This window comes from Pseudomonas sp. PA27(2017), assembly GCF_001945445.1.
Taxonomy (GTDB): Bacteria; Pseudomonadota; Gammaproteobacteria; order Pseudomonadales; family Pseudomonadaceae; genus Aquipseudomonas.
In genome coordinates this window covers 54,444-169,094 of the sequence record NZ_MSXW01000022.1, presented here as the reverse complement: position 1 = coordinate 169,094, position 114,651 = coordinate 54,444, and the positions used below count along the sequence as shown (strand labels likewise).

Annotated in this window: 99 protein-coding genes and 8 tRNA genes (2 of these 107 running past the window's edge); 86 read left to right on the top strand and 21 right to left on the bottom strand. The window is 62.1% G+C overall.

Annotated elements, in window-relative coordinates:
- The 30 genes from BVH06_RS11850 to BVH06_RS11710 all read left to right on the top strand — a co-directional run.
- Positions 1-1,086 carry the 3' portion of a flagellar basal body P-ring protein FlgI gene (locus BVH06_RS11850; protein ID WP_075931374.1) on the top strand. 12 nt of this gene lie to the left of the window's left edge, so the window shows 1,086 of its 1,098 coding nt (coding positions 13-1,098); its start codon lies off the left edge, out of view; the stop codon is at positions 1,084-1,086.
- Between the two features lie 12 nt (positions 1,087-1,098).
- Positions 1,099-2,322, top strand: coding sequence for a flagellar assembly peptidoglycan hydrolase FlgJ (flgJ, locus tag BVH06_RS11845; protein ID WP_075934202.1), 1,224 nt, complete (start codon positions 1,099-1,101; stop codon positions 2,320-2,322).
- Between the two features lie 6 nt (positions 2,323-2,328).
- Positions 2,329-4,368: a flagellar hook-associated protein FlgK gene (gene flgK / locus BVH06_RS11840; protein ID WP_075934201.1), complete on the top strand. Its 2,040-nt coding sequence runs from the start codon at positions 2,329-2,331 to the stop codon at positions 4,366-4,368.
- Between the two features lie 152 nt (positions 4,369-4,520).
- Positions 4,521-5,765, top strand: coding sequence for a flagellar hook-associated protein FlgL (gene flgL / locus BVH06_RS11835; RefSeq protein WP_075934200.1), 1,245 nt, complete (start codon positions 4,521-4,523; stop codon positions 5,763-5,765).
- A 144-nt stretch (positions 5,766-5,909) separates the two neighbouring features.
- The gene (locus tag BVH06_RS11830; protein WP_075934199.1) at positions 5,910-6,806 is read left to right on the top strand and encodes a methyltransferase domain-containing protein; all 897 of its coding nucleotides are present in this window, start codon (positions 5,910-5,912) and stop codon (positions 6,804-6,806) included.
- A 20-nt stretch (positions 6,807-6,826) separates the two neighbouring features.
- The gene (pseB, locus tag BVH06_RS11825) at positions 6,827-7,822 is read left to right on the top strand and encodes a UDP-N-acetylglucosamine 4,6-dehydratase (inverting) (RefSeq protein ID WP_075934198.1); all 996 of its coding nucleotides are present in this window, start codon (positions 6,827-6,829) and stop codon (positions 7,820-7,822) included.
- A complete protein-coding gene (pseC, locus tag BVH06_RS11820) occupies positions 7,819-8,958 on the top strand; it encodes a UDP-4-amino-4,6-dideoxy-N-acetyl-beta-L-altrosamine transaminase (protein WP_075934197.1) in 1,140 nt (379 codons plus the stop codon). The genes pseB and pseC overlap by 4 nt, the downstream gene beginning before the upstream one ends.
- A complete protein-coding gene (locus BVH06_RS11815; protein WP_075934196.1) occupies positions 8,955-9,692 on the top strand; it encodes a cytidylyltransferase domain-containing protein in 738 nt (245 codons plus the stop codon). Before pseC ends, BVH06_RS11815 begins: the two co-directional genes overlap by 4 nt.
- Positions 9,682-10,878, top strand: a complete 1,197-nt coding sequence (locus BVH06_RS11810; protein WP_075934195.1) for an acetyl-CoA carboxylase biotin carboxylase subunit family protein — start codon at positions 9,682-9,684, stop codon at positions 10,876-10,878. The genes BVH06_RS11815 and BVH06_RS11810 overlap by 11 nt, the downstream gene beginning before the upstream one ends.
- The gene (locus BVH06_RS11805; protein ID WP_075931068.1) at positions 10,868-11,557 is read left to right on the top strand and encodes a bifunctional 2-polyprenyl-6-hydroxyphenol methylase/3-demethylubiquinol 3-O-methyltransferase UbiG; all 690 of its coding nucleotides are present in this window, start codon (positions 10,868-10,870) and stop codon (positions 11,555-11,557) included. The genes BVH06_RS11810 and BVH06_RS11805 overlap by 11 nt, the downstream gene beginning before the upstream one ends.
- A gap of 3 nt (positions 11,558-11,560) precedes the next feature.
- Positions 11,561-12,607, top strand: a complete 1,047-nt coding sequence (locus tag BVH06_RS11800) for an N-acetylneuraminate synthase family protein (protein WP_075934194.1) — start codon at positions 11,561-11,563, stop codon at positions 12,605-12,607.
- Positions 12,604-13,596 (top strand): hypothetical protein, encoded by a 993-nt coding sequence (locus BVH06_RS25390; protein WP_139315625.1) that lies wholly within the window; start codon positions 12,604-12,606, stop codon positions 13,594-13,596. Before BVH06_RS11800 ends, BVH06_RS25390 begins: the two co-directional genes overlap by 4 nt.
- Entirely contained in the window at positions 13,593-14,990 is a 1,398-nt protein-coding gene (locus BVH06_RS11795; protein WP_075931064.1) for an MBL fold metallo-hydrolase, read from the top strand. Before BVH06_RS25390 ends, BVH06_RS11795 begins: the two co-directional genes overlap by 4 nt.
- Positions 14,987-15,874, top strand: a complete 888-nt coding sequence (locus BVH06_RS11790) for a bifunctional 2-polyprenyl-6-hydroxyphenol methylase/3-demethylubiquinol 3-O-methyltransferase UbiG (RefSeq protein WP_168172906.1) — start codon at positions 14,987-14,989, stop codon at positions 15,872-15,874. The genes BVH06_RS11795 and BVH06_RS11790 overlap by 4 nt, the downstream gene beginning before the upstream one ends.
- 96 nt (positions 15,875-15,970) lie before the next feature.
- The gene (locus BVH06_RS11785) at positions 15,971-16,432 is read left to right on the top strand and encodes an adenylyltransferase/cytidyltransferase family protein (RefSeq protein ID WP_075931061.1); all 462 of its coding nucleotides are present in this window, start codon (positions 15,971-15,973) and stop codon (positions 16,430-16,432) included.
- Positions 16,429-18,060: a hypothetical protein gene (locus BVH06_RS11780; protein ID WP_075934193.1), complete on the top strand. Its 1,632-nt coding sequence runs from the start codon at positions 16,429-16,431 to the stop codon at positions 18,058-18,060. The genes BVH06_RS11785 and BVH06_RS11780 overlap by 4 nt, the downstream gene beginning before the upstream one ends.
- 73 nt (positions 18,061-18,133) lie before the next feature.
- Positions 18,134-19,414 carry an ATP-grasp domain-containing protein gene (locus BVH06_RS11775; protein ID WP_075934257.1) on the top strand — a complete coding sequence of 427 codons (1,281 nt, stop codon included), beginning with the start codon at positions 18,134-18,136 and terminating at the stop codon, positions 19,412-19,414.
- 16 nt (positions 19,415-19,430) lie between these two features.
- Positions 19,431-20,906: a glycosyltransferase gene (locus BVH06_RS11770; protein ID WP_075934192.1), complete on the top strand. Its 1,476-nt coding sequence runs from the start codon at positions 19,431-19,433 to the stop codon at positions 20,904-20,906.
- A 126-nt stretch (positions 20,907-21,032) separates the two neighbouring features.
- Entirely contained in the window at positions 21,033-22,145 is a 1,113-nt protein-coding gene (locus BVH06_RS11765) for a DegT/DnrJ/EryC1/StrS aminotransferase family protein (RefSeq protein ID WP_075934191.1), read from the top strand.
- A 22-nt stretch (positions 22,146-22,167) separates the two neighbouring features.
- Positions 22,168-23,460: a CDP-glycerol glycerophosphotransferase family protein gene (locus tag BVH06_RS11760; RefSeq protein ID WP_256575172.1), complete on the top strand. Its 1,293-nt coding sequence runs from the start codon at positions 22,168-22,170 to the stop codon at positions 23,458-23,460.
- An 18-nt stretch (positions 23,461-23,478) separates the two neighbouring features.
- Positions 23,479-26,997, top strand: a complete 3,519-nt coding sequence (locus BVH06_RS11755; RefSeq protein WP_075934190.1) for a glycosyltransferase — start codon at positions 23,479-23,481, stop codon at positions 26,995-26,997.
- Positions 26,998-27,227: 230 nt separating this feature from the next.
- Entirely contained in the window at positions 27,228-28,415 is a 1,188-nt protein-coding gene (locus tag BVH06_RS11750) for a flagellin (protein ID WP_075931056.1), read from the top strand.
- Between the two features lie 81 nt (positions 28,416-28,496).
- The gene (locus BVH06_RS11745; RefSeq protein WP_083651992.1) at positions 28,497-28,859 is read left to right on the top strand and encodes a flagellar protein FlaG; all 363 of its coding nucleotides are present in this window, start codon (positions 28,497-28,499) and stop codon (positions 28,857-28,859) included.
- 70 nt (positions 28,860-28,929) lie between these two features.
- Complete coding sequence (fliD, locus tag BVH06_RS11740; protein WP_075931055.1) at positions 28,930-30,348, top strand: flagellar filament capping protein FliD; 1,419 nt, start codon at positions 28,930-28,932, stop codon at positions 30,346-30,348.
- Positions 30,349-30,735, top strand: coding sequence for a flagellar export chaperone FliS (gene fliS, locus BVH06_RS11735; protein ID WP_075931054.1), 387 nt, complete (start codon positions 30,349-30,351; stop codon positions 30,733-30,735).
- A 170-nt stretch (positions 30,736-30,905) separates the two neighbouring features.
- On the top strand, positions 30,906-31,286 hold the full coding sequence (gene fliS / locus BVH06_RS11730) for a flagellar export chaperone FliS (RefSeq protein WP_027906174.1): 381 nt from the start codon (positions 30,906-30,908) through the stop codon (positions 31,284-31,286).
- Positions 31,287-31,311: 25 nt separating this feature from the next.
- Complete coding sequence (locus tag BVH06_RS11725; RefSeq protein WP_075931053.1) at positions 31,312-31,608, top strand: flagellar protein FliT; 297 nt, start codon at positions 31,312-31,314, stop codon at positions 31,606-31,608.
- Between the two features lie 205 nt (positions 31,609-31,813).
- On the top strand, positions 31,814-33,286 hold the full coding sequence (locus tag BVH06_RS11720) for a sigma-54 dependent transcriptional regulator (RefSeq protein ID WP_075934189.1): 1,473 nt from the start codon (positions 31,814-31,816) through the stop codon (positions 33,284-33,286).
- Between the two features lie 206 nt (positions 33,287-33,492).
- Positions 33,493-34,698 carry a PAS domain-containing sensor histidine kinase gene (locus tag BVH06_RS11715; RefSeq protein ID WP_075934188.1) on the top strand — a complete coding sequence of 402 codons (1,206 nt, stop codon included), beginning with the start codon at positions 33,493-33,495 and terminating at the stop codon, positions 34,696-34,698.
- Between the two features lie 3 nt (positions 34,699-34,701).
- Positions 34,702-36,105 (top strand): sigma-54 dependent transcriptional regulator, encoded by a 1,404-nt coding sequence (locus tag BVH06_RS11710; RefSeq protein ID WP_075934187.1) that lies wholly within the window; start codon positions 34,702-34,704, stop codon positions 36,103-36,105.
- 304 nt (positions 36,106-36,409) lie between these two features.
- Here BVH06_RS11710 and BVH06_RS11705 read toward each other — a convergent pair whose 3' ends face one another.
- The gene (locus BVH06_RS11705) at positions 36,410-37,336 is read right to left on the bottom strand and encodes a LysR family transcriptional regulator (protein ID WP_075934186.1); all 927 of its coding nucleotides are present in this window, start codon (positions 37,334-37,336) and stop codon (positions 36,410-36,412) included.
- Between the two features lie 125 nt (positions 37,337-37,461).
- Here BVH06_RS11705 and BVH06_RS11700 point away from each other — a divergent pair, with 125 nt between their 5' ends.
- The 3 genes from BVH06_RS11700 to BVH06_RS11690 all read left to right on the top strand — a co-directional run bounded on the left by BVH06_RS11700 (position 37,462) and on the right by BVH06_RS11690 (position 40,318).
- Complete coding sequence (locus tag BVH06_RS11700) at positions 37,462-38,220, top strand: 5-oxoprolinase subunit PxpA (RefSeq protein WP_075934185.1); 759 nt, start codon at positions 37,462-37,464, stop codon at positions 38,218-38,220.
- A 254-nt stretch (positions 38,221-38,474) separates the two neighbouring features.
- Positions 38,475-39,347 carry an allophanate hydrolase subunit 1 gene (locus tag BVH06_RS11695; protein WP_075934184.1) on the top strand — a complete coding sequence of 291 codons (873 nt, stop codon included), beginning with the start codon at positions 38,475-38,477 and terminating at the stop codon, positions 39,345-39,347.
- Positions 39,344-40,318: a biotin-dependent carboxyltransferase family protein gene (locus BVH06_RS11690; RefSeq protein ID WP_075934183.1), complete on the top strand. Its 975-nt coding sequence runs from the start codon at positions 39,344-39,346 to the stop codon at positions 40,316-40,318. The genes BVH06_RS11695 and BVH06_RS11690 overlap by 4 nt, the downstream gene beginning before the upstream one ends.
- A 181-nt stretch (positions 40,319-40,499) precedes the next feature.
- Here BVH06_RS11690 and BVH06_RS11685 read toward each other — a convergent pair.
- Together BVH06_RS11685 and BVH06_RS11680 are read right to left on the bottom strand one after the other, a co-directional pair.
- Positions 40,500-40,575, bottom strand: a tRNA-Asn gene (locus tag BVH06_RS11685).
- A gap of 65 nt (positions 40,576-40,640) precedes the next feature.
- Positions 40,641-41,837 carry an amino acid aminotransferase gene (locus tag BVH06_RS11680; protein ID WP_075934182.1) on the bottom strand — a complete coding sequence of 399 codons (1,197 nt, stop codon included), beginning with the start codon at positions 41,835-41,837 and terminating at the stop codon, positions 40,641-40,643.
- 166 nt (positions 41,838-42,003) lie between these two features.
- Between BVH06_RS11680 and uvrB the strand changes: the two genes are divergently transcribed.
- From uvrB to BVH06_RS11640, 8 genes are all read left to right on the top strand, one after another.
- Positions 42,004-44,019, top strand: a complete 2,016-nt coding sequence (gene uvrB, locus BVH06_RS11675) for an excinuclease ABC subunit UvrB (protein ID WP_075929544.1) — start codon at positions 42,004-42,006, stop codon at positions 44,017-44,019.
- Positions 44,016-44,531 (top strand): nucleoside 2-deoxyribosyltransferase, encoded by a 516-nt coding sequence (locus tag BVH06_RS11670; RefSeq protein ID WP_075934181.1) that lies wholly within the window; start codon positions 44,016-44,018, stop codon positions 44,529-44,531. Before uvrB ends, BVH06_RS11670 begins: the two co-directional genes overlap by 4 nt.
- A 173-nt stretch (positions 44,532-44,704) precedes the next feature.
- Positions 44,705-46,186, top strand: coding sequence for a glutamate--tRNA ligase (gltX, locus tag BVH06_RS11665; RefSeq protein WP_075934180.1), 1,482 nt, complete (start codon positions 44,705-44,707; stop codon positions 46,184-46,186).
- A gap of 146 nt (positions 46,187-46,332) precedes the next feature.
- A tRNA-Ala gene (locus BVH06_RS11660) sits at positions 46,333-46,408 on the top strand.
- Positions 46,409-46,467: 59 nt separating this feature from the next.
- A tRNA-Glu gene (locus tag BVH06_RS11655) sits at positions 46,468-46,543 on the top strand.
- A gap of 49 nt (positions 46,544-46,592) precedes the next feature.
- A tRNA-Ala gene (locus BVH06_RS11650) sits at positions 46,593-46,668 on the top strand.
- Positions 46,669-46,716: 48 nt separating this feature from the next.
- Positions 46,717-46,792: transfer RNA gene (locus tag BVH06_RS11645), tRNA-Glu, on the top strand.
- Positions 46,793-47,020: 228 nt separating this feature from the next.
- Entirely contained in the window at positions 47,021-47,455 is a 435-nt protein-coding gene (locus BVH06_RS11640) for a thioesterase family protein (protein WP_075934179.1), read from the top strand.
- Between the two features lie 4 nt (positions 47,456-47,459).
- Here BVH06_RS11640 and BVH06_RS11635 read toward each other — a convergent pair whose 3' ends face one another.
- On the bottom strand, positions 47,460-47,849 hold the full coding sequence (locus tag BVH06_RS11635) for a hypothetical protein (RefSeq protein ID WP_075934178.1): 390 nt from the start codon (positions 47,847-47,849) through the stop codon (positions 47,460-47,462).
- A gap of 149 nt (positions 47,850-47,998) precedes the next feature.
- Here BVH06_RS11635 and BVH06_RS11630 point away from each other — a divergent pair, with 149 nt between their 5' ends.
- Entirely contained in the window at positions 47,999-49,012 is a 1,014-nt protein-coding gene (locus tag BVH06_RS11630) for a tRNA-dihydrouridine synthase (RefSeq protein ID WP_075934177.1), read from the top strand.
- Here BVH06_RS11630 and BVH06_RS11625 read toward each other — a convergent pair.
- Entirely contained in the window at positions 48,996-49,742 is a 747-nt protein-coding gene (locus BVH06_RS11625; protein ID WP_075934176.1) for an SDR family oxidoreductase, read from the bottom strand. The genes BVH06_RS11630 and BVH06_RS11625 overlap by 17 nt on opposite strands.
- A 120-nt stretch (positions 49,743-49,862) precedes the next feature.
- Here BVH06_RS11625 and BVH06_RS11620 point away from each other — a divergent pair, with 120 nt between their 5' ends.
- On the top strand, positions 49,863-50,315 hold the full coding sequence (locus BVH06_RS11620; protein ID WP_075929537.1) for an Hsp20 family protein: 453 nt from the start codon (positions 49,863-49,865) through the stop codon (positions 50,313-50,315).
- 194 nt (positions 50,316-50,509) lie between these two features.
- On the opposite strand, the gene BVH06_RS11615 is transcribed toward BVH06_RS11620, so the two are convergent.
- Together BVH06_RS11615 and BVH06_RS11610 are read right to left on the bottom strand one after the other, a co-directional pair.
- The gene (locus BVH06_RS11615; RefSeq protein ID WP_075934175.1) at positions 50,510-53,434 is read right to left on the bottom strand and encodes a bifunctional diguanylate cyclase/phosphodiesterase; all 2,925 of its coding nucleotides are present in this window, start codon (positions 53,432-53,434) and stop codon (positions 50,510-50,512) included.
- 91 nt (positions 53,435-53,525) lie between these two features.
- Positions 53,526-54,431: a LysR family transcriptional regulator gene (locus BVH06_RS11610; RefSeq protein ID WP_075929535.1), complete on the bottom strand. Its 906-nt coding sequence runs from the start codon at positions 54,429-54,431 to the stop codon at positions 53,526-53,528.
- Between the two features lie 230 nt (positions 54,432-54,661).
- Between BVH06_RS11610 and leuC the strand changes: the two genes are divergently transcribed.
- From leuC to glpT, 22 genes are all read left to right on the top strand, one after another.
- Positions 54,662-56,089 carry a 3-isopropylmalate dehydratase large subunit gene (gene leuC, locus BVH06_RS11605; protein WP_075929534.1) on the top strand — a complete coding sequence of 476 codons (1,428 nt, stop codon included), beginning with the start codon at positions 54,662-54,664 and terminating at the stop codon, positions 56,087-56,089.
- Positions 56,090-56,100: 11 nt separating this feature from the next.
- Positions 56,101-56,748: a 3-isopropylmalate dehydratase small subunit gene (gene leuD, locus BVH06_RS11600; RefSeq protein ID WP_075934174.1), complete on the top strand. Its 648-nt coding sequence runs from the start codon at positions 56,101-56,103 to the stop codon at positions 56,746-56,748.
- A 196-nt stretch (positions 56,749-56,944) separates the two neighbouring features.
- Positions 56,945-58,027: a 3-isopropylmalate dehydrogenase gene (leuB, locus tag BVH06_RS11595; RefSeq protein WP_075934173.1), complete on the top strand. Its 1,083-nt coding sequence runs from the start codon at positions 56,945-56,947 to the stop codon at positions 58,025-58,027.
- A gap of 53 nt (positions 58,028-58,080) precedes the next feature.
- Positions 58,081-59,193: an aspartate-semialdehyde dehydrogenase gene (gene asd / locus BVH06_RS11590; RefSeq protein ID WP_075929531.1), complete on the top strand. Its 1,113-nt coding sequence runs from the start codon at positions 58,081-58,083 to the stop codon at positions 59,191-59,193.
- A gap of 153 nt (positions 59,194-59,346) precedes the next feature.
- A complete protein-coding gene (locus tag BVH06_RS11585) occupies positions 59,347-60,351 on the top strand; it encodes an aspartate-semialdehyde dehydrogenase (protein WP_075934172.1) in 1,005 nt (334 codons plus the stop codon).
- A gap of 146 nt (positions 60,352-60,497) precedes the next feature.
- Positions 60,498-63,317 carry a FimV/HubP family polar landmark protein gene (locus tag BVH06_RS11580; RefSeq protein ID WP_075934171.1) on the top strand — a complete coding sequence of 940 codons (2,820 nt, stop codon included), beginning with the start codon at positions 60,498-60,500 and terminating at the stop codon, positions 63,315-63,317.
- Positions 63,318-63,476: 159 nt separating this feature from the next.
- Positions 63,477-64,322 carry a tRNA pseudouridine(38-40) synthase TruA gene (gene truA, locus BVH06_RS11575; RefSeq protein ID WP_371915285.1) on the top strand — a complete coding sequence of 282 codons (846 nt, stop codon included), beginning with the start codon at positions 63,477-63,479 and terminating at the stop codon, positions 64,320-64,322.
- A gap of 81 nt (positions 64,323-64,403) precedes the next feature.
- On the top strand, positions 64,404-65,036 hold the full coding sequence (locus BVH06_RS11570; RefSeq protein ID WP_075934170.1) for a phosphoribosylanthranilate isomerase: 633 nt from the start codon (positions 64,404-64,406) through the stop codon (positions 65,034-65,036).
- A 172-nt stretch (positions 65,037-65,208) separates the two neighbouring features.
- On the top strand, positions 65,209-66,093 hold the full coding sequence (gene accD / locus BVH06_RS11565) for an acetyl-CoA carboxylase, carboxyltransferase subunit beta (RefSeq protein WP_075929527.1): 885 nt from the start codon (positions 65,209-65,211) through the stop codon (positions 66,091-66,093).
- Positions 66,090-67,397 (top strand): bifunctional tetrahydrofolate synthase/dihydrofolate synthase, encoded by a 1,308-nt coding sequence (folC, locus tag BVH06_RS11560; RefSeq protein ID WP_075934169.1) that lies wholly within the window; start codon positions 66,090-66,092, stop codon positions 67,395-67,397. Before accD ends, folC begins: the two co-directional genes overlap by 4 nt.
- Positions 67,381-68,022 (top strand): SPOR domain-containing protein, encoded by a 642-nt coding sequence (locus BVH06_RS11555; protein WP_075929525.1) that lies wholly within the window; start codon positions 67,381-67,383, stop codon positions 68,020-68,022. Before folC ends, BVH06_RS11555 begins: the two co-directional genes overlap by 17 nt.
- A gap of 80 nt (positions 68,023-68,102) precedes the next feature.
- On the top strand, positions 68,103-68,669 hold the full coding sequence (locus tag BVH06_RS11550) for a CvpA family protein (protein ID WP_075929524.1): 567 nt from the start codon (positions 68,103-68,105) through the stop codon (positions 68,667-68,669).
- 28 nt (positions 68,670-68,697) lie between these two features.
- Positions 68,698-70,203, top strand: a complete 1,506-nt coding sequence (purF, locus tag BVH06_RS11545) for an amidophosphoribosyltransferase (protein WP_075929523.1) — start codon at positions 68,698-68,700, stop codon at positions 70,201-70,203.
- Positions 70,204-70,270: 67 nt separating this feature from the next.
- Positions 70,271-71,482, top strand: a complete 1,212-nt coding sequence (locus BVH06_RS11540) for an O-succinylhomoserine sulfhydrylase (protein ID WP_075934168.1) — start codon at positions 70,271-70,273, stop codon at positions 71,480-71,482.
- Positions 71,479-72,243, top strand: coding sequence for an SDR family oxidoreductase (locus BVH06_RS11535; RefSeq protein WP_075934167.1), 765 nt, complete (start codon positions 71,479-71,481; stop codon positions 72,241-72,243). The genes BVH06_RS11540 and BVH06_RS11535 overlap by 4 nt, the downstream gene beginning before the upstream one ends.
- 99 nt (positions 72,244-72,342) lie before the next feature.
- Positions 72,343-72,418 (top strand) — tRNA-Val (locus BVH06_RS11530).
- A 37-nt stretch (positions 72,419-72,455) separates the two neighbouring features.
- Positions 72,456-72,532 (top strand) — tRNA-Asp (locus tag BVH06_RS11525).
- 97 nt (positions 72,533-72,629) lie between these two features.
- Positions 72,630-72,706: transfer RNA gene (locus BVH06_RS11520), tRNA-Asp, on the top strand.
- Positions 72,707-73,002: 296 nt separating this feature from the next.
- Positions 73,003-73,821 (top strand): energy transducer TonB, encoded by an 819-nt coding sequence (locus BVH06_RS11515; RefSeq protein ID WP_075934166.1) that lies wholly within the window; start codon positions 73,003-73,005, stop codon positions 73,819-73,821.
- A gap of 86 nt (positions 73,822-73,907) precedes the next feature.
- Positions 73,908-74,633 (top strand): MotA/TolQ/ExbB proton channel family protein, encoded by a 726-nt coding sequence (locus BVH06_RS11510; protein ID WP_075929519.1) that lies wholly within the window; start codon positions 73,908-73,910, stop codon positions 74,631-74,633.
- 1 nt (position 74,634) lies between these two features.
- Positions 74,635-75,036, top strand: coding sequence for a biopolymer transporter ExbD (locus BVH06_RS11505; RefSeq protein ID WP_075934165.1), 402 nt, complete (start codon positions 74,635-74,637; stop codon positions 75,034-75,036).
- Between the two features lie 243 nt (positions 75,037-75,279).
- Complete coding sequence (gene glpT / locus BVH06_RS11500) at positions 75,280-76,626, top strand: glycerol-3-phosphate transporter (protein ID WP_075934164.1); 1,347 nt, start codon at positions 75,280-75,282, stop codon at positions 76,624-76,626.
- 157 nt (positions 76,627-76,783) lie between these two features.
- Here the strand turns inward: glpT and BVH06_RS11495 are convergent, their stop codons facing one another.
- Entirely contained in the window at positions 76,784-77,785 is a 1,002-nt protein-coding gene (locus BVH06_RS11495) for an AraC family transcriptional regulator (RefSeq protein WP_075929516.1), read from the bottom strand.
- Positions 77,786-78,165: 380 nt separating this feature from the next.
- Between BVH06_RS11495 and BVH06_RS11490 the strand changes: the two genes are divergently transcribed.
- Both BVH06_RS11490 and BVH06_RS11485 read left to right on the top strand, forming a co-directional pair.
- Positions 78,166-78,954: an EAL domain-containing protein gene (locus BVH06_RS11490; RefSeq protein WP_075934255.1), complete on the top strand. Its 789-nt coding sequence runs from the start codon at positions 78,166-78,168 to the stop codon at positions 78,952-78,954.
- 51 nt (positions 78,955-79,005) lie between these two features.
- Complete coding sequence (locus tag BVH06_RS11485; RefSeq protein WP_075934163.1) at positions 79,006-79,614, top strand: FMN-dependent NADH-azoreductase; 609 nt, start codon at positions 79,006-79,008, stop codon at positions 79,612-79,614.
- A gap of 62 nt (positions 79,615-79,676) precedes the next feature.
- Here BVH06_RS11485 and BVH06_RS11480 read toward each other — a convergent pair whose 3' ends face one another.
- Complete coding sequence (locus BVH06_RS11480; RefSeq protein WP_075934162.1) at positions 79,677-81,074, bottom strand: PLP-dependent aminotransferase family protein; 1,398 nt, start codon at positions 81,072-81,074, stop codon at positions 79,677-79,679.
- A gap of 116 nt (positions 81,075-81,190) precedes the next feature.
- Between BVH06_RS11480 and BVH06_RS11475 the strand changes: the two genes are divergently transcribed.
- The 7 genes from BVH06_RS11475 to BVH06_RS11445 all read left to right on the top strand — a co-directional run bounded on the left by BVH06_RS11475 (position 81,191) and on the right by BVH06_RS11445 (position 87,677).
- Complete coding sequence (locus BVH06_RS11475) at positions 81,191-82,477, top strand: hydroxymethylglutaryl-CoA reductase, degradative (protein WP_075934161.1); 1,287 nt, start codon at positions 81,191-81,193, stop codon at positions 82,475-82,477.
- Entirely contained in the window at positions 82,474-83,376 is a 903-nt protein-coding gene (locus BVH06_RS11470; RefSeq protein ID WP_075929512.1) for a hydroxymethylglutaryl-CoA lyase, read from the top strand. The genes BVH06_RS11475 and BVH06_RS11470 overlap by 4 nt, the downstream gene beginning before the upstream one ends.
- Before the next feature lie 158 nt (positions 83,377-83,534).
- Entirely contained in the window at positions 83,535-84,773 is a 1,239-nt protein-coding gene (locus BVH06_RS11465; RefSeq protein WP_075934160.1) for a CaiB/BaiF CoA-transferase family protein, read from the top strand.
- Entirely contained in the window at positions 84,773-85,231 is a 459-nt protein-coding gene (locus tag BVH06_RS11460) for a MaoC family dehydratase N-terminal domain-containing protein (RefSeq protein ID WP_075934159.1), read from the top strand. Before BVH06_RS11465 ends, BVH06_RS11460 begins: the two co-directional genes overlap by 1 nt.
- Before the next feature lie 14 nt (positions 85,232-85,245).
- Positions 85,246-85,644, top strand: coding sequence for a hypothetical protein (locus tag BVH06_RS11455; RefSeq protein ID WP_218189090.1), 399 nt, complete (start codon positions 85,246-85,248; stop codon positions 85,642-85,644).
- Between the two features lie 117 nt (positions 85,645-85,761).
- Entirely contained in the window at positions 85,762-86,295 is a 534-nt protein-coding gene (locus tag BVH06_RS11450; RefSeq protein ID WP_139315624.1) for a hypothetical protein, read from the top strand.
- A complete protein-coding gene (locus BVH06_RS11445; RefSeq protein WP_177345393.1) occupies positions 86,295-87,677 on the top strand; it encodes a tripartite tricarboxylate transporter permease in 1,383 nt (460 codons plus the stop codon). Before BVH06_RS11450 ends, BVH06_RS11445 begins: the two co-directional genes overlap by 1 nt.
- 42 nt (positions 87,678-87,719) lie before the next feature.
- Here the strand turns inward: BVH06_RS11445 and BVH06_RS11440 are convergent, their stop codons facing one another.
- Genes BVH06_RS11440 through BVH06_RS11430 form a run of 3 tightly spaced genes read right to left on the bottom strand, consistent with a single transcriptional unit; the run spans position 87,720 to position 93,483 of the window.
- Positions 87,720-89,162: an efflux transporter outer membrane subunit gene (locus tag BVH06_RS11440; protein ID WP_075934157.1), complete on the bottom strand. Its 1,443-nt coding sequence runs from the start codon at positions 89,160-89,162 to the stop codon at positions 87,720-87,722.
- A gap of 4 nt (positions 89,163-89,166) precedes the next feature.
- Positions 89,167-92,301 (bottom strand): efflux RND transporter permease subunit, encoded by a 3,135-nt coding sequence (locus BVH06_RS11435; protein WP_075934156.1) that lies wholly within the window; start codon positions 92,299-92,301, stop codon positions 89,167-89,169.
- A gap of 15 nt (positions 92,302-92,316) precedes the next feature.
- Entirely contained in the window at positions 92,317-93,483 is a 1,167-nt protein-coding gene (locus BVH06_RS11430) for a MexC family multidrug efflux RND transporter periplasmic adaptor subunit (RefSeq protein WP_075934155.1), read from the bottom strand.
- Positions 93,484-93,670: 187 nt separating this feature from the next.
- Between BVH06_RS11430 and BVH06_RS11425 the strand changes: the two genes are divergently transcribed.
- The 3 genes from BVH06_RS11425 to BVH06_RS11415 all read left to right on the top strand — a co-directional run bounded on the left by BVH06_RS11425 (position 93,671) and on the right by BVH06_RS11415 (position 95,029).
- Positions 93,671-94,222 carry a TetR/AcrR family transcriptional regulator gene (locus BVH06_RS11425; RefSeq protein ID WP_075929504.1) on the top strand — a complete coding sequence of 184 codons (552 nt, stop codon included), beginning with the start codon at positions 93,671-93,673 and terminating at the stop codon, positions 94,220-94,222.
- A 127-nt stretch (positions 94,223-94,349) separates the two neighbouring features.
- The gene (locus BVH06_RS11420; RefSeq protein WP_075929503.1) at positions 94,350-94,667 is read left to right on the top strand and encodes a helix-turn-helix domain-containing protein; all 318 of its coding nucleotides are present in this window, start codon (positions 94,350-94,352) and stop codon (positions 94,665-94,667) included.
- Positions 94,664-95,029, top strand: coding sequence for a hypothetical protein (locus BVH06_RS11415; RefSeq protein WP_075929502.1), 366 nt, complete (start codon positions 94,664-94,666; stop codon positions 95,027-95,029). The genes BVH06_RS11420 and BVH06_RS11415 overlap by 4 nt, the downstream gene beginning before the upstream one ends.
- Here the strand turns inward: BVH06_RS11415 and BVH06_RS11410 are convergent.
- Entirely contained in the window at positions 95,011-96,795 is a 1,785-nt protein-coding gene (locus BVH06_RS11410; protein ID WP_075929501.1) for a bifunctional diguanylate cyclase/phosphodiesterase, read from the bottom strand. The genes BVH06_RS11415 and BVH06_RS11410 overlap by 19 nt on opposite strands.
- Before the next feature lie 233 nt (positions 96,796-97,028).
- The gene (locus BVH06_RS11405; protein WP_075934154.1) at positions 97,029-99,152 is read right to left on the bottom strand and encodes a carboxy terminal-processing peptidase; all 2,124 of its coding nucleotides are present in this window, start codon (positions 99,150-99,152) and stop codon (positions 97,029-97,031) included.
- 95 nt (positions 99,153-99,247) lie between these two features.
- Between BVH06_RS11405 and BVH06_RS11400 the strand changes: the two genes are divergently transcribed.
- Positions 99,248-100,216, top strand: coding sequence for an NAD(P)H-quinone oxidoreductase (locus tag BVH06_RS11400; RefSeq protein ID WP_075934153.1), 969 nt, complete (start codon positions 99,248-99,250; stop codon positions 100,214-100,216).
- Between the two features lie 40 nt (positions 100,217-100,256).
- Here BVH06_RS11400 and BVH06_RS11395 read toward each other — a convergent pair whose 3' ends face one another.
- The gene (locus BVH06_RS11395; protein WP_256575170.1) at positions 100,257-100,604 is read right to left on the bottom strand and encodes a helix-turn-helix domain-containing protein; all 348 of its coding nucleotides are present in this window, start codon (positions 100,602-100,604) and stop codon (positions 100,257-100,259) included.
- A 297-nt stretch (positions 100,605-100,901) separates the two neighbouring features.
- Here BVH06_RS11395 and BVH06_RS11390 point away from each other — a divergent pair, with 297 nt between their 5' ends.
- The 4 genes from BVH06_RS11390 (at position 100,902) to BVH06_RS11375 (ending at position 105,816) form a co-directional block, all read left to right on the top strand.
- The gene (locus BVH06_RS11390) at positions 100,902-101,654 is read left to right on the top strand and encodes an SDR family oxidoreductase (protein ID WP_256562715.1); all 753 of its coding nucleotides are present in this window, start codon (positions 100,902-100,904) and stop codon (positions 101,652-101,654) included.
- 214 nt (positions 101,655-101,868) lie between these two features.
- On the top strand, positions 101,869-102,993 hold the full coding sequence (locus BVH06_RS11385) for a beta-ketoacyl-ACP synthase III (protein ID WP_075929497.1): 1,125 nt from the start codon (positions 101,869-101,871) through the stop codon (positions 102,991-102,993).
- A 261-nt stretch (positions 102,994-103,254) separates the two neighbouring features.
- The gene (locus tag BVH06_RS11380; RefSeq protein WP_075934151.1) at positions 103,255-104,583 is read left to right on the top strand and encodes an OprO/OprP family phosphate-selective porin; all 1,329 of its coding nucleotides are present in this window, start codon (positions 103,255-103,257) and stop codon (positions 104,581-104,583) included.
- A 108-nt stretch (positions 104,584-104,691) separates the two neighbouring features.
- Positions 104,692-105,816 (top strand): GNAT family N-acetyltransferase, encoded by a 1,125-nt coding sequence (locus BVH06_RS11375; protein ID WP_075934150.1) that lies wholly within the window; start codon positions 104,692-104,694, stop codon positions 105,814-105,816.
- A 48-nt stretch (positions 105,817-105,864) separates the two neighbouring features.
- Here the strand turns inward: BVH06_RS11375 and BVH06_RS11370 are convergent, their stop codons facing one another.
- The 5 genes from BVH06_RS11370 to BVH06_RS11350 all read right to left on the bottom strand — a co-directional run bounded on the left by BVH06_RS11370 (position 105,865) and on the right by BVH06_RS11350 (position 110,588).
- Entirely contained in the window at positions 105,865-106,128 is a 264-nt protein-coding gene (locus BVH06_RS11370) for a DUF2790 domain-containing protein (RefSeq protein WP_075929494.1), read from the bottom strand.
- A 194-nt stretch (positions 106,129-106,322) separates the two neighbouring features.
- The gene (locus tag BVH06_RS11365) at positions 106,323-108,158 is read right to left on the bottom strand and encodes an ABC transporter ATP-binding protein (RefSeq protein ID WP_075934149.1); all 1,836 of its coding nucleotides are present in this window, start codon (positions 108,156-108,158) and stop codon (positions 106,323-106,325) included.
- 125 nt (positions 108,159-108,283) lie between these two features.
- Positions 108,284-108,838 (bottom strand): peptidylprolyl isomerase, encoded by a 555-nt coding sequence (locus BVH06_RS11360; RefSeq protein WP_075929492.1) that lies wholly within the window; start codon positions 108,836-108,838, stop codon positions 108,284-108,286.
- 5 nt (positions 108,839-108,843) lie between these two features.
- Positions 108,844-109,656: an alpha/beta fold hydrolase gene (locus BVH06_RS11355; RefSeq protein WP_075934148.1), complete on the bottom strand. Its 813-nt coding sequence runs from the start codon at positions 109,654-109,656 to the stop codon at positions 108,844-108,846.
- A gap of 5 nt (positions 109,657-109,661) precedes the next feature.
- Positions 109,662-110,588: a LysR family transcriptional regulator gene (locus BVH06_RS11350; protein ID WP_075929490.1), complete on the bottom strand. Its 927-nt coding sequence runs from the start codon at positions 110,586-110,588 to the stop codon at positions 109,662-109,664.
- Between the two features lie 74 nt (positions 110,589-110,662).
- Here BVH06_RS11350 and BVH06_RS11345 point away from each other — a divergent pair, with 74 nt between their 5' ends.
- From BVH06_RS11345 to rarD, 3 genes are all read left to right on the top strand, one after another.
- Positions 110,663-110,977: a 3-phosphoglycerate kinase gene (locus tag BVH06_RS11345; protein ID WP_075929489.1), complete on the top strand. Its 315-nt coding sequence runs from the start codon at positions 110,663-110,665 to the stop codon at positions 110,975-110,977.
- A 135-nt stretch (positions 110,978-111,112) separates the two neighbouring features.
- Positions 111,113-111,712, top strand: coding sequence for an FMN-dependent NADH-azoreductase (locus BVH06_RS11340; protein ID WP_075934147.1), 600 nt, complete (start codon positions 111,113-111,115; stop codon positions 111,710-111,712).
- A 194-nt stretch (positions 111,713-111,906) separates the two neighbouring features.
- Entirely contained in the window at positions 111,907-112,809 is a 903-nt protein-coding gene (rarD, locus tag BVH06_RS11335) for an EamA family transporter RarD (protein ID WP_075929487.1), read from the top strand.
- Between the two features lie 12 nt (positions 112,810-112,821).
- Here rarD and BVH06_RS11330 read toward each other — a convergent pair whose 3' ends face one another.
- Positions 112,822-113,457 (bottom strand): LysE family translocator, encoded by a 636-nt coding sequence (locus BVH06_RS11330; RefSeq protein ID WP_075934146.1) that lies wholly within the window; start codon positions 113,455-113,457, stop codon positions 112,822-112,824.
- A gap of 316 nt (positions 113,458-113,773) precedes the next feature.
- On the opposite strand from BVH06_RS11330, the gene BVH06_RS11325 reads away from it, so the two are divergent.
- Positions 113,774-114,651 carry the 5' portion of a DEAD/DEAH box helicase gene (locus tag BVH06_RS11325; protein ID WP_075934145.1) on the top strand. Its footprint extends 472 nt past the window's final position, so 878 of the gene's 1,350 nt are visible here — the first part of the coding sequence; its start codon is at positions 113,774-113,776; its stop codon lies off the right edge, out of view.

Genomic DNA, 114,651 nt, shown 5'->3' with positions numbered 1-114,651 from the left:
CTCATCACCGTTGCTGCGCTGCTGCTGGCCTCGACCGCTCAGGCCGATCGGCTCAAGGACCTGGCCAGCATTCAGGGCGTGCGCAGTAACCAGTTGATCGGCTACGGCCTGGTCGTGGGGCTCAATGGCAGCGGCGACCAGACTACCCAGACGCCGTTCACCGTGCAGACCTTCAACAACATGATGGCGCAGTTCGGCATCAAGGTGCCGGAAGGCGGCAACGTACAGCTCAAGAACGTCGCGGCGGTGTCCATCCATGCCGACCTGCCGCCGTTCGCCAAGCCGGGGCAGACCATCGACATCACCATTTCCTCGATCGGTAACGCCAAGAGCCTGCGCGGTGGCAGCCTGCTGATGACCCCGCTAAAGGGGATCGACGGCAACACCTATGCCATCGCCCAGGGCAACCTGGTGGTTGGCGGCTTCGACGCCAGCGGTGCCGATGGGTCGCGCATCACCGTCAATGTTCCGTCGGCCGGTCGTATTCCCGGCGGCGCCACCGTCGAGCGCCCGGTGCCGAGCGGCTTCGATCAGGGCAACACGCTGACGCTGAACCTCAATCGCCCGGATTTCACCACCGCCAAGAACATCGTCGATCACATCAACGAACTGCTCGGCCCAGGCGTCGCCCAGGCGCTGGATGGTGGCTCGATTCGCGTCAGCGCGCCGCTCGACCCGAGCCAGCGCGTCGACTACCTGTCGATCCTGGAAAACCTGGAAGTGGATGTCGGCCAGGCGGTGGCCAAGGTCATCATCAACTCGCGTACCGGCACCATCGTCATCGGCCAGAACGTGCGCGTGCAGCCTGCGGCCGTGACCCACGGCAGCCTGACGGTGACCATCACCGAAGACCCGATCGTCAGCCAGCCGGGTGCGCTGTCCGGTGGCGAAACCGCCGTGGTGCCGCGTTCGCGCGTCGGCGCCGACGAAGAAAAGAAACCAATGTTCAAGTTCGGTCCGGGCACCACTCTCGACGAGATCGTGCGGGCGGTGAACCAGGTGGGCGCTGCGCCTTCCGACCTGATGGCTATCCTGGAGGCGCTCAAGCAAGCCGGCGCTCTGCAGGCTGACCTGATCGTGATTTAAAGGACACGCGACATGGATACTCGACTCTCGGCCGCCGGCACCAGCACCGTCGACAGCGGCGCCTACACCGATCTCAATCGCCTCAACCAGTTCAAGGTCGGCGGCGATAACGAAGAGAACATTCGCAAGGTCGCGAAGGAGTTCGAGTCGCTGTTTCTCAATGAAATGCTCAAGACCATGCGTTCGGCCAACGAAGTGTTCGGTGAAGGCAACTTCATGAACAGCAACGAGGCCAAAACCTACCAGGACATGTACGACCAGCAACTGTCGGTGACCATGGCTGGCAACAAGAACGGTATCGGCCTGGCCGACGTGATGGCTCGGCAAATGTCGAAGATGAAGAACGTCAGCGAACGCCCCAATCCGTTCGCCCAGGTCGACGCCCCCGTGCCGGCTGCACCGAGCAAGCCGCTGGCGCGTAACGAAGCGGCTGCCGATGGGGCGCCTGCGCGTGTCGAGAAGATCACCGCCGCGGTCGATCCCGAGCGCAACGACATGACGCTGATCAACCAGCGTCGCCTGTCGTTGCCGGGCAAGCTGGCCCAGCGCATCGAGGCCGGCATCGTGCCGGGCGCCGAGTCGGCCACAGCGACTACCGTAGCCAATACGCCAGCCGGCGATGCCGTCGGCAAACCCCTGGCAAAGGGCGACTGGTTGCCCGCCAAGGCCTACGCCGCGCCGGCCGAACGCCGCCTGAACATCAACGGTAGCGAAGAAATCGCTGGCCGCACGACGTTCAAATCGGCCAAGGAATTCATGGAAACCATGCTGCCGATGGCCGAAAAGGCCGCGGCCAAGTTGGGCGTCGATCCGACCTACCTGGTCGCTCAGGCGGCGCTGGAAACCGGCTGGGGCAAGTCGATCATCAAGCAGGGTGATGGCAGCAGCAGCTACAACCTGTTCGGCATCAAGACCCACAACACCTGGGGCGGTGATTCTGCCCGGGTAATGACAACCGAATACCAGAACGGCAAGCCGGTGAAAGAAGCCGCCTCGTTTCGCTCGTATGAATCCTTCGCCCACAGCTTCGAGGATTACGTGAGCTTCCTGCAAAGCAACGGGCGCTACGAAAAGGCGTTGAGCTCCACCGCCAACCCCGAGCAGTTCGCCCGTGAGCTGCAGAAGGCCGGCTATGCTACCGATCCGCAGTATGCCCGCAAGGTCTCGCAGATCGCCCGCAAGCTGTCGACCTACCAGATGATCGCCGCCAACGGCGCGCCCTCGAACAAGGGATGATGAAGCATGGCTGACCTACTGAGCATTGGCCTGTCGGGCCTGTCGGCGAACAAGACTTCGCTGTCGGTTACCGGCCATAACATCACCAATATCAACACACCGGGGTACTCGCGCCAGGACACCATCCAGGCCACGCAGACGCCGCAGTTCAGCGGTGCCGGCTATATCGGCAGCGGCACCTCGCTGGTGGACATTCGCCGCAGCTACAGTGAGTTTCTCACCACCCAACTGCGTAGCAGCACTGCACTGAGTAGCGACGTGAAGGCCTACAAGAGCCAGATCGACCAGCTCGATTCGCTGCTGGCCGGCACGACCACGGGCGTTACCCCGTCGCTGCAGAAATTCTTCTCCGCGCTGCAGACGGCCGCCGAGGATCCGTCCAACCTGCCTGCCCGGCAGTTGGTGCTTTCCGAGGCCGAAGGCCTGAGCCGCCGCTTCAATACGGTCTACGACCGGCTGAACGAGCAGAACAGCTTCGCCAATAAGCAGATGGGCGCTGTTACCGAGCAGATCAACCGGCTTTCCAGTTCCATCGCCAGCCTCAACGAGTCCATCGCGATTGCCCAGGCCAATGGCAGCCAGCCCAACGACCTGCTGGATGCGCGTGAGGAAGCTCTGCGCCAGCTGTCGACGTTCGTGGGCGTCAACGTCGTGGCGCAGAACGACGGCACGCAGAACGTCTTCATCGGTTCCGGTCAGCCGCTGGTGGTTGGCAGCAGTGCCGCTCGCCTGGAGGTAGTGCCCGGCGTCAATGACCCTAATCGCTCCGAGATCCAGTTCATCGTCGGCGCCTCCCGGCAAACCGTCACCACCCAGGTGACGGGCGGCGAGTTGGGCGGCATCCTGCGTTACCGCGAAGAGGTGCTGGACAAGACCTTCAACTCGCTGGGGCGCCTGGCGCTATCGATCAATGACCAGGTCAACAGTCAGCTGGGGCAGGGTCTGGACCTGAAGGGGCAGGTAGGCGCTGCGCTTTTCGGGGACTACAACGAGGCCGCGGTGGCGCGCTTACGGGTGCTGCCGTCGTCGACCAACAGCAGTAACGCATCGCCAGTACTGAACATCACCAACAGCTCCGTACTGACCACCAGCGATTACCGACTGGAGTTCGACGGCACCAACTACTCGGCACGTCGCCTGAGCGACAACCAGCCGATGACCGTGACCCAGAACCCGGCTGGCACCCTGAGCTTTCAGGATAGCGCTGGCCGCAATCAGGGTTTTCAGGTGGTGATCGGCACGCCAACGCCTGCTGCCGGCGACTCCTTCGTGCTGCAGCCAACCCGTATCGGCGCCTCGACGATGACCACCGTGCTGGATCAGGCTGATCAATTGGCCTTCGCTGCGCCGATTCGCGCCGAGGCCAACCTGCAGAACCGCGGCAATGGGGTGATCAGCCAGCCGACCCTGCAATCTACCGGCAGCAATATCGATCCGGCAGCGCTGCAAGCAGCTTTTCCGCCGATCACCCTGACCTACGATTCGGCAGGCGGCAACTTCACCGGTCTACCAGCCGGGGCGACGCTGACCCGCGTGGACAACAAGGGGCAGCCGATCACGCCGCCGCCGACCCCGCTGTTCCAGCCCGGCCAGCAGAATAACTATCAACTGACCCTGGCGGATGGCACCAGCGTCAACATGAGCGTTAGCGGCCGCCCGGAAAATGGCGATCGCTTCGATATCGCCTTCAACCTCAACGGGGTGTCCGACAACCGTAATGCTCTCGCCCTGGTAGGGCTGCAGAGCAAGCAGGTGGTTGGCGTCGATCCCAGCGTCACCGGTATCAGCACGGGCTCGAGCTTTACCGACAGCTACGGCGACCTGATCGAGCGGGTCGGCACCCTGACCGCCCAGGCCCGTCAGGATAACGAGGCGACCGGTGCTATTCTCAAACAGGCGCAGGACAACCGTGACTCACTTTCAGCGGTCAACCTCGATGAAGAGGCTGCCAACCTGATCAAGTTCGAGCAGTACTACAACGCGTCGGCCCAAGTGATTCAAGTTGCGCGCTCTTTGTTCGATACCCTGATCGGAGCGTTCAGGTAGTAGCCTTTGGCTTGGCTCATTAGGGCTGCCGCTACCGGTTGCAAATAAACGATTTCCGGCTCCCCGCCTGGCTAAGGCCAGGCAGGGAGCAAATCCCAAGACGGGTGCGGCTCTGGTAAGCGCCAGTTACCGCTAGAGAAGACGAGGCAGTTATGCGTATTTCCACTCTCCAGGCGTTCAACAACGGCGTTCAAGGCCTGCAGCGCAACTACGCCAATGCCATTCGCACCCAGGAACAGATCAGCACCGGCAATCGTATCCTCACGCCTGCCGATGATCCGGTGGCGTCGGTGCGTTTGCTGCAGCTCGAGCAGCAGCAGAATGTGTTGACGCAGTACAACGACAACCTTACCGCTGCAAAGAACAGCCTGAATCAGGAGGAGGTCACGCTCAACTCGGTAAATACCGTTCTGCAGCGCGTTCAGGAGCTGGCCGTGCGTGCCGGTAATGGCTCGCTGAGCGTGGATGATCGAAAGTCCATTGCAGCCGAACTGCGCGAGCGCGAGGACGAACTGCTTGGCTTGATGAATACCAAGAACGCTCGCGGCGAATATCTGTTCTCGGGTTTTCAGGGCAAGGCTGAACCCTTCGTACGCAATGCTGACGGCACTTACTCCTACCAAGGGGATGAGGGGCAGCGCAAACTCGAAATCGCCAGCTCGCTCAACGTGGCGATCAGTGATAACGGCAAGAAGGTTTTCCAGAGTGTCACCAACGCTGGGCGTCTGGACGCGTCCATCGCTGCACAGCCCGGGTCGACGTTGCGTGCCTCGACTCCGCTGGTTCAGGACGAGGTCGCCTTCACGGGTTCGCCCGCCTTTCCGGAAGATGGCGTCGACATCGTGTTCGGTAACCCGGATGCCAACAGCTATGAGATTTTTGCCGCCGGAACCACCACGCCCGCGCTCGCTACCGGATCCATGGATGAGAATCCCGACTCTACCGACAAGCTGGTCTTTCGCGGCGTGGTGATCAATTTCGATGGGGCTCCGGCTGCGGGTGATACGGTCACCGTGACATCCGATCCCAATCGCCAGAAGCAGGGCGTGCTCGATACCATCGCCAATCTGCGCAGATCTCTCGAGGAGGCGCCCGCCACCACAGAGGGCGGCCGTGTAGTACGTGACGCCGTGGCTCAGGCGATCACCAATCTTTCGCACGCCAGCATCACCATTGACAGTACCCGCGGTGAAATCGGTGCGCGCTTGAATATCGTCGAAAGTACGCTGACGGACAACGAAGATGTTGCCCTGGTCAACAAGTCGGTACAGGCGGATTTGCGTGAGCTGGATTATCCTGAAGCTTTATCGAGACTGTCATTCCAGTCGATTGTTCTGGAGGCCTCTCAGCAAAGCTACGTCAAGATAGCTGGGTTGAGTCTGTTCAATAAACTTTAACCTTGCTACTTAAGTTGAGCGCTTGCAGTCTTCCCATTGGCCAGATTATTGCAATTGCTCGTTCTGCTACGCTATCGGCGATTTTTTGACTGTTGCCGCGGCTGGAAGCCGGTATTAACGATCAGGGTGCGGTTGAGGATATAGATGAGCAGATCAGGCGAGCTGTCGCTTTCGCACTTGCGTGAGTTGTACGCCAATGGCATCAATTTGAGTCAGTGGTTACGCGAGTACTGGGGGCAAGCCGACAGTGATGAACGCATCATCGAGCTGGCCTACGATCTGCAAGCGGGTACTTACGTTGCTGCGATGGACGATCCGGAGTTCGCAGCGCGCAAGCATGCCTACGGTGCAGCCATTGCGGCTGAAATTCGTCAACTGGGTTCCGTGCGAAGTCTGCTTGAAGCCGGTGTCGGCGAGGCTACCACGCTATCCTGTATTCAAAGCGAGCTACCTCAAGGGCTGCCGGTTTTCGGGTTTGATCTGTCATGGTCCCGTCTGAATGTAGCCCGCCGCTGGTTGTCGAGTCTCGGCCAAGTCGCCGACCTCTGCTGCGCCAGCCTCTCTCAGGTGCCTGCTGACGACCATGCATTCGATGTGGTTCTAACCTCCCACACCCTTGAGCCGAACAGAGGTCGAGAGGATGTGCTGTTGCGTGAGTTGTACCGCGTAACAGGGCGTTATCTGATATTGCTGGAACCGGGCTATGAGCTGGCCAGCGCCGAAGCCCGCCAGCGCATGGATCACCACCGTTATTGCCGGGCCTTGCCGCAGACCGCCAAGGCGCTGGGTTACAAGGTGCTGGAGCACCGGTTGTTCGATCACAGCGCTAATCCCCTTAATCCGACGGCGCTGACCATCATCGAAAAAAGCGCGGATTACGCTGATAATCCTGCGCGTTGGGGATGCCCCGTTTCTCGAGGCGTCCTGCGCCCCATAGAAAATACCCTTTATTCGCCCCAGTCGGGTCTGGCCTATCCTGTGCTGCAGGGCATTCCCTGTTTGCGTGCAGCGCAGGGCGTGATCGCTTCGCATTTGGGCTGAATGCCGCCGGAGATCGCTACATGTTCGACAACAAGTCCATTTTCATTTCTGGCGGAACCGGATCTTTCGGGCGCTCGTTCATTCGTACCTTGCTCAAGCGCTATCAACCAAAGCGTGTAGTGGTTTTTTCCCGTGATGAATTAAAGCAATTTGAAATGAGTCAGGAGTTCAACGCACCCTGCATGCGTTATTTCCTGGGTGACGTACGCGATCCTGATCGGCTGCGGCAGGCAATGCGGGGTATCGATTTCGTCGTTCACGCCGCCGCTCTAAAACAGGTACCGGCGGCTGAATACAACCCCACCGAATGTATTCGCACCAATGTCAACGGCGCCGAACACATCATTTCCGCCGCGATTGATAATGGCGTTTCCAGAGTCGTTGCGCTGTCTACCGACAAGGCTGCAAGTCCTATCAATCTGTATGGCGCAACCAAATTGCTTTCGGACAAGTTGTTTGTGGCAGCCAACAATTTCTCTGGGGGTACCGATAGCCGCTTCGCCGTAGTGCGCTATGGCAATGTAGTGGGGTCGAGGGGGTCGGTCGTACCTTTTTTCCGCAAGTTGATAGCGGATGGGGCGCGTCAATTACCGATCACCGACTCTCGTATGACGCGTTTCTGGATCACGCTCGAGGAAGGCGTCGAGATGGTCATGAAGAGTTTTGCTCGCATGCAGGGCGGAGAGATCTTCATTCCCAAGATTCCGTCGATTCGCGTCGTCGACCTTGCCAACGCCATGGGGCCTGGTTTTGAACATCAGGTAGTCGGTATCCGACCTGGCGAAAAGCTGCATGAATTGATGGTTCCCCGAGACGCTGCTCCTCAGACACTTGAGTTTCACGATCACTTCGTCATCGAACCGTCCATTCGATTCTCTGCCGTATGTGATTTTTCGATCAACGCGTTGGGCGAGAAGGGTTTACGCGTGGCTGAAGATTTCGAGTACAGCTCGGAAACCAATCCGCATTTTCTCAGCATCGAAGAAATTCAGGCTCTCGATGGAGATCAGGTTTGATTCCTTACGCTCGTCAGAGCATCGACGCCTCGGATGTCGAGGCCGTGGTCGAGGTATTGCGCTCAGATTGGTTGACACAGGGACCATGCATTCCAGCATTCGAGGCGGCGCTGGGCGCGGCCGTTGGGGCTCCCCATGTGGTTGCAGTCAGTAGCGGCACTGCTGGGCTGCACCTGGCATGCATGGCATTGGGCATTGGGGTAAACGATCATGTCTGGACATCCCCGCTGAGTTTCGCTGCATCAGCCAATTGCGCGCTTTATTCTGGCGCGAAGGTTGACTTCATCGACATCGATCCCCGTACCGGACTTATCTGCCTTGACGCCCTTTCTCATGCTTTAAAAGTGGCAGCTATCGAGGGTCGCTTGCCGAAGGCCCTGATAGTGGTTCATTACGCTGGTCTTGTCGCTGACATGTCGGCTATCTCGCGTCTCGCCGACTTGTATGGTTTTCGTATCATCGAGGATGCAGCGCATGCGCTCGGCGCAGGCTCGCCGGGCGTCCGCGTAGGTGATTGCCGTTACAGTGACATGACCATCTTCAGTTTCCATCCGGTAAAGCACATCACCACAGGGGAAGGGGGGGCGGTATGCATGCGTGACAGCGCTCTCGCGAGGCAGGTGGCATTACTGCGCAGTCATGGGATTACCCGTGACGAGGCGCTGATGGAGGGGGAGAGCGAAGGTGGTTGGTACTACCAGCAGACCGCACTCGGCCTGAACTATAGAATTACCGATTTGCAGGCGGCGCTGGGGCGCAGCCAACTGGCACGTCTTGACGGTTTCATCGCCCAGCGTCGCCGGCTTGCCGAACGGTACGAGCAGTTGCTGCAATCGCTGCCCGTGCGACGCTTGCCGTTGGTGCCTGATGCGGCCTGGCATCTGTACCCAATACGCGTGGAGCCCTGTCGACGCAAAGCGGTGTTCGATACGCTTCGCTCAGCTGGTATCAACGTCAACGTACATTACCTGCCGATCTATTTGCATCCCTACTATCGTCGTCTGGGTTTCCGCCCCGGCCATTGTCCACAGGCAGAGGCTTTTTACGCTGGGCTGATCAGCTTGCCCATGTACGCCGATCTTGATGATGACGCCCAAGAGCGTGTGGTTCATGTCTTGAAAGAAGCGCTGGCATGAAAACGGTAGCCATCGTCCAGGCGCGCATGGGCTCTACGCGTCTTCCAGGCAAGATCATGCAGGATGCGGCAGGCCAGTCTTTACTGGCCTGGCATGTACAACGCCTAACTCGAGTAGCCGGTATTGATCGTCTGGTTGTTGCCACGACCGTACTGCCGGCCGATGACGTGGTTGCTGACAGTGCCGCCCAGCTCGGTGTCGATGTATTTCGCGGCAGCGAGAGCGATGTGCTGGATCGCTATTATCACGCGGCTCGGGAGGCGCGTGCAGATCTGGTTCTGCGCACCACATCCGACTGCCCACTGCTTGACCCCTCGCTGGTGGAGCAACTGCTGGACTACTGGCGTCGCTCGCCAACTGGCTATGACTACGTGTCCACGGCCACCCCTCATTGCTTCCCGCGTGGCATGGATTGCGAGCTGTTCACTTTCGAGGCATTGCAGCGTGCCTGGCACGAAGGCCGGGAGGCGGACGACCGTGAGCACGTCACGCCATTCATCTATCGTCGCCCAGAGCGATTTCGTATCGGTCGGCTGGAGGCGCAGCGTCCGTACGATGACTATCGGCTGACAGTGGACACGCCCGAGGACCTACAGCTGATTCGGCATGTACTCGATGCGCTGGGGGCGCAGGCTTTCGGGCTAGACGATATTGTGCGGTTGCTGGAGCAGCATCCAGACTGGGTGGCCCTCAACGCCCAGATTCAGCACAAGGAGTTTGTCTATGCCCGGTAAGTCATGGCTGGTAGCGATTGGCGCGGGCGCGGAGCAGAGTGGCGCCATCGAGCGCGCCAAGGCAAGAGGGCTGCCGGTACTTGCGCTGGATGGCAATCCGGCTGCACCAGGGTTGGCCCAGGCGGATGAAGGCCTGGTGGTGGACATCGCCGATATTGCGGCGGTGCTGACTGCCCTTGAGGGCAGAGCACTGGCTGGTGTTTTGCCAGCGCCCATTGGTCGTCATTTGCGCACCGTCGGCGCCGTGAATGACCATTTCGGGCTACGCGGTATCAGTGAGCAAGCTGCCGAGCGTTGCACCGACAAAGTCTTGTTTCACCAGACCCTCCTCGACGCTGGGCAGACTCGGCCAGTACAGCATTCAGTCAAAGGCACCGAGGCGTTGCAGAGGGCTATTGGCGAGGTGGGGCTGCCTTGCGTATTCAAGCCAAGGTTCGGCTCTGGCAGTCGCGGCGTGTTGATGCTGCGTACCGATGAGGAGGTTTGCGCCGCCTTGGCCGAGTACGGCGCCTGGGTGGGCGAAGAGGAGCCGGCGGTCGTCGAAGGGGTTCTGCAGGGGCGCGAATTTGGCGTTGATGGTGTCATCGTCGATGGCCAGTTTCATCCCCTGTTGCTGCGAGCCAAGACCATGACCGCAGCACCGTATCGCCAGGAAATGGTCTATCTCAGTCCGGCGCCCGTCCCTTTACTGTGCCGCGAGCGTATCGTCGCTGCGGTAGACGCGGCTGCACGTGCGCTGGGGTTGAACCACTGTGCCCTGAACGCTGACGTGATGCTCGACGCTGAGGACAAGGCCAGCATCATCGAACTCGCAGGGCGCCCTCCGGGCTTGCTGATCGCAGATCTGATCATGCCCGAAGCATTGAGCATGGACTTCTACGATGCCCTCATCGACTTCGTCCTTAGCGGCCGTTTTGCATTACCTACAGCGCGAGAGCGCGCCGTTGCCTTCGGTTTTCTACCATTGCGTGCAGGGCGGGTTGCTCAACTGCCGAGTAGCGTGTCGCCGTCCATGACGTGTCGATTACCTACCTTGTATACCAACTTAGGCCCGCTCCGTAGTGGGGCTGATGCACTTGCTCGCGGTTGGGCGATGGTGGCGGCTGACTCGACGTCACAGGCTCTTGCCACTTTGCATGCCGGTCTTGATCAACTTACCCAGGAAATTTGCATCGATGACAACTGATTCTACGCAAACCCCTCAGAGCATTTTCGCCAGCCATCTGAAGGCCCATCGCCTCGTCTACCCGGATGATCGCCTCGTCGCGTTGTTTGCTCGGCATTGCGGCAGCCTGGAGGCCAATCGTAATAGAAAAGGCCTGGACATCGGTTGTGGCGGAGGCCGTCATCTGGCCTTGTTGGAGGATTTCGGTTTCGATGTTTGCGGCATCGATTACACCCCGCAAGCCATCGAGACCACTCGCGCGGCCCTGCAGCCTAGCTCTGCCAACTGGGATCTGAAGGTCGCCGAACTGTCCAGCGCTCAGTGGCCTGCTGGCAGCTTCGCCGCCGTGGTTGCCTGGGGCGTGTTGTTCCTCAAGCGCCGTGCGGAGGTCATCGCCGATCTGCGCCATATCCGTCAAAGCCTCGCTGATGACGGCGTGGTCTTCGCCAATTTCCGCGGCAAGGAAAACTGGCTCTACGGGCAGGGTATCGAAGTGGAATCAGGTGTCTTCCAATTGGACGAGCGTGCCAAGGAATACAACGGCCTGCTGTACAACTTCCTCGACTTGCCGGACATCGAAGCCATTGCTGCCGAAGCAGGTTTGCAAGTGGTCGAGCGCGAGCGCGTTGACCTGTGGAAACGCGAGCTGAGTGAGCATCACACCTGGTGGGTGGTCGCCCTCAAGCCGGTTCGAGCCTGAGTCATGCAAATAGGTACTCGGCAACTGGGCGAAGACAAACCTGTATTCATCGTGGCAGAAATCGGCGCCAATCACGATGGCGATCCGGTGAAGGCAGCCGAGCTGGTACGTATGGCTGCCCGTGCCGGTGTGGACGCCGTCAAGTTCCAGACCTATACCGCCGCAGAACTGGTGGCTGATGCTGATCGGGTCGTGAGTTGGGGGCGCCCCGGTCAAGAGCGGCAGGAAACCATTGGTGGTTTGTTCGACCGCCTTGCATTGCCGCGTGCCGCCCATGGCGAGTTGTTCGCCCTGGCTAAATCTCTTGGGGTATTGGCGTTTTCTACCCCGTTCAGCCCGGAAGGTGCAGACTTTTTGGATTGTCTGCAGGTGCCCTGCTTCAAGGTTGCGGCTTCGGATGTGGCCTACTTGGATCTGCTCGAGCGTGTGGCACGCAGTGGCAAGCCGGTTATCTTGTCATTGGGTAAGTCGACGCTGGCCGAAGCCGAGCGGGCGGTAGCCGTCCTGAATGAGGCGGGGTGCCGTGACCTCGTATTGCTGCACTGTCTGAGTGCCTATCCGGCGCCAGACGATGAAATGAATCTGCGTACGATTACCACCTTGAGGCACCTGTTTCCGCAAGCGAGTATTGGTCTTTCCGACCACTCGCTAGGCTATACCGCAGCGCTGGGCAGCGTAGCGCTCGGCGCACGTTTGATCGAGAAGCACATTACTCTGGATCGCGATACCGATGGTCCCGATCATTGGTTCAGTGCAGAAGAAACCGAGCTGACTGCGTTGGTGCGCGAAACACGCCGTCTTGAGGTAATGTTGGGGCGTAGCTATGTCGGAGTACGCCCAAGCGAGGTGCAAGAGCGTCGGGTCAGTACGCGTTCATTGGTGCTGCGCCATGCCCTCCCCGCGGGGCATCGACTGACATTGGCGGACCTCGCCGTGTTGCGCCCCGGCTACGGTATTCATCCTTTCGAGCGTGAGCGCGTGCTGGGTCGCCAGTTGGCCCGCGGGTTACCCGCGATGAGCGTACTTGGTTGGGATGATATCGGCGCATGAACATTACCCTGTGGACCGCGGCCGATGCGCGCATCGGCATTGGCCATTTGCGGCGCACCGAGGCGCTGGCGCAGGCTCTGCGGGCCAATGGGGTGACACCGCGGCTGCTGTTTCAGGGTGATGCTCGACTAGCGCGGCTACTGGCTTGCGAGCACCAGCCAATTCAGCGGGTAGATGATTTCGACCAAGCTCTGCTGATCTGCGCTGCTGAACCCGGAGTGCTCGTCAGTGACCTGCCGGGCCTGCGTAAGGAGCATAGTCAGCGTCTTCGCCAAGCCGGTTGCGGTCCACTGGTGCACCTTACCGATGCCGATGGGCTGCGATATCAGGCGGACGTGTTTCTAGATGGCGACGCTTTGGACAAGCCTGGGATCGCTCAGCGGACTGGTGGTGCCGAATACAACATTTTGCGTACGTCGTTGCTGCCAAAACGACCATCCAGGGCTTGGCGGCTGCGCAAGATACGTCGGGTGCTGGTGTGTCTTGGCGGAGCTGATCCGGGATATTGCACCGAGAGCCTGTTGGCGTCATGGCAGCGTGATGTGCGTCTGACGCTGGTGGCCGGCCCAGCAGTGTCCGTTCGGCGCCAACGTCATTGGCACGCTCAGCTGCGGCATGGCGATCGCTTGCTGAGGTCTCCTGCAGATTTACCTGGCCATTTACTGCGTCACGATCTAGTGGTGACCCTGGGTGGTATCACCAGCTACGAGGCTATGTGCCTTGGCCGACCGGTAGCCGCCGTAGCCTGGCGACATATGTCCCCATACGTGCGCGGTATGGCTGACGCGGGGCTGCTAAACGATCTTGGTTCGGTTCAGGTGGCGGGCAGGCGCCTGGCTCGGTTGTTGCGTCGTCCCGCGCGCATGGCGCAGCGCGCCGGGCGGGCATTCAACATATTGGATGGCGGCGGTGCCGAGCGCTGCGCCGCTTTGATTATCAGACTTGCGCTAAATGCCAATGGCTCATCAAGCGAAGGATCGAAACCATGAAGTTGCACTACTACTCGCACGCCAGCTTCCAGATCATTACCGACGCAGGTTTTCGTCTGCTCAGCGATCCGTGGGTGTACAACCCGGTGAGTAATACGCTGTGGCAGTTTCCGGAGTGCCGGATTCGCAAGCCCGAGTATACGGATCAGGACGCGTTGTATATCTCCCACTCTCACTCGGATCATTTTTGCCCTGATACGTTGCGCCACTTCCGTCGTGATATCCCCATCGTTATTCGGCAATACGGCGATCACGACAACCCACTACGGCCTATTCTCCGGCAAATGGGATTCACCCAGTTGATTGAGCTGGAGCATCTACAGACGTGCGAGCTGGCGCCTGGGCTGGTAGTGACGCTTTATGCCGACCTGGACACCTACGACAGTTCTCTGGTGATCGAGGCCGACGGCGCAACGGTATTTCATCAGAACGATTGCATGCTCGATCCGGAAGACGCCAGCATGATCGGCGAGCGACATAATCTGGATGTTGCCTTGCTGGGTTTGGTCAACTCCAGCATCTATCCGACTTTCTTCGACATGGATCCGGCGCGCAAGGCTGTCGAGACCGACCGTCGTCGTATCAAGGTGCTGGCCCGTACTGCGGACTTCGCCCGACGTCTGAATGCCCGCTATGTGATTCCGAATGCCAGCGATATGGTCTATGTAAGGTTCCCGGAAACCGACTCCATGCTAGGGCCCCATGCCACTGACATGGCCGCCTACTTTCGCGAGCACGGACTGTTCAGCCAAGTTGTAACCATGAGCCCCGGCGATGTTTTCGACGTGGCCAATCCGCACACGGATTATCAACCGGCCTATGCCAGCCACGAGCAACTGCTCGAGCAGTTGGCAGAGCTACGCGCGCGGCCCCACGTACAAGCGATGATTGACAAGCTTGAGCGGTGGGAGTCTGAATTCGTGTTCGATTCTCGCGCCTTCGTGAGGCGCCTGCAGGATTATGCCCAGTGGGCCACCGCTAACTGGGCGGCATTGTTCGCAGAGCGTTTCGCTGAGGTTGAGCAGCCTCGTTATGTGGTCGAGCTACATCTTGCCGACACCGGATTGGCGGATCTGGATCTGCGCATTGATGTGGACTATCGGGCGGGCCGTTTTCAGGTGAGCCAGCTTTCTGCACCGGGTACGGATTTCGACATGCGGCTGAGCGGGCGTCATCGTTATTTCGAGATGTTCCGGCGTGGCGTTTTCGCCTTTGACGATATCCGCGCCGGCTGGTTGTTGATCCAGCGCCCAGGCGACTTCAACAAGGCCGAAGTGGGGTTCTGGCACCTGATGATGTGTTACAGCAACTTCATCTTGCAGCATCCTGACGGTGAAGATCGGCTGCTGCCGCGTCCATTTGCCGAAAGGGTGGCCAAGTGTCTGGAGGAGTGACTTCGCATCCGGGACCGGTGCTTCATCAGACCGATACGTGGGCGGTGGTCGATTGCCGTGCTTGTGGGTATGCCCATGTCGACCCGTTGCCCACAGCACGCGAGATTGCAGAGCACTACAGTGAGGGGTACTGGCGAAATTATCCGCGCTATCTGGACGAAGTGAGCGAAGATCTCACCTGGCATCAGGCCGTGTTGGACGATCGCTTGCAGCGTATAGGCCAGGCCGTGTCAGGCCGCCGCCTGCTGGACGTCGGATGTGGTGCCGGGTTGCTTCTTGAGCGGGCGGTTGCCGGTGGTTGGCAGGCGCTGGGCTGCGAGCCCGATGCGCAGATGGCAGCCCGTGCCGCAGCTTGCGGCGCCGAAGTATCGGTTGGTGGGCTTGAGGGCATGGCACTGGAAGTCGACGAGAAATTCGACGCCATTCACTTATACGAGGTACTCGAGCATGTACCGGCCCCCGAGGAATTTCTGCAGCGTTGCTGGCAGTTGCTCAAGCCTGGCGGTGTGCTTTACGTCGGTGTGCCCAATGACTTCAATCCCTGGCAGCGGGCGCTGGCCAAAGCCGGCGAGCAACCTTGGTGGGTAGCGGTTCCTCATCATCTGAACTACTTCACCCATGCGTCACTAAAAGAGCTGGCTCAGCGTCAGGGCTTTGTTGCGCTGGAGGCCTATACCAGCTTCCCTATGGAGCTGTTTGCCTTGGCGGGGCAGCGCTACATGCGGGACGCCGCTTTGGGCCGTGAGGTTCATGGTCGGCGCAAGGTGTTCGAGGCCACTTTGCGCGAGTTGGCGCCTGCAAGCCTTGATGCGTTCTATCAGGCGTTGGCCATGCAGGGCCTGGGGCGCACTGCCGAATGGCTGTTCAGTCGGCCGGCTCCGTAGCCCTTTGGGAGAAACGATGAGTCGAGAAGATGCGTATCGGTGCTTAGCGGCGAGTTGCCTTAGCGGCGTCGCACGGCCTTCGTTCAGGAGCGAGTCATGAGCGTTACCGCGCTGACCTACGGCACTTTCGACATGTTCCATATCGGTCACCTGCGCTTACTTGAGCGCATGCGTGAGATCAGTGATCGGGTCATCGTCGGGGTTTCCACTGATGAGTTCAACGCGCTCAAAGGCAAGAAAGCGCTGATTCCTTATGAAGAGCGCCGGGACATAGTGGCCGCGCTGAGGTGCGTGGATTTGGTTATCCCCGAGCACGACTGGGCACAAAAGTCCGGTGACATCAGCCAGTACGGCGTTGATCTGTTTGTCATGGGGAGCGATTGGACGGGGCATTTCGATGCCCTCGAGAGCCAGTGTCGGGTTCTCTACCTGCAACGTACTCAGGGCGTTTCATCCACCGAACTGCGCCACTCGCTCAAGCGCGTCCTGGAAAAGGAAGAGGATCTGGCAAAAATGTTCGATTTGCTCAAGTCACTGCGCAATGGAATGGATGGATGACGACCCTGATTCCCGACGGCGATCAGGCCGAGCGGCTCATGCATGAACAGTGCTGGCCTGAGGCGCTCGCATGCTGGCAGACCCTCCACGAACATGACCGACTCGGTTCGCCCGAGCAATTCCATGCGTATGCCAAGTGTTGCGAAATGCTCGACCGCTGGGAACTGCACCAAGGCGTGCTGATTGAGGCACTACAGCGATATCCGCTGGATGCCGGTCTGCGGGCTCGGGACAATTATCGGCAGGCGCTGGTCAGCTGGCACGCGTGCAGTTGGGCTGAAGCGCTCCAGCAGCTCGAGAACTTGCGCAACTGCAACCCCACATGCTGGCCATTCGCTCTCAGCTATTATCGCTGGCATGCCTTGCTGATGGGGCAGCTGGCTGGGCTGGACGATGCGCTTGAGAGAAAGGCACTGCTTGCAGAGGCCAGCCTGTTCAAGAACGCCTGTGTCTTCTCCCGTCAATTGGCTGCCTTCGAGTGGGTTATCGAGTTGGCCAGTTGGAACGGTGACCTGAAGAAAGAGTATCTACGTCTTCACCGGCAGCTTGTCCACGTCTTCAAGAACCATGATCGGCAACTTGCAGTACTGCGAACCGAGCCCGTGATAGCCGCCGTTGGCGAGCTCGCAGTTTTCCTACGTACGCATCCCGCAATTTATGAGGACATCCCTACCGGATATTTGCATTTTTATGCCCGCCTGTTGCTTATGCATGGCTACACCGATCTTTACCTGACCTACCGTAATGCCTTTGCCGCGCGCATTGCCATGGGAGGAGAGGGCAGCACCGGTTTGGTCGAGTCACTGTTTCGTATCTCATGTGATAACGAAAGGGCGCTTGAGCAGGCAGAGGTGTTCGACCAGCTCCATTTTGGCCAACTGGATGCCGCGGCTTGCAGTGTGCTAGGCAAAGCGCTCGCGGTGTCAGAGCTTTACCAACCTGCGCAGGTTCAGGGGCGATACTCTCTGCTTCACGAGAACAGTGCCTTTTCCGAACTGCTGGCGGACAAGAGTGTGGCTATCGTCGGGCCCGCCGATGTCGGCCTGGACAGCGGCCAGGAAATAGACAGCTTCGACCTAGTAATCCGCTTCAATCATCGTAGCGGTCTGCAGCTCGATCCTCGGCGCTTCGGGAACCGTACCGACATCAGCTACTACGGTAGCTCCAGCCTGAGCTTGCATCAGTCCTATCTGCTATCCGAAAACCACCTTCAGTACCTGGTTGTCGAGGAGCTCGACCTGCAACGTTTCTCATGGCTGAGCCAAGTGCGTGTTCCTTTGCGTGAGCACTTGCGAGCGTGGAGTTTCGACTGCCCGTTCCTGTTCGGCGCGCCTAGCGCCATTCAGCGTACGCTGATGGACATCCTGCGGTTCGGACCAAGTCGGGTTAAGGTTTTCAATATGAATTTCTACCTCGATATCGGGTATTCCGGCGGCTATGGCAGCCAGAGTTTCAATATATTCCCGGCGTTGTCTATCCATGATCCGCTCAGCAACCTCATCTTCGCGCAGAAGTGCATGGCCGCCTGGGGCGTGGAGAGCGATGCCGTGTTGACGGATATTCTGTGCATGTCTCCAGAGCAGTATCTGGAGCGCTTGTGGCAATCACACCGCAGATTTGCACGATGAGGCTTGGGCTATCGTGCTGCGATGTGCTGCATGTCGCCTCCGAGTACCCTGAGTAAGGACCAACAACGTGACGATGAAGGTTTTGGTTTTCCCCTGCGGCTCAGAGATCGGTCTGGAAATTCATGCCGCCTTGAAATACAGCAAGGCCGTTCAACTGTATGGTGCCTCGTCGGTAGCCGATCATGGGGAGTTCGTCTATCGCCGCTACCGACAGATGAATGTCGATGTGCGCTCGACTCACTTTATTCAGCAGCTCAATGCGCTATGCCGCGAGTGGGGCATCGACATGATCCTGCCGGCTCACGACAGCGTGATTCTCAAGCTGGCCGAGTGTAGAGAGCAGTTGGCGGCTACACCGGTGGTGCCCAATGCCGAAGTCGCCGGTATTTGTCGTAACAAGAATCTCACCTACGCTCGCTTGAGCGGGGCAGGCTGCGATTTCGTGCCCAACTCTATCCAAGGGTTGGCAAGTGCCTATCCAATATTTGCCAAGCCCGCGGTGGGGCAGGGTTCTCAGGGCGCGGAGCGGGTTGATGATCGCCAGCGCCATCAACAGTTGCTCGACTCGGGCACCGAGTACGTATTTTCCGAGTACCTGCCTGGGGCAGAGTACACGGTGGACTGCATCGGCGACGCAAAGGGGAGCCTGCTGCACTGGGCGCCTCGCGAGCGCACACGCGTCAAGTCAGGCATCAGCGTGCGTACGCGTCCGGCGCTGCTCGGGGCTGCAGTACAGCAAATGGCTGAGGAAATTACCCGTATCTTCCGCTTCAAGGGCGCTTGGTTCTTTCAGATCAAAGCCGATGCCGAGGGGCGTTTCAAGCTGCTCGAAGTTGCCCCGCGTATTGCTGGCTCCATGGGGCTCTCGCGCAATCTGGGGATCAATTATCCGCTGCTGAGCCTCTACGCCCATGCAGGGCTACCCTTTGCAGTGCTTCCTCAGGTTTACCCCATCGAGATGGACCGCGCTCTGCAGAGTCGCTTCAAGGTGGGCCTGGAATACGATGCCGTCTACCTGGATCTGGATGACACCCTGATAATCGACGGCCAGGTCAATTCGCTACTGATGGCGTTGCTCTATCAATGGGCTGGCCGTGGTGTGGACGTGATCCTGATCACTCGTCACGCCAGCTGCCCGCGTGCCACCTTGGCGTATTACAGGATCAGCGAGCAACTCTTCAGCGAGATTATCCACATCGTCGATGGCTCGCCAAAGAGCCGTGTGATTGAAACCGCAAGGGCGGCATTGTTCATTGATGACTCCTACCGGGAACGTCTGGACGTGAGCCAGAAGGTCGGCATTGCAGTATTCGATGTGGACGCTGTCGAGCAATTGCTGGATTGGCGAGCCTGACTCTGGGAGATAGGCAATGCAACCGCTGCTTTCTATCGTAGTGCTCGTCTACAACACTGCTGAGTATCTGCCGGCTTGCTTCGATTCCCTGCTTGGCCAGAGCTATCGCAATGTCGAAATCATCGCCATAGATGACAGTAGTACCGACGACAGTCTGGCCATCTGTCGCCGTTATGAGCAGCAATACGCCAACTTTCGTTGCGTGAACAAACCCAATGGTGGTGGCGCAATTGCAGGCAATCTGGGCATTTCCCTGGCTTGCGGGGAGTATGTAGCGCTGGTCGACTCTGATGATCTTGTCACCAAGGATGGCTATGGACTGCTGATGGCCGAAGCCATTGCCAGCGACGCGGACATCGTTGTCGGTCGTGCTGCGAAACTGGTCGATGGGCAGATGTCTGCAGTTGGCTTTCTTTATGAGCCTTCGGTATGGAGCAAGCGCCGCCGCCTGGGCTCGGTACACGAATTCGCCGGTCTGATGCACGACGGTTTCTACTGGAACAAGGTGTTTCGCTTGTCGTTCCTGCGTGCTAATCGGCTGGGGATGGTTCCAGGCCTGCTATACGCTGATCGTCAGTTCGTGCATAAGGCTTACTACCAAAGCCGTTGCACCGCGATCATCACCGATCTCGTATACCTGTGGCGCACGCGCAAAGCTGGTGCTACCACCTCCATTACCCAAAATACTTCTCAGATAGCCAATTTCCAGGATCGTATTCGCTCCGTGGAGATCGAGTGGCATGACTTCGACGATATACCCGCTGCTGATGCTTATCGTCGGCTCATTGCGGTGAGCAATCTACAGCGCGCTTTGCAGATGGTCCAGGCGATAGTGCCGTCGCCGAGTTTTCGTGCTGTCTATGTCGAGGCCATTCAAGGTCTGCTGAGGCTGTTTGGAGACCTTGATTACCGCGCTCTGGGCGTGCGCCGCGTACTCTACCTGGAGCTTATCCGCCGTGGCGAGATTGCCGGGCTGTGCCATCTGGTGGCCTTGCCTTTTCATGGCAATATCGTGGAGCACGATGGCCATGTCTATTGGCAGCAGCCGTTTTACGACAACCCTGAGGTCATGCTCGGCCCTGAGGTTTCGCGGATCGACTTTCCCACCATCGGATTCTTTCGGGTGGGTGGGTGGTATCTGGATGACGCCCACCTTGAGCTTGAGCTACAGCTGCATGCTGCAATCATGGCCCATTGCCAAGTGGATTTCGTTCTCCAGGCAGACGACGGTGTAGACGAGATCCTGCTTGTACCTACAGGTCGCGGCACTGCAGGTCGGTATGTTTATCGTGCGCAACTCGCGCCACTGAGATCAGGCACTTTGTATGGCTTGGTGATGAGTTATCGCAGCGCCGTTGGCGACGGCCAGTACCGCCTTGGAGGGCCGCTCCTGTGTCAGCAGGCCGCAACTGATCTGCCATTGACGACCGACAGTGGGCACCAGTTGCTCTATGCTCCTGAGGCGGGCGGCGTTGCCTTGCGTACATACTGAAAGATGTCGGTACGTTGTTTGCAGGGCAGTTCCGTAACTGCCGTGAGCCTAGAGCATGCGTCGTCTTTCTGACGCTCTCTGGACATCCGTTTTCGCAACCATCGATTCAGGTCGTACGGCCAGCCTATGAAGAATATTCCGGTTACCAGTCCGCTGCTTCCTCCACTGGAAGAATTTCTTCCTTATCTGGAGGACATTTGGAAAAGCCGCATCCTGACCAATGGTGGCAGCATGCATCAGGCGCTGGAGCGTGAGTTGTGCCGATATCTGGGCGTGGAGCACATTGCTTTATTCGCCAACGGTACGCTGGGGCTGGTCACTGCTCTGCAAGCGCTGCGTATCACGGGCGAGGTCATCACTACGCCGTATTCGTTCGTAGCTACTGCCCATTCGCTGCTATGGAATGGGATCAAGCCGGTTTTCGTCGATATCGACCCGGTGACCATGAATCTCGACCCGGCCAAGATCGAGGCGGCCATAACCCCTCAGACGACAGCGATCATGCCGGTGCATTGCTACGGCAAGCCTTGTAACGTCGAGGAGATTGCGCGTATCGCCGATATTTACAACCTGCGGATTATTTACGACGCCGCCCACGCCTTCGCTGTACGTGACCAGGGCGGCAGCATCCTGCGCCATGGCGATCTCAGTGTATTGAGTTTCCATGCCACGAAGGTATTCAACACCTTTGAGGGGGGAGCTATCGTTTGTCCGGATGCCAAGACGCGAGAACGTATCAACAACCTCAAGAACTTCGGTTTCGTCAACGAAACGACGGTAGTGGCGCCTGGCATCAACGGCAAGATGAGCGAAATCAATGCTGCATTCGGGTTGTTACAGCTCAAACACATAGATGCTGCGCTGGAGCGTCGCCGCGCCATCGCCGAGCTGTATCGTGCAACGCTCGCCAACGTCGCCGGAATCAGGTGTCCGGAGCCTTATGTAGAGGGCGTAGCGAACCACGCCTATTTCCCTGTCCTGGTCGACGAGTCGTTTCCTGAGTCGCGCAACGAGTTATTCCAGCGCCTGCGCGATCACGGGATCATGGTGCGGCGTTATTTTTATCCTCTGATAAGCGAGTTTCCGATGTATCGCGGCTTGCCCTCGGCGGCGCCCGCCAATTTGCCGGTGGCCTCTGACGTGGCTCAACGCGTTTTGTGCTTGCCTATCTACCCGGACCTGGCACTAGAAGATGTCCTTGCGATCTGCCAAGTCATCGCTTCGGTGGGCCATGCGTGAACGGCAAGCAGGATCTCGATCGTTGAGCAGGTTTTGGCAACGAGCCATTGTTTCCAGAAGCTTGGCCGATTGGTTGATTTTGCCGCTCTGGGCCGTTCTCGACCGGTTGCTATCCAAGCGACGTGAGCGATGGGCGTTTTTCGTACACCCGCTCAAGACCGATCAGTTTGTGGAAAATTCGCGAGCGGTCTACGAACACGTCAAGAACGATCCGAATCTTCACAAGGTGGTGTTCTGCCGTGACAGCAATGCGTCGCGGTTACGCCTTGAGCCAGGCATCAATACCCGCTTGGTGGAGCTTCAAAGCCTGAGTGGGCTATGGCACTTGGCGCGTTGTGGCACTTATCTGCTGACCAACTCCATCGCCATGGACGTGTCCTGGCGTTGGACGGAGGGTGGCTTCTCTGTACCGAAGGCGAGCCTGACCCGCCGCGTGGTGGTCAACCTCTGGCATGGTATTCCGCTCAAGCGCCTGTTCGCTTTGTCGGCCAGCCAGGAGGTACGTGCCCGTGCAGACCGATCTCGTTACCGACTCGTGGAGCGAGCCCACTATAGCGGGCTGGTTTGTTCATCCGACGTAGACAGCTACGCGATGGCGGCAATCTTCCATCCCTTGCCCCATGAGCGCATGTGGATCACCGGCTTGCCGCGTAATGATTTTCTGCGCATGAGCCACGAGCGATTACCGGCTTTTCTGCGTGATGAAGTCGAGTTGATACGGCGCCTCAGAGGCTCGCGGCGTCTTGTCACCTACGCGCCCACTTTTCGGGACTCGCAGGTGCAGGCTTCTCAGTGCTATCAGTTCAGCGAGCAACAGATTGAGCAACTTCGGCAACTGATGAACAAGCACCATGCGGTATTTGGTTTCCGCATGCATTACTTCCGCAAGGGTGATCAGCTGTTCAATATGGAGCGTTATATCGACGGCCGTCTCTTGATCGATCTAGGTCATCAGGTCATTCACGAAATCGCTCCTGTGCTACGCGAATCCGATGTAGTGATCACTGATTACTCGTCGGTTTACATCGATGCGCTTTATATCGAAAAGCCGGTATTCAGCTTCGCCTACGATCTGGAACACTACCGAACTCAGCAAAATGGTCTGCTCTATGACATGCAGTTGGCGTTTCCTGGGCCAGTGTTAAGCGACTTCGACCAGCTTCTTCAGGCTGTGGATCGCGAGTTGTCCTCGCCGCAGCAGACACAGAGTGAGCGGTACGAGACCGCCAAGAAATTCTTCTTCAATCATCGGGACGATCGTAATGCCGCACGTGTGGTCGATCGGCTGCATTCACTAATGGAAAAGGGGCGCTAAGTGGTCGCGACGGATGTCATGAACAGCAAGCCGCTGGTCAGCGTAGTCATGCCTGCGTACAAGGGCACTTACCTCGAAGAAGCGCTGCGCAGCCTGCAAAATCAGACCTATCGCCCCCTGGAACTAGTCATATGCGACGACGCCCGGGACGACGAAGTGGAGCGCGTGGTCGATGCCTTTCGTCCGTTCGCTGACTTTTCGATCCAGTATCGTCGCAACGACACCAGGCTGTGGGAGACGCGCAGTACTGCGCGTGCCGTCGCGTTGGCCGCCGGTGAATACGTGAAGATCCTGCACGACGACGATGTGCTGCATCCCGACTGCATCACCTCACTTGTTGCCGTAATGGAGGCCGATTCGGGGATTGCGCTTGCTAGTTCTCGCCGGCGCCGTGTCGACGAGGATGGCAATCCATTACCTGATGTTCTCGCTACCGTGTATCCGTTTCGTGACGATGTGCTGATCGACGGTGAGGATCTGATCTCGTTTCTGGCCGATCACACCATCAATTTCATCGGAGAGCCCAGCACCGTACTCTGCCGTCGCAGTGACCTGCTCGAATTCGGTGATGAGCTGTCGGTGCTCAACGGCGTGCGCGTGACCTGGGTCGCGGATTTGGCCTTGTACGTCAAACTGTTCAAGCGCGGACATCTGGCGATGCTCGCCAAGCCTCTGACCGACTTTCGAGTGTCGCGTGAACAGTTCAGCCAGATCGGGCGTGACAAACCCGGTATCGGTGATCAGGGGCATCATAACTTTCGCCAGGGCATCCGTGACCTTGGCTGGTACCGAGGGGGCAGCAACACTCGTATGGTGCAGGTTGCGCCTATCACCCGCCTCAAGGCCCGGGTATTCAAGCCTGTGGATATACTCGCCGCCCTCTACAAAGCGGCCGGTCAGGGCGGTACCAGCCTGAACGCCTGGTTGCAGGCTCGCCGGCCCAGCTTTGCGCAAATGACGCTCATCGAGCAGCGTTTGCAGGCGCATGCGGGCGGCCCGCGTATCGGTGTGTTGCTGCTTGATCGAGATGCCAATGCGTCTGCAGTGGAGAAAAGTCTGCTCAGCCTTGAGAGCGACAACCTCTACCGTAACGTTGAGGTGCGGATATTGTCTTCGTCCGAGTCGGCGTTGTTGCCCGGCCGTACTGAGCAGATCACGGCTGTCACTTCAGCGGCATGGGTGGAAACGGTCAATCGTGTTGTCGCCGAGCTGCCAGTGGACTGGGTGATGCTGGTTGAAGCCGGCACCCAGTTCACACCTAGCGGCCTGTTGATGACCGCGTTGGAACTCACCGCGGCCGGTGAATGCAATGCTTTGTATGGCGACGAATTGGTGCGTGACGATTCGGGCGGTACGGGAGTCGCGCTGCGTCCCGACTTCAGCCTCGATCTACTGCTGAGCTTCCCCGCCAGTGCTGCTCGGCATTGGCTGTTCCGCCGCGAGTCTTTGCTGGAACTTGGCGGCTTCGATGTCGAGTTCGATCAGGCATTCGAGCTGGAATGCATTCTGCGCCTGATTGAAAACGGTGGCTTGAGTGGCTTGGGTCATGTCAGCGAACCATTGCTCTGCGCTGACGCCTTCGCACTCAAGGACAACCCGCAAGAGAGAGAGGTGATCGAACGTCACCTTCGTGCTCGTGGTTACCAGAACCCCAACGTCGCCTCACGGCAGCCGGGACGTTATCAACTGGAATACGCCCATGGCCAGCAGCCGTTGGTGAGCATTCTTATTGCGTTCACCGATCAACTGGATCGCCTGCAGCGCTGCGTGGAAACCCTGCTGGAAAACACCACGTATCCGCACTACGAGCTGCTTTTGCTGGATCTGGGAAGCGAGCAGCAGGCGACGCTCGACTGGTTGCAGGCTATTGAGCAAATCGGCCAGGAGCGTATCCGGGTGCTGCATTTTGCTGCGGGAACATCGCGACCATTGGCCGGTAATGCGGCGATGGATTACGTGCAGGGCGAGATGCTGCTTTGGCTGGATGTCGGTGCCGGCATTGTAGTGGGCGACTGGCTGGCACAACTGCTGAATCACGCTCTGCGTCCCGAAGTGGGGGCGGTAGGGGCCAAGTTGCTGTCCGCAGATGGCCGCATCCATCATGCAGGCCTGTTGCTGGGGTTGCGCGGCCCGGCGGGTAAGGCTTTCGAGGGGCTCGAACTCGACGATGCCGGTTATATGCAGCGGTTGCAGGTGGAGCAGAACTACTCTGCGCTGAGCGGCGAATGTCTGATGATCCGTCGAGAGTTGTTTGTCGAGCTTGGCGGGTTTGATCCGGAGCCCTTGTTGGAGCGCTGGTTCGATGTCGACCTTTGTCTGAAGGCGCGACAGGCTGGCTATCTCAATGTGTGGACGCCGCGTGCGCAATTAATGATGGATGGCCAAGCCTCGCTTCCCGCCAGCAACGCCCAGGAAGATGCGATGTACAGCCGTTGGCTGCCGACACTGGCCCGTGACCCGGCCTACAATCCTGGACTTTCGCTACAGGCCGAGCAGGGTTTCAAGTTGGCCGATCCGCAATTGGCTTGGCGACCGTTGCAAGCCTGGCGCCCGATTCCGACCGTGCTGGCGCATCCCGCTGATTTGTACGGCTGTGGTCACTATCGGGTGATTCAACCGTTCTCTGCCATGAAGGAGGCGGGCCTCATAGATGGCGCGCTGTCTGTAGGGCTGCTGCACGTTACCGATCTGGAGCGCTACGAGCCTGACGTTATTCTGCTGCAGCGCCAGATAGGCGAGGCTCGCCTGGAGGCCATGCGGCGAATGAAGGCCTTCTCTCGGGCATTCAAGGTCTACGAGCTCGATGACTACTTGCCCAACCTGCCGCTCAAGAACGCTCATCGCCAACATATGCCCAAGGACATCCTGAAGTCGCTGCGACGCGGGTTGGATCAGGTGGACCGTTTCGTCGTTTCGACGGCCCCGTTGGCAGAGGCTTTCGCAGGCCTGCATGCTGATATCCGGATTATCGAAAACCGCTTGCCTGCACCGTGGTGGTCAGGGCTGCATAGTAAGCGACAGATATCGAATCGCCCGCGAGTCGGTTGGGCCGGTGGCGTCAGCCATACGGGGGACCTGGAAATGATCCTCGATGTGGTCAAGGAGCTCGCTGCCGAAGTGGATTGGGTTTTCTTCGGTATGTGTCCTGAGGCGCTGCGCCCCTATGTAAAGGAAGTGCATGGGGGAGTGGAGATCAGCATGTACCCGCAAGCACTGGCCAGTCTCAATCTCGATCTTGCGATCGCGCCTGTCGAGCAAAACCTCTTCAATGAGTGCAAGAGCAACCTGCGCTTGTTGGAATATGGCGCTTGCGGCTTCCCCGTGGTGTGCAGCGACGTGCTTTGTTATCAGGATGGTTTGCCCGTCACCCGGGCCAAGAACCGCTACCGCGACTGGGTCGATGCGATTCGCATGCATGTCAATGATCGGGATGCCTGTGCGCGAGCTGGCGACGAACTGCGTACTGTGGTGATGCGCGACTGGATGCTTGAAGGTGACAAGTTACTCCAATGGCGCCGTGCCTGGCTGCCTGACTGAGGAATTTGAGGAACTCAAGTTTTGCTCGTAGCCGCCGATAGAACAGGTGCGGGCAAAGAAGTAGAGAGTGGCTGTCAATACCAGGCGAAAAAAATTCTCTCACCTCCTAAAGCTTTCGCAGAACAGGCCGATAAGTATTACGAACGCGAACTCAATGGCTGCCTGAGAACTTGCAGGGCCGGATTCGCAAGCTCAGGCAAACATGCTAGGTCCTACGGAGGACATTCATCATGGCTTTGACAGTCAACACCAACATTGCGTCCCTCAACACCCAGCGCAATCTGAACACCTCGTCCAACGCGCTGAATACTTCTCTGCAGCGCCTGTCTACTGGCTCGAAAATCAACAGCGCCAAGGACGATGCTGCCGGCCTGCAGATCTCCAACCGTCTGAGCAGCCAGGTCAACGGCCTGAACGTCGCGGTGAAGAACTCCAACGACGGCATCTCCATGGCGCAAACCGCTGAAGGTGCTCTGCAACAGTCCACCAGCATCCTGCAGCGTATGCGTGACCTGTCGCTGCAATCGGCTAACGGCTCGAACAGCACCGAAGAGCGCAAGGCTCTGAACTCGGAAGTCAACGAGCTGAAGAAAGAGCTCAACCGTATCTCCAACACCACCACGTTCGGTGGCAAGAAGTTGCTGGACGGTTCGTTCGAAACTACTACCTTCCAGGTTGGTAGTGCCGCGAACGAAACCATCAGCGTCAAGATCGACGAGATGAGCACCGAGTCCCTGAAAGGTACTTTCAGCTCCGGTTCGATCACTGCTGGTTCTGTTGCAACCGGCACCGCTGCAGCTTCCGGCGCGATGGCAATCAAGGTAACCATGGTCGGTGGTACCGAGCGTTCCTTCAGCACTACCTTCGCTAGTGGTGCTACGGCTGCACAGCAGGTACAAGCCCTGGCTACCGTGATCAACGATGCAAACATTGGTGTAGGTGCTTTCGTAAACGATGATGGCAACATCGAGCTGGTATCTGCTGCTGGCTCAGGCTCCGCTGCTGGCAACATCCAGTCGTTCAGCTTCGGTTCGGGTGCAACCGTCACCGCTGCGAAAACTGCTGCAACCACTGATATCAGCATCGCTGAAGTGACCACCGGCAACCTGGTTGACGACATCGACATCACCGATGTGCAGGGTTCGCAGAAGGCGGTCATCGTGATCGACCAGGCAATCCAGGCGATCGACTCGCAGCGTGCCGAACTCGGTGCGGTGCAGAACCGCTTCGAGAACACCATTGGTAACCTGCAGAACATCGCAGAAAACGTTTCGGCTGCACGTGGCCGGATTCAGGATACGGATTTCGCGGCAGAAACTGCGAACCTGACCAAGAATCAGATCCTGCAGCAGGCCGGTACTGCGATCCTGTCCCAGGCCAACCAGCTGCCGCAGGCGGTGCTCAGCCTCCTGCAGTAAGCCAAATAGGCTAGGCTGCTTTAAACTCCGGGGGGAAGTGCCTAGCGCTTCTCCCCGTTTTGCCTTGCGAGGTGAAAGAAAATGGACATATCGATAGGGAGTTTGCCGCCAGTTTTGGGCAAATCGACCACTGCTTCGGCTCCGACCGCGTCTTCGGCATCTGTCGATAAGGCCGACGAGCAATCGCGCACGGCTGTAGCTAGCGAGGAAACCGCCCAGGTCTACGGACAGGTTGATGAAGCGGTCACTTCCATCCAGAGCTTTGTACAGAACATCCGTCGCGACCTGAATTTCAGCGTCGATGATTCGAGTGGTAGGGTAGTAGTCAAGGTTACGGATGGCGCGTCCGGCGAAGTGATTCGTCAGCTGCCTTCGGAAGAGGCGCTGCGCCTTGCCGAAAATCTTGAAGAAGTTCGTAGTTTGTTGTTCAAGGCCGAAGCCTAATTGTGGCTCGTTTCTTGAATGCCCAGATGGAGTGAATGGACGAGCGCCAATATGGTGACGAGGGGGGATTATGGCTGTTAGCGGAATCACGACTGGTATCAACTCGGGGCTACCCATTGGCGAGCTCGTGACCGCCATGGTCAATGCCGAAAAAGCACCCAAGGAAGCTCAGCTCGCCCGCCTCTCGAGCTCGACCACCACCAAGCTGTCCGGTCTTGGCCAGCTCAACAGCGCATTGGGCGATTTCCAAACCGCGCTCAAGGATCTCAACAGCGCTGCGCTGTTCGAGAAACGAACCGCTACTTCTTCGAATACAGCTGCATTGACGGCTACTGCTGGTAAAACTGCCACCGCAGGCACTTACCAAGTCGAGGTTTCAAAGCTGGCCACTGCCAGCAAGGTCGCCACTCAGGCTCAGGCTGCTGACTTCAAGAGCGGCGACGATGCGCAAACACTGAGTGTGAAGATCGGCGAGGGTGGAACCGAGGTAGATGTAAGCATCGCTGCTGGCTCGGATCTGAGTAGTATTCGTGATCAGCTCAACACCGCCCTGAAGGGAAAAGGCGTAACCGTCAGTACCATCAACGATCCGGCTACCGGGAAATCCCGGTTGGTCTTCAGCGGCAATGAAACCGGTAGCGGCAAGGATGTCATCGTGTCGGGCAGCGGCGATCTCGCCGCGCTCAGCGTCGATGGCCGCACCCAGCTCGATGCCACGAATGCACAGGGTGCCGGTTACATCGTGCAGGCAGCCAATGCCGAGTTTTCCATCGACGGCTTGAAGCTGAGCAGCCCTACCAACTCGGTCAAGGGTGCCATTTCTGATGTCACGCTCGAATTGGTCGGTACGACCGAAGATAAAAAACCGCTGACGCTCAAAATTGGCGAAGACAACGCCGGTGTCAAAGCGGGCATCAAGAAGTTCGTGGACGCTTACAACAAGCTCATCACCACCACCAATGATCTGACCCGAGTGACCAAGGTTGGTGAAGACGGAACGCCCCTGACTGGGGGGCTCGTTGGCGATTCGACGATTCGTAACCTGCTGAGCGGTGTTCGTAATGAGCTGGTCAATCCTACTGGTACTGGCGACTTCAAGGTGTTGGCGGATCTGGGAATCACTACCCAGAAGAATGGCACCCTGAAAATCGATGACACCAAGCTAGACGAAGCCATGAAGCAGGATTTCGATGCCGTGGGCGCCTTCTTCCTGGGTGATACTGGTTTGGCCAAGCGCTTGGATGGCCAGGTTGCAGCCTACAGCCAGACTGGTGGAATTCTGTCTCAACGTATGCAGGCGCTCGAGTCTACGCGCAGTGATATCAAGAAGCAGACCGAAGACCTCACACTGCGTGTCGACAAGATGCAGCAGCGTTTGCTGAAGCAATTTTACGCGATGGACTCGTTGGTTGGTCAGCTCAATGGCACCAGCAGTCAACTGCAAAATACGCTTTCCAACCTTCCTGGCGTCGTGAAGAAGAGCAAATAAATGAATACGCCCATCGACACTTACAAGAGCGTCAAGACAAGCCAGCAGGTCACTCCTTATCAGGCTGTGCAACTGCTGCTGGACGGTGCTATCGAGCGAGTATCGCTGGCGCAATTCGCGCAGCAGGAGGCAAACCCGGGGCTGCGTGGCGAGGCGGTAAGCGCCACCATTTCCATTATTGCCGTCCTGCAGTCCAGCCTCGACAAGGAGCTGGGCGGCGAGTTGGCTCAGAACCTGGACAACCTCTACGACTATATAAACCGTCGTCTGGTTGGCGTAGCGCTGGACGACACTCCGCGCCGTCTGGAGGAAGTGCAGGAGCTGCTGACCCAGATTCGAGACGCCTGGAAGGCAATTGGTCCGGAAGTAGAGTCCGCGGCCAACTGATCGGCACGGTGGTTCACGGTTATGTGCTCATCCGCCAGGCAGTCAGGTGACATGCCGCTACTGCCGCAATAGCCTTGCGATGATCCTTAAAAAGGATTAATCACGACTAAAGCTCACGCAGACCATGCCGATACATTGAGTATTCCCGCTTTACACTGGAGTACATCAGCATGAACGCCATGGCCGCTATGCGTCAGTATCAAAACGTCAACACTCAGGCTCAGGCTGTAGATGCCAGCCCGCATCGTCTGATTCAGATGCTGATGGAGGGTGGCTTGACTCGCTTGGCCCAAGCACGTGGCGCCATGGAGCGCGGGCAGTTCGCGATGAAGGGCGAGCTGATCGGCAAGGCCATTGGCATCATTGGCGGCCTGCGAGCTGGCCTGAACCTTGAAGAAGGTGGCGAGCTGGCTGTGAATCTGGATAACCTTTACGACTACATGAGCCGCCGCTTGCTGGAGGCTAACCTGAAGAACAGCGTCGAGCCGCTCGATGAAGTCGCCGATTTGCTTCGCAACGTCAAATCCGGTTGGGATGCAATCGCCCAGTGATTGGCGGGCTGGAAAGGAGTTTTCTATGAATACATCTGTTCAGCGTCTGCAGAATACGGGTACGGCAATGCGCCAGGCATTGTCCACCCAGGATTGGGCGGCTATCGGTGAGCTGGATCTGCAGTGCCGCCAGGCTGTGGAAGATGCCATGGTCGATGCTGCCGAGGACGATGGTGCGCTGCGGGCGCGAATGGAAGAGTTGCTGGATCTCTATAAGGATTTGGTAACTGCGTGCCAAGCCGAGCGTCAGCGCTTGGCTAACGAACTCGTCCAGTTCAACCAGTCGCAGCAGGGTGCGAAGGTTTATCAGCTTTTTGGCTGAGTCAGCCTATAGGCGCTATTGTTGTCTGCAGCGTCACCCTTTTTCTCTACGCCTTCTGATTGCCGAGCGCTCTTTTGGGCCTCATCGCAACTTCCGCTAAATAATCACGCCATAAAATTGACTAAGCGCCAATAATTTACTTTACTGCTGGCCATATGCCGGCGCGTTGGCGGCTGGTGGCTTTCTCTTTCTGGGCCGAACAATTATGTGGCGTGAAACCAAGCTTCTGCTAATCGATGACAACCTTGAAAGTCGCCGTGACCTGTCGGTGATTCTGGATTTTCTCGGCGAAGATCATCTTGCGTGTGGCAGCAGCGACTGGAACAAGGTGGTCGAGCAGATCGACTCCAGCAGAAGCATCCTCGGTGTCCTGCTCGGCGAGGTGCAGCTCAGGGGTGGGGCGCTGGATCTGCTCAAGGAGTTCGCCGCCTGGGATGAGTACCTGCCGGTTCTGATGCTTCATGAGCATGCCACCACGGATTGGCCGGAAGAGTTTCGCCGCCGCGTGCTGGCCACCCTGGAAATGCCGCCCAGCTACAACAAGCTCCTCGACTCCCTGCACCGCGCCCAGGTCTATCGCGAGATGTATGACCAAGCCCGTGAGCGTGGCCGGCAGCGAGAACCCAATCTGTTTCGCAGCCTGGTAGGCACCAGTCGCGCCATTCAACAGGTCCGGCAGATGATGCAGCAGGTGGCCGATACCGAGGCCAGCGTGCTGATTCTCGGGGAGTCGGGCACCGGCAAGGAAGTCGTCGCGCGCAATCTGCATTACCACTCCAAGCGCCGCGAGGCGCCGTTCGTGCCGGTCAACTGTGGTGCTATTCCCGCCGAGCTGCTGGAGAGCGAATTGTTCGGCCATGAGAAGGGCGCCTTCACGGGGGCCATTACCAGTCGTGCGGGGCGTTTCGAGCTGGCCAATGGCGGCACGCTGTTTCTCGACGAGATCGGCGATATGCCGCTGCCGATGCAGGTCAAGCTGCTGCGAGTACTGCAGGAGCGTACCTTCGAGCGCGTGGGCAGCAACAAGACCCAGAACGCCGACGTGCGCATCATTGCGGCGACCCACAAGAACCTCGAGAGCATGATCGAGGGCGGCAGCTTCCGTGAGGATCTGTACTACCGCCTCAACGTGTTCCCCATCGAGATGGCGCCGCTGCGTGAGCGCATCGAAGATATTCCATTGCTGATGAACGAGCTGATCTCGCGGATGGAGCATGAGAAGCGCGGTTCGATCCGCTTCAACTCCGCCGCCATCATGTCGCTCTGTCGCCATGATTGGGCGGGTAACGTTCGTGAGCTGGCCAACCTGGTCGAGCGCATGGCGATCATGCACCCCTATGGCGTGATCGGTGTGGGCGAGCTGCCGAAGAAATTCCGCCATGTCGACGACGAGGACGAGCAGCTCGCTGCGAGCCTGCGCGATGAGTTGGACGAGCGGGCGGTGTTGACCTCCTCATCGCCATCGGTGATGTCGCCAGCGATGCTGCCGGCCGAGGGCCTGGACCTCAAGGACTACCTCGGCAATCTGGAGCAGGGCCTTATCCAGCAGGCGCTGGATGATGCCGGCGGCATCGTGGCGCGCGCCGCTGAGCGCCTGCGCATTCGCCGTACTACCTTGGTCGAGAAGATGCGCAAGTACGGCATGAGCCGCCGCGAGGACGAGTCTGGCGACGACTGAGTCGCTTGGCCTGAGCCGCATGAGGTGGGCGACAGCCCACCTGTTTCCCTTCAGGCTTTACCCCTCGGACAGTCAGTTGATTGACGAGTTGCTATCCGCTAAATCGCTATCACACTGAAAATTAAGCAATTTATTTTCAGGCATGAGTATTGCTACCTCTCTGGCAAATGACCGCCTTCTGACGGCTCGCCCAGCGAGAGAGTGCAATGAAACCAAGCCTACAACGCCATGCTCCTCTGGAGACCTCGACGCCGGTACAGGCGGAGCGTGGGGATCTGGAGCAGTCGCTGGCCTTGTTCGAGCAGATGTCGAGCCGGCTGGGTAGCTCCTACAGTCTCTTGGAAAATCGCGTCAATGAACTGACTGGGCAACTGGCCCAGGTCAGCGAACAACGCGTGCAGGAGCTGAACGAAAAGGAGCGGTTGGCCCATCGCCTGCAAAGCCTGCTGGATCTGCTGCCCGGTGGCGTGGTCGTCATCGACGGCCATGGAGTGGTGCGTGAAGCCAACCCCGTGGCGCGAGACATGCTCGGTGAAGCGCTTCTGGGGTGCCTGTGGCGTGACGTGATCGCGCAGCGCTTCGCACCCCGGCGCGACGACGGTCATGAAATTTCTCTGGCCGATGGCCGGCGACTGTCGATTTCCACCCGCTCGCTGCAGGGCGAGCCGGGCCAACTGGTGTTGCTGACCGATCTGACGGAAACCCGTCGCTTGCAGGATCAGCTGTCGCGGCACGAGCGCCTGAGTGCCATGGGGCGCATGGTCGCGTCATTGGCTCATCAGGTGCGTACGCCTCTATCGGCGGCGCTGCTGTATGCCAGTCACCTGACTGAACAGGTATTGCCAGCCGAGCAGCAACAGCGCTTCGCCGGGCGCCTTAAAGAACGATTGCACGAGCTCGAGCATCAAGTGCGCGACATGTTGGTGTTCGCCCGCGGCGAGCTGCCACTGCCGGACCGAGTCGATCCTGCTCAACTGTTCGAGGCGCTCAGGCAGGCCGGTGAATCCGTGTTGCAAGGCGTCGACGTTCGCTGGCAATGCGATGTTCGGGGCGGCGAACTGCTCTGCAATCGCGACACGCTGGTGGGCGCGCTGCTGAACCTGGTCGAGAATTCCATCCAGGCTGCAGGGCAGGGTGTGCGCCTCAAGGTACATGCCTATAGGCGCGAATCCACCTTGCGTCTGTGCATCAGTGATGACGGGCCCGGTATCGATGCACTCACGCTGGCGCGCCTGGGCGAGCCGTTCTTCACCACCAAGACCACCGGCACTGGCCTCGGGCTGGCCGTGGTCAAGGCGGTCGCTCGCGCCCACCAGGGCGAGTTGCACCTGCGTTCACGGCCGGGTCGCGGTACCTGTGCCTTGTTGATTCTGCCGCTGATTATCCCAGCGCACCCCACGATTCAGGAGTGACCCATGGCTGCCAAAGTCCTGCTGGTTGAAGACGATCGCGCATTGCGCGAAGCCCTGGCCGACACCCTCGAGCTTGGTGGCCATGATTACCGGGCCGTCGACTGCGCCGAAGCGGCGCTGATCGCCATCGCCCAGGAACCGTTCGGGCTGGTGATCAGTGACGTGAACATGCCGGGCATGGATGGTCATCAACTGCTATGCGCCATTCGCGAACGCCAGCCGCAGTTGCCGGTGCTGCTGATGACGGCTTTCGGCGCCGTCGAGCGTGCCGTCGATGCCATACGTCGTGGCGCAGCCGATTATCTGGTCAAGCCGTTCGAGCCCAAGACCCTGCTGTCGCTGGTGGCGCGCCATGCGCTCGGGCGGGCCAGCGAGCTGGAGCAGGACGGGCCGGTAGCCTGCGAGCCGGCCAGCTTCCAGCTGCTCGAGTTGGCGGCGCGGGTCGCTCGTAGCGATTCCACCGTGCTGATCACCGGCGAGTCGGGGACCGGCAAGGAGGTTCTGGCACGTTATCTTCATCAGCAGTCTCCGCGTGCCAAGCGGCCATTCATCGCCATCAACTGCGCGGCGATTCCGGATAACATGCTGGAAGCCACTCTGTTCGGTCACGAAAAGGGCGCATTCACGGGCGCCGTTGCCAGCGCGCCGGGCAAGTTCGAGCTGGCCGAGGGCGGAACCATCCTGCTCGATGAAATCTCCGAGATGCCGCTGGCTTTGCAGGCCAAGCTGTTGCGTGTGCTGCAGGAGCGTGAGGTCGAACGGGTTGGCGCTCGCAAGCCGATCAGCCTGGATATCCGCGTGCTGGCGACCAGCAACCGTGACCTGGCTGCAGAAGTAGCGGCAGGCCGCTTCCGGGAGGATCTGTTCTATCGCCTGTCGGTGTTCCCGCTGGCCTGGCGACCGTTGCGTGAGCGCCCGGCGGATATCCTGCCCCTGGCCGAGCGGCTGCTGGCCAAGTACGTGAAGAAGATGAACCTGGCGCCGTTGCGGCTCTCCGCCCAGGCGGTCGCCTGCCTGACGGGGCATGCCTGGCCGGGCAACGTGCGTGAGCTGGACAATGCCATCCAGCGTGCGGTCATCCTTCAGCAGAACGGCGTCATCGAACCCCACGACCTGTGCCTGAACGCGCCCATCGGTTTCGCACAGCCGGCACCTCAACCTCAGTTGGCGGTGGTGGCGAGTGCGCCGATGCCGGTCGTGCCGGAGGCCGGCTTGGCGGATGGCGTGTTGGGTGAGGATCTGCGACGCAGGGAATATCAGGTGATCATCGATATCCTGCGTGCCGAGCGTGGGCGTCGCAAAGAGGCCGCCGAGCGCCTGGGCATCAGCCCGCGCACCTTGCGCTACAAACTAGCGCAGATGCGTGATGCGGGGATGGATGTTGAGGCATATCTCTATGCCAGCTGATGGCTTCGGCCAGGGCTGCGGGTCAATGAACGGCTAGAGACCCCGAGGATTCAACCGGTAAGCACTAGGCTCTGCACGAAAAATACCTGCGCTCGGTGATGCTTCGTTAACAATCGGCTGGAGTGCCAGCCCAGTCTGCAAGCCGCTTGCGGCTAACGCGCTTTAGCGCGACCCGAAGGGCGAGTGAAGCGAGTAATGCTCATTTACAGCACGTATCCTCGGATGCGAGCCCCGTCCGTTCCTCACCGATCTTTGCCTCGCCTGACCTTCGCTCGGAGACTTCTCGTACAGACCCTAAGCGTGATTAGGTGGCTTGGCGCCGCGCGAAATGCTGCTGGGGTGCCAGGAACGCATCGTGGAAGTACTTTCGAAAAGCCTGCATCGCCGGGTTGAATTCACGCTCACGATGCCACGCCAGACCAACGCTCATGGGGGGTACTTTGTCGGTGATGGTCAGGGTCTCGATGCGTTTGCCTTCCAGCGACCAGGGACGGTGCACCAGGTCCGAGAGGATCGCTACGCCGCGGCCATTGGCGACCATGCTACGCACTGCCTCCACCGAGCTGGTGCGTACTCTCACACTCGGTCGCTGGCGTGCGCGGTCCCAGTAACGCATGGCGCTTTGTTCGGCTTCATCCACGGTCAGCAGAATATAGGGCTCCTTCGCTACATCGGCCAGGCTGATTGCCGAGCGTTCGCACAGGGGATGGTGGCTGGGAATCCATAGCCGGCGTTCGGAGTTGAGGAGCGTTTCCGAAACGATGTCCGGGTGAGTGAGGTTCGCGGTCAGCACCACCGCCATATCGAATCGACCATCGAGCAGACCCTGTTCGATGGCCGTACGTTCCTGTTCGTGGACGTCGATGGTCACGTCCGGATATCCCTGTTCCAGCCGTTGCAGGTGGTGCGGCAGGAAGTAGCCGATCACCGTATAACTTGCAGCTAGGCGCAGTAGCCCATTGGCGCGCATGTCCGGCATCGGGCTGTTCAGCGCATCATCTACGCTGCGCAAAATCACATAGGCTCTATTCAGGAAGTGTCGCCCGGCATCGGTCAGGCTCATGCCTTGAGCCGATCGTTGGAAGAGCTGCGTGCCGAGCATACCTTCCAGCTCTTTGATCGCCGTGGTCACCGCCGACTGAGAAATATTCAAATGAATCGCCGCCTGGGAGATTTGCCCTATCTCGGCAGTGGCAACGAAGTAGCGGATCTGGCGGAGGGTCAGTGACATGGGCATTCCGTACGGCGAAGTATCTGTTTTTCAGAAGATACCCTATCTATTAATAGATCTTCCCAAGGGGTGAGCGAGAATCTAAGTTGCTTTGCATGAGGCCACAAGTGTCGAGGGCAAGCGTCATGCAGACAGTCGATTTCAACTCGGACATGGGCGAAGGCTTTGGCCCATGGACAATCGGTGACGGCGTGGATAATGAGCTGATGGGCTTCATCAGCTCGGCCAACATCGCGACCGGTTTCCATGCCGGTGACCCTGGCACCATGCGTCGCACGATCGAACAGGCCAGGCGTCGTGGCGTGGCCATTGGCGCGCATCCGGGATATCGCGACCTGGTCGGATTTGGTCGCAGGCATATCAACGCCTCGGCTCAGGAATTGGTCGACGACGTGCTGTATCAGCTAGGAGCCCTGCGCGAACTCGCTCGGGCTCAAGGGGTGGCGCTGCAACACATCAAGCCCCATGGCGCGCTCTACATGCACTTGGCCCGAGATGAAGACGCCGCCCGCTTGCTGGTGGAGAATCTCCAGCGACTGGAACCTGAGTTGCTGTTGTATTGCATGCCCAACTCAGCGATCTGGCGTGTCGCCAAGGCGCTCGGCCAACCGGTGATCCGCGAGTTCTACGCCGACCGCGAGTATGACCTCAGCGGGTCCATCGTATTCACCCGCAACGTCGGTGCCTACGACCCTGCCAAAGTTGCCCTGCGAGTGCTACGCGCCTGTCTGCAGGGCGTGGTGCGCACGGTCGAGGGCGAAGACCTGGCGATGGAATTCGATTCCATCTGTTTGCACAGCGACACGCCAGGCGCCCTGGCGCTGGTCGAAACTACGCGTAATGCCCTTGATGATGCCGGAATCAAGGTTCGTGCACCTCGTTGATAGATGATGGCGATCCTCGGGCGTCGAGTCGGGTTGTCGCAACGCTCGACAATGGGCGAGATGGCTCGAGCCATTCGTGAGTCACCGCTCGTCAGCCAGGATGGCCCTGTCGTGCGCACCACCCGCGCCGCAGATGCTTGCTGTAACGCACAGGTAGCCGGTGCACCGCTCGGTGGCCAGGCTCAACCAGTCAATCGTTCGATGTCGATTCGGCTCGAAACCCGGCAGGCCGAACGCTGTGTAGGAGGTGAAACATGAGTACTCCCATCCGCTATAGCTTTGGTGCCGACGAGCATTTGTTTGCCGAGGTCAGTGACAGCATGTCCCTCGAAGCGTTCTTCAAGGGGCTGGCGGTTACCCGCGCGGTAGAGCGCATGGCGCTGGAGGGCGTGCTCGATGTGTGTCTGGCCAACGCATCGTTTCAGATTCGTTTCGACCCTGATCGCATTGCTCCGGACGCCTTGATCGAAGCCGTGAAAGGCGCAGAGGCCGGGGCAGTCGCCGAGCGCAGATTACACACGCGGATTATCGAGATTCCGGTGCTTTACAACGACCCCTGGACTCACGAGACCCTGATGCGCTTTCGTGATCGTCACCAGGATCCGAGCGTCACGGATCTGCAATACGCCGCGCGGATCAACGGCCTGGCGGACGTCGACGCGTTCATCGCCGCCCACAGCGGTGCACCCTGGTTTGTCTCGATGGTCGGTTTCGTCGCCGGGTTGCCATTCATGTTCCAGATGGTCGAGCGTACTCGCCAGTTGCAGGTGCCCAAGTATCTGCGACCCCGTACGGACACGCCCAGGTTGACCTTGGGGCATGGCGGTTGCTTTGGCTGCATCTACTCGGTACGCGGTGCCGGTGGCTACCAGATGTTCGGAGTCACGCCGGCGCCGATCTACGATCCGCAGCAGAAACTCGCGTACTTGAAAGAGCACATGGTGTTCTTCCGTCCTGGTGACATCGTGCAGTTCAAACCGATCGAACGTGAGGCCTATGACCACGCGTTGGCCGAGGTGGAGGCCGGTCGCTTCGATCTGCGGATTCGGCCGGTGGAGTTTTCCTTGGACGCGTTTCTGGCCGACCCTGTCGGCTATCCCAAGTCGTTGCAGGAGGTGTTGGCATGATCAAGGTACTCAAGCCCGGTCTCGCCACCTCGGTACAGGATCTCGGCCGCGAAGGGTATTACCACCTGGGCATTCCTCCGTCCGGGGCGCTCGATCAATACGCCCTAAGCGCGGCCAATCACCTGGTCGGTAACCCGGCAGGCTCAGCGGCGCTGGAATGCACGCTGCTGGGGCCTGAGTTGGAGTTCCAGGCGGACGCACTGGTGGCGGTCTGCGGCGCGCACATGACGCCGCGAGTCGATGGCGCGCAGATGCACGCCGACACTTCGTTCTGGGTGAAGGCAGGGCAAACGCTGCGCTTTGATTTTCCAAAGGCCGGCGCGCGAGCCTATCTGGCCGTGGCGGGCGGCATTGACGTGCCAATCGTGCTCGGTAGTCGCTCGACCTATGCGCTAGGCGCTTTGGGCGGTTTTCAGGGGCGTCTTCTGAAAGCGGGTGACGAGTTGCCGGTTGGTATCTGCAGCGCCCAAAGCCGCGCTGGTGCCAGCTTGCCTATGGCTTTGCGACAGTCCTTGGGTGGTGAGGTCACGTTGCGCGTCGTACCTGGTTTGTATTTTCACCGCTTGACCGAATCCGCCGCACAGAGCTTTTTCGCCGAGCCGTGGACGGTCGGCTCGGAAGCCGACCGTATCGGTTATCGTCTCAAGGGTGGTAGTGCTCTGAGTTTCCTGGCGCGTGAGCAGCCATTCGGCGCAGGCTCCGACCCCTCGAACATCGTCGACAGCTGCTACCCGATCGGCTCCATTCAGGTTCCTGCAGGGCTCGAGCCTATCGTGTTGCATCGTGACGCAGTATCCGGTGGTGGTTACGCGATGATCGGAACGGTGATCAGTGCCGATCTCGATCTGGTCGGCCAGATGCAACCCAACCAAAAGGCCCGTTTCGTAGCGGTGACCCTCGAACAGGCGCTGCAGGCACGGCACTCGTACAAGACGAAACTCAGTTGCCTGAGCAAGCTGTTTGCATCCTGACTCTGCCGGCCGCGCTGAGTACTGCCGAGCGATAGCCGATCATCGCGGCGTTGTCGCGGCCACAGCTGATCGCTTCAGCGCGGCCCCGCAGGGGTGAGCGCAGCGAATAACCTGGGACGCAGTCCCTGGTGAGAGTCCGGCGGACACAAAAAAGCCCCGGATCAACCGAGGCTTTCGAATTTGGCTCCGCGACCTGGACTCGAACCAGGGACCCAATGATTAACAGTCATTTGCTCTACCGACTGAGCTATCGCGGAACAACGACGCGTATCCTACTGATTACGAAGGGGAAGTCAAGCATCTGCCAGCTTCCCCAGGCAACTTACAGAACGGCGGCGATGGCCTTGGTTACGACCGGCAGGTTGCGCGTGTTCAGGGCGGCCACGCAGATGCGGCCGGTGCCCACGGCGTAGATGCCGAATTCGCTGCGCAGACGCTCGACCTGTTCGGTGGTCAGGCCCGAGTAGGAGAACATGCCGCGCTGTTCGGCAACGAAGCCGAAGTCGCGCTTGGCGTTCAGTGCTGCCAACTGCTCGACCATGGCCAGACGCATGGTGCGGATACGATCACGCATCTCGCCCAGTTCGGTTTCCCACATCACCCGCAGTTCAGGATTGTTGAGCACGGCCGCGACCACGCTGGCGCCATGGGTCGGCGGGTTGGAGTAGTTGGTGCGGATCACGCGCTTGACCTGGGACAGCACGCGGCTGCCTTCTTCCTGGTCGCCGACCACGATGGTCAGGGCGCCGACGCGCTCGCCGTAAAGCGAGAACGACTTGGAGAACGAGCTGGAGACGAAGAAAGTCAGGCCAGATTGGGCGAACAAACGTACCGCCGCGGCGTCTTCTTCAATACCGTCGCCAAAACCCTGGTAGGCGATGTCGAGGAAGGGCACATGCTCGCGTTCGCGCACGATTTCCAGCACTGCTTGCCAGTCTTCGGGCGTCAGGTCGACGCCGGTCGGGTTGTGGCAGCAGGCGTGCAGCACGACGATGGAGCGCGCCGGCAGGTTCTTCAGGTCTTCGAGCAGGCCACCACGGTTCACGCCGTTGCTGAAGGCGTCGTAGTAACGGTAGTTGCGCACCGGGAAACCGGCAGTTTCGAACAGCGCGCGATGGTTCTCCCAGCTCGGGTCGCTGATCGCCACGGTGGCGTCGGGCAGCAGGCGCTTGAGGAAGTCCGCGCCGGTCTTCAGAGCGCCGGTGCCGCCGATGGCCTGGGTGGTGATCACGCGGCCTTGCTGGATCAGCGGCGAGTCGTTGCCCAGCAGCAGCTTCTGCACGGCCTGATCGTAAGCAGCGATGCCTTCGATCGGCAGGTAGCCGCGCGGGGCGCGAGCGGCGGTCAGGGCCGCTTCGGCTTCGACCACGGCGCGCAGCAGCGGGATGCGACCTTCTTCGTTGGTGTAGACACCCACGCCAAGGTTGACCTTGTCAGGGCGTTTATCGGCGTTGAATGCTTCGTTGAGGCCCAGGATGGGATCGCGCGGAGCCATTTCGACGGCGGAGAACAGACTCATGGGGGCGGCAGCTCTGTGGTGGGGTGAGTATCGAGCAACCCGGCAACTGGATTAGGGGTTGCGCAAGCGGGCCGTTAGTATAGCGGCCCATATTCGGTGTCGCGACAGCGTACATCAGGTATGACGCACGTGTGGTCGTGGCGTCACAGCCTTTGCAGAGGTAATTATGTCCGAGTTTCAACTGGTCACCCGTTTCGAGCCCGCCGGCGACCAGCCCGAGGCGATTCGGCAGATGATCGAAGGCCTCGAGGCCGGGCTTTCGCACCAGACGCTGCTCGGGGTGACGGGCTCTGGCAAGACCTTCAGCGTGGCCAACGTCATCGCCCAGGTGCAGCGCCCGACGCTGGTGCTGGCGCCGAACAAGACTTTGGCGGCGCAGTTGTATGGCGAATTCAAGTCGTTCTTCCCGAACAACGCGGTGGAGTATTTCGTTTCCTATTACGACTACTACCAGCCCGAGGCCTACGTGCCGTCGTCGGACACCTTCATCGAGAAGGATGCCTCGATCAACGATCACATCGAGCAGATGCGCCTGTCGGCGACCAAGGCGCTGATCGAGCGCAAGGACGTCATCGTGGTCTGCACGGTGTCGTCGATCTACGGCCTGGGCAGCCCCGAGGAGTACCTGAAAATGGTGCTGCACCTCGACCGTGGCGACAAGATGGACCAGCGCGCGCTGCTGCGCCGCCTGGCCGAGCTGCAGTACACCCGCAACGACATGGATTTCGCCCGGGCGACCTTCCGGGTGCGCGGCGATGTGATCGATATCTTCCCGGCCGAATCGGATCTGGAAGCGATCCGCATCGAGCTGTTCGACGATGAAGTCGAGAACATCAGCGCCTTCGATCCGCTGACCGGCGAGGTGCTGCAGCGCCTGCCGCGTTTCACCTTCTACCCCAAGAGCCACTACGTGACGCCCCGCGACACGCTGCTCGAGGCGATGGAAAAGATCAAGGTCGAGCTCAAGGACCGCCTGGACTACCTGCGCGGCGCCAACAAACTGGTCGAAGCGCAGCGTCTGGAGCAGCGCACCCGTTTCGACCTGGAGATGATCCTCGAACTGGGTTACTGCAACGGCATCGAAAACTACTCGCGCTACCTGTCCGGGCGCGACCCCGGTGCGCCGCCACCCACGCTGTACGATTACCTGCCGGCGGAGGCGCTGCTGGTGATCGACGAATCCCACGTCAGCGTGCCGCAGGTCGGCGCCATGTACAAAGGCGACCGTTCGCGTAAGGAAACCCTGGTCGAGTACGGCTTCCGCCTGCCCTCGGCGCTGGACAACCGCCCGATGCGCTTCGAGGAATGGGAAGCCGCGTGCCCGCAGACCATCTTCGTTTCCGCCACACCGGGGCCTTACGAGGCCGACCATGCCGGGCGGGTGATCGAGCAGGTGGTGCGACCCACCGGCCTGGTCGACCCGGAAGTGGAGGTGCGCCCGGCGCGTACTCAGGTCGATGATCTGCTGTCGGAGATCAACAAGCGCGTCGCCCTCGAGCAGCGCGTGCTGGTCACCACGCTGACCAAGCGCATGGCCGAGGACCTCACCGATTATCTGGCCGACCACGGCGTCAAGGTGCGTTACCTGCACTCGGATATCGACACGGTCGAGCGGGTAGAAATCATCCGTGACCTGCGCATCGGCACCTTCGACGTGCTGATCGGCATCAACTTGCTGCGCGAGGGGCTGGATATGCCCGAAGTCGCCCTGGTGGCGATTCTCGATGCCGACAAGGAGGGCTTCTTGCGCAGCGAACGCTCGCTGATCCAGACCATCGGTCGCGCAGCCCGTAACCTGAATGGCCGGGCGATTCTCTATGCCGACAACATGACCGGCTCCATGGAGCGTGCCATCGGCGAGACCGAGCGGCGCCGGCAGAAGCAGTTGGCTTTCAACGAGGCCAACGGCATCGTGCCCAAGGGTGTGGTCAAGGATATCAAGGACATTCTCGAAGGCGCCGTGGTGCCGGGTGCGCGCAGCAAGAAGCGCAAGGGCATGGCCAAGGCCGCCGAAGACAATGCGCGCTACGAGGCGGAGCTGCGCTCGCCGGCGGAGATCACCAAGCGCATCCGTCAGTTGGAGGACAAGATGTTCGAGCTGGCCCGCGACCTGGAGTTCGAGGCGGCGGCGCAGATGCGCGACGAGATCCAGAAGCTGCGTGACCGGCTGCTTGCGGTATGAGTGTGGCGGGTCATGCAAAGGTCTATCTGGCCGGCTTCGACGTGTTCCGGGTGGACGCCATCGAGCGTGGTGAGTATCTCAAGCGCTTGTGCCGTGAGCAGGGTCTCGAAGGGCTCTATCCGTTCGATAACGAGGTGGCTGACGGGCTGGCGCCGACCGAGATGGCGGCGCAGATCTGCCGGCTCAATCTGGCGATGATCCGTGATGTCGATGCCGTGCTGGCCAACCTCAACCCGTTTCGCGGGCTCGAGCCGGATTCCGGCACGGCATTCGAAGTCGGTGCGGCTGTGGCGCTGGGCAAGCCTGTGTGGGCGTATTTCGAGCCCCAGGGCAGCATGCGCCAGTGGTTGCCCGGTGACACTGAGGGCCGTGACGCCGACGGCTACTTCATCGAGGATTTCGGCCTGCCGCGCAATCTGATGCTCGCCTGTTCCTGGGCCGGTTGCAGCGCCAGTGTGGAGGAGGGGGTGGCGGCGCTGCGTCGCTACCTGAGCGGCGCGTCGGGCGCCTGACCCGTTCTTCGCAGCCCTGCGCCGCGGTTCGCTGGAGCCAGCCGGGGCTGGCCTGTTAATATTCATTCCCTTCGCTTTCTCGCGTCATCCATGGCGCCTGCGCCGGTCGCCCATGCGGCCTGGGCGCGAGGCCAGCCCATGCCATTTTCAGTCTTACTTGCTCGGGACTTTCCATGACCACCGTTCGCACTCGTATCGCTCCGTCGCCTACTGGCGACCCTCACGTCGGCACCGCCTACATCGCCCTGTTCAACCTGTGCTTCGCCAGGCAGCACGGCGGCGAGTTCATCCTGCGCATCGAGGATACCGACCAGGTTCGTTCGACCCGTGAGTCCGAGCAGCAGATCTACGATGCCCTGCGCTGGCTGGGCATCGAGTGGAATGAAGGCCCGGACGTCGGCGGCCCTTATGGCCCGTACCGGCAGAGCGAACGTGGCGAGATCTACCGCAAGTACGCGCTGGAGCTGGTGGAGAAGGGCCATGCCTTCTACTGCTTCTGCACCCCGGAAGAACTCGATCAGATGCGTGCCGAACAGATGGCCCGTGGCGAGACGCCGCGCTACGACGGCCGCGGCCTGCTGCTCTCCGACGAGGACGTGCAGCGCCGCCTGGCAGCGGGCGAGCCCCACGTGATCCGCATGAAGGTGCCGAGCGAGGGCGTCTGCGTGGTGCCGGACATGTTGCGCGGCGATGTCGAGATTCCGTGGGATCGCATGGACATGCAGGTGCTGATGAAGACCGATGGCCTGCCGACCTACTTCCTGGCCAACGTGGTCGACGACCACCTGATGAAGATCACCCACGTGCTGCGTGGTGAAGAATGGCTGCCCTCGGCGCCCAAGCTGATCCTGCTCTACGAGTACTTCGGCTGGGACAAGCCACAGCTGTGCTACATGCCGCTGCTGCGTAACCCGGACAAGAGCAAGCTGTCCAAGCGCAAGAACCCGACTTCGATCACCTTCTACGAGCGCATGGGCTTCCTGCCCCAGGCGATGCTCAACTACCTGGGCCGCATGGGCTGGTCGATGCCGGACGAGCGCGAAAAATTCACCCTCGAGGAGATGATCGCCAATTTCGACGTACAGCGCGTTTCCCTCGGCGGGCCGATCTTCGATCTGGAGAAGCTGTCCTGGCTCAACGGCCAGTGGATGCGTGACCTGAGCGTCGAAGAGTTCGCCGCTGGCGTGCAGAAGTGGGCCTTCAACAGCGACTACCTGATGAAGATCGCCCCCCACGTGCAGGGCAGGGTGGAAACCTTCAGCCAGATCGCGCCACTGGCCAGCTTCTTCTTCGCAGGCGGTGTGCAGCCGGACAAGGCGCTGTTCGCCCACAAGAAGCTGTCGGACGATCAGGTGCGCCAGCTCATGCAACTGATCCTCTGGAAGCTCGAGGCGCTGCGCCAGTGGGAGAAGGAGCGGATCACCGGCTGCATCCAGGCGGTGGTCGAACATCTGGAGCTGAAACTGCGCGATGCCATGCCGCTGATGTTCGCCGCCGTCACCGGTCAGGCCAGTTCGGTATCGGTGCTCGATGCCATGGAAATCCTCGGCCCGGACCTCACCCGTTTCCGTCTGCGCCAGGCCATCGAACTGCTCGGTGGTGTGTCGAAGAAAGAGAACAAGGAGTGGGAAAAACTGCTGGGCAGCATCGGCTGATTCTCGGCCGCCTGTCGCCATGGGCGGCCGGCAGCCAGCGGTTTGCGGTAAGTGTTTGTTATGTCAGCGAAAAAAAATAAGGTAGCCGCTAATTTTTTGTTGACAGGGTGCAGGGGCGCACTTAACATGCGCCCCGTCCTCGAGATGGGGCTATAGCTCAGCTGGGAGAGCGCTTGCATGGCATGCAAGAGGTCGACGGTTCGATCCCGTCTAGCTCCACCAATCTCGGATGCCACAACCGGTTCTACGGAATGGGTTGAGTTGTAAAGAAGGGCATTTGCGTCCCCTTCGTCTAGTGGCCTAGGACACCGCCCTTTCACGGCGGTAACAGGGGTTCGAGTCCCCTAGGGGACGCCACTATTTCCAGCTGCAGTGCTTAGGCATTGCAGCCAGACCGCAAGGTTCTGGGGCTATAGCTCAGCTGGGAGAGCGCTTGCATGGCATGCAAGAGGTCGACGGTTCGATCCCGTCTAGCTCCACCAATCCACGACAAGGCCAGCCAAGTGCTGGCCTTGTTCTTCGAAGGTTTCGTCCCCTTCGTCTAGTGGCCTAGGACACCGCCCTTTCACGGCGGTAACAGGGGTTCGAGTCCCCTAGGGGACGCCATTTTTGCCCGCTCTGCGGGATTTTTAAGGGTCACTTCTCACGAAGTGACCCTTTTGTTTTTGCACCCTCGAAAAGTTTCAGTCGATCGGTACGGCTGGCGATGCGGCGCTTGCGTTGCAGCAGGCTAAGCCCCTAAGGTCGAGCCTGTTGCGTCGCCAAGGGAGGCCATTGCATGAAGCTGACTCACATTGCTGCATCGCTGCGCGCCGCTGCGCTGAGGTATGCGTCGTGAACTGGGATCGCCCCGATCCGTTCACCATCGATCTGCTGGTCGGCAGCGAGGATATCGATGGCCTCGGGCACGCCAACAACGCCGTCTACGTGACCTGGCTGGAGCGTTGCGCCTGGCGCCATTCACAATCGCTGGGGCTGGATCTGGTCGAGTACCGGCGCCTGGATCGGGCCATGGCGGTGGTGCGCCACGAGATCGATTACCTGAGCAGTGCCTATGAAGGCCAGGCGCTGCAAATAGGTACCTGGATCGTCGAATCCGACCAGCGTCTGAAGATGGATCGCTGTTTTCAGCTGATACGCCCGCAGGATGGCGCCACGCTGCTGCGTGCGCGCACCACCTTCGTCTGCATCGAGTTGTCCAGCGGTCGGCCCAAGCGCATGCCGGCCGAATTCATCGAGGGTTATGGCCGGGCATTGCTGCCGGCTTGAGTGTTCATGGCTGCGGGGCCAGAAACAGCTTCCGCTCCTCGTAGACTGCCTGGTAGCGCCGGGTTTCACCCGGTTGCAGCAAGAGCGATTGGCTGCTCACCAGATCGATCTCGGCGCAGAACCCTTCGCGTGACGGGGTGAGCACCACGCTGCGTTCGCCGCTGGGAACGTCGAGCGTGACGCTTTCGCCGGCTGGCAAGGCGACAATCAGTTGCTCGTCGACGCGCAGTTGCAGGTCGCAGGCGTTGGGCGCATTGCGGTCGCGGCTGACGATCAGCTTGGCGGCCGCTGCGGGATCCAGCGGCACGCCCTCGGAGATCGGCGTGGCGGCGATTGCAGTGGTGGTGGCCAGCAGCAGGGCGAACGGGGCGCTGCGCAGCACGAGTCGATTCATGGCGATTTCCGGTGGTGTCTGTCACTGCAGTGGACTGCGCCAGGCGTTGGGTGTTCAGGCGCTGTCCCGGCGCGTCGCTCGCCGCTACACTACGCGCCGTTTTTGCCTCGGCATGCCGATGGCCTTTCCCGTTATTCGAGAGTATCGCCATGCAGATCGCCCTGGCGCCCATGGAGGGGCTGGTCGATGAAATCCTCCGCGACGTGCTGACCCAGGTTGGCGGCATCGACTGGTGCGTGACCGAGTTCATCCGCGTCACCGATCGCGTGCTGCCCAGGTCGACCTACCGCAAACTGGCGCCGGAGCTGTTCAATGGCGCCCGCACGGCTGCCGGTACGCCGCTGCGCGTGCAATTGCTCGGCTCCGATCCCAAGTGCCTGGGTGACAACGCCGCCTACGCCTGTGTGCTCGGCGCGCCGGTGATCGACCTCAATTTCGGCTGCCCGGCCAAGACGGTGAACAAGTCCCGTGGCGGGGCGGTGCTGCTCAAGGAGCCGGAGCTGCTGCACGCCATCGTGCGCGAGGTGCGCCGCAGCGTGCCGGCGGCCATTCCCGTCACCGCCAAGATGCGCCTGGGCTTCGATCACAAGGATCTGGCTCTCGATTGCGCCCGGGCGCTGGTCGAAGGGGGCGCCTCGCAGATCGTCGTGCACGCGCGCACCAAGGTCGAGGGCTACAAGCCCCCAGCCCACTGGGAATGGGTGGCGCGGGTGCAGGAGGTGGTCAGCGTACCGGTGTATGCCAACGGTGATATCTGGTCCGTCGATGACTGGCAGCGCTGCCGCGAGGTGAGCGGCGCCGAGCACTTCATGCTGGGCCGTGGCGTGGTGGCGCGGCCCGATCTGGCCCGGCAGATCGCCGCGGCGAAGGCCGGCCAGGATGCCGGCGTGATGAGCTGGGCTGAGTTACAGCCGCTGTTGGCCGAGTTCTGGCTGCAGGCCCGCCGCAAGATCTCGCCGCGCTACGCCCCCGGGCGGCTCAAACAGTGGCTGGCGATGCTCACGCGCAGCTACCCTGAGGCGGTCGAGCTGTTCGCCCTGGTGCGGCGGGAAACCAATTGCGAGGTCATCGACGCACTGCTGGGCGTGAGCATCGCGCCGGCAGAGGTGAGCACCCTGCAAACGCTCGAAGCTGACGAGGAGACGCTCAGCGCCCTCCGCTGACGTCGAGCAGCGAGCCGGTGGTATAGCTGGCCTGTTCGCTGGCCAACCACAGAATCGCTTCTGCCACTTCCTCAGCCTGCCCACCGCGGCCCAGCGGAATGCTGGCGGCGACGCGCGCCACCCGCTGCGGCTCGCCGCCACTGGCGTGGATCTCTGTGTCGATCACGCCGGGCCGCACCGCATTGACGCGAATGCCATCGCCAGCGAGTTCCTTGGCCAGCCCTATCGTCATGCTGTCGACCGCGCCCTTGGCTGCGGCATAGTCGATGCACTCTTCGGGCGCGCCGAGGCGGGCGGCAATCGATGACACGTTGACGATCACGCCGCCACGCCCGCCCTGGCGGGTGGACATCCGCGCAATCGCCTCACGGCTGCACAGGAAGCTGCCGTACACGTTGGTGGCGAACACCCGTTGCCAGCGCTCCAGGCTCATGCGCTCCAGGCGCATCTGCTGCTCGAGCATCCCGGCGTTGTTGACCAGCACGTCCAGGCGCCCCAGGCGTGCGTCGACCTCGGTGAACAGCCGGCGAACCTGGGCTTCGTCCGCCACATCGGCCTGTACCGCCAGCGCCTCGCCGCCCGTGGTCGTGATCGCCTCGACGAGTGCGTCGGCGGCCTCACGGTTGCGCTGGTAGTTGATGACAACGCGGTAGCCTTGCCCGGCCGCCAGCCTTGCCGTGGCCGCACCGATGCCGCGGCTGGCACCGGAGATCAGCATCACCCTGCCCATCGAAAAATCTCCTTTTTCGGTCCCTTGAAATTTTTTCGGCCATCCACATTTTTATCACCGTGGGATGCCGAAGTCGGGTCCCGCACCTTATCACTCGCTGACCAATTCAGGAGACTAACCATGAGCACTGCATTTTCCATGACCCCGCTGTTCCGTCAGTCCATCGGCTTCGACCGTTTCAACGACCTGTTCGAATCGGCGATGCGCAACGAGACCAGCAGCAGCTACCCGCCCTACAACGTCGAAAAGCATGCCGATGATCAGTACCGGATCGTCATCGCTGCAGCCGGTTTCCAGGATGAAGATCTGGATCTGCAGGTCGAGCGCGGCGTGTTGACCGTGACCGGCGGCAAGCGCGCGGGCAATGGCAACGGTGAAAATGTTACCTATCTGTATCAGGGCATCGCTCAGCGTTCGTTCAAGCTGTCGTTCCGCCTGGCCGATCACATCGAGGTCAAGAGCGCCAGCCTGGTGAACGGCCTGCTCAACATCGAGCTCGAGCGCCACGTGCCGGAAGAGGCCAAGGCCAAGCGCATCCCGATCGGGGCCGCACGTCCGGCGCTGGAGAACTGATCGCCTTTGCCGGCATACCGGAAAGGCGCCCTCGCCAGGCCATGTGAAAACTACTGCGCTCGGTCATGCGGCGTTAAAAACCGGCTAAAAATGCTCATTTACAGCTCGTAAACTGCGCCTTTTCGCCGGTTTTTGCCTTGCCTGACCTTCGCTCGCTACGTTTTCACACGGCCTGTCGTGGCGCCTTTTCCGTTTCAGTGGGGCAGTCGTTGGGCGCCGTGGCTGAGCAGGGCGCGGAAGGCCGTCAGCGGCTGCGGGCGGCTGAACAGGTAGCCCTGGTAGCAGTTGCAGCCCTGGCTTTGCAGAAAGTCCAGCTGGCTCTGCTGTTCCACGCCTTCGGCGATGACCTCCAGGCCCAGGCTGAGGCCGAGGGCGACCACGGCGCGGATGATTTCCGCGTCGCTCGGGTTACTGGTGGCATCGCGCACGAACGACTGGTCGATCTTCAGTACGTTCACCGGCAGGCGCTTGAGGTAGGTGAGCGACGAGTAACCGGTGCCGAAGTCGTCCATGGCGAAGCTGACGCCCAGCTTGCGCAGGCGGTTCATCTTGGCGATGGTGTCGTCGATGTCCTCGATGACGATGCCTTCGGTGATCTCCAGCTTGAGCATGCCCTGGGGCAGCTTGTTCTGGCGAAGACAATGCTCGACCCGCTCGACGAAATCGCCCTGGCGGAACTGCCGGGTACTGATGTTCACGCACAGGCTGAAACGCTCGTCGATGAGACCGTCCTCCAGCAACTGCGCGCAAGCGTGGCAGGCTTCGACCATCACCCAGGCGCCGACCTCCAGAATCAGCCCGCTTTCCTCCAGCACGTGGATGAACAGCGCCGGTGACTGCTCGCCAAGCGTCGGATGGGCCCAGCGCAGCAGCGCCTCGGCACCGATGATCTGGTCGGTGCGGGCGTCCACCTGGGCCTGGAAATACAGCTCGAATTCACCGCGGCTCAGGGCGGTGCGCAACTCGTTCTCCAGGCGCAGGCGTTCGCTGGCCGCGTGCTGCATGGAGCTGTGGAACAGCTGAATGGCATTGCGGCCCGAATCCTTGGCACGGTATAGGGCGATGTCGGCGCGCTTGAGCAGGTCGGCCGGCGTCTGACCGTGGTCGGGGATCAGCGCGATGCCGATGCTCGGGGTGACCTGCAGGCGATGGCCCTCGAGCAGCATGGGTTCGCTGAGCAGGGTGCGCAGTTTCTCGGCGGCCTGGCCGGCGTGGGAGATGACTTCGTCGAGCGTGCCCTCGATACCGGTCAGCAGCACCACGAATTCGTCGCCGCCCAGGCGCGCCACGGTGTCCTCCTCGCGCACGCTGACTTCCAGGCGGGCGGTGATCAGCTTGAGCACCGCATCGCCGAATGGATGGCCGAGCGAGTCGTTGATGTGCTTGAAGTGGTCGAGGTCGAGAAACAGCAGGGCGCCACGTAGCGCGTGGCGTTGCAGCAAGGAGATCTGCTGGGTCAGGCGATCCATCAGCAGGGCGCGATTGGGCAAGCTGGTCAGCGGGTCGTGGTAGGCCAAGTGCTGGATCTGCTGCTGGGCTGCCTTGAGTTCGCTGATGTCGCGGGCGGTGACCAACAGGCACTGGGTGCTATCCAGCTCGATCGGCTCGAAGGAGATTTCCACTTCCAGGTGCTTGCCGTAGCGGTCGCGGCCGCTCATCTCGAGGCGCTGAATGTGGCCTTCCTCGCGCAGGGTGTTGAGCAGGCGCTGGCGCTGTTCCTCGTCGGGCCAGATGCCGACCTCGGTGGAGGTGCGACCGATGACTTCCTCGGCTTTGTAGCCTGTCAGGCGCGTGAAACCGTCGTTGATCTCGATGTAGCGGCCCGTGTCACGGGTGGTGATGGTGATCGCGTCCGGGCTGGAGTGAAAGGCCTTGTAGAATTTCTCCTGGCTGGCCTTGAGCGCCGACTCGGCGCGCTGCTGCTCGGTGATGTCGCGAAACTTGCTGAGCACGCAGGGCTGGCCGGCCAGCTCCAGGCGACGGCATGACACGATGCAGCTTATCAGCCGGCCCTGAGGGTCGGTCAGGTCGATGCGTTCGTCGGTGAGGTCGGTGCCGCTGAGAATCTTCAGGCGCAGTGGTGAATCCTCCGGCAGGGCTTTCCAGGGCGCGAGCTTGAAGATATTGCGCCCGGTGACTTCCGCCGGCCGCCAGCCGAACGCCTGGGTGAACGCCGGGTTGACCTCCAGAATGCGGCCTTCCGGCAGGGTGGTCACGCAGATCGGGTCGGGGCTGGCCTGGAAGACCATGGCGAACTTGCGCTCCGAGGCCTGCAGGCGCTGCTCGCGTAAGGTGCGCTCGCTGGTGTCGATCATGATGCCGGTCATGCGCACGGGCTGGCCCTGGGCGTCGCGGTGCAGCTTGGCGGTGCTTTCCAGATAATGGGTCTGGCCGTCGGCGTGTACCGTACGGTAGGTCACCTGGGAGTCCTGGCCGTTATCGGGCAGCAGGTCGCGGTAGGCCTGGCGCAGGGCCTGGCGATCCTGCATGGGCACATGGGTGAAAAAATCCGGAAAGCGGCCCTGAAAGGGTTCGTTCGCCAGCCCATGCAGCAGAGCGGCGCGTGGCGAGGCATACATGGTGTCGCTGGGGATGTGCCAGTCCCAGGTACCCAGGTCGGCCGATTCGAGTGCCATGCGCAGGCGTTCCTGACTATCGGCCAGGGCCTGTTCCTGAACGCGCTGGCGGTTGATGTCGCGTACCACGCCGAACATTCTGTTCTGGCCGCCTTCGCCAGCCTGCAGGCTGCCGGTGATTTCGATCCAGCGCAGGCTGCCGTCCGGCCATTGAATGCGATGGCGGATCGGTTCGGCCGTGGGCGAGCCATCGATCACCGCCTGGAACAGGCGCAGCACTTCGCCGCGCTCCTCCTCGGGAATCAGCCCGATATAGTCGACCGGGGCGCTGAGCGGGCGGGTCGGGTCGAGACCGAATACCTTCTGGGCGCCACGCGACCAGCTGACCTCACCGGTATCGACGTTCCAGAACCAGGCGCCGAGGCCGGCACCATTGAGGGCGGCCAATAGATGCTGGCTGTCGCGCCAGGTCTTTTCGAACTCGGCGGGGTCGAGTACCGGCACGTGGGGCAACGGTGGGCGTTTGTCGTTGGAGTTGCCCATTGACCCTTCCTCTACAAAAGCCCGGCGAGGCGGAAAGCCGGGCTATTGGCGCATGTGCAGCATGAATGCCGGCAGATGGCCGGCATGGTTGTCACGTTAGCTGCTGCCCCGGCGCTAAAGCAAGACTGTCGCGATGACTGTCGAGCAGTTGCATGAACGCTCTGGCGGCGTTCGACAGGGTGCGCTCGGTGTGCACGATGTAACCGAGCTGACGCGACAGCTGGATGCCTGGAAGCGGCAGGCGCGCCACCTGTTCATCAAGCATGGTGCGCGGCAGCACGCTCCAGGCCAGACCAATGGAAACCATCATCTTGATGGTCTCCAGGTAGTTGGTGCTCATGGCGATGTTGGGCGTCAGATCCTCGGCTTCGAACAGGCGCTGGACGATGTGGTGGGTGAAGGTGTTGCCGCCGGGAAAAACCGCCGGGTGTAGAGCTACATCGGCGAGGGTCACACCCGTGCTCTGGGCCAATGGATGCTCGGGGGCAGTTACGAAATCCAGCGGGTCGTCCCACACCGGCACGGCGCGTACCGGTTCGCGGGTGTCCGGCGCCAGGGTGATCACCGCCAGCTCGGCGCGGCCGTGGAACACTTCGTCGTAGGCCACTTCCGAGTCGAGGAACTGAATATCCAGCGCCACCTGCGGGTGGGCTCGGGTGAAGGCGCGCAGCAGCGGCGGCAGGCGGTGCAGGCCGATGTGGTGACTGGTGGCAAGGGTCAGCCGCCCGGTGATCTCGCCATTGAGGTTGGTCAGCGCCCGGCGGGTGTCCTCCAGCACGTTGAGAATCTGGTAGGCGCGTGGCAGCAGGGCGCGCCCGGCTTCGGTGAGGCTCACCTCGCGGCCCAGGCGGTCGAACAGGCGCACGCGCAGTTGCTGCTCCAGGCTGGCGATGCGTTTGCTCACTGCCGGCTGAGTCAGGTGCAGGCGTATGGCAGCCTCGGAGAAGCTGCCGAGTTCGGCGATGGCGATGAAGGCGTTGAGCGTGGCGAGATCCATGGGCATTTCCGATGGTAGTGCGGGCGGTAGACGTCGATGCTATAGCAATTCCGATCGGGAATCTTCTGGATGAAAAATATGAATTTGAGTTATTCGCCAGCCGCGCATAGCATTCTCCCCATAAGCCAAAGGGCTATTGCCCAGGCATAGAAAGGCCACCTCTAGAAACCCAGCGATTGAAGCGCAGGCAGTTTTTAGAGGTGCTCGAAAGACCGATGAGGAACAGGCTGATGACCGGCAGAACGCTCTACGACAAGTTGTGGGAAATGCACGAAGTGAAGCGACGCGATGACGGCTCGTCGCTGATCTACATCGACCGCCACATTCTTCACGAAGTGACGTCGCCCCAGGCTTTCGAAGGCCTGCGCCTGGCGAGCCGCAAGCCGTGGCGTATCGACGCCAACATCGCCACGCCGGACCACAACGTGCCGACCACCCGTGCCGAGCGCCTCGGTGGCCTCGACGCCATCGCCGATGAAGTCTCGCGTATTCAGGTGCAGACCCTGGACGAGAACTGCGACGACTTCGGCATCCTCGAATTCAAGATGAACGACGTGCGCCAGGGCATCGTCCACGTGGTCGGCCCGGAGCAGGGCGCCACCTTGCCGGGCATGACCGTGGTCTGCGGCGACTCGCACACCTCGACTCACGGCGCCTTTGGTGCGCTGGCCCATGGCATCGGTACCTCCGAGGTTGAGCACGTGCTCGCCACCCAGTGCCTGGTCGCCAAGAAGATGAAGAACATGCAGGTGCGTGTCGAAGGCAAATTGCCGTTCGGCGTGACCGCCAAGGACATCGTTCTGGCCGTGATCGGCAAGATCGGCACTGCCGGTGGCAACGGCCACGCCCTGGAATTCGCCGGCAGCGCGATCCGCGAGCTGTCCCTGGAAGGGCGCATGACCATCTGCAACATGTCCATCGAGGCCGGTGCCCGCGTCGGCCTGGTGGCGGTCGACGAAAAGACCATTGCCTACGTCAAAGACCGCCCGTTCGCACCCAAGGGCGAGCACTGGGAGCAGGCCGTGGCGGTATGGCGTGACCTGGTGTCCGACGCCGATGCGCACTTCGATACCGTGATCGAACTGCGTGCCGAAGACATCAAGCCGCAGGTCAGCTGGGGTACCTCGCCCGAGATGGTCTTGGCCGTCGACCAGAACGTGCCGGACCCGGCTCGCGAAAGCGACCCGGTCAAGAAAGATTCGATCACGCGCGCCCTCAAGTACATGGGCCTGGCTGCCAACCAGCCGATCACCGCTATTCAGCTCGACCGTGTGTTCATCGGCTCGTGCACCAACTCGCGCATCGAAGACCTGCGTGCGGCCGCAGAAGTGGCCAAGGGCCGCAAGGTCGCCGCCACCGTCAAGCAGGCGCTGGTGGTGCCGGGCTCCGGCCTGGTCAAGGCCCAGGCGGAAAGCGAAGGGCTGGACAAGATCTTCATCGAAGCCGGTTTCGAATGGCGTGAGCCGGGCTGCTCCATGTGCCTGGCGATGAACCCGGACAAACTGGGCAGTGGCGAGCATTGCGCCTCGACCTCCAACCGCAACTTCGAAGGCCGCCAGGGCGCCGGTGGTCGTACCCACCTGGTCAGTCCGGCCATGGCCGCCGCTGCCGCGGTGACCGGCCGCTTCATCGATGTGCGCGAATTGATCCAGGCCTGAGGAGAGAGATGATGAAAGCCTTCACCCAACACACCGGCCTGGTTTGTCCGCTCGACCGTGCCAACGTCGACACCGACCAGATCATTCCCAAGCAGTTCTTGAAGTCGATCAAGCGCACCGGCTTCGGTCCCAACCTGTTCGACGAGTGGCGTTACCTGGATGTCGGCCAGCCGAACCAGGACAACTCCAACCGCCCGATCAACAAGGATTTCGTGCTCAACTTCCCACGCTATCAGGGTGCCAGCGTGCTGCTGGCCCGCGAGAACTTCGGCTGCGGCTCGAGCCGTGAGCACGCACCCTGGGCGCTGGACGAGTACGGTTTCCGCACCGTGATCGCGCCGAGCTTCGCCGATATCTTCTTCAACAACAGCTTCAAGAACGGCCTGCTGCCGATCATCCTCAAGGCCGAAGAAGTCGATGCGCTGTTCGAGCAGGCCGAAGCCACCGAGGGTTATAAGCTGACCGTCGACCTCGAGGCGCAGACCGTGACCCGCCCCGACGGCGTGCAGTACTGCTTCGAAGTCGACGCTTTCCGCAAGCACTGCCTGCTCAACGGCTTGGACGACATCGGCCTGACCCTGCAGGACGCCGAGGCGATTCGCAACTTCGAAACCGGCTACCAGCAGCGTCAGCCCTGGTTGTTCGGCGCCATCAAGTAAGTCAGAAGCGCCAACTGGTGGCGTAGAAAGAAAAGGTTACGTGTTATCAGCGAATGGGCCCGTAGCGCCTTGACCCCGTCGACATGGACGCCGAACATGGCGCCCCTCGCGGCAGGGTGATGGCCGCGGGCCTGTTCGGGTTTTCATAGGTCGCACACGGCAAGGCCGGCGATCCGAACGTAATGAAGGAAAACGTATGAGCAAGCAGATTCTGGTTCTTCCCGGTGACGGCATCGGCCCTGAAATCATGGCCGAAGCGGTCAAGGTGCTGCGCCTGGCCAACGACAAGTTCGCCCTCGATGTCGAGCTGTCGTTCGACGAGCTGGGTGGCGCCGCCGTGGACAAGTATGGCGTACCGCTGGCCGACGAAACCCTGGAGCGCGCTCGCGCGGCCGATGCCGTGCTGCTTGGCGCCGTGGGCGGCCCGAAGTGGGACAAGATCGACCCGGCCATCCGCCCAGAGCGCGGCCTGCTGAAGATCCGCTCGCAGCTCGGTCTGTTCGCCAACCTGCGTCCGGCCATTCTCTACCCGCAGTTGGCCGACGCGTCCTCGCTGAAGCCGGAAGTGGTGGCGGGCCTGGATATCCTCATCGTCCGTGAGCTGACCGGCGGCATCTATTTCGGCCAGCCGCGCGAGAGCAAAGTGCTCGATAATGGCGAGCGCATGGCTTATGACACGCTGCCCTACAGCGAGAGCGAGATCCGTCGCATCGCCAAGGTCGGCTTCGACATGGCCCGCGTGCGTGGCAGCAAACTGTGCTCGGTGGACAAGGCCAACGTGCTGGCCTCCAGCCAACTGTGGCGCGCGGTGGTCGAGGAGGTCGCCAAGGACTACCCGGACGTCGAGCTGAGCCACATGTACGTCGACAATGCCGCCATGCAGCTGGTGCGTGCGCCCAAGCAGTTCGACGTGATGGTCACCGACAACATGTTCGGCGATATCCTCTCCGACGAGGCCTCGATGCTCACCGGCTCGATCGGCATGCTGCCCTCGGCGTCGCTGGATGCCAACAACAAGGGCATGTACGAGCCGTGCCACGGTTCGGCGCCGGACATTGCCGGGCAGGGCATCGCCAACCCGCTGGCGACCATCCTGTCGGTGTCCATGATGCTGCGTTACAGCTTCAATCAGACCCAGGCGGCGGACGCCATCGAGCTGGCGGTCAGCCGCGTGCTCGACCAGGGCCTGCGTACCGGCGACATCCACTCGGCGGGTACGACCAAGGTCGGCACGGCGGCAATGGGTGATGCGGTAGTCGAAGCGCTGCGTAGTCTGTAATCTTCCAGGCCGCCGGGAATTGGCGGTGGTCTGTTCATATAGGTGTAGTGGTTATGAAACGTGTAGGTCTTATCGGTTGGCGGGGCATGGTTGGTTCCGTGCTCATGCAGCGCATGCTGGAAGAACAGGATTTCGATCTGATCGAGCCGGTATTCTTCACCACCTCCAATGTGGGCGGCCAGGGGCCGGCCATTGGCAAGGAAACCGAAGCGCTCAAGGATGCCTACAGCATCGACGAGCTCAAAGGCCTGGACGTGATCCTCACCTGCCAGGGTGGCGACTACACCAGTGAAGTCTTCCCCAAGCTGCGCGAAGCCGGCTGGAAGGGCTACTGGATCGATGCGGCCTCCTCGCTGCGCATGGCCGACGACGCAGTGATCGTGCTCGACCCGGTCAACCGCAAGGTCATCGACCATGCGCTGGACGCCGGCACCAAGAATTACATCGGCGGCAACTGCACCGTCAGCCTGATGCTGATGGCCCTCGGCGGCCTGTACGAAGCCGGCCTGGTCGAGTGGATGAGTGCCATGACCTACCAGGCGGCCTCCGGCGCCGGCGCCCAGAACATGCGCGAGCTGATCAAGCAGATGGGCACCATCAACGCCACCGTGGCCGATGAGCTGGCCGACCCGGCCAGCGCCATCCTCGACATCGACCGCAAGGTGGCCGAAGCCATGCGCGGCGATGCCTTCCCGGTCGACAACTTCGGCGTGCCGCTGGCCGGCAGCCTGATCCCCTACATCGACAAGGAACTGCCGAACGGGCAGAGCCGCGAAGAGTGGAAGGCCCAGGCCGAGACCAACAAGATCCTCGGGCGCTTCAAGAGCCCGATCCCGGTGGATGGTATTTGCGTGCGCATCGGCGCCATGCGTTGCCACAGCCAGGCGCTGACCATCAAGCTCAACAAGGACGTGCCGCTGTCGGATATCGAAGGCCTGATCAGCCAGCACAACCCCTGGGTCAAGCTGGTGCCGAACCACCGCGAAGCCAGCATCCGCGAGCTTGGCCCGACGGCCGTGACCGGTACCCTGAGCGTGCCGGTCGGCCGCCTGCGCAAACTCAACATGGGTTCGCAGTACCTGGGCGCCTTCACCGTGGGCGACCAGCTGCTGTGGGGCGCCGCCGAGCCGCTGCGCCGCATGCTGCGGATCCTGCTGGAGCGCTGATTCGCCACCGGCGCGCTGCCAGGCGCGCCAAAAGGGTTCGTTGACGCGCAAAGGGGCGGGTAGGGGTGATCGCTTGCGATTGCCGTCGCCCGCCCCTCTGCTTTTCGGTAGAGTGCCGGGTCTGTTTCAGCTACCCAGCGTCAGGCTCCCTTCATGACCTCTACCTTTGCTATCGCCCTTGTCGGCGCCACCGGCAGCGTCGGCGAATCGCTGCTGCAACTCCTCGAAGAACGCGACTTTCCCGTCTCCGATCTGCACCTGCTGGCCAGTGCCGAGTCGGCCGGGCGTACCCTGGCGTTCAAGGGGCGCAACCTGCGCGTGCGCAGCGTGGAGGGTTTCGATTTCCGCACCGTGCAACTGGCGTTCTTCGCCGCCGACCCATCGGTGACCCGGGCTCACGCCGAGGCGGTGCGCAAGGCCGGCTGTTCGCTGATCGATGTCTCCGGTGCGCTGCCTGCTGAGGTGGCGCCACGGGTGGTGCCTGAAGTGAATGCTGCGGCGATCGGCGGCCAGGCGCCGTTCGCGCTCACCAGCCCGTCCTCGGTGGCGGTGGCAGTCGGCCTGGTGCTCGGCGCCCTGCGCGATCAACTGCAGGTAAAACGTGTGGTGATCGATGCGGGTCTGGCGGTATCCAGCCGCGGTCGTGAAGGCGTAGCCGAGTTGGCGCGGCAAACGGCCGAGCTGCTCAATGGTCGGGCGCTCGAACCGCGACTGTTCGACCGGCAGATGGCGTTCAACGTGCTCGCTCAGGTGGATGAGCCCGATGCCGAAGGGCATGGGCAGCTTGAGCGTCGCGTTCATGCCGACGTCAAGGCGCTGCTTGGCAGCGACCTGAGCGTGGCCGTCAACTGCCATCAGGTACCGGTATTTTTCGGCGAAAGTTTGAGCCTGACCGTGCAGGCGTCTACACCTGTAGAGCTGGACAAGGTCATGGCTGCGCTGGAGGCGGGGCCAGGTATCGAACTGGTCGAGGCGGGCGACTATCCCACGGTCATCGGTGATGCGGTCGGTCAGGACGAAGTGTACGTAGGCCGCGTGCGCCGCGGCATGGATGACCCCTGTGCACTCACTTTGTGGATTGCGTCTGATAATGTGCGAAAAGGTGCCGCTTTGAACGCCGTACAGCTGGGCGAGTTGTTGATAAAACACCACCTGTAAAAGATACTTATCGAGAAATCTGCATATCTATTCGAGCTTGGCAAATACTGAGCGCGCTGATCGTTGGCTGGGGGGCCTGCAAAGGGGCAGCCACCGATCATCTATCCTCTCGTTGTGCGAGAGCAGTCAACACAAAGGAAAAGGCTATGGTTCGGGTTCGTAAACTGGTGCTGGCTATCGCTGCGGCGACGGCGCTGTCTTCCGGTATGGCGCATGCGCTGGGTGTCGGTGAACTGACACTGCAATCGTCGCTGAACCAGCCGCTGGTGGCGGAAATCGAGCTGCTCGACGTGCGTGACCTGTCCGCCGCGGAAATGCGCCCGTCGCTGGCCTCGCCCGAAGAGTTCAACAAGGCTGGCGTCGACCGCCAGTATTTCCTGACCGACCTGAAGTTCACGCCCATCGTCAAACCCAACGGCAAGAGCGTGATTCGCGTCACCTCGACCAAACCGGTTCGCGAGCCCTACCTGAATTTCCTCGTCGAAGTGCTGTGGCCCAATGGCCGTCTGCTGCGCGAGTACACCCTGCTGCTCGATCCGCCGTTGTACTCCCCACAAGCCGCTGCTGCCCCGCAGCTGCCGGTCGCCGCGCCGGCGCCCGTACCTCGTCCGGCCCCGAATGCCGCGCCGCGTCCAGCCGCTCCGGTCGCCAGCACCCCGGCAGCACCGCGCGCCGGCACCGCTGGTGGCGACTACCGCACCAACGCCAACGACACCCTGTGGGAAGTTGCCCAGCGGGCCGGTGGCAGCGGTAGCGTTCACCAGAAGATGCTCGCCATTCAGGATCTCAATCCGGATGCGTTCATCGGCGGCAACATCAACCGCATGAAGAGCGGTCAGGTGCTGCGTCTGCCCGATGACCAGCAGATCGCGCGCCGCAGCCAGTCCGAAGCGCTGGCCCAGGTGGCCGAGCAGAACGGTTCCTGGCGTCAGGGCCGCAGTGCGCCGGCTGCCGCCGGCGCCCGGCAGATCGATGCCACGCGTCGCAACGCAGCCGGCCCAGCACCGTCCGAAGTGACCCGCGAAGACAAGCTCAAGCTGGTCGCCGCCGAAGCCGGCAAGGCCACTTCGGGCAGCGAGAGCGGTACCGCCAACAACGCCGCACTGGCCAATCAGCTTGCCGTGACCCAGGAAAGCCTGGACTCGACGCGCCGTGAGAACGATGAGCTGAAGGATCGCATGAGCGACCTGCAGAGCCAGCTCGACAAGTTGCAGCGCCTGATTCAGCTCAAGGACAACCAGCTCGCCAAGCTGCAGGCCGATGTGTCGGCGCCTGCGGGTCAGCCTGCCGGCAACGCTACCGCCGGTGCCGGTGCCGATGCTGCTTCCGCGCCGCTCACCGCGCCTGCGCAAACGCCAGCTGCTGCGCCGACCGGTGAGGCGCCTGCCGCCAATGAAACCGCGCCGGAGCCGGCGCCGGTGGATCCATCGGTTGCCCAGCCCGCTGGCAAGCCGGCTGCCGAGGCACCCGCTGCGGAGAATGCTCCTGCGCCGACGCCGGAGGCTGCCGCACCCGCCGAGCCGGCTGCGCCTGCCGCCGAAGTGCCTGCCCAGGCACCGGTTGCCGCAACGCCCGAGCCGGTCGAAGAAGACAGCGCCCTCGACAACCTGCTGGCCAACCCGATGATGCTTGGCCTGATCGGTGGCAGCCTGCTATTGGCGCTGCTCCTGGTCCTGCTGATCCTGTCGCGCCGCAATGCTCGCAAGGCCGAGGAAGAAGAGGCCAGCCTGGCCACCTACGAAGAAGACACTCACCGTTTCGACAGCGATCTGGAGCTGCCAGCCGAGAGCCTGAACGATCTGCCGGATGACCAAGTGGCCCTGTCTCAGCCGGTTGGTGAAGAGCGCGTGACGGCGCAGACTGGCGACGCGCTCGGCGAGGCGGACATCTACATCGCCTACGGTCGCTTCAACCAGGCAGCCGAGCTGCTGCACAACGCGATCAACGACGAACCGCATCGCACCGACCTGCGCCTGAAGCTGATGGAGGTCTACGCCGAACTGGGTGATCGCGAAGGCTTTGCCCGCCAGGAAAACGAACTGCGTGAAATCGGCGGCGCCAACGTCCAGGTCGAGCAGCTGAAGAGCCGCTACCCGGCGATGGTCGTGCTTGGCGGCACCGCTGCCCTGGCCGGCACCGCCGCTGCCGACGACCTGGACACCTTCAGCCTCGACGACCTGACCCTGGACGAGCCCGAGCAGCCAGCAGCTCCGCTGCAGCCGGCCGCCGACGATGCCTTCGATCTGGATCTGGACGCCCTCGAAGCCGAATTCGCTGCAGAACAGCAGCCCAAGGCGCAGGATGATGCCGCTCGCTTCGACGAAATCGACACCCTGAGCCTGGATTCCGACCTGGATTTGCCAGCGCAGCCACCTGTGGCGAGTCGCAACGATTCCGTGGATTTCGACCTGGATCTGGGCGACGAGCCTGCCGGTCGCCAGGAGCCGGGCGGCGAGTTGGCCGACTTCAATCTGGACCTCGATACGCCGGCCGCGCCAGCTTCCGCGCAGGACGACGACTTCCTGCTGAGCCTGGACGACGACGCCGAGAAGCCGGCTGCCGATCTCGCGGATCTGTCGTCCGCTCTGGACAGCGACAAGGGGGACGATTTCGGTCTGCCCGCCGACTTCGACCTGTCCCTCAATGACGAGCCGGCCCAGCCGAGCAGTGGCGCCAGTTTTGCCGCACAGCTCGATGACGTGACCGCCGAACTCGATCAATTGGCCGAGAGCCTCGAGCAGCAGACGCCACAGGATGTGCAGGCCGACAACGTGCCACTCGATGAAGACGATGATTTCGACTTCCTCTCCGGCACCGACGAAACCGCTACCAAACTGGATCTGGCGCGGGCCTACATCGATATGGGCGATACCGAAGGTGCTCGTGACATCCTCGATGAAGTGATCGCCGAAGGTAACGACGGCCAGCAGCAGGAAGCACGAGAGCTGATCGGCAAACTGGTTTGACGAGCAGTTGATTGGCACTGACGGCAGCCCAGGGGGCTGCCGTTTTTGCATCTGCGGCATGCAACTAATTTGGCTGCTGGCGTGGCAGCCCACTTGGGTGGCGGTATAATCGCGACATTGCAGCTTTGATCCGGTCATGACCAATTGATTAACGAACCAATGACGGCAGCCGAAATGGCTGCCGTCGGCATTTACAAGATCGCCCTGGGTGTCGAGTACCGCGGTGCTCGCTATCGCGGTTTCCAGCGTCAGCGTGACGGTGTGCCATCGATCCAGGCGTCCCTCGAAAAAGCCCTGTCCAAGGTCGCCGGTGGCGCTCCGGTTACGCTCAGTTGTGCGGGGCGTACCGATGCGCTGGTGCATGCCAGCGGCCAAGTGGTGCATTTCGACACCCGCGTCGAGCGCTCCATGCACGCCTGGGTGATGGGCGCCAACATGAACCTGCCGGGCGATATCAGCATCACCTGGGCCAAGGCGATGCCTAGCCACTTCGATGCGCGCTTCTGCGCCATGGCGCGGCGCTACCGCTACGTGATCTACAACGACCAGATCCGCCCGGCGCATATGGCCGAGGAAGTGACCTGGAATCATCGGCCGCTGGATGTCGAGCGCATGCGCGAAGCGGCCAAGGTATTCCTGGGTACCCATGATTTCAGCGCCTTCCGCGCCCGGCAGTGCCAGGCCAAGTCGCCGATCAAGACGGTCCATCATCTCGAGTTGCTGCAGTACGGCCGTTTCATCGTGCTCGATATCCGCGCCAATGCGTTTCTGCATCATATGGTGCGCAACATCGCCGGTGTGCTGATGACCATCGGCGCCGGTGAGCGGCCAGTGGAGTGGGCAGGGGAGGTACTTCGTACCGGCGTGCGGCGCACCGGCGGGGTGACTGCTCACCCATACGGGCTGTATCTCGTGCAGGTGGACTACCCGGAAGAGTTCGAATTGCCGACCCGTTACCTGGGGCCGCACTTTCTGTCCGGCCTCGAGGACGTGGCGGCGCGCTGAGCGGGGCAGGGCGCAGCAATTAGTGGCGCGCCCTGGCCGGTCATTTGTTACCATCCGGCCTTTCGCGGAGGTATTCGTCTTTTGTCAGTCGTTCGCAGCAAGATCTGTGGGATTACTCGCCTCGAGGATGGGCTCGCTGCCGTGGTGGCAGGCGCCGATGCCATCGGGCTGGTGTTCTACGCGCGCAGCCCGCGGGCGGTGTCGGTCGAGCAGGCGCGGGCCATCGTCGCCGGTCTGCCGCCTTTCGTGACCACCGTGGGTTTGTTCGTGAACATGCCGCAACGTGACATCGAAGCGGTGCTGGCCGCCGTGCCCCTGGATCTCCTGCAGTTTCACGGTGACGAAAGCGCGGCCGATTGCGAGGCGCTGGGGCGGCCTTACATCAAGGCATTGCGTGTGCGCGCGCAGGATGACGTCGCTGCGCTGGTAGATGCCTACCCGAGTGCCCGCGCCGTGCTGCTCGACACTTTCGTGGACGGTGTTCCCGGTGGCACTGGGCAAGCCTTCGACTGGGCGCTGGTACCTGCCAAACTGAGCAAGCCGGTGATTCTCGCCGGCGGCCTGACGCCCGGCAACGTCGCGGCGGCCATCGCTCAGGTGCGTCCTTACGCGGTGGATGTCAGCGGCGGCGTGGAGGCGAGCAAGGGCATCAAGGATGCCGCCAAGGTCAAAGACTTCGTGCGTGCCGTGCGGGCGGTTGGAGAGTCGATGTGACGGCGCCGCTCAGCGAGCCGTCCATACTCCTATCGCCGCGAACAGTGCGCGCTTTTTTCGTGGTCGAAGCAGGTGGCGGGCATCGGGCCGGCCCCAGCGGCGACCGCTTTGTGAATTCGCTTGTCATGTGCAGCAAGCATGTTGAAGCCTACAGCGTTGGAGAATTGAGAGCATGAGCAACTGGCTGGTAGACAAACTGATCCCCTCGATCATGCGTTCCGAGGTCAAGAAGAGTTCGGTACCTGAAGGCCTGTGGCACAAGTGCCCATCCTGCGAGGCCGTGCTGTACAAGCCTGAGCTGGAAAAGACCCTGGACGTTTGCCCCAAGTGCAACCACCACATGCGCATCGATGCCCGCGCCCGCCTGAACATCTTCCTGGATGCCGAGGGTCGTGAGGAGATCGGGGCTGATCTGGAGCCGTCCGACCGCCTGAAATTCCGCGACAGCAAGAAGTACAAGGATCGCCTGGTCGCTGCCCAGAAGCAGACCGGTGAAAAGGACGCGCTGATTTCCATGAGCGGCAGCCTGGAAGGCATGCCGGTGGTGGCCTGTGCTTTCGAGTTCGCCTTCATGGGTGGCTCCATGGGCTCCATCGTCGGTGAGCGTTTCGTGCAGGCCGCCAACGTGGCACTGGAAAAGCGTTGCCCGTTCATCTGCTTCGCCGCCTCCGGTGGTGCGCGCATGCAGGAAGCGCTGATCTCGCTGATGCAGATGGCCAAGACCTCGGCGGTACTGGCGCGTCTGCGTGAAGAGGGTATTCCTTTCGTATCGGTGCTGACCGACCCGGTGTATGGCGGCGTTTCCGCCAGCCTGGCGATGCTGGGTGACGTAATCGTCGCCGAGCCGAAGGCACTGATCGGCTTCGCTGGCCCGCGGGTCATCGAGCAGACGGTTCGCGAGAAGCTGCCGGAAGGCTTCCAGCGCAGCGAATTCCTCATCGAGCACGGTGCCATCGACATGATCATCCATCGTGCCGAACTGCGTCCGCGTCTCGCTCGTCTGCTGGCGCAGTTCACGCACCAGCCGTCTCCTGCTGCACTGCCGGTCAGCGCATGACCGAGCGCTCCCTGGCCGAGTGGCTGGCGTACCTGGAGCGTCTGCATCCGAGCGCCATCGACATGGGCCTGGAGCGCTCCCGGGAGGTCGCGGCGCGCCTCGGCCTTTCCAGGCCGGCGCCGCGTGTCATCACGGTCACCGGCACCAATGGCAAGGGCTCGACCTGCGCCTTTCTAGCTGCCTTGCTGCGCACCCAGGGCCTGAAGGTCGGGGTGTACAGCTCGCCGCACCTGCTGCGTTACAACGAGCGGGTACAGATCGATGGTGAGCAGGTCAGCGATGCAGGCCTGTGCGAGGCCTTCGCGGCCGTCGAAGCGGCCCGCGGCGAAACCTCGCTGACCTATTTCGAGATGGGCACCCTGGCGGCGTTCTGGCTGTTCGAGCGTGCCGGGCTGGATGTCGCCGTGCTCGAAGTCGGCCTGGGCGGGCGTCTGGATGCGGTGAACCTGGTCGATGCCGACCTCGCGTTGATCACCAGCATCGGTGTCGATCATGCCGACTGGCTGGGTGATACCCGCGAGTCGGTGGCCTTCGAGAAAGCCGGCATCATGCGCGCGGGCAAACCGGCGCTGTGTGGCGATTTCGATCCGCCGCTGCCGCTGCTCGAACGGGTTGCCGAGCTGGATTGCCCGTTGTTCCTGCGCTGCCGGGACTTCGATCTCAGCGTCAGCGAATCAGGCTGGAGCTGGTATGGGCTGACGGCCACTGGCGAGGTGCTGCGCCTGGACGATCTGCCGCTGCTCGACCTGCCCATGGAAAACGCCGCACTGGCGTTGCAGGCCTACGCCTTGCTGGATCTGCCCTGGGGCGCCGAGGGCATCGCCGATGCCCTGCAGGCCACGCGGGTGACCGGCCGCCTGGATCGTCGTCACTTGAACTGGCGCGGCAAGTCCCTCACTCTGTTGCTCGACGTGGGGCACAATCCCCATGCCGCGCAGTTTCTTGCCGGTCGTTTGCAGGCGCGCGCCTTCGCCGGTCAGCGTCTTGCGGTATTCGGCCTGCTGGCCGACAAGGAGCTGCCTGGCGTGGTCGCGCCGCTGCTGGCCGATATCGCCCATTGGGCGGTGGCGACCCTGCCCAGCGAACGCTCGCGTCCTGCTGCCGAGCTGCATGCGCACCTGGCAGCCTGTGGTGCTCAGGTCGAGGCACATGGCAATGTCGCCAGTGCCCTCGAAGCGCAGTGCGAACGTGCGGCGGCAGGTGATGAAATTCTGCTCTTTGGGTCTTTTTTCTGCGTGGCCGAAGCCCTGATGTGGCTGGAGCGCTACGCCCAGGAGGATGTGCAGGATGGCAATGCTGGATAGTGGAACCAAGCAACGTATCGTCGGCGCGCTGGTGCTGGTCGCCCTGGCGGTGATCTTCCTGCCGATGCTGCTTTCCCGTCCCGACGAATTGCGGCACGTGGTGGTCGATGCGCCGAGCATTCCAGCCAAGCCGGTCACCCCTGAAATCGAAATGCAGCCGGTGATCGTGCCCGATCCCCAGGAACTGCCCCAGGAACCGGTACCGGGCGACAGCGCTCCAGCCGAGCAGGCTCAGGCGCCGGTCGAGCAACCCATCGTCGAGCTGCCGGCCAGCGAGCCGCCTGCGCCGACGCCGCCTCCGGCTGCGCAGCCTACTCCGAGCAAGCCTGCCGAAGTGGCGCCACCGCCGCAGAAGGCGCCGGCCGAGCGTCTGGATGTCAACAGCCTGCCGGTCAGCTGGTCGGTGCAACTGGCCAGTCTGTCCAGTCGCCCGGGCGCCGAAACGCTGCAGAAGACCCTGCGCGCCCAGGGCTACAACGCCTATATCCGCACTGCCGATGGCATGAACCGGGTGTTCGTCGGGCCGCTGGTGGAGCGAGTCGAGGCCGACCGCCTGCGTGACCAGCTCAACCGCCAGCACAAGCTCAATGGCTTCGTGGTGCGTTTCCAGCCGGAAAGCAACTGACGCTTCGCATGTTATCCGCGCTTAACCGATGGGCAGGGCTCTGCTAAAATGCAGCGCCTCTTCCATCGGTAGCCTGCATCGTGGCATTCACCTGGGTCGATTGGGCGATCATCGCCATCATCGCCGTTTCGAGTCTGATCAGTCTGAGCAGAGGCTTCGTCAAGGAAGCCCTGTCGCTCGTCACCTGGATCATTGCTGGCGTGGTCGCCTGGATGTTCGGCGGCGCGCTCTCTCAGCATCTCGAGGCCTACATCGAAACCCCGTCCGCCCGTGTCATCGCTGCCTGCGTGATTTTGTTCGTATTGACGCTGCTGGTTGGTGCGCTGATCAACTACCTGATCGGCGAACTGATCCGGGTCACTGGTCTGTCGGGTACCGATCGCTTCCTGGGCATGGTGTTCGGCGCCGCCCGCGGGGCCTTGCTGGTCGTGGTGGCGGTCGGGCTGCTCAGCCTGGGGCCGGTGCAACAGGATGCCTGGTGGCAGCAGTCGGCCTTGCTGCCGCATTTTCTGCTGGTTGCAGATTGGTCGAAGAACCTCATATTGGGTGTGTCCAGCGAATGGCTGGCCAGCGGTATACGCGAGCCGGTCGAGCTGCCGTTCAAAGAGGTGCTGCAGGGGGCTTCTCCTGTCGGCACCGGTAAATAGTCGTTTCACTGAGTAGGGGTTGCGTCACATGTGTGGCATTGTCGGTATCGTCGGTAAATCGAACGTCAATCAGGCGCTGTATGACGGCCTCACCGTCCTCCAGCACCGCGGCCAGGATGCTGCCGGTATCGTTACCAGCCATGAAGGGCGCCTGTTCCTGCGCAAGGATAACGGCCTGGTGCGCGATGTGTTCCAGCAGCGCCACATGCAGCGCCTGGTCGGCCACATGGGTATTGGCCACGTGCGCTACCCGACCGCGGGCAGCTCCAGCTCGGCCGAGGCCCAGCCGTTCTACGTCAACTCGCCGTACGGCATCACCCTGGCGCACAACGGCAACCTGACCAACGTCGAGCAGCTGGCCAAGGAGATCTACGAATCGGATCTGCGTCACGTCAACACCAACTCCGACTCCGAAGTGCTGCTCAACGTGTTCGCCCATGAGCTGGCCGTGCGCGGCAAGCTGAACCCCAGCGAAGAAGACGTGTTCGCGGCGGTGAAGGACGTGCACAAGCGTTGCCGCGGTGGCTACGCCGTGGTGGCGATGATCACCGGTTACGGCATCGTCGGTTTCCGTGACCCGAACGGCATCCGCCCGATCGTGTTCGGCCAGCGCCATACCGACGAAGGCGTCGAGTACATGATCGCCTCCGAAAGCGTCGCCCTGGACGTGCTCGGCTTCACCCTGATCCGCGACCTGGCGCCGGGCGAAGCGGTGTACATCACCGAAGAAGGCCAGATGTTCACCCGCCAGTGCGCGCCGAACCCGCAGCTCAAGCCGTGCATCTTCGAACACGTTTACCTGGCGCGCCCCGACTCCATCATGGACGGCGTGTCGGTCTACAAGGCGCGCCTGCGCATGGGTGAGAAGCTCGCCGACAAGATTCGCCGTGAGCGTCCGGATCACGATATCGACGTGGTCATCCCGATTCCCGATACCAGCCGCACCTCGGCGCTGGAGCTGGCCAATCACCTGGGCGTGAAATTCCGCGAGGGCTTCGTCAAGAACCGCTACATCGGCCGGACCTTCATCATGCCGGGCCAGGCGGCGCGTAAGAAGTCGGTGCGCCAGAAGCTCAACGCCATCGAGCTGGAATTCCGCGGCAAGAACGTGATGCTGGTCGATGACTCCATCGTGCGCGGCACCACCTGCAAGCAGATCATCCAGATGGCCCGCGAAGCCGGCGCCAAGAACGTGTATTTCTGCTCCGCGGCACCGGCCGTTCGCTACCCGAACGTATACGGCATCGACATGCCGAGCCCCCATGAGCTGATCGCCCATGGCCGCACCACCGAGCAGGTGGCCGAGCTGATCGGCGCCGACTGGCTTGTCTACCAGGATCTCGATGACCTGAAGGAGGCGGTCGGTGGCGGCAAGATCAAGATCGAGCAGTTCGACAGCGCGGTATTCGACGGCGAGTATGTCACCGGCGATGTCGACGAGGCTTATCTGAATCGCATCGACCTGGCGCGCAACGATGGCAACAAGGCCAAGTCGCAAGCGGTCAGCGAGATCATCGATCTGTACAACAACTGATCGATGTTAAATGATTCAACAACCGGGCCCTTTGGGCCCGGCCTGTTTTCTGGATGAGGAAAAGGATATGACACAGGATTGGGAAGCCGGTCGGCTCGACAGCGATCTCGACGGCGTAGGCTTCGACACTCTGGCGGTCCGTGCAGGCCAACACCGTACGCCGGAAGGCGAGCACAGCGAAGCGCTGTTCCCGACTTCCAGCTACGTGTTTCGTACCGCTGGCGATGCCGCGGCGCGTTTCGCCGGTGAGGTGCCGGGCAACGTCTATTCGCGTTACACCAACCCGACGGTGCGTGCCTTCGAAGAGCGCATCGCGGCCATGGAGGGCGCCGAGCAGGCGGTCGCCACGGCGTCGGGCATGTCGGCGATCCTGTCCATCGTCATGAGTCTGTGCAGCGCCGGTGATCACGTGCTGGTCTCGCGCAGCGTGTTCGGCTCGACCATCAGCCTGTTCGAGAAGTACCTCAAGCGCTTTGGTGTACAGGTCGACTATGTGCCGCTGGCCGACCTCGAGGGCTGGGCCGCCGCCTTCAAGCCGAACACCAAGCTGCTGTTCGTCGAGTCGCCCTCCAACCCCCTGGCCGAGCTGGTCGACATCGCGGCCCTGGCGGCCATCGCTCATGAGAAGGGCGCACTGCTGGCGGTGGACAACTGCTTCTGCACGCCAGCGCTGCAGCAGCCGCTGAAGCTCGGCGCGGACATCGTCATGCACTCGGCCACCAAGTACATCGATGGCCAGGGCCGTGCGATGGGCGGCGTGGTAGCCGGCAGCGCCAAGCTGATGACCGAAGTAGTGGGCTTCCTGCGTACCGCTGGGCCGACCCTCAGCCCGTTCAACGCCTGGATTTTCCTCAAAGGCCTGGAGACCCTGCGCATCCGCATGCAGGCGCACTGCAGCACGGCGCTGGAGCTGGCGCGCTGGCTGGAGCAGCAAGACGGTATTGAGAAGGTGCACTACGCCGGGCTCACCAGCCATCCGCAGCACGAGCTGGCTGCGCGCCAGCAAAGCGCCTTCGGAGCGGTGGTCAGCTTCGAGGTCAAGGGTGGCAAGGAGGGCGCCTGGCGCTTCATCGATGCCACGCGGGTGATTTCCATCACCACCAACCTGGGCGATACCAAGACCACCATTGCCCATCCGGCGACCACCTCCCATGGGCGCCTGTCGCCGCAGGAGCGCGAGAATGCCGGGATTCGTGACAGCCTGATTCGAGTAGCCGTCGGCCTGGAAGACATCGCCGATCTCAAGGCCGACCTGAGCCGAGGTTTGCAGGCGCTGTGAGTGCTGTCGGCGAGGGTGCTCACGGCCGCGTTGCGCTGGTCACCGGTGCTGCGCGTGGCATCGGTGAAGGTGTCGCGCGCTGGTTGCTGGAGCATGGCTGGCGGGTGGCGCTCTGCGATTTGGCGGACGGTCGGGGCGCGGCGCTCGCTGCGGGCCTTGGCAGCAACGCGATGTTCGTAGCCATGGACGTGGCGGACGAGCGTCAGGTCGCTCACGGTTTGGCAGCGGTCATCGAGCGCTTCGGCAGGCTGGATGCGCTGGTGTGCAACGCCGGGGTCGCCAGCCCCCATAGCGGGCCGCTGCAAGAGCTGTCGCTGGAGCAATGGAACCAGGTATTGGCGATCAATCTGAGCGGGCCGATGCTGTTGGCCAAGTACTGCGCGGCGCACCTGGGTGCAACGGGCGGTGCCATCGTCAATATGGCGTCGACCCGCGCCAGCCAATCCGAGCCCGAGAGCGAAGCCTATGCGGCGAGCAAGGGTGGGCTGATAGCCCTCACGCACGCCTTGGCGGTCAGCCTAGGCCCGAGCATTCGGGTGAATGCGGTGAGCCCAGGCTGGATCGATTCCCGTGATGCGGCGCAGCGCGCCAGTGAGCCGCTGAGCGCCGAGGATCACGCGCAGCATCCTGTCGGGCGGGTAGGGCAGGTCGAGGATGTGGCGGCGCTGGTGGCCTGGTTGTTGTCGCCCGAAGCGGGCTTCGTGACGGGCCAGGAGTTCGTCACCGACGGCGGCATGACGCGCAAGATGATCTACCGCTGAGGCGTGATCGGGTGCATCGCGTCTTTTTTGAAAAAAATTCAACGCCGGCCTTGACTTAGGTTGGGTGCCCGCGTAAATTTCGCGTCCTCGCAAGGCCAAGGGTGATTAGCTCAGCCGGGAGAGCATCTGCCTTACAAGCAGAGGGTCGGCGGTTCGATCCCGTCATCACCCACCACTTGCCTTGAGAGAATCGGACGTAAGTCCACCGACGCGCAGCGGTAGTTCAGTCGGTTAGAATACCGGCCTGTCACGCCGGGGGTCGCGGGTTCGAGTCCCGTCCGCTGCGCCATATTTTCCATCCCGGATCAAGGTCTGAGATGTGATGCGAAGGTCAAGCCTGCGCATCTGACGAAGCACGAGTTCTACGGACGCAAGTCCACCGACACGCAGCGGTAGTTCAGTCGGTTAGAATACCGGCCTGTCACGCCGGGGGTCGCGGGTTCGAGTCCCGTCCGCTGCGCCATATCCACCTGCCTCGAGCAGGTTTCCTGAAAAGCGACCCCTGGGTCGCTTTTCTTGTTTCTACCCTCCCTGGATGTCTGCCGCCCAGTGCTCGGTTTTCATCGGCGAATACCCGATGAGGCGTGTGTGCAATTCAAGGCGGCTATACGACTGCTTATTTCCTAATTGAATAAATATCTTCGTAAATGTGATTTTACGAAATATTCACTAACCTTCATTCTTCGCTGCACCAGACCACTGGAATTCCGCTTTCGCTTAGGCCGCCTCTAAGTCGGTACTTCCAGGAGTCTGTCAGTAATGAGTAATGCTCAATCCTCTGCGCTATCCGTTGCACCCTGGCCTCAGGTGCGTGTTCCAGCAGAGGTTTTGGATCTTGGCGTTCCACTGCGTCATGCGCTGGGCACGCTACGCCACAGGCCGGTGGCATCCAGGTCCGTGCTCAGTCGTCGTGAGGCTGTCCTGCTCGGCATTTTCGCGCTGGTACTCCACGGTGCCGTGTTGCATTGGCTGAGTCAGCGGCCCGAGCCGGTACTGCCGCAAGTGCCGGTGGAAATCCCACCGATGACCATCGAATTTGCCGCCCCGTCGCCGCCACCGGAGCCGGTGCGGCCTCCCGAGCCTGTCGTCGAGCCGCCACCACCACCGCCACCGGTGGTCGATGAGCTGGCGGTCAAGCCGCCGCCCAAGACGGAACCGCCGAAGCCCAAGCCGCAGCCGCCGAAACCGAAGCCTGCGCCCAAGCCCTTGCCGAAACCGGTCGAGCCTGCGCCTGCACCGCCAAAGGCCGAGGCGCCTCCAGCGCCGCCCGCGCCACCAGCACCCAAGCCTGTGACCGAGACGCCGCCGTCGGCCAACGCTGCCTACCTGCGCAACCCGGCGCCGGAATACCCGTCCCTGGCGCAGCGTCGTGGCTGGGAAGGCACTGTGTTGCTGCGCATCCGCGTGCTGGCCAACGGCAAGCCCGGTGATATCCAGATCCAGACCAGCAGTGGCCGTGACGTGCTCGACCAGGCCGCTGTGAAAGCGGTACAGCGCTGGAGCTTCGTACCGGCCAAGCGCGGCGATGTCGCTCAGGAAGGCTGGGTCACGGTGCCACTGGATTTCCGCCTGAACTGACGCGCGCGGCAAATACCTTTTCCCTGGGCCCGGAAAATCCGCGGCCGAATCCCGTCATCGACACATCGCTTTGCGAGGACCGCACCATGAACCTGCTAGCCGACTCTCCTTTCGCCTCAGTCGAACACTCCGTCATCTGGTTGTTGATTGGCTTTTCTGTCGTTACCTGGGGCCTGGCCCTGATCAAGGCCATCCAGTTCACCCGTCAGCGCCATCAGGATCGCAAATTCCAGAAGCTGTTCTGGTCCGCCACCAGTCTCGACTCGGCCGCCGAACTGGGCCACAACCAGTCCGGCGCCGTGGCGCACGTCGCCCAGGCCGGCTTCGCCGCCATCCAGGTGCCGGACGGCCAGCAGCCGGGTGACCTGAGCCAGGCGATCAACCATCAGGATCGCCTCGAGCGCGCCCTTCGTCAGCAGATCCAGCGCGAGCGACGCTCTCTTGAATCGGGCCTGGCGGTGGTCGCCTCCATCGGTTCTACCTCACCCTTCATCGGCTTGTTCGGCACCGTGTGGGGCATCATGGAGGCGCTCAAGGGGATCAGCGCGGCGGGTAACGCCAGCCTGGAGACCGTCGCCGGGCCGATCGGTGCCGCGCTGGTCGCCACCGGGGTCGGCATCGCCGTCGCAGTGCCGGCGGTGCTGGTCTACAACTACTTCCTGCGTCGCCTCAAGCTCACCGCCGCCGATCTCGACGACTTTGCCCACGACTTCTACAGCCTGGCGCAGAAGAGTGCTTTCAAGGTCATCGTCCACCCAGGCGCCAAGCGCGGCGGCATCGTCAGCGGTCAACCTGTGAAAGAGGCGGTGTGACATGGCGTTTTCGACCCAGGACAACGACGAAGTACTCAGCGAAATCAACGTCACGCCGCTGGTCGACGTGATGCTGGTGCTGTTGGTGGTGTTCATCGTCACTGCGCCGCTGCTGACCAACTCGATCCCGATCAACCTGCCGAAGACCGAAGCCGTGGCCCCAGCCGATCAGAAAGACCCGCTGGTGATCAGCATTGACGGTGACGGCAAGCTGTTCATCAACAAGGACGAGATCCAGCCGGCGCTGCTGGAAAGCAGTCTGATCCAGGCCAAGGCCGACGACGCCGAGCTGAAAGTGCAGCTGCAGGCTGACGATCAGGTCGAATACGGCTCGGTGGCCAAGGCCATGGCCGCCATCGAGCGCGCTGGCATCACCAAGCTAGCTGTGATCACTGCCCGCTGAGTGCAGCGTCGGTAATCACGCAAGAGCGCGATTCGTCCAGGGCGGATCGCGCTTTTTTATGAGCAGTGCTTCGATGCTGCATTCCGGGGTGACACAGCCTTCGGTCAGAATCATTCTATTAGTTCGAATTCCAACAGGTTGCTGGCTTTACCGCTTCACTAGCGAGTGCTATTTTCGCAAATGAAAATGTCACATAATTGTCACATTCGCTTGTGCAGCTAAAACAATAACCGGAGCCTTTGGATGTTCGCCTTCTTCCGTCCTGCCCCCCATCGGGAACAATTGCCCGATGACCAGATAGACAGCACCTACCGCCGCCTTCGTTGGCAGATCTTCGCCGGTATCTTCATCGGATACGCCGGCTACTACCTGCTGCGCAAGAACTTCTCACTGGCGATGCCCTACCTGATCGAGGAAGAGGGCTATACCCGCGGCCAGCTTGGCTTGGCGATGTCGGCAATCGCCATTTCCTACGGTTTGTCGAAATTCCTCATGGGGCTGATCTCCGACCGCTCCAACCCACGCTATTTCCTACCGTTCGGCTTGATGGTGTCGGCAGGGGTGATGTTCGTTTTCGGTTTCGCGCCCTGGGCTACTTCCAGCGTGACCATCATGTTCATCCTGCTGTTCATCAACGGCTGGGCTCAGGGCATGGGCTGGCCGCCCAGCGGCCGGACCATGGTGCACTGGTGGTCGCAGAAGGAGCGTGGCGGGGTAGTCTCGGTATGGAACGTCGCTCACAACGTGGGCGGTGGCCTGATCGGCCCATTGTTCCTGCTCGGCATGGGCCTGTTCAATGAGTGGCATGCAGCGTTCTACGTACCGGCCGCGGTAGCGATGCTGGTCGCCGTCTTTGCCTTCGCGACCATGCGTGATACGCCGCAATCGGTCGGCCTGCCGCCGATCGAGAAGTACAAGAACGACTACCCGGAAGGCTACGACGATAGCCACGAGAAGGAGTTCAGTACCAAGGAAATCTTCGTCAAGTACGTGCTGCGCAACAAGATGCTGTGGTTCATCGCCCTGGCCAACGTGTTCGTCTACCTGCTGCGCTACGGCGTGCTGGATTGGGCGCCGACCTACCTGAAAGAGGTCAAGCACTTCACCGTTGACAAGACCTCCTGGGCCTACTTCTTCTACGAGTGGGCGGGCATTCCCGGTACGCTGCTGTGCGGCTGGATGTCGGACAAGGTGTTCCGTGGCAACCGCGGCCTGACCGGTGTGGTGTTCATGGGCCTGGTGACCGTGGCAACCGTGGTTTACTGGCTGAATCCGCCGGGTAACCCGGTCGTCGACATGGCCGCGCTGGTCGCCATCGGCTTCCTGATCTATGGCCCGGTGATGCTGATCGGCCTGCATGCGCTGGAGCTGGCGCCGAAGAAGGCTGCCGGTACGGCGGCTGGGTTCACTGGCCTGTTCGGCTACCTGGGCGGTTCGGTCGCGGCGAGCGCGGCGATGGGCTATACGGTCGACCACTTCGGCTGGGATGGTGGTTTCGTGCTGCTGATCGGTGCTTGCCTGTTGGCCATCGTGTTCCTGATCCCGACCCTGTGGCACAAGCAGGCGCCTAGCGAAGTACGCGCGTCCTGATCGCATGGCCGAGCGCGTGGCACCTGCTGCGCGCTCGTCCCGTTCCTGTTTCCTTCTTTTCTCTGGCCCATGTCGAGGCGCAATGCCCGGTAGCCATCTCTTCTGCAAGCCGATTCGCGCATTCACCGATTACCCGCAAAGCGATACGCGGGCCCTCTCAGCACACATTCTCATGATGGCGGTACTGGCTCGGCGGCATGCCGAACCAGCGCATGCTCGCCTTGTGAAAGCTGCTCTGGTCGCGAAAACCCAGCGTCGCCGAAATGTACTTGAGGCTGCGTGTGGAGTTGCGCAGCAGGTTGTGCGCCAGCTTCAGTCGTGATTCTTCCTGCAGCTGGATGAAGCTGACCGCCTCGCGTTCCAGTGCTTTCTGCAGGCCGCGTTTGCTGAGCAGCAGGGTGTTGGCGACCTCGCTCAAATCCATGTTGATGCCCAGGGTGAGCTGTTTCGAAAGCAGGCGCTCCACCCGCGCGGCCACAGAACCGTTGACCAAGTCGTCGAGGCGCGATTGCGCGTATTCCTGATGCATGACGTGCAATGCTGCATCGGCCGTCGGCAGGGCGATGGCGGCATCCCGTGCCCTGAAGATCAAGCTGTTGTGCGGCGCCGAAAAGCGCAGGTTGTCGCCGAATAGCTGGCGTAAGCGGCTGGTATCGGCGGGTTGCGCGTAGGTGAACTCGGCGCCCAGTGGCCGTGGGCGTTGATGAGGCGTCAGCCAGTGGACGACGCCGAGCGTCAGCGCGGCGCCGGCATCGATGAAGGCCCGCGGTGCTGGTATGGGCGAGGTGCCGACTTCCAGGCCGATCAGTTTCAGGGTGTCCTGGCGCTGCTCGAGCAGATAGTGCGAACCGTTGGTGATCAGCGGGTGGTAATCCACCATCAGCTTCAATGCGGTGCCCAAAGTCGGGCTGGACATCATCGGGTAGCACTGAGGGCCCAGGGCGCTCGGGTGGGCGTGGGCATAGGTGCCGAGGCCGATGTCAGGGTTGGCGGTCTGCTCGCTGGCCTGGCCGAACAGGCTGTATACCTGGGCCAGGGTGATCGGCGCGCCACTGCTCAGGGCCTGGAGCAGTTGTTGGTCGAGCTTTCTCGGGTCGACACCTTGTTCGAGAAAGGTCTTGGCCATCACCTGGAAACAGTTGCTTGTCACTGTGTACATCGCGTGTCCTGGAATGCCGCTGGCAGTGAAGTGAACAGGAAATGCACGTGCGGACAACAAACGGGCTTATGGGAACACTGGTCGCGAAGCCGCTGCGCTGGGAGCATAGGCATCCTGTTCATGGTACTCCCGCTTACCTAGGCAGGCTCCGCAGTGCCGCCGCGGCGCCAGCCCTCGCGCTTCTCTCGAGCCATGAGGCCGAATAGCCGCCTTAAGAACCGCCGAGGCGCTGTCGAGCAGCCTTGCACCTTATTCCAGTAGGGGATGCGATCTTATCGAATAGTGGCGACAAACCGCCACAAGCAAACGTTTGCGGTTGCCCGCCACGTTGATCAGTCATGGAAAATCCTGGAATGCCTTCGATGTTTGCAGCGCGCCCGATGATCAGCCTGGACGCCATTTCCGAAGTCACTGCGTCATCCGATGAAGCGCGCGTGCGCTACTTCTATGCGCAGTTGCAAGGCGGCCGGTTCCACCTGGCCTTTCAGCCGGTCAAGGCGGCGGCCGATACCGAGCACGCGCTTTATCAGGAAGGCCTCCTGCGCAGTGACGGCGAGCCCCTGGGCTTCAACCCGTTCGCGATACTGGAGCGCAATCAGTCGATGCGCCGTCTCGATCGCAGCGTCGTTGACGCCATCATCGACCTTCTGCAGCGTCACCCGTCTCTGACCCTGGGATGCAACGTTTCCGCACAGAGCGCCAGGCTCGATTACCACTGGGAGCAGGTGCTGCAGCGCCTGGCCGACGGTGATATCGCCTCGCGCCTGGTCATCGAGATTACCGAAAGTTCGGCGCCAATCAGCCACGATCAGGCCGTCGAGTTCGTCCACCAACTGCGCAGCACCGGCTGCCACGTGGCCATCGACGACTTCGGATCGGGCTTCGGCACCCTGGCCTTCATCCAGCAGGCCCAACCCGACATCATCAAGATCGATCAGGGCTATGTGCAGCGCGCCCGGCGCTCCTCGCAGCATGTCAGGACGCTCAGGCACCTGGTGGGGCTGTGCAACACCCTGGCCGCCCATGTGGTGGTCGAAGGTATCGAGACCGCCGACGACCTGGCGATCAGCCGTGAATGTGAAGCCCAGTGGGTGCAGGGCTTCCTGTTCGCCCGGGCGCAGAAGCTGATCGATGGCCTCGATGCGCCCTGCGTGCTGAAAGCCGTTTGAGCCCGTTCAGTCACCGTCTCCAGAATGCTCCGGTATGGAAATGATCCAGGCATGAAAATCCTGCAGGTGGACTCGAGCATCTCGGGCGAAAGCTCATTGAGCAAGGACTTGTCTGCCATCGCAGTCACCCATTTGCGCTCCATCTATCCGCACGCCGAGGTGCTTTATCGGGACCTGGTAGAGGCCCCCATCAATCACATGACCGGCCCGATCTTCGCGGGTTTTGGTGGCCATTGGGGCGGAGAATTCGACGCCGCCACGCAACAGGAACATCAGTTGTCCGAGCAACTGGTGGGCGAGTTTCTGGCCAGCACTATCCTGGTGATCGGCGCACCGATGTACAACTTCTCCATCTCGACCCAGCTCAAGGCCTGGCTCGATCGCATCGCCCAGCAGGGCCGCACGTTCAATTACACGGAGAACGGTACAGTCGGTCTGGCGAGCGGCAAGTGCGTGATCTTGGTGTCGGCCTGCGGCGGTTTCTATTCCCACGGCTCGATGATGCAGATGGACTTCCAGGAGCCGTACCTGCGCGGCTTCTTCAAATTCCTGGGCATCACCGATATTCGTTTCGTGCGGGCCGAAGGCGCGCTCAAGGGCGAACTGGAGCGCAGCGAGGGCATCAGGGTCGCCAAGGCGGCGTTGTCGCGGGTTTACTGATCAGCCAGATGCTGCTGACCGCCAGGTCCGGTTACCGTCGCTTGCGCGGGGGCTGACCGACGTCACCGTGTGCCGATAACCGGTTGCGCCTGGTGCATCAGGCTGCGGCGGAACGCCGGGTCATCCAGGTAGGCCACATTGAGCCGCGTCCAGGGCACCGGGGTGTGGCGATTGACGGCGAAGATCGATCCCGGCGCGAGCATCACGCCCTGGGTCAGGCAATGGCGGGTCAGGACATTGGCGTCATCGATACCGGGGAAGCGCGCCCATAGGTAGAGGCTTTGTTCCGGCCGGCAAAACACCTCGGCACCCAGTTCATCGAGCACCGCGAGACCGCGTTGGGTGGCGGCGTGCAGGCGATCCTGCAGGCGTGACAGGTGCCGCAGGAAATGTCCTTCGCCGAGGATCACCTCGATGGTGCGCTCGCTGTATTCGGCTCCGCTGTTGTGCAGCAGCATCTTCAGGTCGGCCAACTCCTCGATGCGTTGTTTGCTGCCGGCGATGAAGCCGACACGCAGGGCCGCGGAAATCGATTTGGAAAAACTGCCCAGGTAAAGGGTACGTTCGCACTGATCCAGCGCCGTCAGTTTGGTTGCCGAGCTGGGCTTGAAATCGGCCATGGCGTCGTTCTCCACCAGTAACAGGTCATGCGCTTGGGCAATCTGTAGCAGGCGGTGGGCCTTGGCGGGGGAGATGTCCGAGCCGGTGGGGTTGTGGCCCACGGACTGCAGGAAGAACAGCTTGGGCCTTTCCCTTTTCAGCACCCGCTCCAGTGCATCCAGGTCCGGCCCGTCGGCCTCACGTGGCACGCCGAGCATGCGTGCGCCCTGCAGCTGCAATTTGCCGAACAGCGGGTAATAGCCGGGGTCTTCGACAAGCACGGCATCGCCGGGAACGACGTAGCGGCGGATGATCAAATCCATGCCGTGGTTGGCGCCCAGGGTGGTGACCAGTTGCCTGGGCGAGACGGCGATACGGTAATCCGCCAGCTTCTGCGCCAGGCGCTGGCGCAGACCTGGGTTACCCAGCCGCGTGCCGTAGCGAAACAGAGTGGTCACGCCACCGCGCACCACCTGGCGGTGAAATTTGTCCAGGCGCATGTCCATCAGCCATTCGACCGGTGGAAAGCCCTCGCCGAGGTGCGAGTGGCCGGGGTCGCGGACGAACTGCTGGCGCATCATCCAGATGGTGTCCAGCGCGCGGGTGTAGGGCTGCGCTTCGTCATCCTCGACACTGGCTCTGACGGTACTGCAGACGAAGAACCCCTTGCCGTGGCGGGCCTCGACCAGGCCCTGGGAGGCCAGGTGCTCGTAGGCGGTGATCACCGTGTTCTTGGAGTGCCCGTGCAGACGCATGTACTCGCGCAGCGAGGGCAGTTTGCTGCCCGCCAGCAGGGCGCCATCGGCAATCTGCCTGGCGATGGCAGCGGCGACTTTCTGGGCGAGAGTCTCTCTTGGCATGGCGCAAACCCTGGGTACAGGAATGAAGTGTCCGGGCAAACTGTACCTTCTTTCAGGGATACAGTGCGGCTAACGTTCGTTTCAACCAAGAACAAACGACTCCCCGAGGAGCGCCCATGTCGATCGATTCCCGCCTGCCCGATTTCCGTAACCTGTCCCCCGCAAAACGTCTCGAACACGTGCAGCATCTGCTTGGCCTGTCCGCCGAGGAAGTCGCGCTTTTGCGCGATGCCGGAGCGCTGCCACTGGAGATTGCCGACGGCATGATCGAGAACGTTATCGGCAAGTTCGAGCTGCCCTATGCCCTGGCCAGCAACTTCCGTATCAACGGCCGGGAGATGCTCATTCCACTGGTGGTGGAGGAGCCCTCGGTGGTTGCGGCGGCCTCTTTCATGGCCAAGCTGACCCGCCCGGCAGGTGGCTTCCAGACTTCCAGCAGTGCGCCGCTGATGCGTGCCCAGGTGCAGATCATCGGTGTCAGCGATCCCTACAACGCGCGGCTCAGCCTGCTGCGCAACAAGGACGAGATCATCACCCTGGCCAACAGCAAGGACCAGTTGCTGAACAGCCTGGGCGGCGGGTGCCGTGATATCGAGGTGCATACCTTCATCGACAGCCCGCGCGGGCCGATGCTGGTCGCGCACCTGATCGTCGACGTGCGCGACGCCATGGGCGCTAACACCGTGAACACCATGGCCGAGGCCGTGGCGCCGCTGATGGAGCAGCTCACGGGCGGCAAGGTGCGCCTGCGCATTCTCTCTAACCTCGCCGATCTGCGCCTGGCGCGTGCACAGTTGCGGATCGCCCCGGAGCATCTGGATACCGCCGAGTACAAGGGCACCGAGGTCATCGAAGGGGTGATCGATGCCTATACCTTCGCGGCCATCGATCCGTACCGCGCTGCGACCCACAACAAGGGCATCATGAACGGCATCGACCCGCTGGTGGTGGCCACCGGCAACGACTGGCGGGCCGTGGAGGCGGGTGCCCATGCCTATGCCTGCCGCAATGGCCATTACGGCTCCCTGACCACTTGGGAGAAGGATCGCGAAGGTCATCTGGTTGGCACCATCGAGATGCCGATGCCGCTCGGCCTGGTCGGTGGCGCCACCAAGACCCATCCGCTGGCGCAGCTGTCGTTGCGCATTCTAGGCGTGAAAAGCGCTCAGGAGTTGGGCGAGATCGCCGTCGCCGTCGGCCTGGCGCAGAACCTTGGTGCCTTGCGTGCCTTGGCAACCGAAGGTATCCAGCGTGGCCATATGGCCCTGCATGCACGCAATATCGCGCTGTCGGCCGGTGCCCGTGGCGATGAGCTGGATTGGCTGGTCAAGCGCATGGTCGAGACCCGCGACGTACGCGCCGACCGCGCCGAGGCGTTGCTGCGCGAAAAGCGCGGGCAATGAGCATGGATGCGGTAAGACTGGTGGAGGTCGGCGCGCGCGACGGCCTGCAGAACGAAGCCCTGACCCTGCCGGTCGAGGTGCGCGTGGCGCTGATCGAACGGCTGGTTGCGGCCGGGCTGCGAACGCTCGAGGCCGGCGCGTTCGTGTCGCCGCGCTGGGTGCCGCAGATGGCCGACTCCGACCAGGTGCTGCGCCGCCTCGGGCAACGCCCAGGGGTGACCTATACGGCGCTGGTGCCCAATCTTCAGGGGCTGGATGCGGCGCTGCAGGCGGGTTGCCGGGAGGTGGCGGTATTCGCCGCGGCTTCCGAGGCGTTTTCGCAGAAGAACATCAACTGCTCCATCGCCGACAGCCTGCAGCGTTTCCAGCCAGTGCTGGGCAAGGCGCTGGAGCAGGGCGTGGCAGTACGCGGCTACGTTTCCTGCGTGCTCGGTTGCCCGTTCACTGGCGAGGTGCCGGTGGCGGATGTGGTGCAGGTCGTACGCGCGCTGCATGCCATGGGCTGCTACGAGATCAGCCTTGGTGACACCATTGGCAGAGGCACGCCGGGCAAGACCAGGGCGCTGCTCCAGGCCTGTGCCAGCGAGGTGCCCATCACGGCACTGGCCGGGCATTTTCACGATACTTACGGCATGGCAGTGGCCAATGTCCAGGCTGCTCTGGAGGCCGGGGTAAGGGTGTTCGACAGCTCGGTATCCGGGCTGGGTGGCTGCCCGTATTCACCCGGCGCCACCGGTAATGTGGCAACCGAAGAGCTGGTTTACCTGCTCGAGGGCCAGGGCCTGGCAACTGGCGTGGACCTGTCGGCGCTGCTCGAAGCCGGCGCCTTCATCGACGCGGCGCTGGGCAAACCGTCGGCTTCCAGAGTGGCCAACGCCATGCGCAACAGGGCCCTTTGATCGAATAGAACATCAACCCGGAACAGATACGGCCAGCCGCGACAAGCATCAGGTCGCGTTGCCCGCATCACTCCGCCCACTCACTGGCCGAGCGCACGTTGGTGTTTCATGCAGGCGCCTCGGCGCGCCGGCGGCGACGTGCCGAAACAGGAGAACCCATGAATTCACTGACCGATGCACTGACGAGCTTCGCCAGAACCGCCGGCCCTCTGCAGGGCGTGACCATCCTCGACCTCACCCGCGTCGTCGCCGGCCCATACTGCGCCATGCTGCTGGCCGACATGGGCGCCACGGTGATCAAGATCGAAAACCCCGCCGACCCCGACCTGACCCGTGAATTTCCGCCGCTCAACCGAAGCAGCGCCGAGCCGGTGAGTGGCTTCTTCGCCCAGTTCAACCGTAACAAGATGGCGGTTGGTCTCGACCTCAAGAAGGCCGAGGGCAAGGCCACCTTTCTGGACATGGTGCGCAAGGCCGATATCGTCATCGAGAACTTTCGGCCCGGCACCATGGCCAAGCTGGGGTTGGGCTACGAGGTGCTCAGGGAGGTCAACCCCGCCATCGTGTTCACGGCCATCAGTGGTTTCGGCCAGTACGGCCCGAATTCGCTGCGGCCTGCCTTCGACAGCAGTGCCCAGGCCAGCGGCGGCTTGTGGTCCATGAATGGCACGGTGGAAGAACCGATGCGCGTGGGCACGGTGCTCGGTGACCTGTCCGCTGCGCTGTATGCGGCCATCGGCACCCTCGGTGCGCTGCGTGAAGCTGAGCGTACCGGCCAGGGCCAACTGGTCGACGTATCGCAGCAGGACTCGATCGTCTCGCTCACCGAGAACGCGCTGGTGACCTACACCGAAACCGGCAAGGTCACGGTGCCGGAGGGCAATGGCCATCCGTTCGTGCGCCCCTACGGACGCTACGCCTGCAAGGATGGCTACGTGTTCTTCGGTGCCTACACCGACAAGTTCTGGCGCGAGGCCTGTCTGACCTTCGGTGACGAGGCGATGGCCAGCGACCCCGAGGTCGACAGCATGGCCAAGCGCTTCGAGGCCGACATCTACCTGCGCAAGGTCAAGCCTGCCGTGGAGCGCTGGCTCGGCGCCCACACCAAGGCCGAACTGGAAGCCATGACCGGTGATCGCTTCCCCTTGTCGCCAATCAAGAGCATCGATGAAGTGGTGGCCGATCCCCACCTGCGCGAACGCGACATGGTGGTGCCCGTTGACTGCCAGGGTGCTCGCTTCGAGGTGTTCGGCAACCCCATCAAACTCTCTGGTGGCACTCTGGAACGCGATGCCAGCGCGCCGGCGGTCGGCCAGCACAACGCCTCCATCTATCGCCAGTGGCTGGGCCTGGATGAAGCCGAATACGCCGAGCTGGTCCGGCTGGGGGTGATCTGATGGAGAGTCTGATCAGCGATGCGGCGCGGCGCAGCATCGGCACCTCGCTGCCGCCGTCGCGCTTCGAGGTGAACCGCAACGACATCAGAAAATATGCGGTAGCCACCGGGCAGCGCCAGCGCCGCTATCTCGACGGCGACGAAGCGCCGCTGTTGTTCCTGTTCAGCGCGATGATGCCGGTGCTGCCGTTGGAGCAACTGCTGGAAGACGGACACAAACCCGACGACCCGCTGATTCCCGAGTTGCCGCTCAAACGCATCATGGCCGGCGGCAGCGAATACCAGATGCACCGCAGGATATTCGCCGGCGACGTGCTGCTTTGTCGGCAGACCCTGCTGGACATCTACCAGAAACAGGGCGCCGACGGGCCGCTGATCTTTCTGGTGTTCGAGAACCGTTTTGAAACCGAATCAGGTGAGCCGGTAGTGACCGAGCGCCTGACCCGGATCGCGAGGTGAGCATGGCCAGGCAGATGATCAGAGCAGGCCAACGGCTGCCTGAGCGCGAGTACCGGCCTGGTACCGTGCAGTTGTTCTTGTACAACGCGGCCATCTGGAATGCCCACCGCATTCACTATGACCTGCCTTATGCCCAGCAGTGCGAAGGGCATCCGGCACTGTTGGTGGACGGCCCGTTGCAGGGTGATTGGCTGACTCAGTTGGTGTACGACTGGATGGAGGAGGGCGATGAACTGCTGAGTTTCCAGTACAGCAATCGCCGCGCCGGTTATCTCGGCGATGTGCTGACCGCCGTCGGTGAAGTCATCACGGTGGAGGGCGGGCAGGTGACCCTGGCGTTGCGCCTAGCCAACCAGGCGGGCCAAGTGATCACCCAGGCAAGCGCCAGCGTACGCCTTGCCCACGCGCAATGAACAGGAGATACGACGGGCGCCATGGCAGGCGCCTGACATGCACACGAAGCTGACCTTGCGGTCGCCAACCAGCTGCTTCCTCAATAACAACAAGAGCCCGAAAGGGCGGGGGACACCATGAGCCAAGAGCTTGCCAGACCGGCCGCGACACCGCCTAGCGCGGACGCGGCGCGCAACACCGACAACCTCTACGAGGTGTGGGGCGACACCGTCGATGCCAGGCATCTGGTGTTGGCCATCATCGTCAGCGCCATCGTCAGCCTGGGGGCTTATGGGCTGGCGCTGTTGATACTCGGTGGCCTCGTCGAATCCGCGCAGATGGCCAAAGCCTACGCCATGCTCTTCGGCATTCTCGGTTGCCTGGGCGGTGGCGCGATCAGCGCCATGCTGTTCAAGCCCAAGCGCGATGTGGTCGAGCACGTGGCGGACCCGGCTTTTCGCGAGCAGGTGGTGGATGACCTGCTCAAGGAGTACGGCAGCCTTGGCCGCCTCGAGGACACCTCGCCGGAAGTGGTCGCCGAACTCCACGAACTCGGCCTCTACGAGTTGTTCCGCGACGCCCAGGCCCGCGAAGAACAGGCCCGCGAGCAGAGTGCAGAGGTCGACGTGGATACGCGCGATTCCCTGGCCCTGAGTGGAGGGCGCCCATGATGGAAGGCCTGCTCTATGAGATTCTCATGGCCCTGGCGCTCGGCCTGTTCGGCGCCGTGCTGTTCTCCGCCATCGGCCTGGTATCGGGTACCGACGAAACCACCACCCTGGCACCGCTGACCATGCTCGTGGTGCTGCTCGGCGCGCCGCCGGCCGGCATTCTCACCTTCTTCCTGGCCGGGGCAGTGGCCAAGCATATGACTCACGCGGTACCCACCGCCTTGCTGGGCATTCCCGGTGATACCTCGGCGACCGCGCTGATCGGCGACGCCAACCACCTGCGCCGCCTCGGTGTACCTCACGTGGCGTTGCGCAAGATGATTTCCGGTGGCGCGGTGGCGGCCGTCATCGCGGTGCCGCTGGCGGTGCTGTTCGCCGTACTGCTGGCGCCGTTCGGTGACGTGATCAAGCAGTTCGCCCCCTGGGTGTTCCTCTGCGCCGCCTTCACCATCGCCTACTTCTCGGCCGGGCGCTGGGCCTCGGTGCTGGCCTTGCTGCCGTTCGTGCTGGTGATCGTCGCCCTGCAGACGCTGACGGCCCAGTACGGCGTCAAGCTGGCGGTCAGTTATTTCCTCGGTATCGCCGTGGCCCCCCTGATCACCTCGCTGTTCTCGATGCTGGCGCCAGCCGAGCGTGAACGCATGCGCCGCGATGAGTATCGGGTGTTCTCCCTGGCACCGGACATGAAGGGCTGGCGCGGTTACTTTCCCAACCCGTTGCGGGTGATCAATAAACGCCAGACACGTATGACTGCCATGGCGGCGAGCGTGACCAGTGCCACCTTCGTGTTCAGCCCGGTGGCCATGACGGTGATCATGGGCGAGCTGATCGGAGCGCGTATCAAACAGGCCTACGAGCGTCTGACCACGGTGATCACCGCCCGTAATGGGGTCACCGAGTCGACCTACATCGCCGAGGCGCTGATCCCGCTGATCGCCTTTGGCCTGCCGCTCAGCCCGGTGGCCGCAGGGCCGGCGGCGCCGCTATTCAACGCACCGCCACGCTTCACCGTCGACAACGCCACCGGTGAGGTCAATAACCTGCATAACCTGCTCAACAACTGGGAGTTCTTCGGCTACGGCATGATGGCCGTGTTGGTCGCCATTCTGATCGCCTATCCCTTCACCATGAACTTCGCCCACCAGGCGGCTTCCTTCGTCTCGCGCAGGATCAGCCACGAGGCGGTGATCGCCACCTTCATCGGCTTGGTGCTGGTGGTCGGGATCTGGGAGGGCGGCCTGCTCGGGCTGCTGGTGATCGTCACCATCGGCCTGCTCGGCGGCTTTCTGGGGCGCTTCCTGGGCTTCAATATCGGCGTGCAGTTCATGGGCTACTACACGGCGGTACTCAGCGTGCCTGCGTTGATCGCCCTGTTGAACTGAACGAGCAGGGGCGTGCAGCTTGTGCCAGCACGCCCCTGTTCATCAGCGCTGCGTTGCAGGTGAGGCATCCGCCCGCGCCATGCCAGCGTCCGGCCAGCCACCGCCCAGGGCCCTGAACAGGTCGGCCAGGGCCAGTTGGCGATCGGTGCTGACCTGGATCAGGCCGGTCTGGTCGTTGAAGCTGCTGCGCTGTGCATCGAGGTAGCGCAGGTGGTCGTCCACGCCGCCCCGGTAACGCGCTTCGGCCAGGGTTTCCGCGGCTCGGCTGGAGTCGGCCAGAGCGCTTCGTGCGGCTTCCTCGCGGCGCAGCGTGTCGGTGGCGGCCAGGGCATCGGCGACCTCCCGGAAGGCGGTCTGGATGGTACCTTCGTAGTCGGCCACCGCTGCATCCTGGCGCACTTCGGCAAGATCCAGGTTGGCGCGGTTGCGCCCGCCCGCGAAGATCGGCAGCGACAGCGTCGGTGCGAAACTCCAGGCCCGTGAGCCGCCGTCGAACAGTCCGGACAGCTCGGTGCTGGAGCTGCCTAGCGAGCCGGTCAGGGTGATGCGCGGAAAGAACGCCGCACGGGCCGCGCCGATGTCCGCGTTACGCGCCTTGAGGCGATGCTCGCTGGCCAGGATGTCCGGGCGCCGTTCGATCAGCGCCGAGGTGGTGCCGGGAGCGACGTCCTGCAGTACCAGGCGCTCGTCGCGGGGCACACTGGGCAATCCTTGCAGGGCATCCGGTGTACCGAGCAGCAGCACCAGGGCGTTGTCGGCCTGGCGCAGCTGACGCTGGATGCTTTCTCGCTCCGCCTTGGCCTGCTCGGCGAGGCCCACCGCTTCCTGGTAATCCAGCGCCGTGGCGGCCCCCGCTTCACGGCGTTTGCTGACCAGTTCCAGGGAAGCCAGGCGGCTGTCCAGGGTCTGCTCGACCAGGGCTTGGCGGCGCAGCGCGCCGTCGCGGGTCAGGTAGGCCTGGATCACCTCGGCGATCAGGCTGATCTGCGTGGCGCGGGTCGCCTGCTCGGTGGCCAGGTAGCTTTGCAGTGCCGACTCGGAGAGGTTGCGCACGCGGCCGAACAGGTCGACTTCGTACTCGGCCAGGCCCAGGCCAACCTGGTACACGCTGGTCACCTCCGAACGCCCGGTCTGCGACTGGTCGGCCGGCAAGCGTTGGCGGTTGCCGCTGGCATTGGCGTTGATCGACGGCAGACGATCGGCACGTTGGATACGGTACTGGGCACGGGCCGCTTCGATATCCAGCAGCGCCTGGCGCAGGCTGCGGTTATTGCCGAGCGCGGTTTGCACGGCATTGCGCAGGTCGGCATCGACGATGAAGGTCTGCCAGTCCAGCGCTTGCGCGCTGGTACCGGTCGCCTGGGGGGCGCTCCATTGCGCTGTCACTGGCGCCTCGGGGCGTTCGTAGCTGGGCGCCAGGGAACAGCCGGCGAGGGCGACGGCCAGGGCCAACAGGGCAGGGCGCAGCAGGGTCGTGGAGGTCATGGCCTTACTCCGCCTTGTGCAAGGGATGATGGTCGGTCTGCTTGGGCTTGGTGCGCAGCAGCGACAGCACCCAGACGAAGAAGATCGGCACGAAGATCACCCCCAGCAACGTCGCGCTGAACATGCCGCCGAGCACGCCGGTGCCGATGGCACGCTGGCTGGCGGCGCCGGCGCCGGTGGCGATCACCAGTGGCACCACGCCGAGCATGAAGGCCATGGAGGTCATGATGATCGGCCGGAAACGCAGGCGGGCAGCTTCGATGGCGGCATCGCGCAGTGAGTAACCGTCCTCCCACAGGTCCTTGGCGAACTCGACGATGAGGATCGCGTTCTTCGCCGCCAGACCGATCACGGTGATCAGACCGACCTTGAAATACACATCGTTGGGCAGGCCGATAGCCGTCACCGCGAGTACCGCACCGAGGGCACCCACCGGCACGATGAGCATCACCGCCAAAGGAATCGCCCAGCTCTCGTAGAGCGCGACGAGGAGTAGGAACACCACCACGATGGCCAGGGCGAAGAGCATCACCGCCTGGCCGCTGGCAACCTTCTCCTGGTAGGAGAGGCCGGTCCACTCATAACCGATGCCTTCCGGCAGGTCGGCGGCGATGCGCTCCAGCTCGGCCATCGCCTCGCCAGTGCTGACCCCCGGCGCGGCGTCGCCGGAAATGCGGATCGACGGATAGCCGTTGTAGCGGGCGACCTGCACCGGTCCTTGTTCCCACTGGGTGGTCACGAAGGCGCTCAGTGGCACCAGATTGCCGCTGTCGTTGGGCACGTGCAGCTTGAGCACGCTGTCCGGGGTCATCCGTGCGCCTTGCTCGGCCTGCACGACCACGCGCTGCTGGCGGCCAGCGTTGGCGAAGTCGTTGATCACCGAGGAGCCGAAGGCGGTGGACAGCGCATTGCTGATCGACTCGAAGCTGACGCCCTGGGCGCGCGCCTGCTCGCGGTCGATGACCAGGCGCAGTTGCGGCGCCTCGGCCAGGCCTTCCATCATGCCGTAGAGGAACAGCGGGTTGCCGTTGACCTTGCCGAGCACTTCGTCACGGGCTGCCAGCAGCGCTTCGCGGCCAAGGCCGCCGCGGTCCTGCAGACGCAGTGCGAAACCGCCGGAGTTGCCCAGGCCTTCGATCGGTGGCGGCGGAACGGCCATCATCGCGCCGTCGTCGAGGTTGGCGAAGCGGCCGTTGACTGCGGTCGTCTCAGCCTCGACCGATTGCTGCGAGTCGCGCTCGGACCAGTCCTTGAGCAGCGGGAACGCGATGGCAGCGTTCTCGCCCATGCCCGAGAAGCTGAAGCCCAGCACCAGGAACGAGGTCGCCACGGCTTCGCGGGAGGCGAGGAATTCCTCCAACTGTTTGCCGGTCGCCGAAGTGCGCTCGCGCGTAGCGCCGGGCGGCAGTTGGATGTCGACGATCATGTAGCCCTGGTCTTCGACCGGCACGAAGGATTCCGGCAGGCGCAGGTAGAAGAAACCCATCAGCACCACGATGCCCAGATAGATGAACATGAAACGTCCGGCACGCGGTACAAGCTTGCTATTGAGCTTGGTGTAACGGCCGGTCAGCCCGGTGAACTTGCGGTTGAACCAGCCGAAGAAACCGGTCTTCTCGTGATGCCCCTGGGGGATCGGCTTGAGAATGGTGGCGCACAGCGCCGGCGTGAAAGTCAGTGCCAGGAAACCCGAGAACAGGATCGACACCGCCAGCGACAGCGAGAACTGCTGGTAGATCACGCCCACCGAGCCGGCCATGAACGCCAGCGGCAGGAACACCGCCGACAGCACCAGGGTGATGCCGAGGATCGCCCCGGACACCTGGCCCATCGCCTTGATGGTTGCCGGCACCGGCTCCAGGCCTTCTTCGGCCATGATCCGTTCGACGTTCTCCACCACCACGATGGCGTCGTCGACCAGGATGCCGATGGCCAGCACCATGCCGAACATGGTCATCATGTTCACCGAGAAGCCCAGCAGGTACATGAAGGTCAGGGTGCCGAGCAGGCACACCGGCACCACGATGGACGGAATCAGCGTGTAGCGCACGTTCTGCAGGAACAGGAACATCACCAGGAACACCAGCACCATGGCCTCGATCAGGGTCATGATGACTTTTTCGATGGCCACGTCGACGAACCGCGAGGTGTCGTAGGGCACCGAGAACTGCACGTTGTCCGGGAAGTTGGCGGACAGCTCGGTGAGGCGCTGCTTGACCGCCTCGGCGGTCTGGATGGCGTTGGCGCCTGGCGCCAGCTGCACGGCGGCGGCCACGGCCGGTTTGCCGTCCTGGCGCGAGCCGAAGTTGTAGTCCTGACTGCCAACCTCGATACGCGCGACGTCGCCCAGGGTCAGGCGCGAGCCGTCCTGGTTGGCGCGCAGCACGATGGCGGCGAATTCCTCGGGATTGTCCAGGGTGCCCTTGACCGCCAGGGTCGCGGTCAGCTCCTGCTCGGCGCTGCCCGGCGTGCTGCCGAAGGCACCAGCTGGCACCTGCACGTTCTGGGCGCGGATGGCGTTGTTGACGTCATCGATGGACAGCCCGTAACCGACCAGCTTCTGCGGATCGATCCACACGCGCATGGCCGCTTCGGAGGCGAAGAACTGCAGCTTGCCGACACCGGTAACGCGGCGGATCTCGTTGTTGATGTTGCGCGCCGCATAGTCGGCCAGGGCCGTGGTGTCATCGTTGGCGCTGCCGTCCTTGTAGCTCAGCGCGTAGATCAGCAGAAAGCCCGCAGTGGCCTGTTCGGTCTGAATGCCCAGGGTTAGCACGGCCTGGGGCATACGCGCCTCGGCCTTCTTCAGGCGGTTCTGCACGTCGACCTGGGCCAGCTCCGGGTCGGTACCCGGCTGGAAGGTCACGGTGATCTCGGCGATGCCGTTGGCGTTGCTGGTGGACTCGAAGTACAGCAGATTCTTGGCGCCGTTGAGCTCTTCCTCGATCACGCTGGTGACCGAATCGGTCAGCACCTGGGCCGAAGCGCCCGGGTAGGTGGCAGTGACGGTGATCTGCGGCGGCGCGACGTTGGGGTACTGCGCCACCGGCAGGAAGGGGATGGCCAGCAAGCCGCCCATGGTGATGAACAGCGCGACCACCCAGGCGAAATTCGGGCGCCGGATAAAAAACAAGGACATGTCGGGTGCTCCGGCTTATTGCGCCTGGGAAGGGGTGTCGTTCTGGGCTTCGGCGCCGGGCTGGCGCGGTACCACCTTGGCGCCGGGGCGGATGGCCGACAGCGAACTGGTGATCACCTTGTCACCGGCCTTGAGGCCGTCGGTAATCTGCCAGCGCGCGCCCTGCATGGCGCCAGTGGTCACCGGCCGCGCCTCCACGGTGTCGTCAGCGCCGAGCAGCATTACGCTGGCCTTGCCATCGGCAGCGCGCTGCACGGCGCGCTGCGGTACCAGGATGGCGTCCTGGTCGAGCCCCTGGGGGGTTCCGACGCGCACGTACATGCCAGGCAGCAAAACGCCCTTCGGGTTGTCGAAGCGCCCGCGCAGGGCGATCTGCCCGGTGCTTCGATCCACCGAAATGTCGGTGAACAACAGGGTGCCCTTGCTCTGGATATCGGTGCCATCGACGCGTAGCGACAGCGTCTTGTCACCGTCGCCGGAAACCTTGCCATCGGCGATGGCGGCGCGCAGGCGCAGGGCATCTGCAGCCGGCTGGCTGAAGTCGGCATACACCGGGTCGAGTTGCTGGATACGGGCGAGCAGGGTGGTTTCACCCTGGCCGACCAGCGCGCCTTCGGTCACCTGGGCGCGGCCGATGCGCCCGGCGATGGGCGCGCGTACCTGGGCGTAACCCAGGTCCAGCTTGGCGGTTTCCACATTGGCCTGGGCCGAGCGTTTGTCGGCCTGAGCACTGCGCAAGGTGGCGCGGGCCACGTCGAAGTCCTGCTGGCTGACCGCATCGATCTTCACCAACGGCTCATAGCGCTTGACCGTGGCCTGGGCCTGGAACAGCTGCGCGTCGGCGCGGGCCAGCTCGCCCTCGGCGCGCGACAGCGCGGCCTTGAACGGCGCAGGATCGATCTGAAAGAGCAGGTCGCCGGCCTTGACGTCAGCACCTTCCTCGAAGGTGCGCTTGAGCACGATGCCGGCGACCCTGGCACGCACTTCGGCGACGCGTACCGGTTCGATGCGCCCGGGTAATTCGGCTACCACGGTGAAGGGTTCGGTCCTGATCGTGAGAACGTCCACTTCGCGAGGCGGTGCTTCGCCCCAACCTTGTTCGCCTTTGTCACAGCCGGCCAGGCCGATGATGATTGAAAGGGTGATCGCCGATACGACGTGTTGGGTGCGAATCCTGCTCATGCTTCACCTGGGGCGATGCCCAATCCAGTTAGTCCTCGAAAGGCGCGAATGGTCGTTTATAGATGCATGTGAGTCAATATTGTCTCATTTGCATTTTTTGTGACTAAATTTGGCAGTCCTTTTGAACATTAGGGGTTTTCCTGCACAATGACGCGCCGTGCCGATGAGCTCCGAGAAGAACCGATTGATGCAAAGACCTGTCGCTGAAGAAAAACTGCTCAAAGCCCTGGCCGTCGCCATGGTCGAGCACCCGCGTGGCACCTTCAAGGAAATCGCTCAGGCGGCAGGCGTGAGCAAGGCAACCCTGAATCGTTTCTGCGGCACGCGCGACAACCTCATCGAAATGCTCTTCGACTACGGCTCCGAGGTGATGAACCAGGTCATCGCCGAGGCCGACCTGCAGCATGCGCCGGTGCCCGAGGCCTTGCAACGCCTGGTGGATGGGCATCTGGTCCACCGCGATCTGCTGGTTTTCCTGATGTTCCAGTGGCGCCCGGACTCCCTGCACGAGTGCGGCGAAGAGGCGCGCTGGCTGCCGTACACCAACGCGCTGGATCAGTTCTTCCTGAAGGGGCAGCAGGAGGGCGCATTCCGCATCGACATCGGCGCGCCGGTACTGACCGAGCTGTTCGCTTCGCTGCTGTTCGGCCTGGTCGACGGCGAGCGCCGTGGACGGGTCGCGCGGGCGAGCATGGGCTCATCGCTGCAGACGTTCTTCATGCACGGGGCGGCGACCTGAAGGTAGTCGTCACACGCGGTGACGTCTGATGAGTGCGCCATGCCGGCGGGCTGGTAGTATGCGCCTCATGTTGTGGCCCTGAGCCGGATTACGCAGAGGGACGCTGCGCCTCGCGGAGAAACCAATCATGAACGTACAAGTGATCGAGCGTGACGGCGAACCGGAATACGCGGTGTTGCCGTGGGCCGATTATCAGGCGCTGCTCCAGGCGGCCGGCAAGCGCCCCGAGGCCGCGCCGACCCCGCAGGATGTCGATGCGCCGAAAGCGTTGAGCGAACTGAGCGCATTGCGCGAAGCCAAGGGCCTGAGCCGTGATGAACTGGCGCGGGCGGTGGGCATCAGCCCCCATTACCTGGGCATGATCGAGAGCGGCGAGCGTCAGCCAGATGCCGCTATTTTGCGTGCGCTGGCCTGGGTGCTGGGTATCTCGGGTTGGCAAGCATGAGCGTGCGCATTAGCCGCGTACATTGGGATGCGCTGCTGGCGGCCCTCGACGACGCCCGCAGGCAACGCCACCTGCTGACGTACCGTGCACTGATCGAGCGCCTGTCGCTGCCCGCGCCTGCCATGCAGACTCTCACCGCCGCGCTGGAACACCTGGCCGCACTGGATGCCCGCAGTGACCGCCCACTGCGCAGTGCTCTGGTGATCAGCCAGGGCGCCAGCCGCCTACCGCGCACCGGGTTCTTCGAGTGCGTTACCCGCCTGGGCCGTTTCGACGGCGCCCCCGACGGCGTCGCGGCCGCCTCCTGGCATGCTTCGGAAGTGGCCCGGGTGTTCGAGTTCGATTACCCCGCCGAGGCCTGAGCAGGCCGCTCCTGCAGCGTATGGGTGTCGATCACGTGCAGGCTGTAACCAGGCACCGCCTTGGCCTGGCGTTTGGCTTCGGAAGCCAGGCCAGCCAGTTCGCTGGCATCCAGCAGCGGGCAGTGCTGCGGGTGCAGGTGCACCACGCCGAGCGACAGTGACAGCAGGGGAAACTCCTCGCGCTGGCCCTGGCGGTTGTGGCTGACGAAGCAGCCGGCATCCAGGTGTTCTTCCAGGTAGAAGCGCCGGCACTGGCTCTGGAAATCTTCGAGCAGGTGGTTGAGGCGGGCGCGCCAGTCCTTGGAGCCGAACACCAGCAGGAAATCGTCGCCGCCGATATGGCCGACGAAATCCCGGCTGGGGTCGATGCGCTCGTTCAGGCAGTGCGCCAGGCAGAGCAGCACCTCGTCGCCCTTGGCGTATCCGTAGAGATCGTTGAAAGGTTTGAAGCTATCGATGTCGACGTAGCAGATCGCCGCTTCGCGGTTCTGCTGCAGCAGGCGCGCCAGGCATTGCTGAATTGGCACGTTGCCCGGCAGCAGGGTCAGTGGGTTGGCGTAGCGGGCCTGCTGGATCTTCATCTCGGTGATCAGCTTGAGCACGTCGATTACCCGCCCCAGGCCCTGGTAGCAGCCCTCGACGGTAATCACGAAGTCTTCTTCCATGCGCTGGCGGGCGCGGCTGGTCAGCAGGCGGCTGACCTGCTGCAGCGACTGGCTGATCTCCACGGCCAGGAAGTCGTTGCTCATCAGCCGGCTGATCGGCTTGCGCGCATACAGCTCGGTGGCGAAGGGTTTGAGCAGTACATCGGACAACGAATGACGGTGCACGATGCCCACCGGCCGCTGGGCTTCGTCCAGCACCGCCAGGGAGTTGAGGTTGGCCTGGGCTCGGAACGCCTCCAGTACCTCGGCGGTGGGCGTGGAAATCGACACCGCCTGCTGCTCGTTGAGCAGGGCGGTGAGATCGCTGCCTTCCTCGCCCAGCGGTGTGGGCGCCTGGCCCAAGGCGGGCAGCATCTTGCGGGCGTCGGTGGGCGGCGTTTCCTGGGGGCGGCAGAGCAGGTAACCCTGCAGCAAATCGACACCCATCTCGCAGAGCACGGCGAGCTCTTCTTCCAGTTCGATACCTTCGGCGATCACCTTGGCTCGCGAGGCCTTGGCCATCTGCAGGATGGAGCCGACGAACTCGCGCTTGACTGCATCGCGATGAATGCCGTCGATGAAGTGACGGTCGATTTTCACGTAGTCCGGGCGCAATTCCGACCACAGGCGCAGGCTGGAGTAGCCGGCGCCCAGGTCGTCGAGAGCGATGGAGAAGCCCATGTCGCGGTAGTGGTGCAGGGCGGTGTCGAGCAGGTAGAAGTCGTCGGTGGGCGATTGCTCGGTCAGCTCGATGACTACGCGGCTGGGGGCGATACCGTAGGTCTGCAGCAATTGCAGGGTGCGGCCAGGCTGGTGGTTGGCGTCGAGCAGCGAATCGGGGGAAACGTTGAGAAACAGCAGGCCATCGAGTTGCTGCTCGCTGAACCGGCGGCAGGCGCTCTTGCGGCAAGCCAGCTCCAGCTCGCTGAGCATGCCGGTCTGCCGCGCCGCGGCGAACAAAGTCAGCGGCGAGTGCAGCGGGCTGTTGGAGGGGCCACGGGTCAGCGCTTCGTAACCGAGGATGCGTCGCTCGGCGACCGACACGATTGGCTGGAACAGGCTATGCAGGTCGCCGTGGGCGAGGATCTGGCCCAGCGAGCTCAACTGTTCGGTGACGGTCATGGCGAATCTCTATGCAAATCGAAAAACGGGAGATGGCTATTAGCCATGATAGATGCGTCCCGCTAGATGCGCATGATTTGACTACAGAATGATGACCGATTGATGAAGTGGGTCGGGCGTCAACAAAAAACCAATGCTTTTCTGACACGGTCTGCGTTGTCCCGGCAATCCGGGAAGGCCATAAAAAAGGGCGTCTCGGTGGAGACGCCCTTCGGCTTACTTCGGGCCAGCAATCACTGCTTGGCCAGGCGGGTGTTGAGCTTCAGGTAGTCGATCAGGATGTGTCCGGTTTCTGTCAGGTAGGCGTCGTCTTCCGGCTTGGTCTTCTTGTCTTCCTCGGCCTGCGCCAGCACGTCGTCTTCGTCTTCCTTCTTCAGCTCCTTGAGCGGCTCCTCGCCCTTGGCAACGCGACGAGCATTCTCGATCGCCAACTGGCGCTTCTCGATATCGGCTTGCTGGGCACGGCGCTTGGCTTCGTTGAGGCTGACGGTCTTCTCGGCCATCAGTTCGCGGGACAGGGCCAGGCGCTCGCGGGCGAAGTTGAAGTCCGGGTTATCCGCAGTGCGGCTGTCGTAACGGTTCTTCAGTTCGGTGAGGAACGGCTTGATCGGATCCAGCTCGGGCTTGATCGCCGGGCGGATGCTGTCCCATGGCATGGCCTCGGGCAGCGCGCTTTCGCCGATTTCCTTGTTGTCCATCACGTCGGGGTAGGAAATATCCGGCACCACGCCGCGGTGCTGGGTGCTCTGCCCAGATACGCGGTAGAACTTGGCCAGGGTCAGCTTCAGCTCGCCGTGGTTGAGCGGCTGGATGGTCTGTACGGTGCCCTTGCCGAAGGTCTGGCCACCAAGGATCAGCGCACGATGGTAGTCCTGCATGGCGCCGGCGAAGATCTCCGAAGCCGAGGCGGACAGACGGTTGACCAGCACGGCCATTGGCCCTTTGTAGAAGGCACCCTCCTGCTCATCGGCCAGCACGTCCACGCGGCCATCGCTGTTGCGCACCAGCACGGTAGGGCCTTTGTCGATGAACAGGCCGGTCAGTTCGGTGGCTTCCTGCAGCGAGCCGCCGCCGTTGTTACGCAGGTCGATGACGATGCCGTCTACCTTCTCGGCCTGCAGTTCGGTGATCAGCTTCTTGACGTCGCGCGTGGTGCTCTTGTAGTCGGGATCACCCGCACGGAAGGCCTTGAAGTCCAGGTAGAAGGCCGGGATTTCGATCACGCCCAGCTTGTAGGAGCGGCCGTCCTGATCGACCTTGAGCACCGATTTCTTGGCGGCCTGCTCTTCGAGCTTGACCGCTTCACGGGTAATGCTCACCACCCGGCTGGTCATGTCATTCGGTGCGTTGCTGGCCGGGATCACTTCCAGGCGCACGCGCGAGCCTTTCGGGCCGCGGATCAGCTTGACCACTTCATCGAGACGCCAGCCGATCACGTCGACGATTTCGTCGTCGCCCTGGCCAACCCCGACGATCTTGTCGGCAGGCGAGATCTGCTTACTCTTCTCGGCTGGGCCGGCCGGTACCAGGCGCACCACCTTGACGTGTTCGTTGTCGCTCTGCAGCACGGCGCCGATGCCCTCGAGGGACAGGCTCATGTTGATGTCGAAGTTTTCCGCGCTGTCCGGCGACAGGTAGTTGGTGTGCGGATCGTAGGTCATGGCGAAGGCGTTGATGTATGCCTGGAACACGTCTTCGCTGCGGGTCTGCTGCAGGCGCGCCTGCTGTGCCTTGTAGCGTTTGGTGAGCAGTTCCTGGATCGCCTTGGGTTCCTTGCCAGCGAGTTTCAGGCGCAGCACTTCGTCTTTCAGGCGCTTGCGCCACAGGTCGTCGAGTTCGGCGACGTCCTTGGCCCACGGGGCTTTCTCGCGGTCGACCAGCAGGCTTTCGTCAACGGTGAAGTCGATCTTGTCGACGCCCTTGGCCAACAGGCCCTGCACGTAGTTCAGGCGGTCCTGCTGACGTTCGAGCTGGCGCTTGTAGATCGCGAAGCCGGGTTCCAGATCACCCTTTTTCAGGAAGTCGTCGAACTTGTCCTTCCAGCGGTCGAATTCGGCGATGTCGCCGGCGGTGAAGTAGCTGCGCGCCGGGTCGAGCATTTTCAGGTAACCCTGATAGATCTTTTCCGAACGGGCGTCGTCCAACGGAGGCTTGCTGTAGTGATGGCGCTGCAGCAATTCGACCACGTTGAGGCTGGCGATCACCTGATCACGATCGGGCTGCAGGTACTCCCAAGAATCGGCTTTGGTGGTTTTGGCGGCGAGGGGCAAGGCGCCCAGCCCGAGTACAAGGGTCAGGGTGGCACTGATAAAGGATCGCTTCATGCTGATTCGACGTGGGGACAGTTGATAACGCATATTAGGCCGTCTTTGAGGGCGCCAGGTTCCATTGGCGCAATGCAAAGGCCCGTCGCTCAGCGACGGGCCAGGTTCAAATGCACTATGGAGGCACCGTGAAAGCATTGCAAGGCGTTGAAGGGCAGGTGGAATGGGTCGATCGTCCCGCACCTGCCTGTGATGTAGGGGAAGTACGCATTCGCGTGGCGGCAGCGGGCCTGAACCGCGCCGACCTGTTGCAACTGGCCGGCAACTACCCGCCGCCGCCGGGTGCCAGCGATACGCTGGGCCTGGAATGTGCGGGCATCGTCAGTGAAGTGGGCGCCGGGTGCGATGACTGGCAGGTGGGTGATCGCGTCTGCGCATTGCTGGCTGGCGGCGGCGTGGCCGAAGAAGTGGTGGTCGATGCGCGCCATGTGCTGCCGGTGCCAGAAGGCCTGTCGCTGCACGAGGCGGCGGCGCTGCCGGAGGTGTACGCCACCGCCTGGCTCAACCTGTTCCAGCTGGCCGGCCTGAAGCCCGGTGAGAAGGTGCTGTTACACGCAGGTGCCAGTGGTGTTGGCTCGGCGGCCATCCAGCTGTGCAAGGCCTTCGGCAGCACCTGCTGGGTGACCGTCGGTTCGCAGGATCGCCTGGCCTACTGCGAAAGCCTGGGGGCCAGTGGCGGGGCGATTCGTGACAAGGAGGGCCTGAACGTGACGGATGATTTCGGCCCGTTCGAAGTCATTCTCGACCCGGTCGGTGCCAGTTATGCCGCGTTGAATCTCAAGCTGCTGGCCCGCGACGGCCGCTGGGTGAACATCGGCCTGATGGGCGGGCGCAAGGCCGAGATCGACATGGCCCAGGTGCTTGGCAAGCGCATCCAGCTGATCGGCTCGACGCTGCGCAACCGCGACGATCTGTTCAAGGCCGAACTGCTGCGCGACCTGCGCCAGCACGTGTGGCCGCTGTTCAGTGAGGGTCGCCTAAAGCCGCAGCTGGCCAGAACCTTTCCGATCGCCGAGGCCCATGAGGCCTACGCGACCCTGGAAGGCAATCAGGTCAACGGCAAACTGGTGCTGGTCATCGATGAAAGCCTGAGCTGACGTGCCGGCGGCCGTTCCCGGTTGAGGGGCGACGGCCGCCTCAGCGCTTCGCTTTGCGCTGGTCGAATGCGTCTCGGGCGCGCTCGATGGTGTCGAGATTATCCTGCGCCCAGATCCACACCCCGCAAAACGCCTCGCCTAGGTTCAGGCCCAGATCGGTCAGGCGATATTCCACCCGCGGTGGTACCTCGGCGTGCACCGTCCTTATCACCAGGCCTTCGCGCTCCATGTCGCGCAGTGTCTGCGTGAGCATCTTCTGACTGATACCGCCCACCTGTCGTTGCAGTTGCACAAAGCGTGTCTCGCCGTGCTCGGCGAGCACGTCGAGAATGATCATCGTCCATTTGTCAGCTACCCGGGCGATCACGCCGTTGACCAGTTCGGCCACGCGAGGCTCCAGCGGGGCAGTGGCTCTCAACTGCTCGCGCGTTTCTCGATGACGTTTTTCATCCGTGGACATGGCTTCACCATTCGATAGTTACCCTCAGGTGTGTATAGCACTTTCGGGTGCCTACTTTCGGCAGGTAAGTGGTCGTCATAAGCTGGCGTCGAATATCGAACCGACCATTCGTAAAAGGGACATGTTGGCTCGACCTTTTCGCATCCAGCGTGCTCCAACAGTTGGGATGCCAGATCGTCGCGAGTCACATGGCGCTCGTGCGTACCGAGCAACCAACCGAGAGGCATGACCATGAAAGCATCGGGTAATACTCTGTTGATCACCGGCGGTGGTTCTGGCATCGGCCGCGAGCTGGCGCTGCGTTTTCATGCGCTGGGCAATACCGTGATCGTCACCGGCCGTCATCTGGACACTCTGCAGGAAACCATCGCCGGGCGAGAAGGCATGCATGCCATGACCCTGGACGTGGCAGATGCAGAAGCGATTCGCGATTTTGCCAGGGAGATCACCAAGCGCTTCGCGAATCTCAATGGCGTGATCAACAACGCGGGCATCATGCACATCGACGATGTCGGTACCGAGTCGGACCTGGCCGACGCCGAGGCTCAGGTCATCACCAACCTCCTGGGCCCCATCCGCCTGAACAACGCGCTGGTCGAACACCTGAAACGCCAGGATGCGGGCGTCATCGTCAATGTTTCCTCGGGGCTGGCATTCGTGCCTCGGGCCGATGCGGCGGTGTACAGCGCCACCAAGGCGGCGATTCACATTTACAGTCAGTCGCTCCGGCATCAATTGGCGGGCAAGGTTCGGGTCATCGAACTGGCGCCGCCGGCAGTGCAGACCGAGCTTACGCCCGGACAGGCCACCCGTGAGGGATACATGCCGCTGGAGGCGTTCGTAGATGAAGTGATGGCGCTGTTCGCGAAGCAGCCGGTGGCGGACGAAATCATCGTCGAGCGTGCCCGCTTCCAGCGGCTGGCCGAGCGTGAAGGGCGGTCCGACGAGGCATTCCAGCGCATCAACGGTGGCGCCTGAGCCCGGCCAGGTCAGTAGCGGATTTCCCCGGCGCTTACCCGGCAAGCGCTGCTTTTTGTGGGCTGCAGCCCACCTGCCCGATGGGCGTGACCCTTTTGGCTGTGGCACACTTGGCCGCCTGTGAGCGCGGACAACGATACGGTCGACCACCTGCCGCGTCCTGGTGCCGCAGGCGGTCAGCCCGGCAATGGCCACAACAACAAGGGGAAGCAGCGTGCATAACGTCGTCATCAGCGGTACCGGCCTGTTTACGCCGGCCAACAGCATTTCCAACGACGAGTTGGTGGCGTCCTTCAATGCCTACGTGCAGCAATTCAACAGCGACAACGCCGACGCCATCGAGCGTGGCGAGGTCGAGGCGCTGAGCGAGTCGAACAGCGCCTTCATCGAAAAGGCTTCGGGCATCAAGAGCCGTTTCGTGATCGACAAGCAGGGCATTCTCGATCCGCAGCGTATGGTGCCTTTCATCCCTGAACGCAATAACGAGCAGTGGGGCATTCTCTGCGAGATGTCGGTGGCGGCGGCCAAAGAGGCGCTGGCTCGGGCCGGCAAGAGCGCTGCGGACATCGACGGGGTGATCGTCGCCTGTTCCAACCTGCAGCGCGCCTACCCGGCGGTGGCCATCGAAGTGCAGGCGGCGCTGGGTATCCAGGGCTTCGGCTTCGACATGAACGTGGCCTGTTCCTCGGCGACCTTCGGCATCCAGGCCGCGGCCAACAGCATTCAGCTCGGCCAGGCGCGGGCGATCCTGATGGTCAACCCGGAGATCTGCACCGGGCACCTGAATTTCCGCGACCGTGACAGCCACTTCATCTTTGGCGATGCGGCCACCGCAGTGGTGCTCGAGCGCGCCGACCTGGCCACCTCGGGCCATCAATTCGAGGTGGTCGGCACCAAGCTGCTGACCCAGTTCTCCAATAACATCCGCAACAACTTCGGTTTTCTCAATCGTGCCGCTGAAGACGGCGTTCAGACCTCCCGCGACAAGCTGTTCGTGCAGGAAGGGCGCAAGGTGTTCAAGGAAGTCTGCCCGATGGTCGCTGAGCTGATCGCCGCTCACCTGCAGGAAAACGGCCTGAATGTGGCGGACGTGAAACGCTTCTGGCTGCACCAGGCCAACCTCAACATGAACCAGCTGATTGCCCGCAAGCTCTTGGGGCGCGACCCGGAGGCCGACGAGGCACCGGTGATTCTCGATACCTACGCCAACACCAGTTCTGCCGGTTCGGTGATTGCCCTGCACAAGAATCAGGATGATCTGCCGTCAGGCTCGCTGGGCGTGCTGAGCTCCTTCGGTGCCGGTTATTCGATCGGTAGCGTGATTCTGCGCAAGCGCTGAGCGCATGAAGGCGGCATGCAAGGTGCCGCCTGCTTCACGTCCGCAACCCCTCTAGTACGCACTATGCAGCGGGTTCAGCTACTCGGCTGAGCGCTTCGCTGTCAAGCTTTATATTCAAAGCGACTAAAAAGTTCCCCTGTCACCAAATATTTATATATCAGCAACTGCGCTGAAATAAGTCGCCGCGAAGATTCCCCCAGCACGAACGAGCCCAAGGCTCGGGTGTTTTTCAGCACTTAAGTTCAATTAGGGGAATTCTCGATGATCCGTAAGCACTTCGCCGGTTTCGCAGCCAGCGCCCTGGCTCTGGCCGTTTCCGCCCAGGCTTTCGCCGGCACCGTCACCACCGACGGCGCTGACATCGTGGTCAAAACCAAGGGCGGCCTCGAGGTCGCTACCACCGACAAGGCATTCGGTTTCAAGATCGGTGGTCGTCTGCAGGCTGACTACAGCTCGTTCGACGGTATCTACACCCGTAACGGCGACAGCGCCGACGCGGCCTACTTCCGCCGTGCTTTCCTGGAAGTGTCCGGTGTCGCCTTCACCGATTGGGCCTACACCCTGAACTACGACTTCTCGCACAACTCCGGTAGCTCGGACGACGGCTACTTCGACGAGGCGTCCATCGCCTACAACGGCTTCAAGCCGGTTTCCATCAAGGTCGGTCGCTTCGATCCCGAGTTCGGTCTGGAGAAGGCCACCAGCTCCAAGTGGGTAACTGCCCAGGAGCGTAACGCTTTCTACGACGTGATCGACTGGGCCAACGGCCACCAGAACGGCATGGGTATCCAGGCCTCCAGCACCATCGGTGATTCGGTCTACCTGTCCGGTGGTCTGTTCGCCAAGGACAACAACGACACCGATGGCGACAGCAACAAACAAGTCAACCTGCGCGGTGTATTCGCACCCCTGCACGACGCCGGCAACGTGCTGCACCTGGGCTTCAACGCCGCTCGCCGCGATGTATCCGACTCGGTGATCGATACACGCTTCCGTAGCCGCCTGGGCATGCGTGGCGTGGAAACCACCGGTGGTAACGACGCCGGCACCAACGGCAACCGCGTTGTATTCGCGGGCGCCAACAACACCGTCGCTGGCTCCTACGACGACGATACCGCCCTGGGTCTGGAGGCTGCCTGGGCAATGGGCCCGCTGTCGATCCAGGGTGAGTACATGAAGCGCAAGCTGAAATCTGACTCCTCTGCCTTCCAGGACATCAAAGCGGACGGTTATTACGTTCAGGCCGCCTACACCCTGACCGGCGAATCCCGTGGCTACAAGCTGGGCAAGTTCGACGCCATCAAGCCTGAGAACAAGCAGATCGGTGCGTGGGAAGTGTTCTATCGCTATGACAGCATCAATGTCGAAGACGACAACCTGGTGACCGCTTCCGCTACCCGTGATGTCGGTGACCTGGAAGCCAAAGTGCACAACCTGGGCGTCAACTGGTACGTCAACGAAGCGGTGAAAATCAGCGGCGTGTACGTCAGGGCCAATACCGAGAACGTTTACAACGCTTCTACCACAGGCGTCCGTACTGGCGACGACAGCGGCGACGGTTTCGTCTTCCGCGCCCAATACGCGTTCTAAGCAACACCTTTCAAACGTGGTGCTCCCTTGAACCCCGCTTCGGCGGGGTTTTTTATTGGCCGCCTGCTTGGCGATATAGTGTGCGCTGAATGCCCGCGGATATAACCGATGCCCGTTTACAGCCTGCACTCCCTCAAGGATCTCGCCGCCACTACCTGGGACGGCCTGCTCAGCGAACCCCAGCCATTCTTGCGCCACGCTTTTCTATCTACGCTCGAAGACAGCGGCAGCGTAGGTGGGCGTAGCGGCTGGCAGGCTGCCCATCAGGTACTGCTCGACGCCGATGGCCAGCCACTGGCGGCGTTGCCGGCCTATGTGAAGTACCACTCCCAGGGCGAGTACGTATTCGATCACGGCTGGGCCGATGCCTGTCGTCGTGCTGGAATCGGCTATTACCCTAAACTCCTGGGCGCCATTCCCTTTTCTCCGGTGACGGGCCAACGCCTGCTGGGCGCGCCCGAAGCGGCCGGGCAACTGCTCGATGGCATCACCGCGAGTCTCGAAGCGCAGGGGCTTTCCAGCCTGCACGTGAATTTCACCGATGCGGCGGGCGATGCGGTGATGCAGGGGCGTGACGGCTGGTTGCAGCGCCTGGGCTGCCAGTTCCACTGGCACAACCGCGGCTACCGGGACTTTCAGGATTTTCTCGATACCTTGAGTTCTCGCAAGCGCAAGCAAATGCGCAAGGAGCGCGAGCAGGTGGCCGGGCAGGGCATCGCCTTCGACTGGCGTGAAGGACACCAGTTGAGCGAGGCGGAGTGGGATTTCGTTTATCACTGCTACGCCAACACCTACCATGTTCGCGGACAGCGGCCCTATCTGACCCGCGACTTCTTCAGCCTGCTGGCCGAGCGCATGCCCGAGGCGATTCGTGTGGTGTTGGCCTGCCGCGGTACGCAGCCAGTGGCCATGGCCTTCAGCCTGCAGGGCGGCGGCAGCCTGTATGGACGCTATTGGGGTTGCCTGGCCGAGTTCGACCGGCTGCACTTCGAAACCTGTTTCTACCAGGGCATGGAGCAGGCGATCACGCTCGGGCTGCAGCGTTTCGATGCGGGGGCTCAGGGTGAGCACAAGCTGATTCGTGGCTTCGAGCCAACCATCACCCATTCATGGCACTACCTGGTGCATGACGGGCTGCGCGATGCGGTGGCGGGCTTTCTGCGGGAGGAGCGGGTGGGGGTTCTGGCCTATGCCGAGCAGGCGCGGGAGCTATTGCCTTATCGGCAGGACTGAACGATAGCGCTGCGCGCTGCAGTTGCCCGCAGCGCGGCACGCACCGGGTCAACCATCGTAACGGCCGCCCCACTCGAGAAAGCGCATCTTGTGGGTTTCGCCCTGGCTGTCGGTGTAGACCATGATCACCGGCACCACGCCTCGCTTGTCGGAAACGTCGGTGCGGTACAGCACTTTCTGTACGTCGACCTTCATGCCGTAGTGGTATTCCTCGGTCGGCAGGCCGGCACCGGGCTTGGCCTGGATGTCAGCGGCGAACACGGCTGGAGCGAGACTGGAAAGCAGAGCGGTGACAGCGGTTGCAACTTTCATGGTGGAGTCCTCGATGTTCGATTGCCGGCAACCGGATCGACCTATTCGATTTGGTTGCCTGGTGGACTCATATGACCAGCAAAGGCGAAGCGGCGGAAATTGATGGTCTCGTTAGTAGATATCATGGAAAATGATATTGTTAGCAAGCTAACTAGTTGCTCGGTCGCAGGCCGCTGAGCCTACCCGTGTCGGCGTCAATCGACGCCGACGAAACCACCAGTCTGATGCTGCCAGAGGCGCGCATACAGGCCGCCGCGCTCGATCAGCTCGGCGTGGGTGCCGGTCTCGATGATCCGGCCCCTGTCGATCACCACCAGGCGATCCATACGCGCGATGGTCGACAGGCGATGGGCAATGGCAATCACCGTCTTGCCGTCCATGAGGTCGTCGAGGCTTTCCTGAATCGCCGCCTCGACTTCCGAATCCAGCGCCGAGGTGGCTTCGTCGAGCACCAGGATCGGCGCGTCCTTGAGCAAGACGCGAGCGATGGCGATGCGCTGGCGCTGGCCGCCGGAGAGCTTGACGCCGCGCTCGCCGACCTGGGCATCGAAGCCGGTGCCGCCCTGGCCATCGTCCAGCGTGGCGATGAAACCCTCGGCGCGGGCCTTGCGGGCCGCGGCCCAAAGTTGTTCGTCGCTGGCCTCGGGGCGACCATAGCGCAGGTTGTCACGGATCGAGCGGTGCAGCAGGGAAGTATCCTGGGTAACCACGCCGATATTGGCACGCAGGGTTTCCTGGCTGACCTCGGCGATGTTCTGGCCGTCGACGAGGATGCGTCCGCTCTCCAGGTCGTAGAGGCGCAGCAGCAGGTTGATCAGGGTCGACTTGCCCGCGCCGGACGGGCCGACCAGGCCGATTTTCTCGCCCGGACGGATATCCAGGGCCAGGCCGCTGATCACGCCGCCCTTCTTGCCGTAATGAAAGTGCACGTCGTCGAAGCGCACGCCGCCTTGTTGCACCTGCAGCGGTTTGGCGTCCTCGCGGTCGAGCACGTGGCGCGGCTGGACGATGGTCTGCATACCGTCCTGCACGGTGCCGACGTTCTCGAAAATGCCGTTGACCACCCACATGATCCATTCGGCCATGTTGTTGATGCGGATCACCAGACCCAGCGCCAGGGCGATGGCGCCGGTGCTGATCAGCGACTCGCTCCACAGCCACAGGGCCAGGGCGCCGGTACCGACGATCAGCAGACCGTTCATGCAGGTGATCAGGAAGTCCAGGCTGGTGATGGTGCGCGACTGCAGGCGGAACTTGTCGAGCAGTTCCTGCATGGCCTCGCGGGCGTAGCTTTCCTCTTCGCGGGAATGGGCGAACAGCTTGAGCGTGGCGACGTTGCTGTAGCCGTCGACCACCCGGCCCATGACCTTGGAGCGCGCCGCCGAAGCAGCTGCCGAACGCTCCTTGATGCGCGGCACGAAGTACCAGAGCGCGGCGCTGTAGCCGATGATCCACAGCGTCAATGGCACGATCAAACGCAGGTCGGCGGCGGCGAACAGGTAAAGCGCGCTGCCGGCGTAGACCACCACGTGCCACAGCGCGTCGATCACCTGCATGGCCGAATCGCGTAGCGACGGGCCGGTCTGCATCACGCGCTGGGCGATGCGCCCGGCGAAATCGTTCTGGAAGAAATTCAGGCTCTGCTTGAGTACATAGCGGTGGTTCTGCCAGCGGATCAGGTTGGTCAGCCCCGGGTTGATCGCCTGGTGGGTGAGCAGGTTGTGCAGGCCGAACACCAGCGGCCTGATGATCAGGGCCACCAGCGCCATCCACAGCAGCTCGCCCTGGTGTTCGGCGAAGAAGGTGCGGGCGTCGGCGGTGCTCTGGGCCATGTCGATCAACTGGCCGAGGAAGCTGAATAACGCCACTTCGATCACAGCGGCGAAAAAGCCGATCACCAGGACGGCGAGCATCAGCGGCCAAACCTGTTTCAGGTAATGGGCGTAGAAACGCAGCATGCCGCTGGGCGGCGCCACATCAGGGCTGGGCTTGAAGACGTCGATCAGGCTTTCGAAGCGGCGAAACAACATGAGGTGCAGTCTGCTCTGGCGAGTGATGGGGGCGAGTCAAGGAGGCTGCCGAGGGGCAGAAGCGCAGGGCGCTGAGGTAGACCCACGCGCTCAAGCGCGCAGGTTACCGGGGGAGGGTAGCAGTATCAGAGGCGCTTGGCGTCGAGAATCACCACCGGATCGACCGGAACGTTCTGCTGGCCGGCGCGATTGGCGGTGCGCACCTGAGCGATGCGGTCGACCACCTCCATGCCGCGGGTCACCTTGCCGAACACCGCGTAGCCGAAGTCGCGCGAGCCGTGGTCGAGAAAGGCATTATCGGCGTGGTTGATGAAGAACTGGCTGGTGGCCGAATCGCGTACCTGGGTACGGGCCATGGCCAGGGTGCCGCGCACGTTGTGCAGGCCGTTGTCGGCTTCGTTCTTGATTGGCGCCTTGGTCTGCTTCTGACGCATGCTCTCGTCAAAGCCCCCGCCCTGGACCATGAAGCCTGGAATCACTCGGTGAAACACGGTGCCTTTGTAGAAGCCACTGTCCACGTAGGCGAGGAAGTTCTGGGTGCTGATCGGCGCTTTCTGCTCGTCGAGCTGCACCTCGATCTCGCCCAGGCTGGTGGTCAGCAGAACGGTGGGGTTTTCTGCGGCCATCAGGTGGGCGGTGAACAGCAGCGAGCAGGCGGTGAGGGCGAGTTTCTTCAGCATTGGGTCTAATCCTTGGATGAGGTGGCGGCAGTGTTTTCGACTTCCCGCACAAAGGCAAGCAAGCTGCGGTTGAAGTGTTCAGGCTGATCGAGCGGTGTGGCATGGCGTGAGTCTTTGATCACCAGCAGGCGGGCGTCGGGCAGTTCGTCGACATAAGCCTGCTTGAGTGCAATGGGCGTGTAGTCGCGGTCGGCGCTGATCACCAGGGTAGGACAGGTGATCAGCGCCAGACGTTCACGCACGCCCCAGCCGATGATGGCGTCGAGGCTGGCCAGGTACGCGCGTTTGTCGTTGCGCGGCCAACGCTCTTCGACCTTGCGGCGAAGTTCGGCCTGTTCCGGTTTTGGAAACAGCAGTCGTGCCAGGGCCCTGGCGGTAGCGTCCAGACTCAGCACCCGGGCCAGCGTCCAGCGCTTGGCGATCTGCAGGTAGTCGCTGGGTTTTTTCGCTTTAACCTCAGGAGCACTGTTGACGACGGTCAGGCTGCGCAGCAACTGTGGATGATCGACCCCCAGCTGGAAGCCGATCATGCCGCCCATGGAAATGCCGACCAGGTGCACCGGAGCTAGCTGCAGATGGTCGATCAGCGCCGCAGCGTCGTCTGCGAAGTCGGCGATGCGGTAGCGCTGGCGCGGTTTGTCGGAGCGGCCGTGGCCGCGTACGTCCAGGGCGATCACCCGGTAATGAGCAGCTAGGGCAGGAATTTGCAGCTCCCAATCCAGAGCGCTGGAGCCCAGGCCGTGGATCAGCAGTACCGGTGTGCCCTGGCCATGCTCTTCATAGAAAAGCCGGCAGCCGCGATGCGTGAAGTAGGCCATTGGATTCAGTCTTGCGAAGCAGGTGCGCCGAACGCGGCGTTGAGCGGCGCGGCATCGAAACGCTGGATAAGGTCGGTAAGTATCTGTGTGGCCGGGCCCAGGGCCTTGTCCTTGCTGGCGTAGAGAAAGAACACTGGCTTGCGGCTGCCGCCCTTGTCCAGCGGCAGGGGCTTGAGCAGACCATCCTTGAGTTCGCGTTCGATCATGTGGCGTGGCAGCCAGGCGAACCCCAGCCCACTGCCGACGAAGGTCGCCGCAGTGGCCAGACTGCCCACCGTCCAGCGCTGCTCGGCACCCAGCCAGCCGACGTCGCGGGGCTGGTGGCGTCCGGAGTCGCGAATCACCACCTGCATCTGGGTTTCCAGATCCTGAAAATTGATTTCGCGTTCCAGGCGATGCAGGGAGTGATCGGGATGGGCCACGGCGATGAATTCCACCGGGCTCATTTCCGAGCCGAGAAAACCGGGGATGTTGTAGGCGCTGATCGCGAGATCGGCGACACCTTCCTTGAGCACTTCCTCGACGCCGGACAGCACTTCTTCGCGCAGGCGCACCCGGCAGCCGCGGCTTTGTGGCATGAAAGCGGTCAGCGCTCGCACCAGGCGCGCGCTGGGGTAGGCGGCGTCGACCACCAGGCGCACCTCGGCCTCCCAACCCTGTTCCATGTGGTGCGCCAGGTCTTCGAGCTGGCTGGCCTGCTTGACCAGTTGCCGGGAGCGGCGCAGCAGCACGTCACCGGCTTCGGTGAGCACCGCCTTGCGGCCATCGATGCGCAGCAGCGGCACACCCAATTGCTCCTGCATGCGCGCCACCGTATAGCTGACCGACGATTGCGAGCGATGCAGCACCTCGGCCGCCTGGGCGAAGCCGCCGTGATCGACCACGGCCTGCAAGGTTCGCCATTGATCGAGGGTTACGCGTGGAGCCTTCATTTGATCTCCTTCACCAGCGGCTGTGCATGGACAGGCTGTGGTTCTAAACTGGGGGCTGACCTTGGAGGCTGGCCATGAAAAAACTTTGTTGCGCGCTGATCGCCTGCTTGCCACTGGCGGTGCAGGCTTATCCCATCGAACTGGAAAAACAGTTCAACGGCGCCGAGATATCGGCGAGCACCCAGGAAATCGATCACAACATGGCCGCCGTGCGGGTGCAGAACTATGGTCAGCAGGCCGCTTCCTGCAAGGCGGTATTTCGCAATGGCCCCGAGGCGCCACGTACCCGCAGCGTGAACCTGGCGGCCGGGCAGAGCGGCAATCTCACGGTGAAATTCGCCCGTAGCATCATTCGCCTGCGGGTTCAGCTCAACTGCGAGCCTCAATAACTTACCCAGCCTATGAGCAGGCGTGGAACAAATCAACTTCATCGATAGTTAGAAGCGGATAATTACGCTTTTTCATCGGATACCAGCTTACTACCCTCGCGACCATCGTTTAACTGCCTTCGATGGAGCGAGCTCATGGCCCAGTTACTGGTGATCGACAGCAGCATACGGCAGCAGGATTCGGTGTCGCGGCAGCTCACCGAGCGCTTCGTGGCCTGCTGGCGCGAGCGCCATGCCGCCGACCGCATCTGTCGACGGGATCTGGCTGCCGAACCGCCTCCCCATCTGGACGGCGCCTTGCTTGGCGCCTGGACAGGCCCCGCCGCGCAGCACGGCAAGGCCGAGCGTGATGCCCTGCAGCGTTCCAATGCACTGACCGACGAGCTGCTGGCCGCCGATGTGCTGGTGCTGGCGGTGCCGATGTACAACTTCAGCATTCCCGGCACGCTAAAGGCCTGGTTCGACCATGTGCTGCGCGCCGGCGTGACCTTTCGTTATGGCGAGAATGGCCCCCAGGGCCTGCTGCACGGCAAGCGTGCCTTCGTGCTATGCACGCGCGGCGGTATCTACGCTGGCGGCAATCAGGATTTCCAGGAGCCCTATCTTCGCCAGTTGCTGGCCTTCGTCGGCATTCATGACGTCACCGTCATCCTCGCCGAAGGTCTCAACCTGGGCGAAGCGTTCATGGCGCGTGGCATCCAGGCTGCCCAGCAGCGGATTGCCGAACTCGTCTGATCGTCATCGCGCCATGCCTGGTTTTCAGGGCAGGTCGCTCCCGCGGATTGTCTGCCGGACGGCGAACCGTTATGGTGCGCCGCCCATTCACGCAGCGACGCTCGCCTATCTGCGCGCGCCGTCGCCGCCGCAACTGCGCGGCTGCCTGATAGGCTGAACCGTTAGGGCGACTTTCCTATTCCTCGAGGTGCGCGATGACGCTTTCCGGACCCGGCGTGCTGTTCTCTGTCAGCGCCTCGATCCTGTTCGCTCTGATTCCCGGCTACGTGCAAATGCTCACGCCGCTGGATGGTTTCCAGGTGTTCGCCCAGCGCGTGCTCTGGTCGATCCCGGCGGTGCTGTTGCTGCTCACCCTGCTGCGTCAGTGGCCGTTGTTGCTCGGCGCGCTGCAGCGCCTGCGTCGCGAGCCGTTGCTGCTGGCGGCGCTGCCAGTCGCCGCGGCGCTGATCGGCCTGCAGTGGTTCCTGTTCGTGTGGGCACCGCTGACCGGGCACATGCTCGATGTTTCCCTGGGCTATTTCCTGCTGCCGCTGGCCATGGTGCTGGCCGGCCGGGTGTTCTACGGCGAACGCCTGCGTCCGCTGCAGCGGCTCGCCGTAGCCTGCGCCTTTGCCGGGGTGCTGCACGAGCTGTGGCAATCCCAGGCGTTTTCCTGGGTCACGCTGGTCACCGCCCTGGGCTATCCGCCATATTTCATGCTGCGTCGCTGGATGCGCCTGGACGCTTTGCCGGGCCTGGTGTTGGAGATGCTGGTAATGGCGCCCCTGGCCATCTGGCTGATTCTCTACTGGGCGCCGGCGGGCATGTTCGCCGAGCATCCGCGCCTGTGGTGGCTGGTGCCGGGCATGGCGCTGCTGGGCACCATCGCCCTGGCGGCGATGATGGCCTCGTCGCGCCTGCTGCCACTGGGCCTGTTCGGCATTCTCAGCTATGTGGAGCCAGTGCTGCTGTTCACTGTCAGCCTGCTGTTCTTGGGCGAGCAATTCGATCCGGACCAGTTCCTGACGTACCTGCCGATCTGGGTGGCGGTGGTACTGGTAGGCTGGGACAGCGGGCGCCTGCTGATCAAGCAGCGGCGCATGCAGACGGCCGCCTGAGGCGACGGTTGGTCAGCGTCGCCCTTCGAGCGCCATGCGCACTGCCAGGGTCGCCAGCACGGTGCCCATCAGCCAGCGTTGCACGCTTTGCCACCTTGGCCTGGCGATGAAGAACGCCGCGATGGAGCCTGCTGTAAAGACGATCAGCGCATTGACGCTCACGCTGATGAAAATCTGCGTGAAGCCCAGCACCAGCGACTGTGCCAGTACGCTGCCGTGTTCAGGTGGGGCTATGAATTGTGGCAGCAGCGACAGGTACATGACCGCGATCTTGGGATTGAGCAGGTTGGTCAGCAATCCCATCGTGAACAGTTTGCGCGGGCTGTCTTTTGCCAGGTCGCGTAGCTGCAATGGCGAGCGTCCGCCGGGCCTGACCGTCTGCCAGGCCAGATAGAGCAGGTACGCCGCGCCGCCAATCCTCACCGCATCGTAGGCATAGGGAACGGTCAGCAGCAGAGCGGTGATACCCAGCGCCGCGCACAACATGTAGAAGACGAAGCCGAGCGCCACGCCGCCCAGGGAAACCAGCCCGGCCACCGGCCCCTGACAGATCGACCGTGAGACCAGATAAACCATGTTGGGGCCTGGCGTCAGCACCATGCCGAGGGAAATCAGCGCGTAGGCCAGCAGGTTGGACAGTTCGGGCATGAGCGCCTCCTGGAGTCTCATTCGCGGCCGCGAGCGCGGCCCGCTCCTGCGGGTGCAGAAGGTAAGGCGCATGTTAGGGCGTTGAGGACCGCGCGGTTAGTGACAGATCGCCCAGCAAAACGCCATACACCGCCGCGTCTGCGCTGTTCAAGCAGGTATCGGCCGATGGCGTGGTGTCGTGCAGAGATCGCTGGTTTTTCGCAAAGGCTACTGGGCGGCGAGCTTTTCAAGCGGTTGCGCAGAGAAAGCGTTCGGCCCCGAGGCACGAACGCGGTAACCTATGCGGCTGATTTAGCATTTGCATCGAGGTTGCCCCGTGTTTGCCCAATTTGCCCTGCATGAACGCCTGCTCAAAGCCGTCGCCGAGCTCAACTTCACCGAGCCGACCCCGGTGCAGGCCGCTGCGATCCCCCCGGCGCTGGAGGGCAAGGACCTGCGGGTGATCGCCCAGACCGGTAGCGGCAAGACCGCCGCCTTCGTACTGCCCATGCTCAATCGCCTGCTTGGCGACGGCAGCTCCAAGGCGCGGGTCAGCGTGCGTGCGCTGATCCTGCTGCCGACCCGCGAGCTGGCCCAGCAGACGCTCAAGGAAGTCGAGCGCTTCGCCCAGTACACCTTCATCAAGGCCGGGCTGATCACCGGCGGCGAAGACTTCAAGGTGCAAGCCGCCATGCTGCGCAAGATCGATATCGTCATCGGCACGCCGGGGCGCCTGATCGAGCACGCCAATGCCGGCAACCTGCTGTTCGAAGACGTCGAGGTGCTGGTGCTCGATGAGGCCGACCGCATGCTCGACATGGGCTTTGCCGAAGACGTGCAGCGCCTGGCCGAACTGTGCGACCGCGAGCATCAGACCCTGCTGTTCTCCGCTACCAGCGGTGGCGCCGGCCTGCGCGAAGTGGTCGCCAAAGTGCTGCGCGAGCCCACGCACCTGCAGCTCAACCGCGTCAGCGAACTGGCCGAGGGCACCCGCCAGCAGATCATCACCGCCGACCACAACTACCACAAGGAACAGCTGGTCGAGTGGTTGCTGAGCAACGAGACCTACGACAAGGCGATCATCTTCACCAATACCCGCGCCCAGGCCGACCGCCTGTACGGCAAGCTGGTGGCCAAGGAATTCAAGACCTTCGTGCTGCACGGCGAGAAGGATCAGAAGGATCGCAAACTGGCCATCGACCGCCTGCGTCAGGG

Excerpts from the sequence above, each read along its gene's own strand:
- BVH06_RS25390 (WP_139315625.1), top strand. The coding sequence starts at position 12,604 with ATGAACATTACCCTGTGGACCGCGGCCGATGCGCGCATCGGCATTGGC.
- BVH06_RS11625 (WP_075934176.1), bottom strand. The coding sequence starts at position 49,742 with ATGGGCAGGGTGATGCTGATCTCCGGTGCCAGCCGCGGCATCGGTGCG.
- BVH06_RS11350 (WP_075929490.1), bottom strand. The coding sequence starts at position 110,588 with ATGAAGGCTCCACGCGTAACCCTCGATCAATGGCGAACCTTGCAGGCC.
- BVH06_RS11470 (WP_075929512.1), top strand. The coding sequence starts at position 82,474 with ATGAGCATGGATGCGGTAAGACTGGTGGAGGTCGGCGCGCGCGACGGC.
- BVH06_RS11690 (WP_075934183.1), top strand. The coding sequence starts at position 39,344 with ATGATCAAGGTACTCAAGCCCGGTCTCGCCACCTCGGTACAGGATCTC.
- BVH06_RS11475 (WP_075934161.1), top strand. The coding sequence starts at position 81,191 with ATGTCGATCGATTCCCGCCTGCCCGATTTCCGTAACCTGTCCCCCGCA.
- BVH06_RS11415 (WP_075929502.1), top strand. The coding sequence starts at position 94,664 with ATGAGCGTGCGCATTAGCCGCGTACATTGGGATGCGCTGCTGGCGGCC.
- gltX (WP_075934180.1), top strand. The coding sequence starts at position 44,705 with ATGACCACCGTTCGCACTCGTATCGCTCCGTCGCCTACTGGCGACCCT.
- asd (WP_075929531.1), top strand. The coding sequence starts at position 58,081 with ATGAAACGTGTAGGTCTTATCGGTTGGCGGGGCATGGTTGGTTCCGTG.
- BVH06_RS11490 (WP_075934255.1), top strand. The coding sequence starts at position 78,166 with ATGATCAGCCTGGACGCCATTTCCGAAGTCACTGCGTCATCCGATGAA.
- fliD (WP_075931055.1), top strand. The coding sequence starts at position 28,930 with ATGGCTGTTAGCGGAATCACGACTGGTATCAACTCGGGGCTACCCATT.
- BVH06_RS11435 (WP_075934156.1), bottom strand. The coding sequence starts at position 92,301 with ATGTCCTTGTTTTTTATCCGGCGCCCGAATTTCGCCTGGGTGGTCGCG.
- BVH06_RS11750 (WP_075931056.1), top strand. The coding sequence starts at position 27,228 with ATGGCTTTGACAGTCAACACCAACATTGCGTCCCTCAACACCCAGCGC.
- BVH06_RS11480 (WP_075934162.1), bottom strand. The coding sequence starts at position 81,074 with ATGCCAAGAGAGACTCTCGCCCAGAAAGTCGCCGCTGCCATCGCCAGG.
- BVH06_RS11455 (WP_218189090.1), top strand. The coding sequence starts at position 85,246 with ATGATCAGAGCAGGCCAACGGCTGCCTGAGCGCGAGTACCGGCCTGGT.
- BVH06_RS11510 (WP_075929519.1), top strand. The coding sequence starts at position 73,908 with ATGAACCTGCTAGCCGACTCTCCTTTCGCCTCAGTCGAACACTCCGTC.
- BVH06_RS11615 (WP_075934175.1), bottom strand. The coding sequence starts at position 53,434 with ATGGGCAACTCCAACGACAAACGCCCACCGTTGCCCCACGTGCCGGTA.
- glpT (WP_075934164.1), top strand. The coding sequence starts at position 75,280 with ATGTTCGCCTTCTTCCGTCCTGCCCCCCATCGGGAACAATTGCCCGAT.
- BVH06_RS11745 (WP_083651992.1), top strand. The coding sequence starts at position 28,497 with ATGGACATATCGATAGGGAGTTTGCCGCCAGTTTTGGGCAAATCGACC.
- BVH06_RS11805 (WP_075931068.1), top strand. The coding sequence starts at position 10,868 with ATGACAACTGATTCTACGCAAACCCCTCAGAGCATTTTCGCCAGCCAT.
- BVH06_RS11380 (WP_075934151.1), top strand. The coding sequence starts at position 103,255 with ATGATCCGTAAGCACTTCGCCGGTTTCGCAGCCAGCGCCCTGGCTCTG.
- BVH06_RS11630 (WP_075934177.1), top strand. The coding sequence starts at position 47,999 with ATGCAGATCGCCCTGGCGCCCATGGAGGGGCTGGTCGATGAAATCCTC.
- BVH06_RS11375 (WP_075934150.1), top strand. The coding sequence starts at position 104,692 with ATGCCCGTTTACAGCCTGCACTCCCTCAAGGATCTCGCCGCCACTACC.
- pseB (WP_075934198.1), top strand. The coding sequence starts at position 6,827 with ATGTTCGACAACAAGTCCATTTTCATTTCTGGCGGAACCGGATCTTTC.
- BVH06_RS11710 (WP_075934187.1), top strand. The coding sequence starts at position 34,702 with ATGGCTGCCAAAGTCCTGCTGGTTGAAGACGATCGCGCATTGCGCGAA.
- BVH06_RS11440 (WP_075934157.1), bottom strand. The coding sequence starts at position 89,162 with ATGACCTCCACGACCCTGCTGCGCCCTGCCCTGTTGGCCCTGGCCGTC.
- BVH06_RS11635 (WP_075934178.1), bottom strand. The coding sequence starts at position 47,849 with ATGAATCGACTCGTGCTGCGCAGCGCCCCGTTCGCCCTGCTGCTGGCC.
- BVH06_RS11460 (WP_075934159.1), top strand. The coding sequence starts at position 84,773 with ATGGAGAGTCTGATCAGCGATGCGGCGCGGCGCAGCATCGGCACCTCG.
- BVH06_RS11390 (WP_256562715.1), top strand. The coding sequence starts at position 100,902 with ATGACCATGAAAGCATCGGGTAATACTCTGTTGATCACCGGCGGTGGT.
- BVH06_RS11360 (WP_075929492.1), bottom strand. The coding sequence starts at position 108,838 with ATGCTGAAGAAACTCGCCCTCACCGCCTGCTCGCTGCTGTTCACCGCC.
- BVH06_RS11800 (WP_075934194.1), top strand. The coding sequence starts at position 11,561 with ATGCAAATAGGTACTCGGCAACTGGGCGAAGACAAACCTGTATTCATC.
- flgL (WP_075934200.1), top strand. The coding sequence starts at position 4,521 with ATGCGTATTTCCACTCTCCAGGCGTTCAACAACGGCGTTCAAGGCCTG.
- BVH06_RS11705 (WP_075934186.1), bottom strand. The coding sequence starts at position 37,336 with ATGTCACTGACCCTCCGCCAGATCCGCTACTTCGTTGCCACTGCCGAG.
- BVH06_RS11430 (WP_075934155.1), bottom strand. The coding sequence starts at position 93,483 with ATGAGCAGGATTCGCACCCAACACGTCGTATCGGCGATCACCCTTTCA.
- BVH06_RS11680 (WP_075934182.1), bottom strand. The coding sequence starts at position 41,837 with ATGAGTCTGTTCTCCGCCGTCGAAATGGCTCCGCGCGATCCCATCCTG.
- BVH06_RS11670 (WP_075934181.1), top strand. The coding sequence starts at position 44,016 with ATGAGTGTGGCGGGTCATGCAAAGGTCTATCTGGCCGGCTTCGACGTG.
- BVH06_RS11775 (WP_075934257.1), top strand. The coding sequence starts at position 18,134 with ATGAAGGTTTTGGTTTTCCCCTGCGGCTCAGAGATCGGTCTGGAAATT.
- BVH06_RS11355 (WP_075934148.1), bottom strand. The coding sequence starts at position 109,656 with ATGGCCTACTTCACGCATCGCGGCTGCCGGCTTTTCTATGAAGAGCAT.
- BVH06_RS11580 (WP_075934171.1), top strand. The coding sequence starts at position 60,498 with ATGGTTCGGGTTCGTAAACTGGTGCTGGCTATCGCTGCGGCGACGGCG.
- BVH06_RS11340 (WP_075934147.1), top strand. The coding sequence starts at position 111,113 with ATGGCCCAGTTACTGGTGATCGACAGCAGCATACGGCAGCAGGATTCG.
- BVH06_RS11515 (WP_075934166.1), top strand. The coding sequence starts at position 73,003 with ATGAGTAATGCTCAATCCTCTGCGCTATCCGTTGCACCCTGGCCTCAG.
- BVH06_RS11585 (WP_075934172.1), top strand. The coding sequence starts at position 59,347 with ATGACCTCTACCTTTGCTATCGCCCTTGTCGGCGCCACCGGCAGCGTC.
- BVH06_RS11715 (WP_075934188.1), top strand. The coding sequence starts at position 33,493 with ATGAAACCAAGCCTACAACGCCATGCTCCTCTGGAGACCTCGACGCCG.
- BVH06_RS11450 (WP_139315624.1), top strand. The coding sequence starts at position 85,762 with ATGAGCCAAGAGCTTGCCAGACCGGCCGCGACACCGCCTAGCGCGGAC.
- truA (WP_371915285.1), top strand. The coding sequence starts at position 63,477 with ATGACGGCAGCCGAAATGGCTGCCGTCGGCATTTACAAGATCGCCCTG.
- BVH06_RS11505 (WP_075934165.1), top strand. The coding sequence starts at position 74,635 with ATGGCGTTTTCGACCCAGGACAACGACGAAGTACTCAGCGAAATCAAC.
- BVH06_RS11330 (WP_075934146.1), bottom strand. The coding sequence starts at position 113,457 with ATGCCCGAACTGTCCAACCTGCTGGCCTACGCGCTGATTTCCCTCGGC.
- BVH06_RS11780 (WP_075934193.1), top strand. The coding sequence starts at position 16,429 with ATGACGACCCTGATTCCCGACGGCGATCAGGCCGAGCGGCTCATGCAT.
- accD (WP_075929527.1), top strand. The coding sequence starts at position 65,209 with ATGAGCAACTGGCTGGTAGACAAACTGATCCCCTCGATCATGCGTTCC.
- BVH06_RS11410 (WP_075929501.1), bottom strand. The coding sequence starts at position 96,795 with ATGACCGTCACCGAACAGTTGAGCTCGCTGGGCCAGATCCTCGCCCAC.
- BVH06_RS11620 (WP_075929537.1), top strand. The coding sequence starts at position 49,863 with ATGAGCACTGCATTTTCCATGACCCCGCTGTTCCGTCAGTCCATCGGC.
- BVH06_RS11810 (WP_075934195.1), top strand. The coding sequence starts at position 9,682 with ATGCCCGGTAAGTCATGGCTGGTAGCGATTGGCGCGGGCGCGGAGCAG.
- BVH06_RS11720 (WP_075934189.1), top strand. The coding sequence starts at position 31,814 with ATGTGGCGTGAAACCAAGCTTCTGCTAATCGATGACAACCTTGAAAGT.
- purF (WP_075929523.1), top strand. The coding sequence starts at position 68,698 with ATGTGTGGCATTGTCGGTATCGTCGGTAAATCGAACGTCAATCAGGCG.
- leuB (WP_075934173.1), top strand. The coding sequence starts at position 56,945 with ATGAGCAAGCAGATTCTGGTTCTTCCCGGTGACGGCATCGGCCCTGAA.
- BVH06_RS11420 (WP_075929503.1), top strand. The coding sequence starts at position 94,350 with ATGAACGTACAAGTGATCGAGCGTGACGGCGAACCGGAATACGCGGTG.
- BVH06_RS11485 (WP_075934163.1), top strand. The coding sequence starts at position 79,006 with ATGAAAATCCTGCAGGTGGACTCGAGCATCTCGGGCGAAAGCTCATTG.
- BVH06_RS11700 (WP_075934185.1), top strand. The coding sequence starts at position 37,462 with ATGCAGACAGTCGATTTCAACTCGGACATGGGCGAAGGCTTTGGCCCA.
- BVH06_RS11830 (WP_075934199.1), top strand. The coding sequence starts at position 5,910 with ATGAGCAGATCAGGCGAGCTGTCGCTTTCGCACTTGCGTGAGTTGTAC.
- BVH06_RS11370 (WP_075929494.1), bottom strand. The coding sequence starts at position 106,128 with ATGAAAGTTGCAACCGCTGTCACCGCTCTGCTTTCCAGTCTCGCTCCA.
- BVH06_RS11345 (WP_075929489.1), top strand. The coding sequence starts at position 110,663 with ATGAAAAAACTTTGTTGCGCGCTGATCGCCTGCTTGCCACTGGCGGTG.
- BVH06_RS11815 (WP_075934196.1), top strand. The coding sequence starts at position 8,955 with ATGAAAACGGTAGCCATCGTCCAGGCGCGCATGGGCTCTACGCGTCTT.
- rarD (WP_075929487.1), top strand. The coding sequence starts at position 111,907 with ATGACGCTTTCCGGACCCGGCGTGCTGTTCTCTGTCAGCGCCTCGATC.
- BVH06_RS11765 (WP_075934191.1), top strand. The coding sequence starts at position 21,033 with ATGAAGAATATTCCGGTTACCAGTCCGCTGCTTCCTCCACTGGAAGAA.
- flgK (WP_075934201.1), top strand. The coding sequence starts at position 2,329 with ATGGCTGACCTACTGAGCATTGGCCTGTCGGGCCTGTCGGCGAACAAG.
- BVH06_RS11555 (WP_075929525.1), top strand. The coding sequence starts at position 67,381 with ATGGCAATGCTGGATAGTGGAACCAAGCAACGTATCGTCGGCGCGCTG.
- BVH06_RS11795 (WP_075931064.1), top strand. The coding sequence starts at position 13,593 with ATGAAGTTGCACTACTACTCGCACGCCAGCTTCCAGATCATTACCGAC.
- uvrB (WP_075929544.1), top strand. The coding sequence starts at position 42,004 with ATGTCCGAGTTTCAACTGGTCACCCGTTTCGAGCCCGCCGGCGACCAG.
- BVH06_RS11540 (WP_075934168.1), top strand. The coding sequence starts at position 70,271 with ATGACACAGGATTGGGAAGCCGGTCGGCTCGACAGCGATCTCGACGGC.
- BVH06_RS11610 (WP_075929535.1), bottom strand. The coding sequence starts at position 54,431 with ATGGATCTCGCCACGCTCAACGCCTTCATCGCCATCGCCGAACTCGGC.
- BVH06_RS11445 (WP_177345393.1), top strand. The coding sequence starts at position 86,295 with ATGGAAGGCCTGCTCTATGAGATTCTCATGGCCCTGGCGCTCGGCCTG.
- BVH06_RS11785 (WP_075931061.1), top strand. The coding sequence starts at position 15,971 with ATGAGCGTTACCGCGCTGACCTACGGCACTTTCGACATGTTCCATATC.
- leuC (WP_075929534.1), top strand. The coding sequence starts at position 54,662 with ATGACCGGCAGAACGCTCTACGACAAGTTGTGGGAAATGCACGAAGTG.
- BVH06_RS11770 (WP_075934192.1), top strand. The coding sequence starts at position 19,431 with ATGCAACCGCTGCTTTCTATCGTAGTGCTCGTCTACAACACTGCTGAG.
- fliS (WP_027906174.1), top strand. The coding sequence starts at position 30,906 with ATGAACGCCATGGCCGCTATGCGTCAGTATCAAAACGTCAACACTCAG.
- folC (WP_075934169.1), top strand. The coding sequence starts at position 66,090 with ATGACCGAGCGCTCCCTGGCCGAGTGGCTGGCGTACCTGGAGCGTCTG.
- BVH06_RS11725 (WP_075931053.1), top strand. The coding sequence starts at position 31,312 with ATGAATACATCTGTTCAGCGTCTGCAGAATACGGGTACGGCAATGCGC.
- BVH06_RS11465 (WP_075934160.1), top strand. The coding sequence starts at position 83,535 with ATGAATTCACTGACCGATGCACTGACGAGCTTCGCCAGAACCGCCGGC.
- leuD (WP_075934174.1), top strand. The coding sequence starts at position 56,101 with ATGAAAGCCTTCACCCAACACACCGGCCTGGTTTGTCCGCTCGACCGT.
- BVH06_RS11495 (WP_075929516.1), bottom strand. The coding sequence starts at position 77,785 with ATGTACACAGTGACAAGCAACTGTTTCCAGGTGATGGCCAAGACCTTT.
- BVH06_RS11695 (WP_075934184.1), top strand. The coding sequence starts at position 38,475 with ATGAGTACTCCCATCCGCTATAGCTTTGGTGCCGACGAGCATTTGTTT.
- BVH06_RS11365 (WP_075934149.1), bottom strand. The coding sequence starts at position 108,158 with ATGTTGTTTCGCCGCTTCGAAAGCCTGATCGACGTCTTCAAGCCCAGC.
- BVH06_RS11755 (WP_075934190.1), top strand. The coding sequence starts at position 23,479 with ATGAACAGCAAGCCGCTGGTCAGCGTAGTCATGCCTGCGTACAAGGGC.
- BVH06_RS11425 (WP_075929504.1), top strand. The coding sequence starts at position 93,671 with ATGCAAAGACCTGTCGCTGAAGAAAAACTGCTCAAAGCCCTGGCCGTC.
- BVH06_RS11405 (WP_075934154.1), bottom strand. The coding sequence starts at position 99,152 with ATGCGTTATCAACTGTCCCCACGTCGAATCAGCATGAAGCGATCCTTT.
- fliS (WP_075931054.1), top strand. The coding sequence starts at position 30,349 with ATGAATACGCCCATCGACACTTACAAGAGCGTCAAGACAAGCCAGCAG.
- flgJ (WP_075934202.1), top strand. The coding sequence starts at position 1,099 with ATGGATACTCGACTCTCGGCCGCCGGCACCAGCACCGTCGACAGCGGC.